General features: G+C 64.6%; 107 protein-coding genes, 1 tRNA gene and 1 pseudogene. 50 read left to right on the forward strand and 59 right to left on the reverse strand.

The window, feature by feature from the left end; translation table 11 throughout:
- Positions 1-51 precede the first annotated feature (51 nt).
- Entirely contained in the window at positions 52-1,716 is a 1,665-nt protein-coding gene (locus TS85_RS07550; protein WP_044331427.1) for a DUF885 family protein, read from the reverse strand.
- Positions 1,717-1,791: 75 nt separating this feature from the next.
- Positions 1,792-2,961: a pyridoxal phosphate-dependent aminotransferase gene (locus TS85_RS07555; protein WP_044331428.1), complete on the reverse strand. Its 1,170-nt coding sequence runs from the start codon at positions 2,959-2,961 to the stop codon at positions 1,792-1,794.
- 124 nt (positions 2,962-3,085) lie between these two features.
- Here TS85_RS07555 and TS85_RS07560 point away from each other — a divergent pair, with 124 nt between their 5' ends.
- The 8 genes from TS85_RS07560 to TS85_RS07595 are packed head-to-tail and all read left to right on the forward strand — an operon-like array spanning position 3,086 to position 10,624.
- Positions 3,086-5,389, forward strand: a complete 2,304-nt coding sequence (locus TS85_RS07560) for a bifunctional salicylyl-CoA 5-hydroxylase/oxidoreductase (RefSeq protein WP_044331429.1) — start codon at positions 3,086-3,088, stop codon at positions 5,387-5,389.
- Position 5,390: 1 nt separating this feature from the next.
- On the forward strand, positions 5,391-6,152 hold the full coding sequence (locus TS85_RS07565; protein ID WP_044331430.1) for an SDR family NAD(P)-dependent oxidoreductase: 762 nt from the start codon (positions 5,391-5,393) through the stop codon (positions 6,150-6,152).
- On the forward strand, positions 6,149-6,646 hold the full coding sequence (locus TS85_RS07570; protein WP_227698708.1) for a MarR family winged helix-turn-helix transcriptional regulator: 498 nt from the start codon (positions 6,149-6,151) through the stop codon (positions 6,644-6,646). Before TS85_RS07565 ends, TS85_RS07570 begins: the two co-directional genes overlap by 4 nt.
- Entirely contained in the window at positions 6,643-7,452 is an 810-nt protein-coding gene (locus TS85_RS07575; RefSeq protein ID WP_044331433.1) for an enoyl-CoA hydratase family protein, read from the forward strand. Before TS85_RS07570 ends, TS85_RS07575 begins: the two co-directional genes overlap by 4 nt.
- Positions 7,452-8,618, forward strand: coding sequence for an acyl-CoA dehydrogenase family protein (locus tag TS85_RS07580; RefSeq protein WP_044331434.1), 1,167 nt, complete (start codon positions 7,452-7,454; stop codon positions 8,616-8,618). The genes TS85_RS07575 and TS85_RS07580 overlap by 1 nt, the downstream gene beginning before the upstream one ends.
- Positions 8,618-9,022 (forward strand): acyl-CoA thioesterase, encoded by a 405-nt coding sequence (locus tag TS85_RS07585; protein WP_044331435.1) that lies wholly within the window; start codon positions 8,618-8,620, stop codon positions 9,020-9,022. The genes TS85_RS07580 and TS85_RS07585 overlap by 1 nt, the downstream gene beginning before the upstream one ends.
- A complete protein-coding gene (locus TS85_RS07590) occupies positions 9,019-9,417 on the forward strand; it encodes a RidA family protein (RefSeq protein WP_227698709.1) in 399 nt (132 codons plus the stop codon). Before TS85_RS07585 ends, TS85_RS07590 begins: the two co-directional genes overlap by 4 nt.
- A gap of 31 nt (positions 9,418-9,448) precedes the next feature.
- Positions 9,449-10,624 (forward strand): acyl-CoA dehydrogenase, encoded by a 1,176-nt coding sequence (locus TS85_RS07595; protein WP_044331436.1) that lies wholly within the window; start codon positions 9,449-9,451, stop codon positions 10,622-10,624.
- A 42-nt stretch (positions 10,625-10,666) separates the two neighbouring features.
- Here the strand turns inward: TS85_RS07595 and TS85_RS07600 are convergent, their stop codons facing one another.
- From TS85_RS07600 to coxB, 3 genes are read right to left on the reverse strand one after another with little or no spacing between them, the layout of a single operon-like run.
- A complete protein-coding gene (locus TS85_RS07600; RefSeq protein WP_052507802.1) occupies positions 10,667-10,978 on the reverse strand; it encodes a hypothetical protein in 312 nt (103 codons plus the stop codon).
- Positions 10,975-13,467, reverse strand: a complete 2,493-nt coding sequence (gene ctaD / locus TS85_RS07605) for a cytochrome c oxidase subunit I (RefSeq protein ID WP_044331437.1) — start codon at positions 13,465-13,467, stop codon at positions 10,975-10,977. The genes TS85_RS07600 and ctaD overlap by 4 nt, the downstream gene beginning before the upstream one ends.
- Positions 13,464-14,114, reverse strand: a complete 651-nt coding sequence (gene coxB / locus TS85_RS07610; protein ID WP_044336041.1) for a cytochrome c oxidase subunit II — start codon at positions 14,112-14,114, stop codon at positions 13,464-13,466. Before coxB ends, ctaD begins: the two co-directional genes overlap by 4 nt.
- 30 nt (positions 14,115-14,144) lie before the next feature.
- On the opposite strand from coxB, the gene TS85_RS07615 reads away from it, so the two are divergent.
- Positions 14,145-14,663, forward strand: a complete 519-nt coding sequence (locus TS85_RS07615) for a DUF2231 domain-containing protein (RefSeq protein ID WP_044331438.1) — start codon at positions 14,145-14,147, stop codon at positions 14,661-14,663.
- Here the strand turns inward: TS85_RS07615 and TS85_RS07620 are convergent.
- Genes TS85_RS07620 through TS85_RS07635 form a run of 4 tightly spaced genes read right to left on the reverse strand, consistent with a single transcriptional unit; the run spans position 14,630 to position 18,888 of the window.
- Positions 14,630-15,145, reverse strand: coding sequence for a CopD family protein (locus tag TS85_RS07620; RefSeq protein ID WP_077228514.1), 516 nt, complete (start codon positions 15,143-15,145; stop codon positions 14,630-14,632). The two genes, TS85_RS07615 and TS85_RS07620, sit on opposite strands and share 34 nt — an antisense overlap.
- Positions 15,118-15,813, reverse strand: coding sequence for a cytochrome c oxidase assembly protein (locus TS85_RS07625; protein ID WP_044336044.1), 696 nt, complete (start codon positions 15,811-15,813; stop codon positions 15,118-15,120). Before TS85_RS07625 ends, TS85_RS07620 begins: the two co-directional genes overlap by 28 nt.
- A 16-nt stretch (positions 15,814-15,829) precedes the next feature.
- The gene (locus TS85_RS07630) at positions 15,830-16,618 is read right to left on the reverse strand and encodes a formate/nitrite transporter family protein (RefSeq protein ID WP_044331439.1); all 789 of its coding nucleotides are present in this window, start codon (positions 16,616-16,618) and stop codon (positions 15,830-15,832) included.
- Entirely contained in the window at positions 16,618-18,888 is a 2,271-nt protein-coding gene (locus TS85_RS07635; protein WP_044331440.1) for an FdhF/YdeP family oxidoreductase, read from the reverse strand. Before TS85_RS07635 ends, TS85_RS07630 begins: the two co-directional genes overlap by 1 nt.
- Positions 18,889-19,078: 190 nt before the next feature.
- Between TS85_RS07635 and fdhD the strand changes: the two genes are divergently transcribed.
- The 6 genes from fdhD to purQ all read left to right on the forward strand — a co-directional run bounded on the left by fdhD (position 19,079) and on the right by purQ (position 23,550).
- Entirely contained in the window at positions 19,079-19,915 is an 837-nt protein-coding gene (fdhD, locus tag TS85_RS07640; RefSeq protein WP_077228515.1) for a formate dehydrogenase accessory sulfurtransferase FdhD, read from the forward strand.
- Entirely contained in the window at positions 19,912-21,108 is a 1,197-nt protein-coding gene (locus TS85_RS07645; protein ID WP_044331442.1) for a molybdopterin molybdotransferase MoeA, read from the forward strand. The genes fdhD and TS85_RS07645 overlap by 4 nt, the downstream gene beginning before the upstream one ends.
- Before the next feature lie 9 nt (positions 21,109-21,117).
- Positions 21,118-21,651 (forward strand): molybdenum cofactor guanylyltransferase, encoded by a 534-nt coding sequence (gene mobA, locus TS85_RS07650; RefSeq protein ID WP_044336045.1) that lies wholly within the window; start codon positions 21,118-21,120, stop codon positions 21,649-21,651.
- Positions 21,652-21,801: 150 nt separating this feature from the next.
- Entirely contained in the window at positions 21,802-22,581 is a 780-nt protein-coding gene (gene purC / locus TS85_RS07655) for a phosphoribosylaminoimidazolesuccinocarboxamide synthase (protein WP_044331443.1), read from the forward strand.
- 76 nt (positions 22,582-22,657) lie between these two features.
- Positions 22,658-22,888 (forward strand): phosphoribosylformylglycinamidine synthase subunit PurS, encoded by a 231-nt coding sequence (gene purS, locus TS85_RS07660; protein WP_044331444.1) that lies wholly within the window; start codon positions 22,658-22,660, stop codon positions 22,886-22,888.
- The gene (purQ, locus tag TS85_RS07665; RefSeq protein ID WP_044331445.1) at positions 22,885-23,550 is read left to right on the forward strand and encodes a phosphoribosylformylglycinamidine synthase subunit PurQ; all 666 of its coding nucleotides are present in this window, start codon (positions 22,885-22,887) and stop codon (positions 23,548-23,550) included. Before purS ends, purQ begins: the two co-directional genes overlap by 4 nt.
- Here purQ and TS85_RS07670 read toward each other — a convergent pair.
- Genes TS85_RS07670 through TS85_RS07680 form a run of 3 tightly spaced genes read right to left on the reverse strand, consistent with a single transcriptional unit; the run spans position 23,518 to position 24,919 of the window.
- Positions 23,518-23,856, reverse strand: coding sequence for a hypothetical protein (locus TS85_RS07670; protein ID WP_044331446.1), 339 nt, complete (start codon positions 23,854-23,856; stop codon positions 23,518-23,520). The two genes, purQ and TS85_RS07670, sit on opposite strands and share 33 nt — an antisense overlap.
- Entirely contained in the window at positions 23,853-24,173 is a 321-nt protein-coding gene (locus TS85_RS07675; RefSeq protein ID WP_044331447.1) for a hypothetical protein, read from the reverse strand. The genes TS85_RS07670 and TS85_RS07675 overlap by 4 nt, the downstream gene beginning before the upstream one ends.
- Positions 24,173-24,919, reverse strand: a complete 747-nt coding sequence (locus tag TS85_RS07680) for a queuosine precursor transporter (RefSeq protein WP_044331448.1) — start codon at positions 24,917-24,919, stop codon at positions 24,173-24,175. The genes TS85_RS07675 and TS85_RS07680 overlap by 1 nt, the downstream gene beginning before the upstream one ends.
- Positions 24,920-24,980: 61 nt before the next feature.
- Here TS85_RS07680 and TS85_RS07685 point away from each other — a divergent pair.
- Positions 24,981-25,057: transfer RNA gene (locus TS85_RS07685), tRNA-Arg, on the forward strand.
- Between the two features lie 541 nt (positions 25,058-25,598).
- Here the strand turns inward: TS85_RS07685 and TS85_RS26400 are convergent.
- A pseudogene (locus TS85_RS26400) lies at positions 25,599-25,667 on the reverse strand (hypothetical protein); the annotation flags it as partial.
- 179 nt (positions 25,668-25,846) lie between these two features.
- On the opposite strand from TS85_RS26400, the gene TS85_RS07695 reads away from it, so the two are divergent.
- On the forward strand, positions 25,847-26,869 hold the full coding sequence (locus tag TS85_RS07695) for an IS110 family RNA-guided transposase (protein WP_044329667.1): 1,023 nt from the start codon (positions 25,847-25,849) through the stop codon (positions 26,867-26,869).
- Positions 26,870-27,004: 135 nt separating this feature from the next.
- On the opposite strand, the gene TS85_RS07700 is transcribed toward TS85_RS07695, so the two are convergent.
- The 5 genes from TS85_RS07700 to TS85_RS07720 form a co-directional block, all read right to left on the reverse strand.
- A complete protein-coding gene (locus tag TS85_RS07700; protein WP_077228517.1) occupies positions 27,005-27,913 on the reverse strand; it encodes a recombinase family protein in 909 nt (302 codons plus the stop codon).
- Positions 27,910-28,212: a hypothetical protein gene (locus TS85_RS24045; protein ID WP_155006336.1), complete on the reverse strand. Its 303-nt coding sequence runs from the start codon at positions 28,210-28,212 to the stop codon at positions 27,910-27,912. Before TS85_RS24045 ends, TS85_RS07700 begins: the two co-directional genes overlap by 4 nt.
- Positions 28,213-28,400: 188 nt before the next feature.
- Positions 28,401-29,942, reverse strand: a complete 1,542-nt coding sequence (locus tag TS85_RS07710) for a type IV secretory system conjugative DNA transfer family protein (RefSeq protein WP_077228518.1) — start codon at positions 29,940-29,942, stop codon at positions 28,401-28,403.
- Positions 29,942-30,703 (reverse strand): hypothetical protein, encoded by a 762-nt coding sequence (locus tag TS85_RS07715; RefSeq protein WP_044331452.1) that lies wholly within the window; start codon positions 30,701-30,703, stop codon positions 29,942-29,944. The genes TS85_RS07710 and TS85_RS07715 overlap by 1 nt, the downstream gene beginning before the upstream one ends.
- Before the next feature lie 123 nt (positions 30,704-30,826).
- The gene (locus tag TS85_RS07720; RefSeq protein WP_155006337.1) at positions 30,827-31,309 is read right to left on the reverse strand and encodes a hypothetical protein; all 483 of its coding nucleotides are present in this window, start codon (positions 31,307-31,309) and stop codon (positions 30,827-30,829) included.
- Positions 31,310-31,472: 163 nt separating this feature from the next.
- On the opposite strand from TS85_RS07720, the gene TS85_RS07725 reads away from it, so the two are divergent.
- From TS85_RS07725 to arsH, 4 genes are read left to right on the forward strand one after another with little or no spacing between them, the layout of a single operon-like run.
- Entirely contained in the window at positions 31,473-31,850 is a 378-nt protein-coding gene (locus tag TS85_RS07725; RefSeq protein WP_044331454.1) for an ArsR/SmtB family transcription factor, read from the forward strand.
- Positions 31,847-32,947, forward strand: coding sequence for an ACR3 family arsenite efflux transporter (arsB, locus tag TS85_RS07730; protein WP_227698710.1), 1,101 nt, complete (start codon positions 31,847-31,849; stop codon positions 32,945-32,947). Before TS85_RS07725 ends, arsB begins: the two co-directional genes overlap by 4 nt.
- Entirely contained in the window at positions 32,944-33,375 is a 432-nt protein-coding gene (gene arsC, locus TS85_RS07735) for an arsenate reductase (glutaredoxin) (protein ID WP_044331455.1), read from the forward strand. Before arsB ends, arsC begins: the two co-directional genes overlap by 4 nt.
- A gap of 8 nt (positions 33,376-33,383) precedes the next feature.
- A complete protein-coding gene (arsH, locus tag TS85_RS07740; protein WP_044336048.1) occupies positions 33,384-34,112 on the forward strand; it encodes an arsenical resistance protein ArsH in 729 nt (242 codons plus the stop codon).
- A 68-nt stretch (positions 34,113-34,180) separates the two neighbouring features.
- Here arsH and TS85_RS07745 read toward each other — a convergent pair whose 3' ends face one another.
- Positions 34,181-34,735 carry a recombinase family protein gene (locus tag TS85_RS07745; protein WP_044331456.1) on the reverse strand — a complete coding sequence of 185 codons (555 nt, stop codon included), beginning with the start codon at positions 34,733-34,735 and terminating at the stop codon, positions 34,181-34,183.
- A gap of 350 nt (positions 34,736-35,085) precedes the next feature.
- On the opposite strand from TS85_RS07745, the gene TS85_RS07750 reads away from it, so the two are divergent.
- Both TS85_RS07750 and TS85_RS07755 read left to right on the forward strand, forming a co-directional pair.
- A complete protein-coding gene (locus TS85_RS07750; protein WP_044331458.1) occupies positions 35,086-35,742 on the forward strand; it encodes a hypothetical protein in 657 nt (218 codons plus the stop codon).
- A gap of 63 nt (positions 35,743-35,805) precedes the next feature.
- Positions 35,806-36,228 (forward strand): hypothetical protein, encoded by a 423-nt coding sequence (locus TS85_RS07755; RefSeq protein ID WP_044331459.1) that lies wholly within the window; start codon positions 35,806-35,808, stop codon positions 36,226-36,228.
- Positions 36,229-36,244: 16 nt separating this feature from the next.
- Here TS85_RS07755 and TS85_RS07760 read toward each other — a convergent pair whose 3' ends face one another.
- A complete protein-coding gene (locus TS85_RS07760) occupies positions 36,245-37,120 on the reverse strand; it encodes a hypothetical protein (protein WP_155006338.1) in 876 nt (291 codons plus the stop codon).
- Between the two features lie 143 nt (positions 37,121-37,263).
- On the opposite strand from TS85_RS07760, the gene TS85_RS07765 reads away from it, so the two are divergent.
- The 5 genes from TS85_RS07765 to TS85_RS07785 all read left to right on the forward strand — a co-directional run bounded on the left by TS85_RS07765 (position 37,264) and on the right by TS85_RS07785 (position 39,952).
- The gene (locus TS85_RS07765) at positions 37,264-37,725 is read left to right on the forward strand and encodes a hypothetical protein (RefSeq protein ID WP_044331461.1); all 462 of its coding nucleotides are present in this window, start codon (positions 37,264-37,266) and stop codon (positions 37,723-37,725) included.
- A gap of 104 nt (positions 37,726-37,829) precedes the next feature.
- Positions 37,830-38,255, forward strand: a complete 426-nt coding sequence (locus tag TS85_RS07770) for a hypothetical protein (RefSeq protein ID WP_044331462.1) — start codon at positions 37,830-37,832, stop codon at positions 38,253-38,255.
- Between the two features lie 337 nt (positions 38,256-38,592).
- Entirely contained in the window at positions 38,593-39,090 is a 498-nt protein-coding gene (locus tag TS85_RS07775; protein WP_044331463.1) for an antirestriction protein ArdA, read from the forward strand.
- An 84-nt stretch (positions 39,091-39,174) separates the two neighbouring features.
- Positions 39,175-39,483 carry a hypothetical protein gene (locus tag TS85_RS07780; protein ID WP_044331464.1) on the forward strand — a complete coding sequence of 103 codons (309 nt, stop codon included), beginning with the start codon at positions 39,175-39,177 and terminating at the stop codon, positions 39,481-39,483.
- 268 nt (positions 39,484-39,751) lie between these two features.
- Complete coding sequence (locus tag TS85_RS07785; RefSeq protein ID WP_044331465.1) at positions 39,752-39,952, forward strand: hypothetical protein; 201 nt, start codon at positions 39,752-39,754, stop codon at positions 39,950-39,952.
- A gap of 11 nt (positions 39,953-39,963) precedes the next feature.
- On the opposite strand, the gene TS85_RS07790 is transcribed toward TS85_RS07785, so the two are convergent.
- Positions 39,964-40,176, reverse strand: a complete 213-nt coding sequence (locus tag TS85_RS07790) for a hypothetical protein (RefSeq protein ID WP_155006339.1) — start codon at positions 40,174-40,176, stop codon at positions 39,964-39,966.
- A 626-nt stretch (positions 40,177-40,802) separates the two neighbouring features.
- On the opposite strand from TS85_RS07790, the gene TS85_RS07795 reads away from it, so the two are divergent.
- From TS85_RS07795 to TS85_RS07810, 4 genes are all read left to right on the forward strand, one after another.
- Positions 40,803-41,138, forward strand: coding sequence for a hypothetical protein (locus tag TS85_RS07795; protein WP_155006340.1), 336 nt, complete (start codon positions 40,803-40,805; stop codon positions 41,136-41,138).
- A 688-nt stretch (positions 41,139-41,826) separates the two neighbouring features.
- Positions 41,827-46,731 carry a DEAD/DEAH box helicase gene (locus tag TS85_RS07800; RefSeq protein ID WP_044331468.1) on the forward strand — a complete coding sequence of 1,635 codons (4,905 nt, stop codon included), beginning with the start codon at positions 41,827-41,829 and terminating at the stop codon, positions 46,729-46,731.
- On the forward strand, positions 46,728-48,734 hold the full coding sequence (locus TS85_RS07805) for an ATP-binding protein (protein WP_044331469.1): 2,007 nt from the start codon (positions 46,728-46,730) through the stop codon (positions 48,732-48,734). Before TS85_RS07800 ends, TS85_RS07805 begins: the two co-directional genes overlap by 4 nt.
- A 35-nt stretch (positions 48,735-48,769) precedes the next feature.
- Positions 48,770-49,936, forward strand: a complete 1,167-nt coding sequence (locus tag TS85_RS07810; RefSeq protein WP_227698711.1) for a DUF3644 domain-containing protein — start codon at positions 48,770-48,772, stop codon at positions 49,934-49,936.
- Positions 49,937-49,946: 10 nt separating this feature from the next.
- On the opposite strand, the gene TS85_RS07815 is transcribed toward TS85_RS07810, so the two are convergent.
- The 4 genes from TS85_RS07815 to mobC form a co-directional block, all read right to left on the reverse strand.
- Positions 49,947-51,059 (reverse strand): nucleotidyl transferase AbiEii/AbiGii toxin family protein, encoded by a 1,113-nt coding sequence (locus tag TS85_RS07815; protein ID WP_044331471.1) that lies wholly within the window; start codon positions 51,057-51,059, stop codon positions 49,947-49,949.
- Positions 51,052-51,660, reverse strand: a complete 609-nt coding sequence (locus tag TS85_RS07820; RefSeq protein ID WP_044331472.1) for a DUF6088 family protein — start codon at positions 51,658-51,660, stop codon at positions 51,052-51,054. The genes TS85_RS07815 and TS85_RS07820 overlap by 8 nt, the downstream gene beginning before the upstream one ends.
- 208 nt (positions 51,661-51,868) lie before the next feature.
- A complete protein-coding gene (locus TS85_RS07825; protein WP_044331473.1) occupies positions 51,869-53,215 on the reverse strand; it encodes a relaxase/mobilization nuclease domain-containing protein in 1,347 nt (448 codons plus the stop codon).
- Positions 53,212-53,580, reverse strand: a complete 369-nt coding sequence (gene mobC, locus TS85_RS07830; RefSeq protein WP_044331474.1) for a plasmid mobilization relaxosome protein MobC — start codon at positions 53,578-53,580, stop codon at positions 53,212-53,214. Before mobC ends, TS85_RS07825 begins: the two co-directional genes overlap by 4 nt.
- A gap of 523 nt (positions 53,581-54,103) precedes the next feature.
- Here mobC and TS85_RS07835 point away from each other — a divergent pair.
- The 7 genes from TS85_RS07835 (at position 54,104) to TS85_RS07865 (ending at position 64,869) form a co-directional block, all read left to right on the forward strand.
- Complete coding sequence (locus TS85_RS07835; protein WP_077228519.1) at positions 54,104-55,540, forward strand: MFS transporter; 1,437 nt, start codon at positions 54,104-54,106, stop codon at positions 55,538-55,540.
- A gap of 622 nt (positions 55,541-56,162) precedes the next feature.
- The gene (locus TS85_RS07840) at positions 56,163-58,667 is read left to right on the forward strand and encodes a TonB-dependent receptor (protein WP_227698712.1); all 2,505 of its coding nucleotides are present in this window, start codon (positions 56,163-56,165) and stop codon (positions 58,665-58,667) included.
- 54 nt (positions 58,668-58,721) lie between these two features.
- Positions 58,722-59,501: a glutathione S-transferase family protein gene (locus tag TS85_RS07845; RefSeq protein WP_227698713.1), complete on the forward strand. Its 780-nt coding sequence runs from the start codon at positions 58,722-58,724 to the stop codon at positions 59,499-59,501.
- Complete coding sequence (locus tag TS85_RS07850) at positions 59,498-60,247, forward strand: glutathione S-transferase family protein (RefSeq protein ID WP_044331478.1); 750 nt, start codon at positions 59,498-59,500, stop codon at positions 60,245-60,247. Before TS85_RS07845 ends, TS85_RS07850 begins: the two co-directional genes overlap by 4 nt.
- A gap of 1 nt (position 60,248) precedes the next feature.
- Complete coding sequence (locus TS85_RS07855) at positions 60,249-61,811, forward strand: AMP-binding protein (protein ID WP_044331480.1); 1,563 nt, start codon at positions 60,249-60,251, stop codon at positions 61,809-61,811.
- An 83-nt stretch (positions 61,812-61,894) separates the two neighbouring features.
- Positions 61,895-63,991 (forward strand): PQQ-dependent dehydrogenase, methanol/ethanol family, encoded by a 2,097-nt coding sequence (locus TS85_RS07860; RefSeq protein WP_407082121.1) that lies wholly within the window; start codon positions 61,895-61,897, stop codon positions 63,989-63,991.
- A 5-nt stretch (positions 63,992-63,996) separates the two neighbouring features.
- Positions 63,997-64,869, forward strand: coding sequence for an amidohydrolase family protein (locus TS85_RS07865; RefSeq protein ID WP_044331481.1), 873 nt, complete (start codon positions 63,997-63,999; stop codon positions 64,867-64,869).
- 65 nt (positions 64,870-64,934) lie between these two features.
- Here TS85_RS07865 and TS85_RS07870 read toward each other — a convergent pair whose 3' ends face one another.
- The 3 genes from TS85_RS07870 to TS85_RS07880 are packed head-to-tail and all read right to left on the reverse strand — an operon-like array spanning position 64,935 to position 67,661.
- On the reverse strand, positions 64,935-65,825 hold the full coding sequence (locus TS85_RS07870; RefSeq protein ID WP_044331482.1) for an SDR family NAD(P)-dependent oxidoreductase: 891 nt from the start codon (positions 65,823-65,825) through the stop codon (positions 64,935-64,937).
- A complete protein-coding gene (locus TS85_RS07875; RefSeq protein ID WP_052507805.1) occupies positions 65,822-66,760 on the reverse strand; it encodes an SDR family oxidoreductase in 939 nt (312 codons plus the stop codon). Before TS85_RS07875 ends, TS85_RS07870 begins: the two co-directional genes overlap by 4 nt.
- Positions 66,761-66,785: 25 nt before the next feature.
- On the reverse strand, positions 66,786-67,661 hold the full coding sequence (locus tag TS85_RS07880; protein ID WP_227698714.1) for a BKACE family enzyme: 876 nt from the start codon (positions 67,659-67,661) through the stop codon (positions 66,786-66,788).
- Between the two features lie 115 nt (positions 67,662-67,776).
- Here TS85_RS07880 and TS85_RS07885 point away from each other — a divergent pair, with 115 nt between their 5' ends.
- Positions 67,777-68,685 carry a helix-turn-helix transcriptional regulator gene (locus tag TS85_RS07885; RefSeq protein WP_077228520.1) on the forward strand — a complete coding sequence of 303 codons (909 nt, stop codon included), beginning with the start codon at positions 67,777-67,779 and terminating at the stop codon, positions 68,683-68,685.
- On the opposite strand, the gene TS85_RS07890 is transcribed toward TS85_RS07885, so the two are convergent.
- The 4 genes from TS85_RS07890 to TS85_RS07905 are packed head-to-tail and all read right to left on the reverse strand — an operon-like array spanning position 68,655 to position 72,311.
- Positions 68,655-70,325 carry a GMC family oxidoreductase gene (locus TS85_RS07890; RefSeq protein WP_044331486.1) on the reverse strand — a complete coding sequence of 557 codons (1,671 nt, stop codon included), beginning with the start codon at positions 70,323-70,325 and terminating at the stop codon, positions 68,655-68,657. The two genes, TS85_RS07885 and TS85_RS07890, sit on opposite strands and share 31 nt — an antisense overlap.
- On the reverse strand, positions 70,322-71,200 hold the full coding sequence (locus TS85_RS07895) for a CmcJ/NvfI family oxidoreductase (protein WP_044331487.1): 879 nt from the start codon (positions 71,198-71,200) through the stop codon (positions 70,322-70,324). Before TS85_RS07895 ends, TS85_RS07890 begins: the two co-directional genes overlap by 4 nt.
- An 8-nt stretch (positions 71,201-71,208) precedes the next feature.
- Positions 71,209-71,628, reverse strand: a complete 420-nt coding sequence (locus TS85_RS07900) for an acyl-CoA thioesterase (protein WP_044331488.1) — start codon at positions 71,626-71,628, stop codon at positions 71,209-71,211.
- A complete protein-coding gene (locus TS85_RS07905) occupies positions 71,625-72,311 on the reverse strand; it encodes a glutathione S-transferase family protein (RefSeq protein WP_044331489.1) in 687 nt (228 codons plus the stop codon). The genes TS85_RS07900 and TS85_RS07905 overlap by 4 nt, the downstream gene beginning before the upstream one ends.
- A 268-nt stretch (positions 72,312-72,579) precedes the next feature.
- Between TS85_RS07905 and TS85_RS07910 the strand changes: the two genes are divergently transcribed.
- From TS85_RS07910 to TS85_RS07925, 4 genes are read left to right on the forward strand one after another with little or no spacing between them, the layout of a single operon-like run.
- The gene (locus TS85_RS07910; RefSeq protein WP_044331490.1) at positions 72,580-73,335 is read left to right on the forward strand and encodes a glutathione S-transferase family protein; all 756 of its coding nucleotides are present in this window, start codon (positions 72,580-72,582) and stop codon (positions 73,333-73,335) included.
- A 10-nt stretch (positions 73,336-73,345) separates the two neighbouring features.
- Positions 73,346-74,176, forward strand: coding sequence for a beta-etherase (locus tag TS85_RS07915; protein ID WP_044331491.1), 831 nt, complete (start codon positions 73,346-73,348; stop codon positions 74,174-74,176).
- Between the two features lie 18 nt (positions 74,177-74,194).
- Positions 74,195-75,016: a glutathione S-transferase family protein gene (locus TS85_RS07920; protein ID WP_227698715.1), complete on the forward strand. Its 822-nt coding sequence runs from the start codon at positions 74,195-74,197 to the stop codon at positions 75,014-75,016.
- 22 nt (positions 75,017-75,038) lie between these two features.
- On the forward strand, positions 75,039-76,484 hold the full coding sequence (locus tag TS85_RS07925; RefSeq protein WP_044331493.1) for an aldehyde dehydrogenase family protein: 1,446 nt from the start codon (positions 75,039-75,041) through the stop codon (positions 76,482-76,484).
- Between the two features lie 45 nt (positions 76,485-76,529).
- Here the strand turns inward: TS85_RS07925 and TS85_RS07930 are convergent, their stop codons facing one another.
- From TS85_RS07930 to TS85_RS07945, 4 genes are all read right to left on the reverse strand, one after another.
- Positions 76,530-76,769 (reverse strand): hypothetical protein, encoded by a 240-nt coding sequence (locus tag TS85_RS07930; RefSeq protein ID WP_044331495.1) that lies wholly within the window; start codon positions 76,767-76,769, stop codon positions 76,530-76,532.
- A 144-nt stretch (positions 76,770-76,913) separates the two neighbouring features.
- A complete protein-coding gene (locus TS85_RS07935; protein WP_044331497.1) occupies positions 76,914-77,636 on the reverse strand; it encodes a SapC family protein in 723 nt (240 codons plus the stop codon).
- 128 nt (positions 77,637-77,764) lie between these two features.
- Positions 77,765-80,899 carry a TonB-dependent receptor gene (locus tag TS85_RS07940; protein WP_044331499.1) on the reverse strand — a complete coding sequence of 1,045 codons (3,135 nt, stop codon included), beginning with the start codon at positions 80,897-80,899 and terminating at the stop codon, positions 77,765-77,767.
- Between the two features lie 541 nt (positions 80,900-81,440).
- Positions 81,441-81,680 (reverse strand): hypothetical protein, encoded by a 240-nt coding sequence (locus TS85_RS07945; RefSeq protein ID WP_044331500.1) that lies wholly within the window; start codon positions 81,678-81,680, stop codon positions 81,441-81,443.
- A 125-nt stretch (positions 81,681-81,805) separates the two neighbouring features.
- Here TS85_RS07945 and TS85_RS07950 point away from each other — a divergent pair, with 125 nt between their 5' ends.
- Complete coding sequence (locus TS85_RS07950) at positions 81,806-82,960, forward strand: aminotransferase (RefSeq protein ID WP_044331501.1); 1,155 nt, start codon at positions 81,806-81,808, stop codon at positions 82,958-82,960.
- A gap of 64 nt (positions 82,961-83,024) precedes the next feature.
- Here TS85_RS07950 and TS85_RS07955 read toward each other — a convergent pair whose 3' ends face one another.
- Complete coding sequence (locus tag TS85_RS07955; RefSeq protein WP_044331502.1) at positions 83,025-85,496, reverse strand: TonB-dependent receptor domain-containing protein; 2,472 nt, start codon at positions 85,494-85,496, stop codon at positions 83,025-83,027.
- Positions 85,497-85,813: 317 nt separating this feature from the next.
- Here TS85_RS07955 and TS85_RS07960 point away from each other — a divergent pair, with 317 nt between their 5' ends.
- A complete protein-coding gene (locus TS85_RS07960) occupies positions 85,814-86,197 on the forward strand; it encodes a VOC family protein (protein WP_044331503.1) in 384 nt (127 codons plus the stop codon).
- A 7-nt stretch (positions 86,198-86,204) separates the two neighbouring features.
- On the opposite strand, the gene mtnA is transcribed toward TS85_RS07960, so the two are convergent.
- From mtnA to TS85_RS07985, 5 genes are read right to left on the reverse strand one after another with little or no spacing between them, the layout of a single operon-like run.
- Entirely contained in the window at positions 86,205-87,251 is a 1,047-nt protein-coding gene (gene mtnA / locus TS85_RS07965) for an S-methyl-5-thioribose-1-phosphate isomerase (protein ID WP_044331504.1), read from the reverse strand.
- Entirely contained in the window at positions 87,248-87,877 is a 630-nt protein-coding gene (mtnC, locus tag TS85_RS07970) for an acireductone synthase (RefSeq protein ID WP_044331505.1), read from the reverse strand. The genes mtnA and mtnC overlap by 4 nt, the downstream gene beginning before the upstream one ends.
- Positions 87,874-88,431, reverse strand: coding sequence for a 1,2-dihydroxy-3-keto-5-methylthiopentene dioxygenase (locus tag TS85_RS07975; RefSeq protein ID WP_044336055.1), 558 nt, complete (start codon positions 88,429-88,431; stop codon positions 87,874-87,876). The genes mtnC and TS85_RS07975 overlap by 4 nt, the downstream gene beginning before the upstream one ends.
- Entirely contained in the window at positions 88,428-89,060 is a 633-nt protein-coding gene (mtnB, locus tag TS85_RS07980) for a methylthioribulose 1-phosphate dehydratase (protein WP_077228521.1), read from the reverse strand. The genes TS85_RS07975 and mtnB overlap by 4 nt, the downstream gene beginning before the upstream one ends.
- Positions 89,061-89,105: 45 nt before the next feature.
- Positions 89,106-89,858 carry a L,D-transpeptidase family protein gene (locus TS85_RS07985; RefSeq protein ID WP_052507806.1) on the reverse strand — a complete coding sequence of 251 codons (753 nt, stop codon included), beginning with the start codon at positions 89,856-89,858 and terminating at the stop codon, positions 89,106-89,108.
- 230 nt (positions 89,859-90,088) lie between these two features.
- Here TS85_RS07985 and TS85_RS07990 point away from each other — a divergent pair, with 230 nt between their 5' ends.
- Positions 90,089-90,814 (forward strand): murein L,D-transpeptidase catalytic domain family protein, encoded by a 726-nt coding sequence (locus TS85_RS07990; protein ID WP_044331507.1) that lies wholly within the window; start codon positions 90,089-90,091, stop codon positions 90,812-90,814.
- A gap of 50 nt (positions 90,815-90,864) precedes the next feature.
- The gene (locus tag TS85_RS07995) at positions 90,865-92,916 is read left to right on the forward strand and encodes an NAD(+) synthase (RefSeq protein WP_044331509.1); all 2,052 of its coding nucleotides are present in this window, start codon (positions 90,865-90,867) and stop codon (positions 92,914-92,916) included.
- A 21-nt stretch (positions 92,917-92,937) separates the two neighbouring features.
- On the opposite strand, the gene TS85_RS08000 is transcribed toward TS85_RS07995, so the two are convergent.
- The 6 genes from TS85_RS08000 to TS85_RS08025 form a co-directional block, all read right to left on the reverse strand.
- Positions 92,938-94,539, reverse strand: coding sequence for a response regulator (locus TS85_RS08000; RefSeq protein WP_044331511.1), 1,602 nt, complete (start codon positions 94,537-94,539; stop codon positions 92,938-92,940).
- Positions 94,540-94,660: 121 nt separating this feature from the next.
- The gene (locus TS85_RS08005; protein ID WP_044331512.1) at positions 94,661-95,683 is read right to left on the reverse strand and encodes an oxidoreductase; all 1,023 of its coding nucleotides are present in this window, start codon (positions 95,681-95,683) and stop codon (positions 94,661-94,663) included.
- A gap of 75 nt (positions 95,684-95,758) precedes the next feature.
- Complete coding sequence (locus tag TS85_RS08010; protein WP_044331513.1) at positions 95,759-97,111, reverse strand: Gfo/Idh/MocA family protein; 1,353 nt, start codon at positions 97,109-97,111, stop codon at positions 95,759-95,761.
- Positions 97,112-97,126: 15 nt separating this feature from the next.
- A complete protein-coding gene (locus TS85_RS08015; protein WP_044331514.1) occupies positions 97,127-98,281 on the reverse strand; it encodes a Gfo/Idh/MocA family protein in 1,155 nt (384 codons plus the stop codon).
- 22 nt (positions 98,282-98,303) lie between these two features.
- A complete protein-coding gene (locus TS85_RS08020) occupies positions 98,304-98,753 on the reverse strand; it encodes a cupin domain-containing protein (protein ID WP_044331515.1) in 450 nt (149 codons plus the stop codon).
- 98 nt (positions 98,754-98,851) lie between these two features.
- The gene (locus tag TS85_RS08025; RefSeq protein WP_044331516.1) at positions 98,852-99,583 is read right to left on the reverse strand and encodes a GDSL-type esterase/lipase family protein; all 732 of its coding nucleotides are present in this window, start codon (positions 99,581-99,583) and stop codon (positions 98,852-98,854) included.
- A 240-nt stretch (positions 99,584-99,823) separates the two neighbouring features.
- Between TS85_RS08025 and TS85_RS08030 the strand changes: the two genes are divergently transcribed.
- Positions 99,824-101,239, forward strand: a complete 1,416-nt coding sequence (locus tag TS85_RS08030) for a L,D-transpeptidase family protein (RefSeq protein ID WP_044331518.1) — start codon at positions 99,824-99,826, stop codon at positions 101,237-101,239.
- A gap of 11 nt (positions 101,240-101,250) precedes the next feature.
- Positions 101,251-101,571, forward strand: a complete 321-nt coding sequence (locus tag TS85_RS08035; RefSeq protein WP_044331519.1) for a hypothetical protein — start codon at positions 101,251-101,253, stop codon at positions 101,569-101,571.
- Between the two features lie 22 nt (positions 101,572-101,593).
- Here the strand turns inward: TS85_RS08035 and TS85_RS08040 are convergent, their stop codons facing one another.
- From TS85_RS08040 to TS85_RS08090, 11 genes are all read right to left on the reverse strand, one after another.
- Complete coding sequence (locus TS85_RS08040; RefSeq protein ID WP_044331520.1) at positions 101,594-103,087, reverse strand: tryptophan halogenase family protein; 1,494 nt, start codon at positions 103,085-103,087, stop codon at positions 101,594-101,596.
- A complete protein-coding gene (locus TS85_RS08045) occupies positions 103,084-104,118 on the reverse strand; it encodes a cupin-like domain-containing protein (RefSeq protein WP_044331521.1) in 1,035 nt (344 codons plus the stop codon). Before TS85_RS08045 ends, TS85_RS08040 begins: the two co-directional genes overlap by 4 nt.
- Positions 104,115-104,831, reverse strand: coding sequence for a SapC family protein (locus TS85_RS08050; protein ID WP_044336058.1), 717 nt, complete (start codon positions 104,829-104,831; stop codon positions 104,115-104,117). Before TS85_RS08050 ends, TS85_RS08045 begins: the two co-directional genes overlap by 4 nt.
- Positions 104,832-104,963: 132 nt before the next feature.
- Positions 104,964-105,620: a peptidylprolyl isomerase gene (locus TS85_RS08055; RefSeq protein ID WP_044331522.1), complete on the reverse strand. Its 657-nt coding sequence runs from the start codon at positions 105,618-105,620 to the stop codon at positions 104,964-104,966.
- Between the two features lie 42 nt (positions 105,621-105,662).
- Positions 105,663-107,060: an efflux transporter outer membrane subunit gene (locus TS85_RS08060; RefSeq protein WP_044331523.1), complete on the reverse strand. Its 1,398-nt coding sequence runs from the start codon at positions 107,058-107,060 to the stop codon at positions 105,663-105,665.
- Between the two features lie 4 nt (positions 107,061-107,064).
- Positions 107,065-108,165: an ABC transporter permease gene (locus TS85_RS08065; protein ID WP_227698716.1), complete on the reverse strand. Its 1,101-nt coding sequence runs from the start codon at positions 108,163-108,165 to the stop codon at positions 107,065-107,067.
- Between the two features lie 27 nt (positions 108,166-108,192).
- Positions 108,193-109,335 (reverse strand): ABC transporter permease, encoded by a 1,143-nt coding sequence (locus TS85_RS08070; RefSeq protein WP_173426219.1) that lies wholly within the window; start codon positions 109,333-109,335, stop codon positions 108,193-108,195.
- A gap of 148 nt (positions 109,336-109,483) precedes the next feature.
- Positions 109,484-111,214: an ATP-binding cassette domain-containing protein gene (locus TS85_RS08075; protein ID WP_227698717.1), complete on the reverse strand. Its 1,731-nt coding sequence runs from the start codon at positions 111,212-111,214 to the stop codon at positions 109,484-109,486.
- Between the two features lie 2 nt (positions 111,215-111,216).
- A complete protein-coding gene (locus TS85_RS08080) occupies positions 111,217-112,224 on the reverse strand; it encodes an HlyD family efflux transporter periplasmic adaptor subunit (protein ID WP_044331528.1) in 1,008 nt (335 codons plus the stop codon).
- Positions 112,224-112,841 carry a CerR family C-terminal domain-containing protein gene (locus tag TS85_RS08085; protein WP_044331530.1) on the reverse strand — a complete coding sequence of 206 codons (618 nt, stop codon included), beginning with the start codon at positions 112,839-112,841 and terminating at the stop codon, positions 112,224-112,226. Before TS85_RS08085 ends, TS85_RS08080 begins: the two co-directional genes overlap by 1 nt.
- Before the next feature lie 69 nt (positions 112,842-112,910).
- The gene (locus tag TS85_RS08090) at positions 112,911-113,507 is read right to left on the reverse strand and encodes a TetR/AcrR family transcriptional regulator (RefSeq protein WP_044331532.1); all 597 of its coding nucleotides are present in this window, start codon (positions 113,505-113,507) and stop codon (positions 112,911-112,913) included.
- Positions 113,508-113,510: the final 3 nt, after the last annotated feature.

Genomic DNA, 113,510 nt, shown 5'->3' on the forward strand with positions numbered 1-113,510 from the left:
GCAACCGGGAGGCCCCGCGGTCCCATCCAAGGGGCCGCGGGGTTTTTGGGTTTAGGGCCTGCCGTCCATCCGGCGGATCTCGTCGTCCCTGCCCGTCATCTCCCACCGGATCAGCGAGATCGGGATCGACCCGGCGGCGCGGAAGCGATCGTGGAAGCGCTTGATGTCGAAGGTGTCGCCTTCCTGCATCGCGACCTCGGCCAGCAGCTTCTCCAGCTCGACCTTGCCCATATAATAGCCGATGCCATAGCCGGGCTGGCGCAGGTAGAGCTCGATATCGAACTGCGCGACCGCGTCGCCGGGCTGCATCCATTTCGGCGTGCGCGCGACCAGCGAGGCATTGGCCTGTTTCCAGGTCCATTCGTTCGCCTGCATCTTCAGCTCGGGCAGGATGCGCGCGGCGCGCTTGGCGCCGAGGATATAGTCGATCTCGCGCGTCTTGGGCCGATCCTCGAGCAGCCCCGCCTGGAGGATGAACTCCTCGAGATAGAAGGACCAGCCTTCGTTGCGCAGCCCGTTGACGAAGAACAGGCGCTTTCCGCCGCGGATTGGCCGCGTGTCGCGCGCGGCCTGGAGCCCGTCAAAGGCATGCCCGGGCAAATTGTGCGCGCGCAACGGGCGCCCGTCGCGGAACTCGGCCTGGAAGAAGAAATGGAGATGCTGCGGCGGATCGAACAGGCCGGGCTTGGACGGGTCCTTCTCGAACGGGAAGACATAGGGCCCCTCTTCGGGGTCGTGCTGCACATAATCGGGGATCGTCATCCAGTCGCCGTCGCGCAGGAAGCGGAGCAGGTCCTCGTCCTCCGCCTTGCGCTTGGCGTCGAACTGGGCGCGGGTCTGGACCGGATCGATCATCGGGATCGCGCGGTTGCGATGCTCCTCGATCTTGAGGAACGCGACCTGGCGCTCATATTCGCGCTCGCCGATCGTCTCGATCTCCTCGGGCGTGTAAGCGAGGAGCAGGACGTTGCGGAGATACCAGGCGTAATTCTCCCTGCCGACGCCGCCATGCGCCGGGAGCGTCGCCTCGATCCCCTCCAGCCATGTCCTGAAATCCGCCGCCGCCGCCTGCGCGCGCCGGGCGGGTGCGGCGAGTGCGGGCTGGAGCGTGTCCGCCTGCGCTGCCAGCTCGCCATAGACATTCACTTCGACCTGCTTCTGCTGGATCGCGAGCCGGGCAAGGTCGCCGCGCGCGTCGGTCAGGTTCGCCCGCGCCTGACGCAGCACTTCGGGCACCGCATTCAGCTGCGCCGCCAGCGTCTTCGCCTTGGCAGGCGCGATCGGCAGTTTCGGGAGCGCAATCGCGCCTTCCATCTTGGGCCCGAACCCCAGATTGGTGGTGCTGTAGAATGCGGGATCGCGCTTCCATGGCTCGACGACGCGGTGCTGGAATTCGAGCCCGTGCATCTCGGCCCGCACCACCCGGTAATCGACGCGCTGTGCGATCGGCCACGCGCTGTCGTCGATCGCGGCGAGCCGCGCCTGTAGCCGCTTCAGCCCCGCATAATGCCGCGCCATCGCTGCCGGCGAATAATCGGTCACGCCCTTGACGACCGGCGGCGCGACGAAGGCGCGGAACTCGTCATAGAGCGCGACGAGCGCGTCATAGCCCGACGGGGCGGCCTGCGCATGGACGGGCAGCGGCGCCGCGCCAAGGGAAAGCAACGGCGCGACGACGAGCGCCGCGGCGAATTGGAGCCTGGTCTTCGTCTTCATTGCCGTTCTCCCGGATGGTTCATGCCTGGGGATAAGCGGCGCGGGCGGCTCGCCCGGCGCCGCCCCTGCCCTGTGTTACAATGCGTTGAAGAACCGCGTCAGCCGCTCCATCGCCTCGGTCACCCGCGCTTCGGATTCCGAGCCGAAGCACACGCGCAAATGCCCCTCGCCCGCCGGTCCGTAGAAGCTGCCGGACTCGACGACGACATGCGCCTTTTGCAGGATCTCCATCGCCAGCTCCTGCGACCCGCGCCCGGTGCCGCTGATGTCGGGAAAGGCATAGATCGTCCCCTCCGGCTCGGCACAGGTGACCCCCGGCATCTGGTTCAGCGCCTGGACGACGATGTCGCGCTTGCGGCGATCGGCCTCGACCATCGCCAGCATCGCATCCTGCGGCCCGGTGACCGCGGCGCGCGCGCCCTCCTGGATGAAGACGTTGACATGCGTCACGTCGGTCATCGCGATGCGCAGGATCGCGGGCATCAGCGCCGCGTCGGCAGTGAGATAGCCGATCCGCCAGCCGTCCATCGAATAGGCCTTGGTAAAGGCGAAGCAGGTGATCGTCCGCGCGCGCATCCCCGGCAGCGCCGCGATGCTCAGATGCTCCGCCTGGCCATAGGTGATATACTCGTACACCTCGTCCGACAGCACGAGCAGGTCGTGCTCGACCGCGAGATCGGCGACGATCTGGAGTTCCGCGCGGCTATACACGCGGCCGGTGGGATTGGCGGGATTGACCAGCACGATCATCCGCGTGCGATCGGTGATCTTCGCGGCGATCGCATCGCGCGAGATCGCGAAGCCTTTGGCCTTGTCGAGCTGCGCGATCACCACCTTGCCGCCGGCCAGCTCGGTCTTGCCGATATGCTGGGGGTAATAGGGGTCGAGCAGCAGGACTTCGTCGCCCGGATCGATCGCCGCCATGAACGCGGCGAACGACGCATGGGTAAGCCCGTTGGTCACCAGCACTTCGTCGACGCCGTAATCGAGCTTGTTGAAGGTGCGCAGCTTGTCGACCAGCGCCTGGCGGAACGACAAGGTGCCGCGGAAATCGCCATAATGGACGATGCCGGCGTCGAGCGCGGCCTTGGTCGCTTCCTTGATATGCACGGGCGTGTCGGCGTGCGGGCGCCCGAATTCGAGGTGGATCAGGTCCACGCCCTGCGCATCGAGCTTCGATGCCTCGTCATACATGCCGAAGCTCTTTTTCGACCCCGCCGCGAGGCGCTGTGCCGGCCATTTCATCTGATGCCACTCCCGTCCGACTTTGCGTGAATCTGGATACTTTAAGCTTGATATTTTAGGCTTGAAACATTTTCAAGGCCGCATAGGATAATAAGCGCAATCGCACTGCAGGAGTCGCAAGCCCATGAAGATCGCATGCCTCGGCGGCGGCCCGGCGGGCCTCTATTTCGCCATCTCGATGAAGCTGCGCGATCCCGCGCACGAGGTCCATGTGTTCGAACGCAACCGTGAGGGCGACACGTTCGGATGGGGCGTGGTCTTCTCCGATCAGACCGTGGACAATCTGCGCGCCAACGACCCGGTCAGCGGCGAGACGATCGCGCAGGAATTCACGCATTGGAACGATATCGACGTCCGCATCCACGGCGAAAGCGTCCGCTCGTCGGGCCACGGCTTTATCGGCATCGGTCGCAAGCGCCTGCTCGCGATCCTGCAGGACCGCGCCCGCGCGCTGGGTGTGGTCCTGCATTTCGAGCAGGAGGCGAGCGCCGAACTGGCGGACTGGGCCGACTATGACCTCGTCATCGCGGCGGACGGCGCGAACAGCCGCATCCGCGATCGCTATGCCGAGCATTTCGACATCGACATCCAGCCGCGCCGCAACAAGTATATCTGGCTGGGCACGCACAAGGTGTTCGACGCCTTCACCTTCGCGTTCGAGCAGCTGGAGGAGGGCTGGGTCTGGGCGCATGCCTATCGCTTCGATGACAGCCTCTCGACCTTCATCGTCGAGATGGCGCCCGAGACCTGGGCTGCGCTGGGGCTCGACACGATGGGCCAGGACGAGGCGATCGCGTGGAGCGAGCGCGTTTTTGCAAAGCATCTGGACGGCAATGCGCTGATGTCCAACGCCGCGCATCTGCGCGGATCGGCGGCGTGGCTCAACTTCCGCCGGATCATCACCGGGCGCTGGTCCTATGACAAGATCGTGCTGCTGGGCGATGCCGCGCATACCGCGCATTTCTCGATCGGCTCGGGCACCAAGCTTGCGCTGGAGGATGCGATCAAGCTTGCCGAAGTGCTCAACCGCCCCGGCCTCGCCCGCGACGAGGCGCTCGCCGAGTACCAGGCCGAGCGCAGCGTCGAGGTGCTCAAGCTCCAGAACAGCGCCCGCAACTCGACTGAGTGGTTCGAGACGCTCGACCGCTATCTGCCCTTCGCGCCGATCCAGTTTGCCTATTCGCTGCTGACCCGCTCGCAGCGCGTCAGCCACGAGAACCTCCGCCTGCGCGACAAGGGCTGGCTGGAGAGCGTCGAGCGCTGGTTCCAGGCGCAGGCGCCCGGCGGGCCGGGCAACGAGGCCGCCCCGCCGATGTTCGCGCCCTATCGGCTTCGCGAGCTGACGCTGGCGAACCGCATCGTCGTATCGCCGATGGCGATGTACAGCGCGGTGGACGGCACGCCGGGCGACTTCCACCTCGTCCATTATGGCGCGCGGGCACAGGGCGGCGCCGGGCTGGTCTATACCGAGATGACCTGTGTTTCGCCCGACGCGCGGATCACCCCGGGATGCCCGGGCATGTACGCGCCCGAGCATGTCGCGGCATGGCGCCGCATCACCGATTTCGTCCACGCGAACAGCAGCGCGAAGATCTGCCTCCAGCTCGGCCATTCGGGGGCCAAGGGATCGACCCGGATCGGGTGGGAGGGGATGGACACGCCGCTGGAGAGCGGCAACTGGCCGCTGATCGCCGCGTCCGACGTGCCGTGGAGCGCCGCGAACCAGACGCCGCGCCCGATGACGCGCGCGGACATGGATGCGGTGCGCGACGCCTTCGTCGCTTCGACCCGGATGGCGGTCGATGCCGGGTTCGACATGGTCGAGCTGCACGCCGCGCATGGTTACCTGTTGTCGAGCTTCATCACCCCGCTCCAGAACAAGCGCACCGACGACTATGGCGGCAGCCGCGAGAACCGGCTGCGCTTCCCGCTGGAGGTGTTCGCGGCGATGCGCGCCGCCTGGCCCGCCGAGCGCCCGATGTCAGTCCGCATCTCCGCCACCGACTGGATGGGGGACCAGGGCGTCACGCCGGACGAGGCAGTGCTGATCGCGCAGGCGTTCCACGATGCGGGCGCCGACCTGATCGACGTGTCCGCCGGGCAGACCTGGGCGGAGTGCAGCCCGGTCTATGGCCGGATGTTCCAGACGCCTTTCGCCGACCAGATCCGCAACGAAGCGCGCGTATCGACGATGGCGGTGGGCAACATCTTCGAGACCGATCACGCCAACTCGATCCTCGCCGCCGGGCGTGCCGATCTGGTCGCGGTGGGCCGCCCGCACATGATCGACCCGATGTGGACGCTGCGCGCCGCCGCCCAGCACGGCTATCGCGGGGTCGCGGTGCCCCCGAACTACGCCGCCGGGATGGGCCAGCTTGCCCGCAACCTCAAGCGCGCCGCCGAGCAGGACGCATTGCTGCGTGGCTGAGATGCGGCTTCAGGGCGTGCATGCGCTGGTCACCGGCGGCGGCTCGGGGATCGGGGCGGCGATCGCGCGCGCGCTGGCGGCGGAGGGCGCGGCGCTGACGCTGGTCGGGCGGCGTCGCGACGCGTTGGAAGCGGTGGCGGCGACCTTGCCCGGCGCGTGTGTCGCGCCTGCCGACATTACCGATTGCGCGGCGGTCGACGCCGCTTTCGCCGAGGCGCGGGCCGCGCATGGCCCGATCGGTATCCTCGTTAACAACGCCGGTGCCGCGACCAGTGCCCCCTTTGCCAAAGTCACCGCAGAGGCATGGCGCGCGACGATGGCAGTGAATGTCGATGCGCTGTTCCATTGCTGCCAGTCCGCTTTGCCCGACTTGCTCGACGCACCGGCAGGCCGGATCGTCACCATCGCCTCGACCGCCGGCGTCCGCGGCTATGCCTATACCGCGCCCTATGTCGCGTCGAAGCACGCCGCAATCGGGCTTACCCGCGCGCTCGCGCTCGAACTGGCGGGGAGCCGGGTGACCGTCAACGCCGTGTGCCCGGGCTTCACCGACACCGACATCGTCTCGGCAACGATCGCCACGATCCGCAGCAAGACCGGACGCAGCGAAGCCGAGGCGCTGGCCGAGCTGACGCGATTCAATCCGCAGAAGCGGCTGATCGAACCCGCCGAAGTCGCCGAGGCGGCATTGTGGCTCAGCCTGCCCTCGGCCAAGTCGATCACCGGCCAGGCGATCCTCGTCGCCGGCGGAGAAGTGATGTGAGCAGTGAGACGATGATCCGCGAAAAGCATGACGGCGCACTCGACGACCGGACCAGCGTCCGGCTGTGGCTGCGGCTGCTGACCTGCACCACCGTCATCGAGAAGCGGCTCAAGCGGCGCTTTGCCGATCAATATGGCATCACCCTGCCCCGGTTCGACGTGATGGCGGCGCTGGATCGCCACCCCGAGGGGATGACGATGGGCCAGCTGTCACAGGCGCTGCTGGTGTCGAGCGGCAATGTCACCGGGGTCGTGCAGGCGCTGCTGCGCGAGGGCTATGTCAGCATGGCGGCGTCCCCCACCGATGGCCGCGCGTCGATCGCGCGGCTGACCGAGGCGGGGCGTGACTGCTTCACCGGGCTCGCCGAATCGCACCATGAATGGATCGAGGCGATGCTGGCGGGCGTCCCGCGCGAGGAGCGCGTGGCGATGTACGACCTGCTCGGCGTGCTCAAGACCTCGCTCGCCGCCGATACCGGAGAGGAACAGCCATGAACCCCGAGCATTTCGCGCCCGTCCATTTCGGCTGGCATTTCGCTGACGGCGTCGCCACCGTCACGCTCAACCGGCCCGAGCGCAAGAACCCGCTCACCTTCGAAAGCTATGCCGAACTGCGCGATGCGTTCCGCGCGCTGGTCTACACGCCCGCGGTCAAGGCGGTGGTCGTCACTGGCGCGGGGGGCAATTTCTCGTCGGGCGGCGACGTGCATGAGATCATCGGCCCGCTGACGCGGATGGCGATGCCCGAACTGCTCGCCTTCACGCGGATGACCGGCGACCTGGTCAAGGCGATGCGCGCCTGTCCGCAGCCGATCGTCGCGGCGATCGACGGCATCTGCGTCGGCGCCGGGGCGATATTGGCAATGGCGTCCGACCTGCGCCTCGCGACCCCCTCGGCAAAGACTGCCTTCCTGTTCACCCGCGTCGGGCTGGCCGGGTGCGACATGGGCGCGTGCGCGATCCTGCCGCGGATCATCGGCCAGGGGCGCGCGGCGGAGTTGCTTTACACGGGCCGGATGATGACCGCCGACGAAGGCGAGCGCTGGGGTTTCCACAACCGGCTGGTCGCCGCCGACGCGTTGGTCGAGGACGCGCTGGCGCTCGCCCGATCGCTCGCCGCAGGCCCGACCTTCGCGCACGGCATCACCAAGACCCAGCTCAACACCGAATGGGCGGTCGGTATCGAAACCGCGATCGAAATGGAGGCGCAGGCGCAGGCGATCTGCATGGCGACCAACGATTTCCGCCGCGCGTTCGAGGCGTTTGCCGACAAGCGCACGCCTGTGTTCGAGGGCGACTGATGGCCGACCGCAGCTTCCTCGACTGGCCGTTCCTAGATGATGGCCACCGCCGGCTGGCGGACGAACTCGACGCGTGGTGCGCCGCGACCCTCGCCCCTGCGCATGGCGGCGATGTCGATGCCGAGTGCCGCGCGCTGGTCCGCAGCCTGGGCGATGCCGGATGGCTGCGTTACTGCGTGCCGGCAGCCTATGGCGGCATCCATGAGACGCTCGACATCCGCTCGCTGGCGCTGATCCGCGAGACGCTGGCGCGGCATTCGGGGCTCGCCGACTTCGCCTTTGCGATGCAGGGACTGGGCTCGGGGACGATCACGCTGCTCGGCACCGAGGCGCAGAAGCGGGCCTATCTCCCCGCCGTCGCGCGCGGCGAAAAGATTGCCGCGTTTGCGCTGACCGAGCCCGCCTCGGGATCGGACGTGGCATCGATGGAGACCATCGCCGAGCGGACCGCCAATGGCTACCGCGTCAACGGCGCCAAGACCTATATCTCCAATGGCGGGATCGCCGATTATTATGTGCTGTTCGCCCGCACCGGCGAGGCGCCCGGCTCGCGCGGGATTTCGGCGTTCGTCGTGGACGCCGACACCCCCGGGCTGGCGGTAACCGAACGGCTGGAGGTGATCGCGCCGCACCCGCTGGCGACGCTGGCGTTCACCGACATGGCGCTGCCCGAGACCGCGCTGCTGGGCGAGGCCGGGCGGGGATTTGCCGCGGCGATGGCGACGCTCGACATCTTCCGCACGACCGTGGGCGCCGCTGCGCTCGGCTTTGCCCGCCGCGCGCTGGACGAGGCGACCGCGCGGGTGCGGGTACGCCGGCTCGGCAACGGCACGCTGGCCGACAATCCGATCACCCAGTCGAAGCTGGCCGAGATGGTGCTCGACATCGATACCTCGGCGCTGCTGATTTACCGCGCCGGGTGGCTGCGCGACGTGCGGGGCGTGCGCAACACGCGCGAGGCCGCGCTCGCCAAGCTCCACGCCACCGACAGCGCGCAAAGCGTGATCGACAAGGCGGTGCAGATGTTCGGCGGGCTCGGCGTCACGGTGGGCGTGCCGGTCGAGGCGCTGTACCGCGAGGTCCGCGCGCTACGCATCTATGAAGGCGCGTCCGAGGTGCAGAAGGTCGTGATCGCGCGCCAGCATCTGGCCGACAGCGCCGCCTGATGTTCAGCGTCACCTACCCCTTGCGCTTCGCCCACTGCGATCCGGCAGGCATCGCCTATTATCCCCGCTATTTCGAGCTGTGCGACGCCGCGATCGAGGATTGGTCCGCCGAGATACTCGGGTGCAGCCGCCGGACGATGCACCTCGAACTGGGCATGGGGCTGCCCACGGTCGACCTGCACGCCAGCTTCGCGGCGCCCAGCCGCCTGGGCGACCTGCTCGACATCCGCGTCGCCGTGACGCGCGTGGGGCGCAGTTCGGTCGACCTCGCGCTCGACATCAGCTCGGGCGGCGAGCCGCGGTTCCACGTCCGCTACACCCAGGTCCTGACCGATCTCGCGCGGCAGAAATCGGTGCCCTGGCCCCCCGCCCTGCTATTATGCCTGAACAGAGAGTGCCCATGACGATGCGAAGCCTGCTGCCCCCCGGCTGGAAACGGCCCCGCGGCTATTCCAACGGCGTTTCCGCCAGCGGTCGCATGGTCTTCACCGCCGGCGTCGTCGGCTGGGACGAGACCGAGACGTTTGTCGCGACCGACCTGGTCGGCCAGTTCCGCCAGGTGCTGGTCAACACGCTCGCGATCCTTGCCGAGGACGGCGCCGGGCCTGAGCATATCGTGCGCATGACCTGGTACATTACCAGCCGTTCGGAGTATCTCGACGGGCTCGCCGGCATCGGCGAGGCATATCGCGCATTGATCGGGAAGCATTTTCCGGCGATGGCGGTGGTCGAGGTGGTCGCGCTGATGGAGGCTGCGGCGAAGGTCGAGATCGAGACCATTGCCGTCGTCCCTGCCTGACGAACAACCCTAGCAAACTGAGGATAGTCCCTTGCAGAAATTCGACTGGGCCGACCCGTTCCTGATCGAGGACCAGCTCGACGACGATGAGCGGATGATCCGCGACAGCGCCCGCGCCTATGCCGAGGACAAGCTGGCGCCGCGCATCATCGACGCCTTCGCCAACGAGACGACCGATCCCGAGATCTTCCGCGAAATGGGTGCGCTGGGGCTGCTCGGCCCCACGATCCCGGAGGAATATGGCGGCGTCGGCACCTCCTATGTCGCCTATGGCCTGATCGCGCGCGAAGTCGAGCGCATCGACTCGGGCTATCGCTCGATGATGAGCGTCCAGTCGAGCCTGGTCATGTACCCGATCCATGCATTCGGGTCCGAAGCGCAGAAGCGCCGTTATCTGCCCAAGCTGGCGAGCGGCGAGTGGATCGGCTGTTTCGGGCTGACCGAGCCCGATGCCGGTTCCGATCCCGGCGGGATGCGCACCCGCGCGACCAAGATCGACGGCGGCTATCGGCTCCACGGCGCCAAGACCTGGATTTCCAATTCGCCGATCGCCGACGTGTTCGTGATCTGGGCGAAGTCGGACGCGCATGGCGGCGCGATCCGCGGCTTCGTGCTCGAAAAGGGTGCGAAGGGGCTGGAGGCGCCCAAGATCGAGGGCAAGCTGTCGCTGCGTGCGTCGATCACCGGCATGATCCTGCTCGACGAAGTCGAAGTCGGCGAGGATGCGCTGCTGCCCGATGTCGAGGGGCTGAAGGGCCCATTCTCGTGCCTCAACCGTGCGCGCTACGGGATCAGCTGGGGGGCGCTGGGCGCCGCCGAATTCTGTTTCCATGCCGCGCGCCAATATGGGCTCGATCGCCACCAATTCGGTCGTCCGCTTGCCGCGACCCAGCTTTTCCAGAAGAAGCTGGCCGACATGGAGACCGACATCGCGCTGGGGCTACAGGCGTCGCTGCGCGTCGGGCGGCTGATGGATGCGGGCAAGTTCGCGCCCGAGATGATCTCGATCGTCAAGCGCAACAATGTCGGCAAGGCACTCGATATCGCGCGGATGGCGCGCGACATGCACGGCGGCAACGGCATTTCGGGCGAATATCAGGTCATGCGCCACGCGATGAACCTCGAGACCGTCAACACCTATGAGGGCGCGCACGACGTCCATGCGCTGATCCTGGGGCGTGCGATCACGGGCATCGCCGCCTTCTGACGGCATGCGGGGACGCTTCCCAAGGGCGGCGTCCCCCTTGCTTCACACGCAGACGGAGGTCGCCGCCACGGGCATGCCGGTGACGATCGTCGCGACCAGCCCCGTCACTGCGGAGGCCAGTGCAAGCCGCCGCTCGAGCCCCGGGGGCGAGCGTCGCGCCCACCAGATGACCGCAGCCCCCGCCGCGGCGAGGAGCAGCCAGGTCCCGATCAGGCTCGCCCGGAACAGCGTGAAGCCGATCAGCGCAGCGCCCTCGCCTTCGCGCGCGCAGCCCAGCCCGTGCATCGCGTAGAGCAGCGCAAAACCGAAGCCCCAGAGCAGCAGCCCGGCGCTGGCGCGCAGCAACAGCCTCATGCCACCAGCTCCGGAACGAACAGGCATAGCAGCACGAGGATCGTCGCCACCGCGGCATAGTCGCCGAACAGCCGGGCGATCGCCGCCTCCTGCGCGCGCGCCGCCGAAACATAGCCCGCCCGGATGCGCGCCGCGAGGAAGCCGTTGCACAGCAAGGCGATGGCGGCATGCAGCGTCGCATAAGCGATCAGCGCCCAACTCGCGGCGGCATAGGCATGGCCGGTCGGCGCCGGCAATGCCGTGACCCCGGTCGCGACCAACGCGCCGGCGACGATCGCCTGCGCCGCCGCGCCTGCCAGCGCAGCCCGCCGGGCCGGGCCGAGCGATCCGGTTCCGACCGATGCCTGCGCCCGGCGCGCCAGCACTGCGGCCGACACCGCCGCCGCGGCGGCGATCACCCCGATCGCGACACCGCCGTCGATCCGTTCGGGGGGCGGCCAGTTCGGCGCGACCACCCAGAGAAACGCATAGCCAAACACCAGCGACGCCAGCAGCGTGGCATCGGCGACGAGCAGCAAGCTGGTCCCCCACCAGCTCGGCGCCCCCGCGACTTCGCGATGGATCGGCGCAGTCTGGCCCAGCCCGATCGCGACGGCACCCACATCCTCGCGCGCACCGAGCAGCCACGCCCAACGCCACCCCAGCGCTACCACCCCGGCCAGCGGGAGAAGCGCGAGCCAATATTGGCCGAGCAGCAGCGACAGAAAGAAACCGCCGGTCACCACGGCAGTCAGGATCGGCAGCCGGGTATTGCCCGGCAGGATGACGACATGGTCGACTGCGCCAGTGGCACTGTCCACTGCCATCGTCTCGCGCCAGCCATACCGCGCTTCGGGCAGATACCCCTCGCCGCGCACGAGCTTGAGCGCCAGCTCGGGATCGGCCGCAAGCGGCTCGCGGTCGTCGACATGCGGCTGGCTGGCGATGTTATACGCGGCGGGGGGAAGCGGCATCGCCCATTCCAGCGTGCCCGCGCGCCACGGATTGCGGCGGCTGCGGCGCGAGGCGAAAATCTGGAGCCCGACATCGATCGCGAACAACGCGAACCCGAACGCCATGATGAAGCTGCCCACCGACGACAACAGGTTGAGCCATGTCCACCCCATGTCGCCGGAATAGGAATAGATGCGCCGCGGCATCCCCAGCAGCCCGGTCAGGTGCATCAGGAAGAAGGTGAGGTTGAACCCGATTATTATCAGCCAGAACGCCGCCTCGCCCAGTCGCGGGACCCGCGCCCGCCCGGTGAAATGAGGCAGCCAGTAATGCGCGCCCGCGAGCATCGGGAAAATGAACCCGCCGACCAGCACGTAGTGAAGATGGGCGACGACGAAATAGCTGTCATGCGCCTGCCCGTCGAACGGCACCATCGCCAGCATCACGCCCGTCAGCCCGCCCAGCACGAATACCTGGAAGAAACCGAGCAGGTACAGCATCGGCAGCTTAAGCTCCGGCCTGCCGTTCCACAATGTCCCGATCCACGCGAACACCTGGATCGCGGTCGGCACCGCGACCAGCGCCGACGCTGCGGAGAAGAACCCCAGCGCCATGTGTGGTATGCCGGTGGTGAACATGTGGTGGACCCACAGCCCGAAGCTGAGGAACGCCAGCGCAAGCAACGCCGCCACGATCCAGCCATAGCCGAGGATCGTGGTGCGGGCCATCACCGGCAGCACCGTCGATACCACTCCGGCGGCGGGCAGGAAGATGATGTAGACCTCAGGGTGGCCGAACAGCCAGAACAAATGCTGCCACAGCATCGCACTTCCGCCCCGCACGGGATCGAAGAACGGCCAATCGAACGCGCGCTCGACCTCCAGCAGGATCGAACCCAGGATCAGCGGCGGAAACGCCACGATCATCATGAAGGCGGTGATCAGCAGATACCAGGCGAACAGCGGCATCCGGTCCAGCCGCATCCCCGGCGCGCGCAGCTTGAGCACCGAGACGATGATCTCGATCGCGGCGGAAATCGCTGAAATCTCGACAAAGGTGATGCCGAGCAACCAGACATCGGCGTTGATCCCCGGCGTATAGGCCTTGGACGATAGCGGGGTGTACATGAACCATCCGCCATCGGGCGCCACGCCGAGCGCGAGCGCCCCGATCAGGATGCTCCCGCCGAACAGATAGCACCACCAGCCATAGGCCGACAGCCGGGGGAAGGCCATGTCGCGGCTCCCCAGCATCTTGGGGAGCATGTACAGCGCCAGCCCCTCGAACATCGGGATCGCGAACAGGAACATCATGATGCTGCCATGCATCGTGAAGAGCTGGTTATAGACGGCGGGGCCGACGAAGGCGCTGTCCGGCGTCGCAAGCTGCGCACGGATCAGCATCGCCAATATCCCGCCGATCGCGAAAAAAGCGAACGCGGCAAGGATGAAGCGCCGGCCGATGTCCGAATGGTTGACCGACGCGATCGTCCCGCGCCATCCCCTGGGGGTGCCCCAGATCGCAGTCAGCGCGCGGTGTCGCCGCAAGGGGGTCATCGCCCGGCTCCATTCTGAAAAGCAGCCCAGCCCGCAGGATCGTGCGCGATGACTCGGAAGCGGTTGCGGGCATGGTGCAGCCCGCAGAATTCGGCGCATTGCCCCTCGAAAATTCCCGGCGCGCTCGCCTCCAGCCGCAGCACATTCACCTGGCCGGGGACGGCGTCCATCTTGCCGCCCAGCCGGGGGACCCAGAAGCTGTGAATGACGTCGGTCGAGCCGATCTGGACGTCGATCGGGCGCCCGGCGGGGATGTTCAGCACGTCGCGGGTCTCGATCACCCCCGCCGCGCCCGGCTGGCGAAAGCTCCAATACCATTGGTGCCCGGTCGCATCGACCTTGAGCACCCCCGGCGCGGGCCTGGCGATCGTCCGTTCGCCCAGCATCAGCGCATAGCCGAGCAGGACCGTCAGAATGACCGCAGGCATCGCGACGCCCAGCCAGCCGATCCACAAGCCTGCGCCCCCCGCCCCGCCCCGCTGCCGCCGGCGGAACGCAAGCGCGAGCAATCCGAACACCAGCAGCGACAGTATCGCCGCGCCTGCGAGCATCCCCCACCACAAAGTCGCAATGTCGTCCGCCGCCGGGCCCTGTGCGTCGAGCGTGGACAACGGCCCGGCGCAGCCGCCGGCAATCAAGGCTGGCATCGCGGCGGCGATTCGGTGCAAGGCACGGGGATGGCAGACGAAACGCAAATCGACGGCGCGCTGATCGACCCCGTATCGGCGCAACCGAATTTCCATCGCACCGAGTCGAAGATCGCGATTGCCGGCCATCCGATCCACGCGATGCTGGTCGCTTTCCCGATCGCCCTGACCATGTGCACTCTCGGCGCCGACGGGTTCTACTGGTGGACCGGCGATGCGTTCTGGGCGCGCGCGGGGCTGTGGGCCAGCGGCACGGCATTCCTGTTCGGGCTGCTCGCGGGGGTTTCGGGCACCGTGGAACTGCTGCTCGTGCCCGGAATCCGCGCGCGGGCCGCCAGTTGGACTCACTTCGTCATCGCCGTGATGCTGCTTTCGATCCTTGGGGCGAATTGGGGCTATCGCCTGACCATGGGATATGAGCAGGCGGTACTGCCGATCGGCGTGTTGCTGTCCGCGTTCGCCGCGGGCTTTGCCGCGGTTACCGGCTGGCATGGCGGCAAGCTGGTGTTCGACTATCACATCGGCACCTCGTCCACCGGCAAGGGCTGATCCTGCGGCTCGAGCAGCCAGTCGGGCGCGATGCGCTCGCTCAACAGCGGCTTGCCGAGCACCAGGACCAGGATCAGCACCATCGCTGCCGTCGCCACGGTCACGAACGGCCATGCCCGCTTCGGGGCATAGCCGCCGCCGCTTTCGCCGATCGTCACGGTCATGTGCCCGACAAAGCCGTGGAGCAGCACCAGCAACCCGACCAGCACGAGCTTGGCGAACATCCAGGGCACGAACACCCCGCGCAGGAAGATCAGCGCGGTGCCCATCGCGATCGACACCACCGCGGCGGGCGTGACGACGCTGATATAAAAGCGATGCGTGAGCATCCGCAGCCGCGCATAGTCGGTCTGCTCGTCCGCAGTATCGTGCTTGGCCAGCAACAGCGGCAGCCCGACCAGTCCGGCACACCAGATCGACAAGGCAGCGATGTGCAGCAGCTTGACCGCGACGATCATGCCACCCCCGCCGCGCGCAGCCATGCCCGCCGCCCGAGCATCGCCGTCACGACGGCATAGGGAAGGTTGCCGGGCACCCACATGATGAGTCCCGCAAGCTGCTGGTCGGCCACCTGGCCGATCCCCCAGGCCAAAGTCGTGCCGGCATGCGCCGCGTACAGCGCGCCGGGGGCAAAGGTCAGCAGCGCGCCCAGCATCCCCATCTGCGCCATCGCGAGGACCGCGGCGAGCGTCGCGGGCATGGGCGGGGCGGCGAACAACGCCCGCCACAGCCAGAACGCGCTCCCGATCAGCGTCAGCTGCATCAGCCAGTACGTCAGGGTGTCCGCTAGTGCCCGGTCATACAGCGTGGGCACGTGCCACAGCCACAGCGTCGCGGTGGCGACCAGAAGCGCAACGCCCAGGTCGCTGTTCCGCCGCGCGGGAAACGCCAGTGCGAGCAACGGCGCCGCAACGGCCACGATCAGCAGGTGATGGACCGCGCGCGCGGAGAACAGCGCGACGCTGAGCGCACAGAGCGGCGACACGAATGCCACTGCCAGCACTGCGACCCCGCCCAGACCAGGCGCGGGCCTGTTCGAGCGCAGTGCGAGAAGCGCGCAGACCGCAAGCGCGCCCAGCAGCACCGGGTCGAAATTCCAGCGGAGCAGCCAGTCCTTGGGAAAGGGCGGGCTGCCGCAATAGCTCGTCATTGCCATCTCGTTCCCGTCAGTCCCCGCGGCGCAGCGCGTCGTGGCCAAAGGCCATGGTCAGCGCCAACACCGCACCGCCGACGATATTGCCCAGCGTGCTGCACGCCAGATTGACGGCGCCCGCCGCGATATCCGGGGTCGCCGTCGGCGCTGCGAGCCAGCCGAGCGGCAACAGCGACATGTTCGCGACCGAATGTTCGAGCCCCGCCGCGACGAAGACCGTGATCGGCCCCACGATCGCGAGAATCTTCGCGGGGAGCGTCCGCGCGGTCATCGCCATCCACACGGCCAGACACACCAGCATGTTGGCGAGGATACCGGACGCAAAGATCGCCGCCGGCGGCTTGGCCAGCTTCCCCTCCACGACCGACATCGCCGCCGCGCCGACTCCGTCCCCCAGCCCGCCCGCGCCCGCGAACAACAGCACGATCGCGACCGAGCCGATCAGATTCCCAATCCACACCACTGCCCAGGCCGCGACCATCCGCGGCAGAGCGAGCGCGCCGGTCGCGGCAGGAAGCACCATCATCGTGTTCCCGGTGAACAGCTCGGCCCCGACGATCATCACCAGGATAAGCCCGGTCGAAAATGCGGCGCCGGACAGGAGGCGCACGGCGCCCTCCTCGCCCATATTAGCCTGCGCGACGAGCGAGCCGAGCGACCCAAAGGCAATGAACGCCCCGGCGAGCATCGCCAGGACAAGCATGCGGGCGAAGGGCTGACCCGCCTTGGCCGCCAGTGCCTCCGGTGCGATCGAAGCAATGGCGCCCCCGACCGGGTCCTTCAGAGCCTCCGCCTCCGCCATCAAGCCGCCGCTTCGATGCGGACCGGAACCGCCTTCGCCGCCGGAGTCTTCGATTGGCGATCATGGTGCGTGACCGCGATCAGCGGATTCAACTCGGGATAATAGCCCACGATCGTCCCGTCGGGCAGATTGAAGGGCACGATCTCCAGCCCGTCGATGCGGCGGGCATGGCCGTCGCCGGCATCGCCGACCAGCGCGATACGCTGTCCGGCGCGCAGCCCCGCGCGATCGATATCGGCGGGGTTCATCAGGACGACGTCGCGCTTGCCCTCGATCCCGCGCAGCCGGTCGCTATAGCCATAGATGGTGGTGTTGAACTGGTCGTTCGAGCGCACCGTGACCAGCCGGTAGCGGCCATCGGCATCGGCGACGTCGGTCGCCGCCAACATCTCGGGCGAGGTGAACACCGCCTTCCCGCTCTCGGTCTTCCACTCTCGCTCGCGCGCGCTGTTGCCGCGATAAAAGCCGCCCGGCTCGAACATCCGCGCGTTCATGTCGTGGAACTGCTCGTGATAGGTCTCGGCGATCTGGTCGCGCACCAGCGCGTAATCGCCGGTCCACGCCTCCCAGGGCACGTTTGGGTTGGGCGCGACCGTCGCCATCGCCATGCCGGCGACGATCGCCATTTCGGATTTCAGATGCTCGCTCGCCGGAGTGCGGTGGCCGAGCGACCCGTGGATGTGGCTGAAGCTGTCCTCGATCGTCACGGTCTGCGGACCGCCCGCCCGAATGTCCTCCTCGCTGCGGCCGAGGCAGGGCAGCAGATAGGCGGTGCGCCCATTGAACAAATGCCCTCGGTTCAGCTTGGTCGCGATCTGGACCGTGAGCTGCATCTTCTCCCACACGGGCTCGATCCGCGACTGGTCCGGAATCGCGCGCAGGAAATTGCCGCCAAGCCCGATGAACGCATGGACCGTACCGTCCAGCAGCCCCTCGCACACATCGACCGTGGTCATGCCCTGGTCGCGCGGCGGTTCGAAGCCGAACTGCGCCGCGATCTTGTCGAGCGGGACGAGCTCGGGCTTTTCCGACATTCCGACAGTGCGCTGTCCCTGCACGTTCGAATGGCCGCGCACCGGACAGATGCCCGCGCCGGGCCGCCCGATATTGCCGCGCATCAGCAGCAGGTTGACCAGCATCGCGATGTTCTCGAACCCGTGGACATGCTGGGTCAGCCCCATGCCGTACACCCCGATCACGCGCTTCGCGTCGACATAGACGCGCCCCGCCGCCTCGATATCCGCACGGCTCAGGCCCGATTCCTGTTCGATCCGCTCCCAGGACGTGGCGTCGGCCAGCGCATGGAACGCATCGAACCCGGTGCAATGCTCGGCGATGAACGCACGGTCGATCACGGTGCCGCCTTGCCGCTCGTGCTCCGCGAACACGAACTTGCACAGCCCCATGATCGCGGCGATGTCGCCGCCCGCGCGCACCTGGAGATAGTTGCAGCTGATCTGCGTGCCCTTGCCGGTCAGCATCTGGGCCGGGTTCTGCGGGCTGATGAATTCGATCAGCCCCTTTTCGCGGATCGGGTTGAAGGTAACGACCTTGCACCCGCGCTGGACCGCCTTTTGCAGCGGGTGGAGAAAGCGCGGACTATTGGTGCCGGCATTCTGACCGAAGAAGAAGATCGCGTCGCATTCTTCGAAATCATCGAGAACGCAGGTGCCCACGGGCGACCCGATCAGGCTGTTGAGGGTGACCGACGTGGTCTCGTGGCACATGTTCGAACTGTCGGGCAAGTTATTGTGCCCATAGAGCCGCGCGAACAGCGCATAGGCATAGGTCGTCTCTAGGCTGGCGCGGCCCGATGCATAGAAGATCGCCGACTTGGGATTGATCGTCTTCAGCTCGGCACCGATCGAAGCGAATGCTTCGTCCCAGCTGCACGGCACATAATGGTCGGTCGCGGCGTCATAGCGCATCGGGTGCGTCAACCGCCCCTGATGCTCCAGATCGTGATCGCTCCAGCTGCGCAACTCGGTCACGCTATGTTCGGCGAAGAACTCGGGGGTGCAGCGGTGGGACGTCAGTTCCCACATCGTTGCCTTCGCCCCATTCTCGCAGAACTCGAAAGCATGGGGATGCTTCGGCTTGCCCCAGGCGCAGCTGGTGCACATGAAGCCGCCGGTCTTGTTTTGCCGCCGCAGCGTGTCGAGCGCGCCGAGACTTGGCCTTTCGCGCAGCGCGGTGTCGCGCATGCCCCGCACCGATCCCCAGCCGCCGGTTGCGCTGTGATACTCGACGGTTTTGGGGTCTTTGGTCATGTCTTGCTCCTCCGCACGCTTGGGATACGCGTCCCGGCGCGTTTCGGTTCCGCCCGAGACCGCGCAAAGTGCGTCTGGACAGCGGCGGAACAGGCGATAGAGCGTTGCTATTACGCGACATGTATCAGGGCCATTTCCGCGTCATTTCGTTGTATCGAATAACAATGGAGCGCGAGGAGATGCCGACAAGATGACAGCGCCCCCTGCCTCCGTCGCACCGATTTCCGGCGATTCGGCGACGCGGATGCGATTGCTGAGGGTCGAAGCCACCGGCGGGACCGCTGCGATCGATCGCGCGATCGCTCGCGAGGTGCCGATAGCGATCGAGTTCAATGGCATTGGCTATGCGGTGCTGATGGCGACCCCGACCGATCTGCACGACCTCGCCTTCGGCTTTGCGCTTGCGGAGCGGCTGATCGAGGGCGCCGAGGATATCCTGGATGTCGAGAGCCACGCGGTAATGGCGGAGGCAACGACGGGGGTCGTCCTGCGCGCCACGCTCGCAGCGCACTGCGCCGATCGGGTGGTCGAGCGCGTTCGGCACCGCGTTTCCGAATCATCGTGCGGGCTGTGCGGCATCGAGAATCTCGAACAGGCGTTGCGCCCGATCCCTTCGGTCACCGCGCTTTGGGAGGGCGAGGATACAGCCGTGTTCCGCGCGCTCGCCGCGCTGGACCAGCGCCAGCCGCTCAACCGCGAGACCCGCGCCGTCCACGGCGCAGCCGCCTGCACGCGCGACGGCGATCCCTGGCTGGTGCGCGAGGATGTCGGTCGCCATAATGCCTTTGATAAACTGATCGGGGCGATGCTTCGCGCCGGGCGCGGCTGGGGCGGCGGCTTCGCGTTGCTGACGTCGCGTTGCTCCTACGAACTGGTCGAAAAGGCAGTGCTGTCGCAATGCCCGATGCTGGCGACGCTGTCGGCGCCCACTACGCTGGCGCTCCAGCGCGCCGAAGCGGCCGGACTTCCGCTGCGCGTGCTGGTGCGCAGCGACGCGCTGCTGGCGACCCGGGCGGCGGGCACATGAGCGCGACCGGGTTCGACGCCGCGCTCGCCACACTTGCCGCGCATGCCCTGCCGCTCGGGCAGGAAAGCATACCGCTCTCCAAGGCCGGACGGCGTATCCTGGCGGCGCCGGTGCTCGCGCGGGTCGACGCGCCGCGACAGGACAGCGCCGCGATGGACGGCTTCGCGCTGCGCGCCGCGGACCTGGCGGGAGGCTGCACCCGTTTTCGCATCCTTGGCGAGAGCTTCCCCGCGACTCCGTTCGATGGCTCTGTCGGCGCCGGCGAAGCAGTGCGGGTCGCGACCGGTGCGCCGATGCCGACCGGCACCGACTATGTGCGCATCGTCGAGGAGGCGATCGTCGACGGTGCGCTGGTGTCCTTCGCCACTCCATCGGAGCGCAGCGCCGTGCGGCGTCTCGGCTCCGACTTCGCCTCCGGCGCGACGGTCCTCGAGGCAGGGCGCGTGCTCGAGCCCCGCGCGCTGGTCGCCGCAGCCGCCGCCGACGCGGCCAGCGTCACGGTATGGCGGCGCCCGCGCGTCGCGGTGCTCGCGATCGGAGAGGCGCTCGTCGCCCCGGGAAGCGCGGCGGACAGTGCTTCTCCGCACGCCCTTCCCGACAGCCTGTCGGAGGCGATCCTGCTCCTGGCGCATCAATGGGGCGCCAAGCCGATCGGGCAGTCGAGGGTCGGGGACGCGGGCACTTCCATCCGCGCCGCCGCGGCGGAATTGCTCGCGGGGTGCGACGTCCTCGTGCTCGTCGGCGGCGCGTCGCGCGGTCGGCGGGAAGACGGGATGGCCGCGCTGGCGCCGCTCGGGCTGGAGATGCAGTTCGCGGATCTCGCGATCAAGCCGGGGCGGCCGACCTGCTATGGTCGGATCGGCGCGGCGCATGTGATCGCGCTGCCCGGCAATCCCACCGCGGCGATGACGATCGCGCGAGTGCTGCTGGTGCCGTTGCTGACCGGGCTGGCCGGGCGCGGGATCGACGCGGGGCTGCGCTGGGTGGAACTGCCGCTGGCGGGCGGCGCCCCGCAGGGCGGCGGGCGCGATCGCTTCCTGTGCGCCGAGAGCGTCGGCGCGGGGGTCCGCATTCTGGACCGCGAGTCGCTCAACGGACAGGCGCTGTTGACGCGTGCCGACCTGCTGGTCCGGCTTCCTGCCACCGGACCGGCATTGCCGCACGGGGCTACCGTGCCGACGCTGCGCTTTTAGGACATGGCGATGCGCATCCTCGGTGCCGTGCTCGCGGGCGGGCAATCGCGCCGCTTCGGCAGCGACAAGGCAATGGCGCGGATCGGCGACATGCTGCTGATCGACCATGTCCTCCAGGCGCTCGCGCCCCAGGTCGATGCGCTGGTGCTGTGCGGGCGATCCTGGGGCGGGGTGGATGCGCTCGTCGACCGGCCCGCCCCCGGACTGGGCCCGCTGGGCGGGCTCAACGCGGCGCTGCATCATGCGGCGGAGCGCGGATTTGCGGGGGTATTGAGCGTCCCGGTCGACGTCTTCCCGCTCCCGCCCGACCTGCGCGAGCGGCTCGTCGGCGAGACGCCGCGCACGCTGCTCCGGCAGCACGCGCTCGGCTATTGGCCGGTCGCACTGGCGCCGCTGCTCGACGCCCAGCTCGCCGCGGGCGCGCGGTCGATCCGGGCGTGGATCGACGCGAGCGGGGCGTCGGCGCATGACGATGCCGCACTGGGCCTGCGCAATATCAACACGCCGGGGGACCTGCCGCACGACGGTTCGCTCGGGGGCTAAGGGCCGCGCCGCGATCGCCGCGTTTTCGCGAAAGGAACCCTGATTGCGCCGCCCCACCCCTTCCGGTATAGCGCCAGCCTTCTCACGCCCCGGCTGTCGCGCGGACTTCCGCGCCGCCGGGGCAGCGCATTTTCAGGGGTACCCGCCGACATGGCACGCCGCCGGCAAATCTACGAAGGCAAGGCCAAGATCCTCTATGAGGGTCCTGAGCCCGGCACGCTGATCCAGTATTTCAAGGACGACGCAACGGCGTTCAATGCCCAGAAAAAGGGTACGATCAACGGCAAGGGCGTTCTGAACAACCGGATTTCGGAGCATGTCTTCACGCTGCTCGGCGGGATCGGCATCCCTACGCACTTCATTCGCCGTCTGAACATGCGCGAACAGCTGATTCGCCAGGTCGAGATCGTGCCGATCGAAGTCGTCGTCCGCAATGTCGTCGCCGGGTCGCTGGCCAAGCGGCTGGGGATCGAGGAAGGCACGCCGCTGCCGCGCACGATCGTCGAATATTATTTCAAGGACGATGCGCTCGGCGACCCGATGGTCACCGACGAGCACATCCTGTGCTTCGGCTGGGCGTCGCAGGAAGAACTGCACGACATGGCCGACATGGCCATCCGCGTGAACGATTTCCTGTCCGGTCTGTTCGCCGGGATCGGCATCCGCCTCGTCGACTTCAAGCTCGAATTCGGTCGGATCTGGGACAATGACTATGCCCGCATCATCCTGGCCGACGAAATCAGCCCCGATGGCTGCCGGCTGTGGGACATGGTGACCAACGAGAAGCTCGACAAGGACCGGTTCCGCCGCGATCTTGGCGGTGAAGTCGAGGCTTATCAGGAGGTTGCGCGCCGTCTTGGGCTTTTCCCGGAAGGTGCCGACTCCGCCGTCCTCGACCTGGAAAGCCACCGCAAGCGCCGGGGCAAATAGCCCCCGGCGCAGCGATCGCTCCGATTCCCGCTATTTCCGATTGCGGGAATCGCCCTTCGGGGTCATAGGCGCGGCCATGAAACTCCGCATCATCGTGACTCTGAAAAACGGCGTCCTCGATCCGCAGGGAAAGGCGATCCAGCACGCGCTTTCCGGTCTTGGTTTCGACGGCGTCGATGACGTCCGCGCCGGCAAGATCTTCGAACTCGACGTCGCTGATTGGACCAGCGACTCCGCGATCGACGAGATGTGCCGAAAGCTCCTCGCCAACACGGTGATCGAGAATTATCGGGTCGAGCGGGCATGAAGACCGCCGTCATCGTCTTTCCCGGCTCCAATTGCGATCGCGACATCGCGGTTGCGCTGGAAGCGGTGACCGGCCGCAAGCCCGACATGGTGTGGCACGGCGAGTCCGACCTGCCTGAGGGGCTCGGCCTGATCGCGCTCCCCGGCGGGTTTTCCTATGGCGACTATCTGCGCTGCGGCGCGATCGCCGCGCGCTCGCCGGTGGTGAAGGCGGTGGTCGAGGCCGCCAATCGCGGAACTCCGGTGATCGGCATCTGCAACGGCTTCCAGGTCCTGACCGAAACCGGGCTGCTCCCCGGCGCGCTGATGCGCAATTCCGGGCTCGACTTTGTCTGCCGCGACGTTCCGCTGTCGGTGGAGAACAGCCAGTCGATCTTCACGAGCGGCTATCGCGCGGGCGAGACGATCACGGTGCCGGTGGCGCATCACGACGGCAATTACTTCGCGGACGCAGAGACGCTGGATCGCCTCGAAGGCGAGGGCCGCGTCGCGTTCCGCTATGCCGAGGACATCAATGGCTCGGCGCGCGGGATCGCGGGTGTGCTCAACCAGGCGGGCAATGTGCTCGGCATGATGCCGCATCCCGAACGCCGGATCGAGGCGGCGCATGGCGGCATCGACGGCCGCCGGCTATTCGAGGGGCTGCTCCACGCGATCGCGTGACGCGGCCCGCCGGATCAGCATCGGCACCAGCAGCACGAGCAACGTCGGACAGAGCATCGTCAGCCACAAATCGTGGAGCGATGCGCCCAGCCGATCCTCGCCGCTGGCAGGATTAAGCATATCATAGGTCTCGTTCGCGAGTTCGAGCGCGAGCAGCACGCCCCAGGCGCGCCAGTCCCACGGCACCCGGCGCAGCACCACTGCTGCCGCAAGCAGCACCAGCATGCCCGCAAGCGCGTGGAGCGTCGAATCGGGAAGCGCCGTCGCCGTTGCCAGCCACGCCTTGCAATGCTGCCAGAAATTCATGGGCGCTGCGAAAACAGCCGGGTGGTGCGCGCGAGGACCATTAGCGATGTAGGCCAGAACATCGTGTTCCAGAGATCCTTCCAATTGCCCCATAAATGGATGGGGGTATGATACACGATGCTGTCGCGCAGGTCCCAGCCCTCACCGGTCAGCGCAACGGCCAGGACAACCGCCAACGGCTTCCACGAGCGCAGGTTCCAGCGGAACAGCAGCGCCGAGCCGAGAAACAGGCCCAGCCCGACATAGACGTGCAGCGCGTCCTTGGCGAGGTCGACATGCTGGACCGGCCACAGCTTCACGGCCTGGAGCAGGCTCATCAGACGCGCGTGGCGAACGGCGTGAAGTCGGTGCCCTCGTCATACACGTCGACGCCCTCGCGCCGCTTGAGAAACCCGATGACGACATAGGTCACCGGCGTCAGCACGACCTCCCACGCGACCTTGAGCGCCCATTGGGTGAACAGCACCTGGATCACCAGATCGGTGGTCCATCCCACCGCGTATAGAAAGGCGAGCGGATAGAAGATCAGGCTGTCGACCCCCTGCCCCGCGATCGTCGAGCCGATCGTGCGCGCCCACAGCATCCTGCCGCGAGTCAGCAACTTCATCCGGGCGAGCACATAGGAATTGACGAACTCGCCCGCCCAGAAGGCGCAGACCGATGCGAACACGATCCGCGGCACCTGGCCGAAAATCGTCTCATAGGCGCCCTGGTTGCCCCAGCTCGGCGCCGGCGGCAGCGCGACGACGACCCACGCCATCACCGCCATGAACAGCACGGCGCCCGTCCCCGCCCAGATCACCCGGCGCGCACGGGCATAGCCATAGACTTCGGTAAGGACGTCGCCGATCACATAAGAGACGGGAAAGAACAAAATCCCCGCGCCGAACGGCCAATAGCCGATTCCCGGCAGCCAGACCTGCGCGACCTTGCCCGCGCCAAGCACGTTCGACAGCAGGATGATCGCAACGAACGCGGCCATGACGAAATCGTAATAGCGAAAATGCCCGCCGGTCAGCGCGCTGGCGGCGATTGCCGCGGGTGGTCGTGCCCCTTCATTCATGTGCAAACTATGATCGCGGTTCCGTCGCCGCGCAATCCATGGCAGAGGGCGTCCGCAGCGCGCGCCCGTAGCTCAGCTGGATAGAGCACATGCCTTCTAAGCCTGTGGTCGCTGGTTCGAATCCAGCCGGGCGCGCCATTTCCCTTTTAGGGCCGGAAATCTCCTCTAACGCCTTGAACGGCAAGGATATTTCAGGGGTTTGAAAGCCGGTTTCCCGCGAGTAGGCGAGACGTTCGGCAAAGACCAGTTTCATCATCGCCCGGCGATCTTCCAGCGCACCGCTTTCCCAGAGATTCCAAGGGTTTGCGAGGAACTTCATCGAGGTTTGAAAAACCTCGTCATAGTCCCGCACGGGCGTGCCGCATTTGGCGATGTTTTCCGCCAGAATCAGCTTGTCATGTTCCAGCTCACCGATCTTGCGTTCATACGCGCCGATGATCGTTGCGTTGTCCGCTTCCACGATACGGTCGAGCAACTGGCTGATTTTCTTTTCCACCGCAGCCGTTTCCAGCTTGAGGGCCGCGCGGCGTTCCTTCACGCCCTTTGTGCGGCCTTCCCAAAGGTTGCGGAACATCGTGGTCGCGAGGGCCACCAGCTCATGCGAAGGCGTCAGCGAGCGCACCAGCGCTTCCAGCGCGGTTTCCACCTTGGCGCGGGCAATCGACTTGCCATTGCTCACGCAGCCCTGCTGGCGGCACATGTAATAGGGATATTTGCCGCCTTTGCCCTTGGACCACGTTGCTGTCATCGGATGGTTGCAATCGCCGCAGGCGACAAAGCCGCGCAGCGGAAAATCGGCATTGATGTCCTTGCGCGACGGCGCGCGGGCCTTGCCCGCCAGCCGGTCCTGATGATGTGGACGCCCCCGCACCGACCGACAGTTGCTATGCTGCCGGTCGGTCAACCGAGAGGAAGAGGAGCGTTTGCATGACGATCACGACGATTGGGCTCGATCTGGCGAAGAGCGTATTCCAGGCACACGGCATCGACGAGAGCGGTGCCACGGTGCTGGTGAAGAAACTGCACCGCAAGCAGATGCTGCCTTTCTTCTCGAAGCTGCCGCCTTGCCTGATCGCGGTGGAGGCCTGCGGAACCGCGCATCACTGGGCTCGCACGCTTGCAGCGATGGGCCACGAAGTCCGCCTGATACCGCCATCGTACGTCAAGGCTTACGTGAAGCGGGGCAAGAGCGATGCGCTAGACGCCGAAGCGATCTGCGAAGCCGTGCAGCGGCCGACAATGCGGTTCGTACCCGTCAAGACGATCGAGCAGCAGGGCATTCTTATGACCCATCGCGCCCGATCCCTTCTCGTACGGCAACGGACGATGCTCGCCAACGCTCTGCGTGCGCATCTTGCCGAGCTGGGCCACGTTGCCAACCCCGGCATTGGCAACCTCGCCAAGCTGGCCGAGCAGGTGATGGCTGACAGGAATGCCTTGCCATCCTACGCCCGTACGGCATTGGAGATATTGATCCGACAGATCATGGCCGTCAGCGCCGAGATTGCGGAACTGGATCAGCAGCTTGCCGCTTGGCATACCGAGAGCGAGGCCAGTCGCCGACTTGCCGCGATCCCCGGCCTCGGCATCATCACGGCAACAGCAATAGCTGCAACCGTTACGGATGCCGAGCAGTTCTCTTCAGGCAGGCAGTTCGCCGCCTGGCTCGGTCTGACACCGCAACAACACTCAACCGGGGGAAAAACCAGACTTGGCGGCATCTCCAAACAGGGCGACCGATACCTGCGCCGATTGCTCGTCGTCGGAGCCACCGCAGTCATGCGCCACGTCAAGGATAAGCCAACGCCGATGGCGGACTGGATCAGGAAGCTCTCCGAGAAAAAGCCCTTCCGGCTCGTCTCGGTGGCCCTGGCTAACAAACTCGCTCGGATCGCTTGGGTCGTGCTGACCCGCAAGGAGGCCTATCACCCTTACGCCAATTTGACCTGATCAGCCCAGGTCACCCGAAATGGTAATGGCAGTCGATGATGAGTAACGATCGAGCCAATGGTGAGACCAACCCGTCTGATTCAATGCGCTTCAACGCGCGGCAGCCTGTTTAGGGACCTCACCGGCGGATTTCCATCAGGGCCAGCGGCAACACGTATGCCGCACAAACAGGCCGGACATATGAAAGCAACCGATCAAACCCATCCCGACAAAATGCCCTTGCCAAGGGGGCGTCCACATATGAATCAGGTCAAAGGTTTCCAGCGAAATCAGGCCCTCATGCTGGGCCTTCTGCAAGGGCAGCTTCCAGCTTGGAACCTCAAGATAGCCCGCATAAAGCGGCTGGGTCAGTATCTGATGCACGCGCTCATTCAGAACCAAGCCGTCCCGGCCAGTCGGGAAGGGAGGCGTTGCTTCAAAAAACCGCTTCACCTCCGCCTGTGAATCGAAGCGGCCAGACGCATAGCCTTCCAGCGCCTCTTTGATGATCGAGGCCAGCGGCTCATTGCGCACCAGCACTTTGCCGCCGCCGGACTGGCGCTCGAAGCGATAACCCCATGGTGCCTGAAACACCCAATAGCCGTTCATGACGCGGGCGCGCATCCGGTTCTTGGTCTGCTCGGCATTCTTCTGGCGCTGATGCTGGGCCGCGCTGGCCAGCACGTTCTCCATGAACAGGCTGTCCGAATCCTCGCGGAACACGATGGACGGCGATTCCAGCAGGCCACCGGCTGCGGAAATGTCATCACGCAGCTTGCGGAATGAGACGACATCGCGGGCAAGGCGGGAGAGATCATCGATGATGATGACCAGCGGATCGCGGCGATTTTTGCGGAGCATGGCGAGCGCGGCGCGCATCGCTGGCCGGTCAGCGGTTGCGCCGGTGTAATCCTCACGGAATACTTCCAGCACGTCCAACTGGCGATAAGCCGCATATTCCCGGCAGCGCGTTTCCTGGCTGCCGAGGCCGTCGCCGCGCACCTTCTGTTTCGCGTCGGACACGCGGCAATAGATAATAGCTTTCTGGTTTGTGTTTCTGCTCATGGCGCAATCTGCCCCTTCGGGCCTGAATCGATATGGTTCGCGCCCCCGGCATCGGGGTCAACAGTTTCATGTTCTGGATTGGCTTGGATGTTAGCACGTTCAAAGGCCGCCTGAAAACGGCTCTTTTGACCGGCTGCCAGGGAAATCTGATCGGTCTGAACGCCGAAGGCGCTATCGACAAAATGCGACATGATGGAATGGACGATGCAGATCAGCTCGTCCTTGCGTTCTACGGACAAATTGATCCCGGCAACAAGTTGCCGGTACTGCTCCATATCTTGTGTCGAAATCACCGACACTGCCAAACCCCTTCGCTGCAATAAGCAGCGCCTCTATTTGATGAGGCGCAGGAGTTTTGTAATTCACCGTTTATCCTGATTTGGGAGAAACGTCTTAAACTCTACTGCGCCGTCTGCATTGTTCGTCAATTTGAACAATGGCTGTAAAATAATCATACAATGAATGGTTGAGAGCTTGCAACTTTAGGTTAGGTTTTGTGAGTTGCAATTTGCCCCTTGTGCAGCTCACGCACATCGCCAATCTGATCCTTCCACGGATCGACCGTGTAGAACGGCAGGCGCTCACAGACGAACAGCGGCGGCACGCCAGCAACTTTGATGATCTGCCTGCCCGCGCCGACCGCGCGGATATCCTCTGATTGCAGCACCGGGCGGCGCGCCTCGCTGCGGTTGGTGCCTGCGCTTTCCACAGCGCCCCCGCCCACGTTCAGGCCGTGGGTGACGATGGTGCGGTTGCCCGACCATTTCTCGACATCGCGCAGCAGGTCCGGGTCTTCCACGCCGGTCATCGTGAACACGGCGGCCTGATCCTCAAATTCCTTCACCGCTTCCCGCGACCAGCGGCTTTCCATCGAAAACCGCCCCTGTGAGAATATCCATAGCTGGATGCCCCGGCCACGATACAACCGCAGGGCTTTCAGAATCGCGGGCGCAGGCGGAAGCTGGGGAAACTCATCGAGGATGAAGCAGGTGCGAAGCTGGCCCGGCTCGCGGGCAATCGCTTCAATCGCATAGTTCACGATGAGGCTGATCCACGGCGCGATGACGCCCAGCTTCTCCGAAGGGGTAATGAGGTAAACCGTGTGCGGCTCATGCTTGAGCCGGGCGAAGTCAAAGCCGTGTGACCGCGTGGCGCGTTCCAGCGTCTTGCCCGGCTCGAACGGGTTCAGGGCTTCTATGGCTTCCGACTTGTAGGCTTCAAACTGTTTTGGCGCATCGACGAAGGTTGCCCGGAGCGCCCCGGCGCGGCGGGCGATGCCTTCTATGCCGCAGGTTTCCATCATCATGAACGCTCTATCCAGGTCATCAGTGGAGGCGTTCACGAAGCGCCACAGGCCGCCCAGATTGCACTGGTCAGGCTCGCAATGCGCCAGATATTCCATCCGGGTTGCCAGCAGGCGGAGTGCGCCTTTGCGCACCCAGCCATTGCCGCCGTCTTTCGGGCCGGGCGGCAGCAGGATTTGCGCGATCTCATCGGCCTGCGTGTCAATCTCGCCGCCGCCCTGCACAATGTCGGTCAGGGTTTGCAGCGGGTTGATGGCCGTGTTCGGCAGGCCGAGCAGCCCGAACGGGTTGAGATAGATGCAGGGCTGGCCCAGCGTCTGGGAACGATGCTTGAAGGAAGCGAAACAGTTTTCGCCATCCTTCACGTCCACGACCAGCAGCGAGCGGTCACGCACATGGGCGAGATTGGGCAGTATCCAGTCCCGCCCCTTGCCGGAACCGGCGCGGGCGTAGCTCAGCATCTGCCCGTCACCGGCAAAGAACAATGCGCGGCCATCGAGCACGCCGAGAAACAGGCCGTTGGCATCAAGCAGCCCGGCATCATGAGCATCATGGATGCTGGCCAGCCGCCCGTCGCCATATTTGCCGGACGGGGCAGCCGTGGCCATGAGGTAGTGCTGATACGCAGCATGAGCGCGGGATTCCTCCTCGCGCTCACGCCGGTCGGCATCCTGTGCCATGCTCATCAGGCGCATGGACCAGCTTGCCAGTGTTTCAAGCCGCATCAGTTGCGCGCCTGCTTTGCATCACGGCTGATGCGCGGAGGAGCCGGGATCACGATGGGCTTCACCTTTTCCAGATCGGCGCGCACCTGTTCGGGCGACGGCAGGCCGGTATCCCAGCCTTCGATATTGATGGTGATGCCCTGCTGAACAGCATCGTCCAGCTTGCTCCGCATCCGGGAATAGAGGTCATCGGCATATTCGTCGATTTTCTCCGCCGTCTTCGGATCGAACGGGCGCAGCACGTTGGCGAGCGTCTCAGCCCAGTTCAGGACCGTGCCGCTGCCTTCCTGCTGCTGGCGCTTCTGGATCATAATCTGGTGGGTGTAATCCTGCTGGATGCGGGTGGTGGCTTCCGCAAACAGCCGGGCGCGCTCATAGGCCGCCTGATAGTTGGCGACGATGGCCTGCACCTGCCCCTGATATCCGACCTGCTGCTGGTTGACGCTGATCTGGGCCTGCTGGACCCATGCGTCATACATCGCCTGCGTCTCAAGGTCGCGGGCGCGGATTTCGACCTGAAGGCGGCCCTGATATCCGCCCATGACGGCGGAGGGCCGCATGTTTTCAGGCGCAAAGGTTTCAGCAGAAAACAGGGCGAGCATCAGCAGCACCATGCCGACGAACATATGGAAGCCCGCCGAGACGATCTTGTGACCGCGTGGCGGCGCAACAGGCGGCTGGGGCTGGTAGATGGCAGGCGCGGCAGGCAGCGGCAGGACTTCCTGCGTGGCTTCGCCGTTATCGCCGTAATTGATCTTCATGGGCTGTCTCCGGTTGAATGAGTGACCGGAGAATGAAAGCAGGCCGGAAGCCGATATGTGGGAGAAAGCCAACAAAAAAGCCGTGGCGGATCAGGCCACGGCTATCAGATGTGCAGGATCGGCTTATTTCGACTGGCGACTGCGATAGGCGTCATAGGCCATGGCGATCAGACGCAGGCGGGGAATGACCTTTTTCTGGACCGCCTGTTTCGGCTCCCGGTCGGCCAACTCGTAGAAGCCGTCCACCCAGCGCTCCTCTTCAATGAAGGCAGCTTCGGTTTCCGGCAGGTCTTCAGGATCGATCATTTTGCCGTCAAACGTCATGTACAGCCCCTGAAATCCGTAGATTTCATCCGCGACCCAATCATAGAAATGGCGGCGGTTGATGCCGAGATCGCGGACATCCCGCGCCAGCCGCCGAAGGTAGGCACGCCGCATCAACTCCTCGTCGGTCGGAATGCGCAGGAAACGGCTGGGTCTGGCATCTCGCTCCAGAGGCGACCACAGTGCTTCATTATCGCGTGTCTCGCGAGGCCGCCGTCGCTTGGCTCCCCGTAATGGCCAGATGCGGATGAACTGCCATACAACCCATGCCGAGACGCGCATTTTTCTGCTCCTTCATGTTCACGCGCGAATCATCATGACGGGAGGTTATCGTCGGTGCGGGAAAAAGACGGCGAAAAGCATCACATCCTTTTCGTTTAATCTTCGGCGCCCGCCAGAGCGGGACCGGTTGACATAGAAGCTAATTAAGTCGATATTTCTTGAAATGTCGAATCCAACATCCCCGACCGATGCAGTCGGTGCTCTCAGCGCCCTCGCTCACGAGCAGAGGCTGGCCGTGTTTCGTCTGCTGGTCAAAGCCGGGCCGGAAGGCTTGTCGGCAGGCGCGATTGCCGAGGCGCTGCAAAGCGCGCCGTCTTCCCTGTCGTTTCATCTCGCCCACCTTCACCGCGCAGGGCTGGTATCCCAGCGACGCGAAAGCCGGTCGCTGATTTACACCGCCAGCTATGACAGTCTGGTCGGCCTGATCGGCTTCCTGCTGGAAGATTGCTGCGGTGGTCGCCCCGAATTGTGCGAGCCTTTAACGGATTTGATCCGGCAGGCGACCTGCTGCCCGGCTCCTGTTCAGAGTGCGCGGGCATGAGCGGCAAGACGTCCAGCGCCATGTCGCTGTTTGAGCGCTACCTCACGCTTTGGGTGGCGCTTTGCATCATCGTCGGCGTGGCCCTGGGACATTTCTTCGCGCCCGCCTTTCAAGCGATTGGCGCGGCGGAAGTCGCCCGCGTCAACCTGCCTATGGCCGTTCTCATATGGCTGATGATTATTCCCATGCTGGTGAAGGTCGATTTCGGTGCGCTTGCTGGCGTTCGCGCCCATTGGCGCGGCATCGGCGTCACCCTGTTCATTAACTGGGCCGTAAAGCCCTTTTCAATGGCGCTGCTGGGCTGGCTGTTCATCGGCTATCTGTTTCGCCCGTACCTCCCGGCGGATCAGATCGACAGCTATATCGCCGGTCTGATTCTGCTTGCTGCCGCGCCCTGCACAGCGATGGTGTTCGTCTGGAGCAACCTGACGGACGGCGAACCGAATTTCACGCTTTCGCAGGTGGCGCTGAACGACACGATCATGGTCGTGGCATTCGCGCCTATCGTCGCCCTGCTGCTTGGTATTTCCGCCATTACCGTGCCGTGGGAAACACTGACGCTATCAGTGGGCCTCTACATCATCGTTCCGGTTATCGCAGCGCAGGTGATCCGCCGCGCCCTCATGGCGCACGGCGGTATCGAGGGACTGAACACCGCCATGTGGAAGATGCAGCCGGTTTCGCTCGTATCGCTGCTGGCGACGCTGATCCTGCTGTTCGGCTTTCAGGGCGAGCAGATTATCGACCAGCCGGTCGTGATCGCGCTGCTGGCTGTTCCCATCCTGATTCAGGTCTATTTCAATTCCGGGCTGGCCTACCTGCTGAACCGCGCGACGGGCGAAGCGCATTGCGTTGCCGGGCCGTCTGCCCTGATCGGCGCGAGCAATTTCTTTGAACTGGCGGTCGCCGCCGCAATCAGCATCTTCGGATTTCAGTCCGGCGCGGCGCTGGCGACGGTCGTAGGCGTCCTGATCGAAGTGCCGGTGATGCTCTCCATTGTTGCCATCGTGAACAGATCAAAAGGCTGGTATGAGGCAGGAGGCGCAGTTTCGCGCCGCCGTGTCACGCCTGCCGCAACCCCAGAGGCAGAAGCATGAGCGATTTCCCTATCACCATCTATCACAACCCGGCCTGCGGTACGTCGCGCAATGCCCTCGAAATGATCCGGGCGGCTGGCTACGCGCCGAATGTCGTGGAGTACCTGAAAAGCGGCTGGGAACGCGCTCAGATCGAAGGTCTGCTGGCCGATATGAAGGCCGCGCCGCGCGCCATCATGCGCGAGAAAGGCACACCGGCTGCCGCACTTGGACTGCTGGCAGAAACCGCGACAGACGATGATATACTGGACGCAATGGTCGCACATCCCATCCTTGTGAACCGTCCCATCGTCGTGACCCCGAAAGGGACCAAGCTTTGTCGTCCGTCAGAGGCCGTGCTTGACCTGCTCGACCGCCAGCCTGCGGCGTTCACAAAGGAGGACGGAGAGGTTGTGAAAATTGGCGACGCGTGCGCGCTTCGTCCGTGAGCGCCGACATGACCGCGTTTCCCGCCCTCTCACCTGAATACCTGACGACCCCAACGCTCGACCTGCTGGAACCGACGCACCCAGCGTCCCACAGGCCGCGCTTTCTGCTGCTGTATGGTTCACTGCGCGAACGATCCTACAGCCGGTTCGTCATCGAGGAATGCGCGCGTCTGCTGGAGCATTTTGGCGGAGAGGTGCGCATATTCGACCCGTCCGGCCTGCCTCTGCCCGACAGCGTCGATCCGAGCCATCCGAAGGTCGCCGAATTGCGCGAGCTGTTCATCTGGTCGGAAGGTCAGGTTTGGTGCAGCCCGGAGCGTCACGGCACGATCACCGGCATCATGAAAGCGCAGATCGACTGGATACCATTGGCCATGGGTGGCGTAAGGCCATCACAGGGGAGAACGCTGGCCGTTATGCAGGTCAGCGGCGGTTCGCAGTCGTTCAACGCCGTGAATGCGTTACGCGTTCTTGGTCGGTGGATGCGAATGGTGACGATCCCTAACCAGTCTTCCGTCGCCAAAGCCTATGAGGAGTTTGATGACGAAGGCCGCATGAAACCGTCATCCTATTACGACCGGATCGTGGACGTGATGGAGGAGCTGTTCAAATTCACGCTGCTGATCCGCGACCGTTCGGATTACCTCGTTGACCGCTACAGCGAGCGCAAAGAGTCAGGGCTGGAGACAGCAAAGAATTTAACGGCTGCTGCCATGAGTCACGAAATTGCGAGTTAGCGGCTTCTCAAGAGCAATGCCGTTCCATGACCGGCGCGCATCTGACTGAACCTGGCCACAAGAAACCTTCACTTCAATTTCAGCGCCCGCCAGAGCGTGACGCGGTTGACGCCGAGCCGGGATGCGATCCCGGCGACTTTCCCGCCCGCTGCCAGATCGGCCTTTGCTGCGGCCAGATCTGATGGCGCGAGTTTGGGCCTGCGGCCAAGGCGCTGCCCGCGCCGCCGCCTTGCCTGCAATCCTGCGCGTGTCCGCTCGGAAATCAGCGCCCGCTCAAACTCCGCCAGCGCCCCCATGATGTGAAACACCAGCCGACCACCCGCCGAGCTGGTGTCTATCGCTTCCGTCAGGGATACGAGGCCGCAGCCGCGCGCCGCAAGATCACCGGCCACACTGAGCAGATGCGGCAGCGACCGGCCCAGCCGATCCAGCCGCCACACCACGAGCATGTCGCCCGCCTGTAACGACGCCAGTGCCGCCTCAAGCCCGCGACGCGACGTTGCCCCGCCCGATATGCCCTGATCCTCATGGATGATGGCGCAGCCTGATATTCGCAGCGCGTCGCGTTGCAGGTCGAGATTCTGGTCGTCGGTCGAGACGCGGGCGTAGCCGATTCTGGTCATGCTGGATGCTCCGTTTGCAGGAGCCTTACCCACGCGGCAAAGCCGGGCGGGTTGCAGAAACGGGCGTTGGCGCAACCGCAGGAAGGGCATGCCAGCGCGCGGCCCATAGACAATATCCCGCCTGAACCGACGATGAACTCGTTGCCGTATAGAAATAACCTGCAAATAAAACGCGATATATAAATCAAAGCTGCGTACATGGTTTAATATATCCCCGTTTATTAAACGCTCAAACGATCTTTTGACTCGATTTGATCGTGCCGGTTTGTACGGTGCGTCGGTTCGTTAAGTCCATTCATGCGGGGGTTTTCATGGGTTGCGGGGTTTCAAGCGCTTGCAGGAGCGCCGCGATGATTGTGGCGGCTGCGTCGGCATTCAGCGTCAGTGCAGCGCACGCCATCGAGGAGCGCACCTGCCTGCCGTTCAACGATATGGTGGCCGCCCTTCGCGCCGAAGGGCAGCACACCATCGTGCAGGGCGACAAGGTCGGGCTGGACAAAGGCCCGCGCGCCCTTGTGATCTACACCGGCAACGATGATGGCTCACGCGGCTATGAGGTTGGCGGCCACCGGAAGGTCGAAGGCCGGATGCCGCCCGAACTGTGCGTGCGGGCAACGCTGACCAATGTGCGGTTTCACAATGCGCTTGAGCGCACCGTGCCTGCATCGTGGCGGCTGCCCCGCTCGCTGACGCCGGAACAGGTGCGCGCCGAGGCCGAACGGCGTGGCCTCGCGATGACTGCCGATTATAACCGCTCGCTGGATCAGGGAGCCAGATATGGCGGCTATCCCGTGCTGAAGGCCAATCTTGTCATTGGCGGAAAAGCAACGGGCGCCTTTCTCGATGTCCGTATGGCCCCTGCCGATAAAACGGGAGCGTCTGCTTCCGTCAGTCCGACCGGCTTCTCATGGCAGACCGACGTGCTGGTAAACATGGGCTACGGCCAGTTCGCTCTGGAGCGGTTCAAAAGCCTTGCCGGGCAAGGTGCGCCAGCCCCTCACCAGTAAACCGGGCAAACTCGGCCGGCATCATTTTCCGGCCTTCTCACAAAGCACTTATCGGAGGTAGTGATGGACATCCTGCGATCTGGGGAAAAATCGCAATCGCGACTGATCGAAAAGTTATTCGTTGTCTGGATGATCGCAGGCCTATTGGTTGCTGCGTTCGGTTTTTGGAGTTCGGGATATGTGCTTTGCATGCCCGATCCGTATATACCCGCCCACGTGCAAAGGCAGGGAATGTGCCCATCGGACGTTCCGTTTCTGTCGCGGTTTTTCAGCATTGCGCTTGGTTTTGGCGGGTACGCCATTGCAGCGTTGTTCGCCGCAGTGGCCATGCTGATGGCGGAGCGCCGCTTCAGCTCGCTCTCTGAGCGCCCGGATTTCTTTTCAAAGGCTTTTGGCTTTGGCCTGACCCTGTGCAGCTTGCCGGTCGGCTTTCTTCTCATCCGATTCATCTCCAACCTGAGCATGCTCTGGCTGCTGAGCTTTTGACGGTATTGATTAATGGTCAGATAGAGAAACTGGCCGCGTTTTGCTGACGCGCGCTATCAGCCGCAAGGGCAAGGTCTTCGGGTCTGGAAACCACTGGCGGGTTGTTCACGGCGGCTGAGAATTCAGATTGCAAGTCGGATTGCGTGGCCGGAGCCGGTTCGGCAGCCGATGTCGTTGACGCATTTGTCTGGCTGGCTTCAAAGGCCACATCGCTGATCAGTGACGCTCTGGTATTCCCGACTTGCGCAAGACCAGCACTGTCAAAGCTTGTCGATGCGGAGCTGATCTGGGCCATCGTGGCACGTGGCGCGTTCAGATTCTCAGTGTATCTTGTCGCCCCTTGTACGACCGCGCCAAAGCTGGGGTCTGAACTTAGCTCTCGAATCCGCTCGTTTTGCTCATCCGTGCGCTTGCCCGGCGGGATATTTTTCAGCCGCGCCCATTCGGAATAGCGATCCATGGCCGTGTCAATCTGGGCATCGGTCAGGTTCGGGTTGTCGGCCTTCATTCTTGCCGACACCGCTGACCGGAATGCGGCATCTTCGGTCAGGCGCTTGCCCAGCCTGCCATGTTCGGCCACGGTCATGGTTATGCCGCCAATGGTAATCTGTTCCTGAAGGTAAGCCAGTTCGGCCATGCCGTCGCGCAACGCTTCCCACTCATCCTCTTCGCGCTGGCGCTGTTCATCGGCTTCCGCCGCGTTCAGTTGCACGCCGGATTTGTTGCCAGCCGTGGATGCGTCGAAGGCGTTGGCGAAGAAATCATCGGTGCCGTAGGTGAATGCTGCGCGCGCAGTGGCGGGATCGTCCGTCTCTGTTCCCAATATCAGGTCGAGCCGTGGCAGACCCGTTGGCGATCTGTAGACCATCCTCACCGCGATGCTTGTTTTCAATTATGAAAATACAGAATTTTACTTAAATCAAAGTTAACGGCCCGTATTTATCCTATCTGCTGGTATGTTTTGATTTTAATTGACGGGAGGTAAAAGTGGTAAGCGCAACAAGTCTCACTGGCGCGGCTGGCGAGCATTATGCCATGAGCGAACTTCTTCGCCGGGGTATGATCGCAGCGCTTGCTCCGGCTGGCGTTCCCAACTGTGATATCGTCGTAACCGATGAGATCGGAGATCGGCTCTGCGCGGTTCAGGTCAAGACCCGGAACAGCACCGGCACGGATGGCGGCTGGCATATGAGCAAAAAGCACGAGACGCTTACCAGCAAGACGCTCTTCTATTGTTTTGTGGATTTCGCGATGGGCAAGGAATGCGGCCCGTTCACCTATGTCGTTCCGGCTGCCATCGTCGCGCAGACGCTCGCCGAGTGTCATCAGGCATGGCTGGATCAACCGGGCAAAAGGGGGCAGCAGCGCAAGGACAACGACCTGCGGCGGTTCCTGCCCGATTACAGCCATCTTGAGATGGGCAAGTATCAACAGGGCTGGTTGGAGCCGTTTCGTGAAGCATGGCATCTGCTTGCGCGGGAAGCCAACCAGAGCTGAGCATCTCTGCCCGATGCCTTTTTCCAGCTTTCTCCCAAGCTGCTGAACCCCAGCGCGTAGCCTTCTCCCATCGCGGCAGTTCCGCCGCATGAGGAGAAAGCGCCATGCTCACCGTTATCGCTTCTGTCGCCGCCCTGACGCTGGCGAGCGCCGCTCCGATAAAGCCAGACCAAGGCTTCGCGATGGAATGCACGGCTTTGTCGCCTTCCAGTCAGGCCAAACTGGATTATGGTCCGCATGAGGGCAGCGAGAAAGTCACGCTCACCGGCACCATCGACACAAAGCGCGGCGGTTTCAACCTGTCCAGAATCAGCGGTACGGGTATCGCCCGGACCGGCTGGCTCCCGATCAACAAATTCGACAATTCCGGCCCGTATGCCAGCGCCAACTGGCAGGGAGCCGATGGCCTCTACCGCTTCTTCGGCATCCATTTCGTGCCGAAAGGCGGGGCCTTCGTGATGATCGGCTTCACCCTGCGCGGTGGCCGCAAGGTGATGGAATACTACAGCGGCTATTGCACGATTTCCTGACCGCACACTTATGCCGGAACCTGAACCGGGCGGGGCGAAAGTCCCGCCTTTTTTGTGCCTGGCCCATCGTCGCCGGACTGCGGAATTCAGACGTGAGCGGCGCTTCCCTTACAGCAGGGCGGTGGCAGGTCATTGCCGATTCTTCCCGCCGACCCCTGAGAATTGAGCCGCGAATTTGCCGAACGAGAGCCGCCGGTCAACAGGCTGCCCGCTCCATTCGCGCCCGTTGCACAGGCGCTCCCGTGTTGCCTGTTCCGCCCGTGCCGGGCTGACCGCCAGCTTATCCCGTCCGGCCCTTTCCTTCGCGTCCTCAGAGATCAGCGAAAGGAAAACGGACATGACGACATTCTACGCACAGCCCTACGACATCAGCGCCGCAGGCTTCTATTTCGAGAGTTTCGACGACTATCAGGCAAAGGCTTCCCTCGCGCGAAACGATTACGGCCAGCCGGTTGAAGAGTTCGAGCTTCAGTTCATCGACGGTGCCGATATCGACGCTGCCTTTGCGGAGGCTTTCGGCATCAATCAGGCCAACATCGCCCGGTTCATCGCGCTTGCCGACGAATGGGACGCCGATCAGAAAACCCGCTTCATCATCGCGGTCGGCGAATGCGGCTATAACAGCGACTGCGATCCCGACGATCTTGATATCGGCATCTACGACATCGAATGCCTGACCGAGCTGGCCCGGCAGTTCGTCGATGAAGGCCTGTTCGGCGACATCCCGGAACGCATCGCCAGCTATCTCGACTACGACGCCATCGCGCGTGACCTGTCGTTTGATTACGCCATCACCACCGTGGCGGGCCGCAGGCTTACCTACCGGTGCGCCTGAACCGGCGGCGCTTCTACGCGGCTTTCTCCCATGGGAGATCAGCCGCGCAGATATCCTCGCTGCAAAGATTTGCAGGAGACAATCGTGGCCGCTGTCACCCCCGGACGCATCCAGTACCTCAAGGGCGAATTGCTGGATGAATGCTATCGCATCGCCGACGATCTCGGCCTTGACCTTGAAGGCGAAGCCATCCGGCACGGCCTGCTCACGCCCCGACAGGTACGGAACGCATTCGATGGTATGCCGCCGCGCCTGTCGCTGACCCGGCTGGTCGATTTCCTGTTCACGCTGCGTTCGCGGTATAACTTCCCGCTGCCCGAAGAAGAGTTCATCTCCGATGAGCCATGCCTGCCCTTCCACGAGGGCGACGATGATGACGGCATTCCCTGGTGACTGATAGCGCAGCGTCGTAATGCTCAATCGATAGTCGGACTGGCAGCGTCCCCACATCACCACCGGGCCACACCTGACGGCCTCTTTCATGGGGTTATGACCTGCTGCGCAGGCGATCAATGCGGCTCGCTTCCTTTCGTGCAGCTCCGCCCCGTTGCCGGTCGCGCGTGTTCCCCGCGCGAGCATTTGATCCCCTGCTTTTCCAGCAGGTCGCGTGACTCCCATGAGGCCGACGGAATGACCCGGCGGCAAAAACAGGAGAACGCAGATGACCGAACAATCCAACCGCCCGACCTTCCGGCTCTACACCGTCACCGGCGACGGCGATCACACCCGCTGGACCGATATCGGGGTGGCATGGCGCACCCGCGACGGCAAAGGCTTCACGCTCAGCCTCAACGCGCTGCCGCTGAATGGCCGGATCGTCATGCGCGAGGCAAAACCGAAAGAGGAAGAGGCCGCCGCATAGGCGGCCTCAACTCAGCCGAGGCGCAGGCCGCGACGGGCAAGCTCGTCGCGGATCAGCGTATATGCGGCGGATGCAGTGACGAAGGCGCTGCTCAGGCGCGGGGCTTTCGCCATCTCGCGTGATGCGGCGCTGAACAGGCCGGTCAGCTGGGCATCGGATTTGCTGCGCAGATCGTTCGCGGTCAGTTTGAACATCGTTTCCTCCATGTGGCTGGCAGCCGCCATTGGCTGCGGCTGGAGGAGCCGGAGACTGACCTGCCCTCGGGCGCATTCCCCGGAATTGAAAGGAACTGGAAAAGGCTGACGCGAAGCCTAAGCCTTGCGCCCTGTGGGGCAGATCAGTCAGGTTCGGACAGACATCGGCCATGGCGAATGCCAGCCGGAGGAAGACGATTGAAGAAAAGACAGAGAGAACGTTTGCTGCAATGCCCGGCACCGGCCTTGCGACGCCGGAGAGATGATGAATGGCGGGAACTGATGCTCCTGCAATAGTCTCGCAATAGCGATTGATCGGGGGTGGCTTGAACCGGCAGGGATGAAGGTGAAGGCAGTCGAGAAAAAGTGCGGTCCCGCTATTGAGAATCAATTCCGATACTGATGGTGCTGTCGATTATGGGGCAGCCGCTGCACGGGCGACCATGCGCCACGTTGCCCCTCAACTTGCGGCTATAGGTCAAGGGCTGCGAAACAGAGGCTTTGTGATCCGCGCCGCTGGCGATTGGCAAACGGGACCGGGAGGGCATGGCGCGGACAAAGCCAACCGTTTCGTTCCCTGTGACCCGCCGCGCGTGAGTGGCCGCCCTGTCGCATGGTCGGGAATAACCCCGCCCATGAACCGACAGGAGAACTATATGGCCAATTCATCCATCTTCAAAGCAATACTCGGCAGGCGCGGCGGGCGGCGTGCCGTCGTGATGACCCGCGATATCCCGGCCTCAGCCGACAGCCACCACTACAACGGCATGAAAACGACCTATGACGCGACCGGGGCCGTACAGATCGGCAGCTACGAAACCATCGCATCGGCATGGGCGCTTCATTCCTTCCTGCCCGACGATTGCGGCTACGGCGACATGAGCGGCGTGTGGATCGTGCTGAGCCATGACACCTGCTTTCGCGCCGGTGAAGGGATATGGCTGACGCCATCCAGCTTCATGCCAAGACCCCGCATCAAACTTCAGGGCTGAGGGCGTGGCGGGCTGCGGTAAGCGGCCCGTCCCATTGCGAAGACCCGCAGGGTTTGAGCCATTTTCAGCGTTAGCACGTACCGCAAGATGTGCGTGGTAGTACCACGCTCATCTTGGCAAGGGGGACCCGCTGCGCGTCCCCCGTTGCATCCCCTCCGGCTTATCCGGTGCTCATCTCTCCCCCATTCCCACCCAGCCGACATCACCAGGCTCGCGCTTGGTGACATGGCTTTGGGTCAGGGGGAGGCTTCGCACCGGAGGCAACGAATGGCCGTTGCATCGCCAGTCAGGTGGAGCGTTCCTGCTCCTCCCGACACCCGCCATGACCGGGGAGATTTCCGCTATCCCCTGGACCCCATCGACCCTGCATGCTGCTGCATGCAGCGGCTTAGCCGAAGGGGCGTGCCTGCCCCTTGGAACCCAGCCTCTCCCGATGGGCCAACCCAGCGTGGATTGGATACCCGCCACGGTATTCGCCCATGGAGACGACCAAGGGGCTTGCAGCGCCCCTCTGGACACCCGACGCCAGCACACGCCGGTTGGGCTGCGTGCCTCAACCACGCAGTCAACCGCTTCCCGTTACGCTCATTTCGGTGCAATAGGATACCAAGACGGCTTGGCAAGTTGCGGCGCGGCATGCAACAATTCCGGCCAATATAAAAGACTGCGCTCAAAGGACTTTTTCTGAATGACGACCCCATTGCGTGAATTATTGGCCGAGTTCAGGTCATCGGCTCAGACCGAGCGCGAGAAGGGTAACTATTTTGAGCGACTAGCTGTTGCATTCGCCAAGAACGATCACGGCATGATGCAGGAATATGAGGACGCTTGGCTGTATTCCGAATGGGCAGCCGCTCACAATGTTGATGGGCGCGACACGGGTATTGATGCCGTTGCCAAGATTCGTGGTGAGGAGGGCTTTTGCGCCATCCAGTGCAAATTCTACCGCGAAGGCCACCGTATCCAGAAGGCTGACATTGACAGCTTTTTCACTGCATCCGGCAAACGCCATTTCAGCCGCCGCCTGATTATCGACACCACGGATGCCCCGTGGAGCGCGAACGCAGAAGACGCGCTCGACAATCAGGATAAGCCGATTTCCCGCATCGGCCTCGACCGCCTTGAGGACAGCCCGATTGATTGGGCGGCCTATCTGTTGCGCGATGAGGTCAAACTTGCGCCGCCGAAAGAGATTCGCCCGCATCAGCGCGATGCCCTTGAAGCCGTGCGCGACGGTTTGGCCAAGGCTGACCGTGGCAAGCTCATCATGGCTTGCGGCACGGGCAAGACCTTCACCGGCCTCAAGATTGCCGAAGACCTCGCGGGGGCTGGCAAGACGGTCCTTTTCCTTGTGCCGTCGCTTGCGCTGATGAGCCAGACCATCCGCGAATGGACAATTGATACCGCAACGCCGCTGCGGGCATTCGCGGTTTGCTCAGACGTGCAGGTTGGCAAGCGCCGGAAATCCAATTCCGACGTTGCCGAGATTGAAACCCACGACCTCGACTATCCGGCCACGACCAATGCTGCCAAGCTGGCGCAAAAGGCATCGCACCCAGCCGATGACCGGATGACGGTCGTGTTTTCAACCTACCAGTCCATTCAGGTGATTTCCGACGCGCAGCGCCTGCATGGCCTGCCGGAATTTGACCTCATTATCTGTGACGAGGCGCATCGCACCACCGGCGCAACGTTGGACGGCGAGGACGAAAGCAACTTCGTCAAAATCCATAATCAGGATTTTATCGCCGGTAAGAAGCGCCTCTATATGACCGCAACGCCCCGCGTGTTTGGCGATGCGGTAAAGACCAAGGCGAACGAGGCTTCCGCCGTCCTTTGCTCAATGGACGACGAAAGCCTGTATGGTGAAACACTGTTCGCCAGAGGCTTTGGCTGGGCAGTCGAGAACGGCCTTTTGACCGATTACAAGGTGCTGGTGCTTGCCGTTGACGAAGGCATGGTCAGCGGCGGCGTGCAAAACCGCCTTGCAGACGGCACGTCAGAATTGAAGCTGGACGATGCTACCAAGATTATCGGCTGCTATAAGGCGCTTACCAAGCATGGCTTGAAGGATGAGCTGCTTACCGACCCGCAGCCGATGAAACGGGCGCTGGCATTCTGCAAAGACATTGCCACGTCCAAACTGGTGCAGAGCGAATTTGCCGCCGTCATTGACGAATATCTGGCATCGGACGAGGGCAAAGAGGCCGAGGGCGATACCCAGCCGCTCGAATGCCAGCTTGAGCATGTGGACGGCACTTTCAATGCCAAGGCGCGAAACCGCTTGCTGGATTGGTTGAAGGAAGAACACGGCGACCATGCTTGCCGCATTCTCACCAATGCCCGCTGCCTGTCCGAAGGCGTGGACGTTCCCGCCCTTGATGCCATCCTGTTCATGCACCCGCGTAAAAGCCAGATTGACGTAGTGCAGTCGGTTGGCCGCGTCATGCGCCGCGCCACCGGCAAGAACATGGGTTACGTCATTTTGCCGATCGGCGTTCCCGCAGGGGTCACGCCGGAAGAAGCATTGAACGACAACGAACGCTACCGCGTCGTTTGGCAGATTCTCAACGCCTTGCGTTCGCACGACGAACGCTTTGACGCGATGCTAAACAAGGCCGACCTTGGCGTGGACATTTCCGACCACATCGAGGTCATTGCCGTCAGCAACAAGCTGCCGACGAAGACCGACAAAAAGGGCGGCAAGGCCAACATCGGCCACGGCAGCGCCGCCGATGATGACGACCGCGAACAGGGCGACATCAATCAGAAAGAGCCAGTGCAGGGCGCGTTCTTTTTTGACGAGTTTTCCAAGGCCATCATGGCGAAAATCGTCAAGAAATGCGGACGGCGGGATTATTGGGAGGATTGGGCAAGCGACATCGCCAAGATTGCCCAGACCCATATCACCCGCATCACCGCGCTTGTTGCCAAGCCCGATACTCCCGAACGCACCGCGTTCGAGGCGTTCCTTGCCGAAATCCGCGACGACCTGAATGACAGCATCGTTGAGGGTGAAGCCATCGAGATGCTGGCGCAGCACATCATCACGCGGCCAGTCTTTGAAGCCTTGTTCGACGGCTACAGCTTCGCCCAGAACAACCCCGTATCAATGGCCATGCAGGCCGTGCTTGATGCACTGGACGAGCATAGCCTTGAGAAAGAGGCGGAAAGCCTCAAAAAATTCTACGATAGCGTGAAGCGCCGCGCCGCTGGCATCGACAAGGCCGATGCCAAGCAGAAAATCATTGTCGAGCTTTACGACAAGTTTTTCCGTAACGCCTTCCCGAAAATGACCGAGCGGCTGGGCATCGTCTATACGCCGGTTGAGGTGGTGGACTTCATCATCCATTCCGTGAACGAGGTGCTGCAATCCGAGTTCGACCAGACGCTGGGCAGCAAGGGCGTGCATATCCTTGACCCGTTCACCGGCACGGGGACGTTCATCACCCGCCTGCTGCAATCCGGCCTTATCAGGCCAGAGGAGCTGGAACACAAATACCGGCACGAGATCCACGCCAACGAAATCGTGCTGCTGGCCTACTACATCGCGGCCATCAACATCGAAGCCGCCTATCACGGCGTTGCGGGCGGGGATTACGTGCCTTTCGAGGGCATTTGCTTGACCGACACGTTCCAGCTCTACGAGCAGGAACGCGACCTAATCAGCGACCTCATGGCTGATAATAGCAACCGCCGCACACGTCAGAAAGAGCTGGATATTCGGGTAATTGTCGGCAACCCGCCTTATTCAGTTGGTCAGAAGAGCGAAAATGATAACGCCGACAACATGGCTTATCCAAAGCTGGATAGTCGTATCCGCGAAACCTACGCAAAGCGCTCCAAGGCGACCCTCGCGAAGGGACTTTATGATAGCTATATCCGCGCAATCCGGTGGGCGAGTGACCGCATCGGAGATGCAGGCGTAATCGCCTACGTCTCAAATGCTGGCTGGCTGGATGCAAACACTGCGGACGGACTTCGCCAGTGTCTGGCGGAGGAGTTTTCAAATATCCATGTTTTCCACTTGCGCGGCAACCAGCGAACGTCTGGCGAGCGTTCGCGGCGTGAAGGTGGCAAAATCTTTGGCTCAGGCAGCCGCACCCCCGTTGCCATCGCCCTGCTAGCGAAAAATCCCGCTGCCACCGCTCATGGCCAAATTCACTTCCATGACATTGGTGACTACCTGTCCCGCGAAGACAAGCTGGCCATCATTTCTCGCTTTGGCAGCCTTGGTGGCATTACCGAGGCGAACGGCTGGCAAACCATCACGCCTGACGAGCATGGCGACTGGCTAAATCAGCGCGATAATAGCTTCGAAGCATTTATAGTCATGGGCGACAAAAAGGGTAATGCCGACAAACTGTTCGATAATTTTTCGCAAGGCATTCTCACGGCAAGAGATAGTTGGGCATACAACCCTAGTCAACAAGCTGTCGCAAAGAATATGGATGCTCTAATCTCATTCTATAACAGCGAATTAGATAGATTTGATGCTGCTTATGCGAATTTCAGTCGCAAAGAGCGAGATTCCAAAGTGGATGGGTTTATTGACACGGAAACGCGTAGCATCAGTTGGAGTGGCAATCTTAAAGCAGATTTGGTGCGGTCAAAGCGGATAGCATTCGACAGAAAGCGGCTTGTCCCAAGTTCATATAGGCCATTCATTTCTCAGTGGCTATACTTTGACCGCAATCTCAATGAGAGGGTTTATCAGATGCCCCGTATCTTCTCGGACGTTCAAGCCGAGAATCGGGTCATTTGTGTTTCTGGGGTTGCTGCCCGTGATTTTTCCGCTCTGATGAGTTCGACGATTCCGAGCTATGATTTTGTTGAAAAAGGTCAATGTTTTCCACGTTTTCTCTATGGCGATGTAGTTGAAGCGGAAGCTGATGCACAAGGGGATATGCTTGAAGCCCCAAGCGATACGGGGCTACAAAGCCGCCGAGACGGCATCACTGACGGGGGGCTGGCACACTTCCAAGCCGCCTATCCGTCCGAGGCCATCACGAAGGATGACCTGTTCTATTACGTCTATGGCCTGCTGCATTCCGAGGAATACCGCGACCGCTATGCCGACAATCTGTCAAAGCAGTTGCCGCGCATTCCAGCAGTCAAGAAGGCAGCAGATTTCTGGGCGTTCGTGGAGGCAGGGCGCAAGCTGGGCGACCTGCATTGCGACTATGAAGCTGTTGAGCCTTACCCCGTCACCATCGTGCAGGGCGATTTGCGGTTGGCCAACATTCCCGACCCCGAACGCTTCTACCGCGTGGAGCAGATGAAATTCGCGGGCAAGCGCCCGAACCTCGACAAAACCACGGTCATTTACAACGCCAACATCACCATGACCGGCATTCCGCTGGAAGCCTATGATTATGTCGTGAACGGCAAGCCCGCGCTCGAATGGGTTATCGAGCGCCAGTGCGTGAAGACCGACAAAGCAAGCGGCATCGTCAATGACGCAAACCGCTACGCCATCGAAACCGTGGGCGATCCTGCCTATCCGCTTAAGCTATTCCAGCGTGTCATCACCGTCAGCTTGGAAACCATGAAAATCGTGCGGTCACTGCCGCCTTTGGGGGATTTGACATGAGCAATGTCAACATCCGGCGGGTGATTGAGAACATCCGCTCAGGCACGAATATCTACACCCCGCTTGTTGAGCTTGTGGTCAACGCCATTCAGGCCATTGACGACAAGAAGTCTGACAAAGGTTTGGTGGACATACAGATTATCCGCGATGGGCAGGAGGACATGGTTGACCGCCTACAGGCGGTGGACGGCTTCATCGTTTCCGACAATGGTATCGGCTTCAACCAGCGCAACCGCGTCTCCTTCGATACCTTGTTCACCGACCAGAAGCTGGCAGACGGCGGCAAAGGGTTTGGGCGCTTCACCTGCCTGAAATACTTCGAGCGGATGCACGTTCGTAGCGTTTTCGTGGAAGGGGGCGCTTTCCACGAACGCAAGTTCAAGATGGGAACGGACAAGGAAATCATTATTGATGAGGAGGTGAAACCATCCACCGAGAGCCACACCGGTGCGGAGATTGAGATTTCCGGCATTCGGTCGGTCAAGGTTTCCGAAAAGGGTATCGACGTTATCAGTCGCATCCTTGTGGAGCGCCTGCTTCCCTACTTCGTAGATGCGGAAAAGCCATGCCCGCGCGTTGTTATCAGGGATGCAAACAGCACGGCATTACCGGTTTCCCTCAACGATTATCTGGGCAAAGAAAACAGTCAGATAATCGAAATGCCAATCAAAGAAGGCAATTTTACGCTGAACGCCAACGGTGATCAGAAGGCGTTTTCCGTCAGAGTGTTCAAATTTTATTCCCCTCGCACTACGCAGAGCAAGGTCAGTCTGGTAGCCCACCGCCGCGAGGTCACGGACGTGGCATTGAAGAATTACGTCCCAGAGTTTGCAGAGGAGTTCTGCGAACCCGATTCCGCGCCGGAAGCCGTGAAAGGCCGTAATTTTGTCATCAAAGCCTATGTCTTCGGTGACTATCTTAACGACAACGTATCCCTTGAGCGCGGCGAGTTTCGTTTCCAAACAGATACCGACCTTCTGAACGGCATCTCACAGACCCAGATTGAAGAAAAGGCCGCCGAGATCGCGCAGGCCGCGATTGGCGCTGAGATTGCAGAACGCAAACAGCGTAAACAGGCGCGGATTGAGGACTATGTCACAAACCAAGCGCCTTGGCATCGACGACTGAGCGCGGAGGTGGATTTCAGCAGCTTGCCCATGCGTCCGAGCGCCAATGACATCGAGTTGCACCTCCAACGCAAAAAATTCGAGAAGGAAACGGACACGCGCATCAGGGTCGCCGCCATTCTGAGCGACGACCAACAAGCCGATTTGGAACAAAGGATTGCCGAGGTGATGAGCAGCATTTCCGACACCAGCCGGAACGACCTCATCCATTACGTTTCAATGCGAAAGTGCGTCCTCGACCTATTTTCCAAAGCCCTCGACGCAGACGATGACGGCAAACACAAGTCCGAAGGCGAAGTTCACGACATCATCATGCAGCGGAAGAAGGACTCGGACGAGCTGGATTTCGAGGCACATAACCTGTGGATGCTTGATGAGAGGCTGAATTTCTCCGAGTTCATTTCGTCGGAGAAGCCAATCAACAAGGGGAACGGCGACCGTACAGACATAACCATCTACAACAAGCGCGTGGCGTTCAGAGGCGAGAACGTAGCCAGCAATCCCATCACGATTTTCGAGTTCAAGAAGCCCCAGCGCACGGATTTTGCCAACCCATCGTCCAAGGACGACCCCGTTGCTCAGGTCATACGCTATGTGAACCAGATACGGGACGGCAAATTCAAGACCCCGAAAAACCGCGATATTTTGGTCAACGAAAACACACCATTTTACGGCTATATCGTTTGCGACACCCCAAAGAAGGTTGCCGACTGGCTGGAGCTGGAAAAGGATTTCAAGCCCATGCCGGACGGTCTGGGCTGGTTCTACTGGCACAGTAAAATCAACCTTTACCTTGAGGTCATTAGCTGGACGAAGTTGTTGCGCGACGCTGAGATGAGAAACAGGATATTCTTCAAGACTTTGGGAATTGAGTAGGAGTCTTGATGGTTGCGCGGAACAAGCAGGGAGCATTGACCGACGATGAAAAGCCCATCGTCAAAGCACTGCTGGCCAAGGGCTGGCGCAATCAGGACATTCAAGCCCTTGTGAATATCGGACGCACGGCGACCATTAACAGTGCCCGCATCACCGAGGTCAAAAAGAACGCGGCCATTGCCGCCGCGAGCGACGATGAGATTGAATTTTTCAGAATTCGGAAGCGTTCCTTTGACCCCAAAACCGGCCTGAACCTCTTCGACCATGAACGCCTGATACGCGCCCGCGAAGCCATGATTTTGGCCGTTCAGGTGTTCAATAGCCCCGCGATGTGCTTCAAAACCGAGGTGTTCACCATGCTGGCAAATGTCGCATGGACATACCTATTGCATGAGTTTTTTGAACGCAAGAAGGTCAAGATTGTAAATAAAAATGGAATGTCTTTGTTTTTGAGTGAAATGATTGAAAGGCATGATTGCCCATTATCGAAGGGAATGAAGGATAATCTTCGCGCCTTGAAGGTTCTTAGGGATGATGTCGAGCATAAATTGCTAGGACGTGCTGATAAGAAATGGCTGGGATTGTTTCAGGCGTGCTGTCTGAATTTTGACAAGGCTATGTGCGACCTTTTCGGAAAGTCGCTTTCACTGTCGCATGAGCTATCTTTCGCCCTTCAATTCACAAAATTGAACCTTGAACAGCTTACGACGCTGAACCGTTACGAGATTCCTGCTCATATAGATGCAGTGGATGCCCGATTGGCGGAGGGCATGACCGAAGATCAAATGGCTGATTTGGAATACCAATTCCGCGTCGTTTACACGCTTGATGCTGTAACGAAATCGCGGGCGCACTTTCAGTTCGTCCAGCCCGACTCAGCCGAAGGCAAGGACATCCGTAACGTGCTTGTCCAGCATAAGTTGGCCGACCATCTATATCCGCACAAAGCCGGTGCTGTGGTAGCTCTGATTCAGCAACGAACCGGCCAAGCCTTTTCTCTGCGTAATCATACACAGGCTTGGCGCAAATTCGATGTGCGTCCGCGCAAAGGAGCGGCGCAGCCGGAGAACACCAATCGAGAGTATTGTGTTTATCACACGGCACATGGGGACTACACCTTTTCCGACCAATGGGTGCAGCTCTTGCAGAGCGAAGTGAACGACCCGCAAAAATTTGAAGCACTCAAGGCTTTCAAGATTTAGGAATCGCCATTCACGGCCATGGTCCCCGGAGTTTTGTTTCCAACTCCGCAATGCCCGCCAGCAAATCATCGAAGGACGGTGGCGCGGCCATGAACATTTCCGACATGGCCGCATAATCCTGTTTCAGCTTTGCGCTGATTTCTGCTGATGGAGCGACGCGCAGCGATCCAGGCACGGCGGTTTCATAGGAAGCCGAGTTGTCGGCAAACATCAGGCTCTTGTTCCGCACGACCTGTTCGAGAAGATCGGGATAGGCCAGCGCCTCATCGGCAACGCCACTCCGGGCCAGCATCAGCGTGTCGTAATAATGGCGGGACATGCCATCACGCAGCTTTCCATTGTAGTGCAGCGCGTGAAGAATCGTCACCTTTTCCCAGAAGGTGCGAATTACCGATAGCGTTGGAAGTTCGCAAACAACATCGGGCAGTTCATCTGGAAATTCCTCGGCCAGATATGGCGTGATACGCCGCATCTCGAACGGTTCTGTATCGCCACGCGCGCCAAACTCAAGTTTGATCCGCGGTTTGATATAAGGACTGCTCCAAATAACGTCATGTCCGCTGCCATCGCCGCTGCCAAAACCATAACCAGAGCCGTCTCCAAAACCCGCGCCGCTGGCATGTGCCCCAAGACTGGCATGTTCAACGCTGGGATAGTTGAACAATAGGGTTTGAGCGTCTGCGTCTTCGGGATCGAGCGCCACGCTCCACCCCTCCGCCGTGCCGAGCGCGGTTTCAACCTCTTGGATCAGTGCGGGCATGGCGATGGTGGCGACATATTGCTGGGCGGCGACCTTCAACGCCTTGGTTCGCCGCTGTCGTTCTTTGCCGCTTATACCGTTTTCCATTGGAGAACCCACGTCACGGATCAGCGGTGCCGTGCGGCTGATGGTCAGGTCAATGTCTTCGGAAAAGCGGTGAATGAGGCCGTAGGCTTTGGAGAGGGAGGTTCCGCCCTTGAACGTGAAACTCCCTTCCAGCGCCGCGCTGCCGACCAGCCGCCGGAGCGTCCAGCAAACCCAGAAATCCTTTTCAATGATAACGGGGGTAAGGTCACGCCGATTGGCCGCTTCCTCGATATAAGCCCGGCGATCTTCCGCCGGTCTGCGTGCGAATTCATCCATGCCGGGCCGCTCCAATCTTTAACACCATGTCCCCCATCCATCCCGGCATTTGCGGGCGGGAACCGATAAGCACCTTCATATCATTATCATCGAGTCGGTCGGCAAAGCGCCGGATTGTGTCAGCGTCGATATTGTCCCTGCCAAGATGAGCCATTGCCTGCACAACCGCATTGGCCCGGTCGGAAGCCTTATCAATCAGCGGTGTGCGCGCATGTTTGAGCGCCAATGTGCGACCCGCGACCTTTTTTACGCGCGAAGGCCCGCTGGTCGCATAGGTCGCTTTGGCGGGGACTTGGGTTGAAAGTCCCAAGCGGTTCGCCGCCGCCGCTCCCGACGGAAACACCTTGTCCCCGCTTTGTGTGGAAACGGCTTGCGCGAGGCTGTCAGCATCCGGGCTTAATACGCCGAGTTTCGCATGGAGCTTGGGATAATCATACAGGCCGCGTCCGACGCGCCGGATCGCGCCGGATTGCGTCAGGCGTGAAAGCGCCATATCGACCGCGCCGCGCGTTCCAAAGTCGATAAAATCCTTGGGCGTGAAGACCCAACCGCGACCCTTGCCGCGTATGCGCTTCATGATTTTGTCGGCCATAGCGGACATGATTCAGCCTTCCTTCTTGTTAGATAATACCACTCATATTTCTAACAATCAATGAAGACCGATCAGCGAGGAAACGGTTGTATATCCTTATGTTAAGGAGAATCCGCAAGCGCCATGCCCCTGCCAATTTTAAGACGCGGACGGCTCGCCCCCAACCCGGCATCGACCGGCTTTCTCCCAAGCCAAGCTACTATGCCGGATCAATCCGTCAGCGTTCCAGCCCCGGCCCGCGCGAGCCACGGTCACGCCCTTGCGGGCGTTCGGCTGTCTGGCTGCGCCCTTCCGCCTGCCGGGTGAACTCACCGCGCGTTGTGCCGCGCTCGCTGCCACGTTGCTGGCGCACATCGGACATAAGCCGGTAATTGGCCGCCTGCTTATGCAGCGCCAATATCTGTTCGGCGTGGCGGGCGCGGGTTTGCCGGATGCGCTCTTGCAGCACCCGGCGTTCCGCCAGTTGCGCCGCGACCAAAGCTTGCCGCTGTTCCCGGTCGCGCTGAAGAGCAAAGAAGGCTTCGCGCTCGTTCTGCCCCTTGGCCTTCTGATAATCGCCGGTCACACGATCCCATAGGCCCATGACACCGCCGCGCAGGCGTCCGGCCCGTAGCTTGGTTTCTGCTTCCCACCGCTGTTTCTGACCTTCATCCAGCTTGCGGCGTTCGTCGGCATGGTGCTGTTGCATCGCCTGCCGCTGATCGTTCAGCGGTTGCATGGCGGCGCGGGCAATGCGGCGGGCTTCTGTGATATAGCCGCCAAGGCGCGGTGCGATTGCGGCGGCGATATGCGCTTTCGTATCTTCGACCGAGCGCAGATCATCGGGCTTGCCCAGCTTCGCCGTCACTTCCTTCGCCCGCTTGTCGATCAGGCGTGAGAGGGCAAACACTTCGCCCTCATAGGAAACGACGACATGGCCGCGACGGTCGCCCTTGGCGAGATGCAGGCCACGTTCTTCCAGCGCCTTGCCGAAGGCATCCCGGCTATCGGACACGGCCCAACATTCCTGCACCATGCCGCGCAGATCGGCGGTGTTCAGCCCGACGCGTTTGGCCTGTTGCCATTCATCGAGCGTGAAATTGCGCGGGTCGCGCTCCTTGCTGTCCATCAGGCCGCGCGGCATCTTCCAGCCGTTTTCCAGATAGAGCGCCTTCGACACGTCGCGGAGCTTGGACTTGAAGAACGACAGTTGCTTGGCGGTCATGGTTTCCGCATCAATGCGTGACCAGACCGCGTGAGCATGGCGACGGCCTTCCTTTTCGTGGAACACCACGACGCGAGGTTGGCCTTCCAGTCCCAGCTTGGTTTCAATGGCGGCTATCGCGCCCTCAAAAACTTCTGGGCGCACATTCTCCGTTTCGGGCGGGCTGAGGCTGACCGAGAATAAATACTGCTGGCAGCGCGTCCCACTGGCGAGCGCCTGCGCTTCCTTGAACGCACCGGATACCGACTCGGCCATAAAGCCGCGCACTTCCGCAATCTCGACATGTTCGTTCTGTTCCGCGTTGAGCAGATGGAGCGCCAACGCCTTGCCACCACCGCGCTGGGAGCCTTTCAGGATCATGGTGCGGCATCCAGACCGAGCGCCTTCACCAGCATTGCCCGCATGGCGGCAATGTCGGCAGCGGCTTCTGCAAGGGCGGCTTCCGTGTCTGGTGTCACGGGCAGCGTGCCGAGATTGGCTTGCCGGGCAAGCTGGTTCAGATTGTTGGCAATGCGGGACTGGCCGAGAAGACCGATGATGCGCGCTATCGCTTCCTGATCCTTGACCGGAGCCTTGCCGCGCTGGCGGGGTGGCGGCTGGTCAGGATCGAACAGCCGCCAGTGGATATAGGCGGCAAGCGACATGCCAGCGGCATCGGCTTCCAGCCGGGCGCGTTGCTCGAAGGTGAGCCGCAAGGAGAAGGGGGCTTGCCGCTTGCGCGCCATATGCCCCCCGATCAGCCGGTTTTGCGCCTCCGCCCGACACCACGGATGGCGTCGCGCGGGGCGCTTCCATCCTTGCCATCATTCGCAGCGTTGAGGTCGTCCCGGCCAAGGCTGGTATGCCGGAGAATGGCGTTCCATTCCTCCAGAATACCGAATAGGGAGTTTGCGGGCGCACCTACAGGGTGCGCCAGCAACCCGCCGAAATTGGTGCTGCCTGATCTGAAGTGGCCGCACGCAAGGTAACGTGCAGGTAACATCGTACGATTCAGCGTCGCTAGCCGCCCCTCCGCAGCACGACGTGCTCGTGATAGGTGGATGGGGCGATCGGCAGCCCGATGGCTGCTGGCGCCACCCGTCAGCCCGGCGAATCCTTCATCCACGCTCTCCACCGTTCTTCGTGCGCCCAGCCTGTAGTCGCTCGGACCCCGATTTCTATTGCATCGCATTGTATCCCACGCATACAATCTACCAACGATAAACGACGCGGCGCCTGAGCGCTGCGCGGTTAGGGCGGGATGAGGAAATGGCGATTGCCCCCGTGGCTACGGCCTCTGAGCTGACCAGCGAGCGCAGCATCGGCGACTCGATGGCCGAGGCCCAGCAGGCGCCGCGTCCAGCGCGGGTCTGGCCCTCCACCGGCTCGGCCTATTGGGCGCTCAGCGTCATTATCCTGGCGACGTTCCTGACTTTTTTCGATCAGGTCGTGTTCGGTATGCTGGCGCAGCGGATCAAGGCCGATTTCGGCCTGACCGATTCGCAGCTCGGCTTTCTGGCGGGCCCGGCGAGCATCATCTGCTATCTGTTCGTCGGCATTCCGCTGGCCCGGCTCGCCGATATCTATCCCCGCAAATATGTCCTGGGCGGCGGTGTCGCCGTCATCGGACTCATCACCGCGCTGGGTGGGATCGCGCAGACCTTCACCCAATTCGTCGGCACGCGCATCTTCCTGGCAGCGGGGGGATCGGCGCACGCGCCCTCGGCCTATTCGCTGCTCGCCGATGCCTTCCCGCCGCGCACGCTGACGCGCGCTTTCGCGCTGCTGCAATTCGGCTTTATCGGCGGCACCACGCTTGGCCCGATCATCGGCGGCCAGCTGATCGGCATGACCGCGCAATGGGCGCCGACCGAATGGCTGGGCCTGCGCATCTTCGGCTGGCAATGGATCATGATCTGGGTCGGGCTGCCGGGCGTGCTCGTCGCCTTGCTGTTTCTCACCGTCAAGGAGCCACCGCGGGTCGCGCCGCTGGCAGGCGCGGCCCCGCCGCCACGCGATGTGCCGGTCGGGAGGCGCATCCTGACCTTTACCGGGTTCGATGCGGTCAAGGCGATCCACGCCAAGCGCCGCGTCTATTATCCCTTGTTCGCCGGCCTGGCGCTGAGCGCGGTCGAGACCTTCGGGCTGCAATTCTGGCGCGTGCCGTTCATGATCCGCAGTTTCGGCTGGAGCGAGGCGCAGATCGGCGCGGTGATGGGCACCATGTTTCTCGTCGCCTCGCTGCTCGGCCTGATGCTCGGCGGCATCTTCGTCGAATGGATGGCCAAACGCTACAAGGACGCCAATGTGCGCGCGGCCGCGATCATTTTCTGCTGCACCACATTGTGCGCGATTACCGCGCCGCTGATGCCCAACGGCTATCTGGCGCTTGGCGTCATGGCGCTCGGCGCGATGTTCGGGATTGCCGGCGCGGTGCCGCAGAATGCCGCCATCCAGCGTGTCGCACCCAATTCGATGCGCGGGCAAGTCACCGCCGTCTATCTGTTCATGTTCACCTTTTTCGGCGCGATGGGCAGCTTCGTCGTCGGGCTGGTGCAGGATCTGGTGATCGGCGTGGAAGCCGATCTGTGGAAAGCGCTAGTGCTGACCGCGACTATCCTGTTGCCGCTCGCCACCCTGTGCATGGTGCGCGCGATCCGGCCGTACCGCGAAGAGGTCGAAAGACTGGAAGCCCTCGGCCGCTGACCAGCCGCCATCCCAACAGGGCAGCCGCACTGCGGACACCAACGCAGGACACAGGCGCTTGATAGGGTCGATGCCGACCGTATCGCGACGCCTGAAAAATTCCTGGGGATTTTCTCCGCCGATGATCGTGCGGGGATCACGGTTCGGGGGCAGTTTCCCCCGGCAGGGGCGTTGCAACCATGGCAGCGCCTGCCCACCGCAGTCGAAGCGAACGCGGCAACGGTAGCGCACATGCGCGCCGGGAACGGCACGCCATGGCCGCGTACCGATACGCAGCGCTGGCCATTATAGTCAGCGTCGCCGCGCCTATCCTTGATCAAAGAAGCCTTTGCCCGATCGCGCGTGCCCCGGGCGAAGATCGTATCGATCCTGTCGCTTTCGCCCGTCGCCGGGCTGATGCGCGCAAGACGTGCGCAGCATTGCCGCGACGCGCAAAGCCCGTCGTTACGGTGTCGCCACGAACCTAGCAGTGCTCATGGGGGTAGTTTTGCTACTTCTTGTCCGCTCCGAAACTGTATGCCTAAGTCACAATCGACACGCCAAAGCGCGGTCAAAATCGGAGGCCACGATCCGTCAAAAGGATCGGGCCTGCTGGCCATTCGGCCATTAGGGAGAGGATTCGATGACTGCTTTCGAACGCACGCGCCGCATGGCGCGGCTGCTGGCTTCCGCCTCAGCACCGGCGCTGCTCATTGCCACGCCGGCTTTGGCGCAAAATGCGCCGCCCGCCCCCACCCCGCCCGCCGCGACGACGCCGACGGATCCCGCGCCGGAGAACGAACCCGAAGTTGGGTATGGCACGCAGGACATCGTCGTCACGGCGCAGTTCCGCCAGGAACGGCTGCAGGACACGCCGATCTCGATCACCGCAGTGAACGCCGCCGAACTGGAGGCGAAGAACCAGACCAATCTGGCGCAGGTCGCCGATGCGGCGCCCAACGTGTTGCTGAAGCCGCAGGGCGCCTCGTTCGGCCCGTCAATCTCCGCCTCGATCCGCGGCGTCGGCCAGAATGATTTCAATCCCGCCTACGAGCCGGGTGTCGGTATCTATATCGACGACGTCTATTATCCACAGCTGACAGGTGCGGTGTTCGACCTGCTCGATCTCGACCGCGTCGAGATTCTGCGCGGGCCGCAGGGCACGCTGGCCGGGCGCAACTCCGAAGGCGGCTCGATCAAACTCTACTCGAAGAAGCCGAGCGGCGAGAATGGCGGGTTCGTCGAGGCTTCCTACGGCTCGCGCAATCTTATCGCAGTGCGCGCCGCAGCCGATTTCAAGCTGACCGACACGCTGTTCGGGCGCATATCCGGCGTGTTCAAGCAGCAGGAAGGTTTTGTCGACCGGGTCGATTATGGCTGCGCCAATCCGGGCAGCGGGGTGGCGACCGATCGCTCGCCGGGCGATTGCGTCGTCAGCAAGCTCGGCGGCGTCGGCTATCAGGCGATCCGCGGCATGCTGCGCTGGCAACCCAATGATGCGATCGAAGTCAATCTGATCGGCGATTACACGCATGACGAGCATACCATCGCGGGCGAAGTGTTGCTCGCCACCAGCACGATCGATTCGCCCAATGTGAATGCCGCGCCGGGCGTGCCCTATGACAATCGCTTCATCTGCGGAAAATTCTGCAACTATCTCACGACGAGCCAGCCGGGCATCACGTTCAGCGCGCCACCGGTCGTCCCCGGCGCCAACGGCACCGTCCTGGCCTCCACCCGCGGCACCGATATCAGCCTGTACGACGGGTACGGCTTTTCCGGCCAGATCAGCTACAAGGTCAGCGATGCAATCACCCTGACCTCGATCACCGGCTACCGCGCGTTCGACACCAAGTTCGATTCCGATGACGATCTGTCGCCGGCCAACACCAATCTCGGGCGCAACCATCTCACCAACTGGAGCTTCAGCCAGGAACTGCGCGCCAACATCTCCCTCATGGACACGCTGAACTTCACGGTCGGCGGTTATTACTTCAAGCAGAAATCGGTCTACGATTCGTACCAGGATCTGCGCTACGTACCGGTGTATCCGCTGCAATTCCGCCAGCCCGATCCGACCAATGCCGAAGCCAAGGCGGCCTTTGCGCATCTGGCGTGGAATCCAATGGAGAACATGACGGTCAGCGGCGGGCTTCGCTATACCGACGAAAACAAGCAGCAGACCTATTACCGTCTGAATTACGACGGGACGGTCAACGGGTTCCTCGACCCGGTCGGCGCTGCCAATGGCATCGGATATGTCTCGCCGGACGGCACCGTCCGCGCCCTGTCGGGCACCACCGCCAGATATAGCGCCAACCGCGTCGATTATCGCGCTGCAGTGGATTACCGCTTCTCGCCCGCCTTGCTGGTGTACGGATCATTTTCGACCGGCTTCAAGGGCGGCGGCAGCAACCCGCGACCGTTCAATGCCGCGCAGGTCATCGCCTTCCAGCCGGAATCGCTCAATGCCTATGAAATCGGCTTCAAGAGCGATCTGTTCGACCGCAAACTGCGCGTGAATGTTTCGGGCTTCATCAACGATTACAAGGATATCCAGATCCCGGTGCTGCAATGCCCGGGCGCGCCCTGCGCCGCGCGACTGAATGCCGGCAACGGGCGGATCAAGGGCTTCGAAGCGGAAGTGACCGCCTTCCCGTTGCCCGGCCTGTCGCTCGATGCCTCGCTCAGCCATCTGGCGTTCAAATATGATATCGATTCGCTCAACCCGTTGGCCACGTCGCCGACCGCAGGCGGGATCAACCCGGGTGGCGTCGATCCCAGCGATCCCCCCACCTCCCCGCCCTGGAAAGTCAGCGCGGGTGCGCAATATCGCGTCGAGATGGCCGATTTCGGCAGCCTGACGCCGCGCATCGATTATACCTATCAGGATCAGCAGTTCACCGGTGCCTCGGTGATCAACGGCGCACGCGTGCGCAATTTCATCCCGTCCTACGCGCTGGTAAATGCCCGGCTGACCTGGACCAATGCGGGTGGCGACCTCGACATCTCGCTGCAGGCGCTGAACCTGCTCGACAAATATTACTTCCTCACCACGCTCGATCTGCGCGGCGCGGGCGGCGGCGTGCGCAAGGGCCGCCCGGGCGAGCCGCAGACGTTCGCCATCGCGCTCAAGAAGAAGTTCTGACCGATCTCACCGCACGGGCCGGCCACACCGCTGGCCCGTGCCGCTCAAGGAACGATGATGGCGGAAACAGGTCGCGTGAAGCTGTATCATTGGGAGCCCAACGCCAATTCGGGCAAGCCGATGCTGACCTTGTTCGAAAAGGGCGTGGCGTTCGACAGCCACTATCTCGATCTGCTGGCGTTCGATCAGCACCAGCCGGCCTATCTGGCGGTCAATCCGCTCGGCACGATCCCGGCGATGACGCATGGCGATCGGGTGCTGACCGAATCCACTGCGATGATGGAATATGTCGATGATGCATTTGCCGGTCCACGGCTGATGCCGGCCGATCCGGTGGATGCGTGGCGCGTCCGCTGGTGGATGAAATTCATGGATCAGTGGCTCGCGCCGAGCTTCTCGATGATCGGGTGGAGCGTGTTCGTCGGCCCGTCGGTGCGGCAGCGCGATCCGGCCGAACTCGACGCGGCGATCGAGCGTATCCCGATGCCCGAGCGGCGCGTGGCCTGGCGCAAGGCGATCAGCGGCGCGTTCTCCGAGGAGGAGATGACCGAATCGCGCCGCCGCGTGGCATCGGGCATCGGCTTGCTGGAGCAAGCGCTGGCGCAGCGCGAATGGCTTGGCTCGGACGCCTATAGTCTTGCCGATATCAACGGCTTCAATCTCGCTTATGCGCTGCCGCTGTCGCAGCCCCAGCTCTCGAACGACACGCTGACGCCCAACATCATGCGCTGGCTCCGCGCGATCTACGCCCGCCCGGCGACCAGGGCGTGCTGGGCCTTGGGCCGCACCGACATGGCCAGGCGCGTCACCATATTGGAGGGGGCCGCGGCATGACGACGATCCTGTATCACGGCGAACCCAATGGCCCGTCGCTGACCGTGCTGGCGGCCGCATTCGAGAAGCAGGTCGAGCTCACGCTCGAGCGGATCGATCTCGTCGCCGGCGCGCGCCACGCGGCGCCGGTGCCGCGCGCGATGGAAGTCGACCAGTCGATCGAGGGTGAGGGCCCCGTGCTCGTGGTAGACGGCGTGGCGATGGCGGACAGCGTGTTCATCGCCTGCTATCTCGACGCGGTCGGTAGCGGTCCGGCGCTGCGCCCGGCGGATCCCTATGCTCGCTGGCAGATGATGGCGTGGTGCCGCTATGTGATCGAACGGCTGGCGCCCGCCGCCGCCTATCTCGGGCTGGAACACAGCCCGCCCGCCGCGGTGCCCGCCGGCATCGCCAGCGTCGACCTGGCGGAACGATGGCGCGATGCGGTGGAGGGCCGGTTCGATCCAGGCAAACTGGCCGACAGCCGGGCCAAGGTGACGCAGGCGATCGACAGGATCGCGGCGCAGCTGGCCGACGGGCGCGACTGGCTGATGGGGGATTTCAGCATCGCCGATCTCGAAACCTATGCCTGGCTGGCCGGCATGCCCGCGCTGCTGCCGGCAGCGTTCGAGGCAAGCCCGTCGACCACCGCGTGGCTGGCCCGCACCAAGGCGCGCCCCGCCGTCGCGCGCGCGCTGGCGCTGGCGTCGAGCCCGGCACCGGAATCGGTCTGGGCCCCTGGCCCTGAAATCAATCGGTGGGGGTGAGATGCGATCGATCGACTATTTCGACCGCGGGCACGATCTCGATCCGCATCGCCCCGCGCTGATCGACGTCGCGAGCGACGAGCGGCTGACCTTCGCCGAAGTCAAGCTCCGTACCGAACGGATCGCGGCGGCACTATATGCCGCCGGCTTCGCCAACCAGCAGCCGATCGCGCTCTATGGCACCAACAGCGCGGCGATCATGATCGCGTTGCTCGCGATCTGGCGCGCCAACGGCATCTGGGTGCCGGTCAACACGCGCAACGCGGTCGATGCCAACGCCGCCTATCTCAATTATGTGCGCTGCAAGTGGATGTTCTATCATTCCAGCATGGCCACCGATGTCGCCGCGCTGCGCCAGGCAGTGCCGACGCTGACCAGGTTCGTCTGCCTCGATCGCGCGCTGGGCGAGGATCCGTCGCTGGAGGAATTCGTCGCCACGACGGGCGGCACGACGCTGCCTGATTTCTCCGATCCGTTCGGCGCGCCGGACGACGTCGTCGGCCTGTTTCCCACCGGGGGCACGACCGGCCCGTCCAAGGGCGTGGTGGTGACCAACAGCGGCTGGGGCACGATGTTGGAGACGCTGGGCACTGCGGTGGCTGGCAAGACCGACGATCCGGTGTCGCTGGTAGTTGCGCCGATCACGCACGCCGCCGGTCCGGTCGCGCTGGGGACGCTGGCGCTGGGCGCGACTCAGGTGATCCTGCCGGGCTTCGACGCGGCGCAGGTGCTGGAGACGATCGCCGCGCACCGCGTGACGCACATGTATCTGCCGCCCACCGCGTTGTACGTCCTGCTCGGCGCGCCCGAGCTAGGCCGCCACGATGTCTCCTCGCTGCGCTTCTTCATCCTGGTCGGATCGCCCGTATCGCCGGAGAAGCTGCGCCAGGCGGTCGAGGCGTTCGGGCCGTGCATGTGCCAGGCCTATGGCCAGGTCGAATCGCCGATGATCACCACCTGGCTGCCGCCCGAAACGGTGGCCGCCGCCGCCGCGGGGGTGCATCCCGAGCGACTGGCCAGTTGTGGGCGCCCGACGCGATCGGTGCAGGTGGCGATCATGGACGATGCCGGCGCGCTGCTGCCCGATGGCGAACGCGGCGAGATCGTGGTGCGCGGCCTGCTGGTATCGAAGGAATATTTCGACCTGCCCGATGCGACGGCGGAGGCCCGGACCTTCGGATGGCACCATACCGGCGACGTCGCCTATCGCGACGCGCACGGCTTTTTCTACATCGTCGATCGCAAGAAGGACATGGTGGTGACCGGCGGCTTCAACGTCTTCACCGCCGAAGTCGAAGCGGCGGTGACCGAATTGGCGGAGGTCCGCGAATGCGCGGTGATCGGCGTGCCGCACGAAAAATGGGGCGAAGCCGTGCACGCCATCGTCGTCGCCGACGGGATCGATGCGGCGACGATCATCGCCCATGCCAAGGCGCGGCTCGGCGGGGTCAAGGCGCCCAAGAGCGTGACCTTCGTTACCGAAATCGCACGCACTCCGGCGGGCAAGATGGATAAGAAAGCGCTGCGTGCCGATCATTGGCGCGGCGATCGGCTGGTCAATTAAACCGACGAAATGAGGGGATGACGATGACGAGGCGGGGACGCACGGTTGCCGTAGCCATGGCGGGTATTGCCGCTGTCACAACGATGGCGGCGGTGGCGACCCGCCCCGCCGCCCGCGCGCAGGGCGTGGTGGATGCGGCGCGCATCACCGCCGGCGCGCCGGGGGAATGGCTGTCCACCGGGCGCACCTATGACGAGCAGAGGTTCAGCCCGCTGTCGCAGCTGACTCCCGCCACCATCGCCACGCTCGGCCTGGCCTGGTCGGCCGATCTCGATACCGCGCGCGGCCAGGAGGCGACGCCGCTGATGATCGATGGTGCGCTCTACGTGTCGACCGCGTGGAGCATGGTAAAGGCCTATGATGCCCGCACCGGCCAGCCCCTCTGGTCCTATGATCCGGAGGTCCCGCGCGAGACGCTGATCAAGGCGTGCTGCGACGCGGTGAATCGTGGCGTCGCCGCGTGGGGCGATCGGCTGTTCGTCGGCACGCTGGACGGACGGCTCGTCGCGCTCGATCGCCACAGCGGCAAGCCGGTGTGGAGTGTCGTCACGCTGGATCAGACGGGCAATGCCACGATCACCGGCGCGCCGCGCATCGTCAACGGGCTGGTCATCATCGGCAATGGCGGCGCCGAATTCGGCGCGCGCGGCTATGTCACCGCCTATGATGCGGCGACCGGCAAACAGGCCTGGCGCTTCTATACCGTCCCGGCCAGGCCCGGCAGCGAGCGCGAGCCAGAGTATCTGAAGGCAGCGGCGGCGACCTGGTTCGGCGACTATTGGAAACAGGGCGGCGGCGGCACGGTGTGGGACGCGATGGCCTATGATCCCGCACTCGATCTGCTGTATATCGGCGTCGGCAACGGATCGCCGTGGAACCAGGCCTATCGATCCGAAGGCCGGGGCGACAATCTGTATCTGTCGTCGATCGTCGCGATCCACGCCAAGACCGGCGCCTATGCCTGGCATTACCAGACCACGCCGGGCGACAGCTGGGATTTCACCGCGACGCAGCACATCATGCTCGCCGATGTCACGATCGATGGCCGCCCGCGCAAAGTGCTGATGCAGGCGCCGAAGAACGGCTTTTTCTACGTGCTGGATCGCACCAATGGAAAGCTGATCTCGGCCAGGAATTACGTGCCGGTCAATTGGGCGACCGGCATCGACATGCAAACCGGGCGGCCGATCGAGACGCCCGAGGCGCGCTATTACAAGACGGGCAAGCCGTTCATCGGCTCGCCCGGCGCGACCGGCGCGCATAGCTGGCAGCCGATGGCGTTCGATCCCAACACCGGGCTGGTGTTCATCCCTGCCAATCTCGCGGCCTTTCCCTATATTCCCGATCCGGCCTGGAAACCGGCCAAGCTCGGCTTCAACGTCGGTATCGACCTGGGCAAGGCGGCGATGCCCGCAATCCCTGCGGTGCGCGATGCCGCCGCCGCCGCGACCACCGGCGCGCTGATCGCCTGGGATCCGATCGCGCAGCAGGAGCGCTGGCGGGTGTCCTATCAGGGCCCGTGGAATGGTGGCTTGCTGGCGACCGGCGGCGGATTGGTGTTCCAGGGCAGCGCGGCGGGGGAATTCGCTGCCTTCGCCGCCGCCGATGGCCGCAAATTATGGTCGTTCGCCGCGCAGACCGGGATCGTCGCCGCGCCGATCAGCTACGAGCTCGATGGACAGCAATATATCGCCGTGCTCGCCGGCTGGGGCGGCGTCTGGGCGCTGGCGCCCGGCACGCTGATCGACAAGAGCGGCCCGGCGCGCAACATCAGCCGGCTGCTGGTGTTCAAGGCGGGCGGCACGGCGACGCTGCCCCCGCCCCCGCCGCTCGACAAGGCGCCGCTCGATCCGCCGCCTTCGACCGCCACGCCGCAGGTGATTGCCGCGGGCGGCGATCGTTTTGCCCGGTTCTGCGGCGTCTGCCACGGCGATGCTGCGGTGGGCGGCACGCTGGTGCCCGATCTGCGCCGCAGCGGCGTGATCAACGATGCCGCGGCGTGGCAGGCGATCGTGCATGGCGGCGCGCTGAAGGACAATGGCATGGTCGGCTTCGCGTCGGTGATGACCGCGTCGGAGATCGAAACCGTGCGGCATTATGTGATCAAGCGGGCAAACGAGGATAAGGCGTTGGAGCAGCGCAACACCACGGCCGCCCGGCCCGCCAGCAGGAAGTCCTGAAACCTATGACCATCGATCCCGCAAAGGTCGTCGCGATCGACGTCCACGTCCATGCCGAGGTATCGTGCCATGATCCCGAAGACCCGGTGATGGCCAAGTTCTTCGACGCCGCCTCGACCTATTTCAAGGCCGATCGCAAGCGCCCGACGATCCCCGAGACGATCGCCTATTATCGCGAGCGCAACATCGCCTTCTGTCTGTTCACGGTGGATGCCGAATGCGGCATGGGCACCAAGCGGATCAGCAATTACGAAGTGGCCGATATCGCCGCCGAACATGCCGATATCGTCATCCCGTTCGCGTCGATCGATCCGCACAAGGGCAAATTGGGCGCGCGCGAGGCACGCGACCTGGTCGAGAATCACGGCGTCAAAGGCTTCAAGTTTCACGGCATCGCGCAGAACGCGCACCCGGCCGATCGCATGGCCTATCCGATTTACGAAGTGATCGCGGAATATAAGCTGCCGGCGATTTTCCACACCGGCCATTCGGGCATGGGCACGGGAATGCCGGGTGGCGGCGGGCTGCGGCTGAAATATGGCCAGCCGATGCTGATCGACGATGTTGCGGTGGATTTCCCCGACATGAAGTTCATCCTCGCGCATCCCAGCTGGCCCTGGACCGACGAAAGCCTGTCGATGGCGCTGCACAAGGACAATGTGTTCATCGATCTGAGCGGCTGGAGCCCGAAATATTTCCCCAAGCAGGTCATCCAATATGCCAACACGCAGCTGAAGCATAAGATGCTGTTCGGCTCCGATTGGCCGCTGATCCGCCCCGAAAAGTGGATCGATGCGGCCAGGGAAGCGGGTTTCCGCGATGAGGTGCTGCCGCTGATCATGAAGGACAATGCCGTGCGCGTGCTGGGGCTGGGATAGCTCCGGCACGGCGCGGGATTGGCGGGGCGGCGGAAATTGCCGGGCGGTCGACGCCGCCCAGCCTCTTACTGAGCAGGTCGCGGTTTCTGCCCACCGGGTACGCCGTGCGCGGCGCGCGCTTCATACTCCGGATCATCCTCGGGATTGGCCAGCGCCGTCATCACGCGCGCGTGAATATCCTCCAGCGTGCCCCGGAATTCGGGATAGGGCAGGATGTACAGCTCATCCGCCTCCACGCCCGCCAGCACATAGCGGGCCAGCGTCTCGGGCTCCATGCCCACCGCGATCACCCGCTTCAGCTGGGCCATGCGCTCGGGGTCGGCGCCGTAATAGCCGGTCTGCTGGAGATGCGCCGGGCGCGTCAGCACCGCTTCGTGGATATTGGTGTTGACCGCGCCCGGGCACAGCATCGACACGCCGATCCCGGTCTCGGCCAGATCCATGGCAAGGCATTCCGAGAGGCCCCGGATCGCCATCTTGGACGTGCAATAAATGCCCGAATTGGGGAGCGCGACGAACGCCGACATCGATGCGGTGTTGATGATATGCCCGCCATTGTTGCGCGCGATCATGCGCGGCAGGAAGGTCTGGATACCGTTGATCACGCCCTTCAGATTGACGTCGAGCTGCCAATCCCAATCGTCGAAGGTCGCGTTCTGCAGCGGGCCGAAGATCGACACGCCGGCGGTGTTGAACAGCAATTCCACCGGCCCCAGCCGCGCCTCCACGGCATCGGCGGCGGCGGCAAAAGCCGCGCGATCGGTGATGTCGAGCTTGATCGGCATCACCTCGGCATCGGTGCCGGCGAAATAGGCCATCGCTTCGTCAAGATGGTCCTGCCGAATATCGGCGATGGCGATCTTGCACCCGGCGGCGGCGAAGACCTTCGCCTGGCCCAATGCGACGCCCGATCCGCCGCCGGTGATGAACGCGGTGCGCCCGGCAACCTTGGTCATGCGAGTTCCTCCTGCTTGGTGCGACGGGCCAGTTGCGCGTCGAACACGGGATTGCCGAGCAGGAAGCCGATTGCCTCGGCGCGCGGCTGGTTGATCGGCTCGTCGGGCATCGAGGCGAGGATCGCGTCGAACCGCGTGCGCATCCCCGGGGCGAATTCGGGATGCGTCAGGATGTACAAATCGTTGGCGCGAATGCCGGCAAGTACCCGCTCGCCGACCTCCTCGGGCGTCATCCACAAAGGCGAGACCGGCCGCTTCTCCAGTTGCGCCTCGCGATCGATATAGCCGCTATCCTGCTTGAACGCCTCGGGGCGCAATTCGCCCGACATGGCGATGTTGGATTGCACGGGACCGGGGAGGAAGGCCGACACGCCGATATTGTCGGGCGCCAGTTCGCCCCGGATCGTTTCCATCAGCCCCAGCACGGCGGCCTTGGCGGCGGTATAGGTGGCGGTCATCGGCACCGGGATCAGCGCCGATTGCGACGAGGTGGTAACCACCTGCCCGCCTTCGCCATGCGCCTTGATGCGCGGCAGGATCGTGACCAGACCATTGATCACGCCGCCGAAATTGACTCCCATCGCCCAATCCCAATCATCATATTTGGTATCGAGGATCGGCCCCATCACGCCGATCCCGGCATTGCCGATCAGCAGATGGATCTTGCCGAAGCGCGCTTCCGCAGCATCGGCGGCGCGGGCGAAGCCGGCGCGATCGGTGACGTCGAGCTGCACCGTCTCGACCTGCGAATCCGCCGCCAGCGCGGCCCTGGCCTCGGCCAGCGACGAGTCGCGGATATCGGCGATCACGACATTGGCGCCGGCCTTGACCAGCGCGCGCGCGATCCCGAGGCCGATGCCGTTGGCGCCACCGGTGATGAACGCCGTCTTGCCGCGCACGTCGGCCATAGGGGTTTTGTTGGGCTCTTCGGCCATGATTATCCTCTCCTGTTATCGTTGATCAGTGCGCGAGACCGAGCAGCTCGCGGGTTTCCTCGACGCTGGCGATCTCGCCGCCCAGCCGCTCGACCAGATCGACGCCCCAATGGACCAGCGAGGCGTTGTCATTGGCGATCTGCCCGCGCCGCAGATAGATCGTATCCTCGAATCCGACGCGCACATTGCCGCCGAGCAACACCGCTTGCGCCGCCATCGGGAAGGAATGCCGGCTGACCCCGAACCCGGTCCAGCGCGCGCCGCGCGGGATCTGGTTCTTGCAATAGGTCATCGCCTCGGTGGTCGCTGGCAGGCCGTATTTGGTGCCCAGCACGAACGAGAAAGGCGCATTCTTCGGGAGCGCGCCCTTGGCCATCAGATCGTCGGCAAACACGAAATCGCCCGCTTCGAAACATTCGATCTCGGGCATCACCCCGGCGTCCTGGATCATGTGCCCCATCTTCGTGATCATCGGATCGAGATTGATCGCCACCCCGCCCCACAATTGCATCGTGCAGATATCCAGCGTGCACATATCGGGTTTCAGGTCCAGGATATGCTCCAGCCGACGCTCGGCGGTGAACATCAATGTGCCTGGCCCGGCCACCGCCGGATCCTCCTCGCTCTGCATCCAGGTGCAGCCCGGGCCGGTCGTCACGTTCAGGATCACCGCATCGTTCTTCGCCCGGATCAGCCCCACCACTTCGCGATAATCGTCGAGCGCCTGGCTCGGCACGCCGGTATCGCGATCGCGCACATGCAGATGGATGATCGCCGCGCCGGCCTCCGCCGCGGCCAGCGCCTCGGCGGCGACATGATCGGGTCGGAACGGGAAATTGGGGTGGTGCGGCATCGGTGCACTGCCGGTAACCGCGCAGGTAATGAAGACCTTGTCGGCCACGTCCTTCTCCTTCTCGGCGAACATTTTGCTCGCGCTTCGGCGGTTGGCGTCGCAGAATGATCGGGGGCAGACTAGACAGGTCGATGTGACATCATTGGAAGTAACTGGATAACCCATGGCGCATAGCGAAGAGCTGTCCCGGTTCCTCAAATCGGCGCGCGCACGCCTGTCGCCGGCGGATGTCGGCCTGCCCGCGGGGGAGCGGCGGCGCACCAAGGGGCTGCGCCGCGAGGAAGTCGCCGCGCTCGCCGGGATGAGCGTCACCTGGTACACCTGGTTCGAGCAGGGCCGCGAAGTGCAATTGTCGGTGCCGATGATCGAGCGGCTTGGCCGAACGCTCAGGCTGGATGCCAACGAGCGCGAATTTCTGTTCGCGCTGGCGCAGCATCGGCCGCCGCCGCTGGAAAGCCAGATCGACGAAACGATCCGCCCGGCCACGCAACATCTGATGGACAGCCTGGCCATCCCCGCGCTGGTGATCGTCGAGGATTGGACCGTGATCGGCTGGAACCGGCTCGTCGCGCGCGCCTTCCGCGATTATGCGCCGCTGCCGCGCACCGAGCGCAACCTGTTCAAGATATTGATGCTCAGCGAACGCTATCGCAACGATGCGGCGCATTATCGCGAGATGGGGCAGCGGCTCGTCGCCCGCTTCAAATGGGATTACAGCCGCACCTCACAGCCCGAGATTTTCGACGCGATCATCGCCGAGATGCTGGAGCATTCCGATCTGTTCCGCGAATGCTGGCAGGAATCGACCATCCTGCCCTATTCGGAACACGTCAATATCGCGCAGATGCCGGGGATCGGCGATATCAGCTTCTGGCATAGCTCCTACGGCGTGGAGGAAGTGCCCGGCCAGCGGCTGATCCTGTTCGCGCCGCGCGATCCGGAAAGCGCCCGGCGCCTGGCGCAACTTGCCGCAGCGACAAACGAGGCCGCGACCGACACCGGGCCGCCGGCGGGCGAGGCCCAGCCGGCGGCGGATCGGGATCAGGAGGCCAGCGCCACCGGCGTCTCCTGACCGAGGATCAGGTCGCTGGCGCGTTCGGCGATCATGATCGTCGCGGCATTGGTATTGCCCGAAACGATCCGCGGCATGATCGATGCGTCCACCACGCGCAGCCGCTCCACGCCGTTGACGCGCAGCTCGGGATCGACCACCGCCGCCGGGTCCGCGCCCATCCGGCACGTACCGACGACATGATACAGCGTCGATCCGGCAACCTTGGCATAGCCCAGCATCGATTCGTCGGTGTCGCCGAACGGATCGTCGGGCGAGGCGAGATAGGGCGTGATCGCCGGCTGCTGCATCACCCGGCGGATCAGCTTCACCTGCGCCACCGCGACTCGTTGGTCGATCGGATCGGACAGATAATTGGGCACGATCACCGGATACACGCTGGCATCGCCGGATTTGATATGGATATGGCCGCGCGATTCGGGCCGTACCTGGCACGGCGTGCAGGTCACCCCCGGCGTCCGCTCCAGATCGAACGCCTGCTCGTCATTCTGCTTCTGCAGATCGACCGAGGCGGCCATCAGATGCAATTGCACATCGGGACTGGCGAGGTCGGGCCGCGTCCTGGTGAAGGCGACGACATGCGCCACGGCATAGCTGAGCAGCCCCTTGCGGGTCAGCGCATATTTGGCGACTTCGCGCGCCAGCCCCCAGCCATGCGCCATCTGGTTGACGGTACGGTGCCCGGGCTTCACCGGCCATTGCGCGCCGATCATATAGTGATCCTGCATGTTCTCGCCGACACCGGCGGACTCGTGCACCAGCGGGATGCCGTGCTCGCGCAGCAGCGCGCCCTGCCCGATGCCGGACAATTCGAGCAGCTTGGGGGATTCGACCGCGCCCGCCGCCAGGATCACCTCGGCATGCGCGCGCGCCCGGACGATCCGCCCGCGCTGTTCGAATTCCACGCCGATCGCGGTCTTGCCGTCGAACAGCACGCGCCGGGCATAAGCGCGCGTCTCGATGCGCAGATTGGCGCGCCCCTCGACCGGATGGAGATAGCCCACCGCAGTCGAGCAGCGCCGGCCGTTCCTGGTGGTGAGCTGGAACCAGGTCACACCTTCCTGATCGCGCGCGTTGATATCGGGGGCATAGGGAATGCCCGCTTCGACACAGGCATCAAGCAGCGCCTGGCTGACCGCGTTGCGCTCGGGAAAGTCGCAGGTGTTGAGCGGCCCGCCGCTGCCATGCGTGTCGCAGGCGCCGCGCTCCTGATTCTGCGCGCGGCGGAAATAGGGCAGCACATCGTCATACGACCAGCCCCGGCAGCCCATCTGGCCCCAGCCGTCATAATCCTCCACCTGCGCGCGAATATAGAGCAGCCCGTTGATCGACGACGACCCGCCGAGGACCTTGCCCTTGGGCCATTTGTGCACGCGGCCCTCGGTCCCGGCATCAGGCTCCGTTTCATACATCCAGTTGACCTTGGGATCGTTCAGCGTCTTGCCGAAGCCGATCGGGGTCTGGATCATCAGGTTGGACAGGAACTGGCCGGGATCCTTGAACGGCCGATCGTCGCCCCCCGCCTCCAGCAGCAGCACGCGGTTGGAGGGATTGGCGGACAGCCGATTGGCGAGCACGCAGCCCGCGCTGCCGGCACCGACGATGATGTAATCGGCCTCGATATCGAATCCTTGGGTCATGCTGGCCTCGCGGTTTTGCTGAAATAGGCGATGGCGCGGAACTCGTAGCTCTCGCGCGTCACCGCATCGGGGCGGCTGGAGTCGTGAAAGGCGGTGTGCGGCGCGCGCCAGGCGCGCGCATGATCGCTGTCGTGAAACTTGATGAAGATGACCTCGTCGGCGGTCATGTCCGGGAAATACCACCACCGATGCGCCGGATTGTGATGGAAGATGGTCGCCGCCATCATCTCGTCCTCGCCCGGAATCGGCGCGAACAGCGCGTCCCCGGTCGGGATCTCGTCGACATCGACCTTGACGTTGGCGACGGCATCCTCGTCCCCCACGCTGCGGAAATCGCACAGCGCCAGCGGCCAGTCCTGCGGCGGCGCGGAGAAGGTGCGCCACAGGCTGAAGGCGATGAAGCGATCATAGCCCAGCCCGTCCGGCGCCGCCGTATCGTACAGCCGGCGCGCGAGCTTCTGCGCGCTCCGCGTATTGAAATCGACATGCGCCTCGGCGGCAGGGGGCTGGATGCCCGTGCCGGAAATCACCGGCGAGCGCAGTTGCCCGCCCATCGGCACGACCAGATCGGCGCCGGTCAGGCGCTGCGTGATGGCGATCACCTCGGCGGGATAGCCGCCCAGCGCATCGGCATCGCGGAAATCGCGGATCGCGCTTGGCTGCGACGACAGGCAGAAGCCGTGCGTGTCGAGCGTGATCGGCTCCTCGGCCCGCCGCGCGTTGCGGATCGTCACCGGATACGGCCGGTATTGGCCGGTATTATATTCCTTGCCGGGCGCCCAAAAGCGCCGGTTGATCGTCGATGTCGGGATCAGATAGTCGATCACTGCGTCGATTGCGTCTGCAGCGCGGCTTGGTGCCAGCTTCGCCATCATCGCTCTCCTCAGGCGAACAGGTTCCGCACCGCATCCGGCACGCGTTCGGCCTTGAGCCCGCCCGGCCGGTCCGCCGCCGGCACGGTCCACACGCGCGTCTCGGTACATTCCACGCAGATCCGGCCATCGAGCGAGATGCGGTGCTGTATCGTGAAGCTGCTATTGCCGAATACCGGCGCGGCGGTGTCGACCGTCACCTCGTCGCCATAGCTGCACGTCGACAGGAAACGCGCGGCGACATCCACCATGGGATAGCCCGCGACCTCCATTTCGCGCAGCATATCGCGCTTCTTGGGCAGGCCCGCCGCTTCGAACAGCCGGATCGTGTTTTCGCCGCAGATATCCAGGAAGCGCGGCGCATAGACGATGCCGGCGGGATCGCACTGGCCCCATTCGATGCGCACGATGCGGGTGAAGAACGGCGTCACGCGAGGATATTCTTGCCTTGCGCCACGGTCTTTTCCGCCATCTCCTCGGGCTTGGGCGGTTCGGGCACGAGCAGGCCGCGCTGCACCGCGGGGCGCGCGGCGATCGCGTCGAACCAGCGCTGGAGATGCGCGAACCCCTCCATCGGCACCTGCGCCCAATCATGCCCGCGCACCCACGGGAAGCAGGCGATGTCGGCGATCGAATAGTCGCCGGCGAGATACTCGTGCGCTGCCAGATGCGTGTCCATCACGCCGAACAGCCGCTGGCTCTCGCGCACATAGCGATCGATCACCTTGGGCAATTTGTCCTCGAAATAGCGATTGAACACGGTCGCCTGGCCCATCATCGGCCCCAGCCCGGACATCTGCCACATCACCCACTGGATCACGCGGCTGCGCCCGGCGACGTCGCTCGGCATGAAGCGGCCGAATTTCTCCGCCAGATAGATCAGGATCGCGCCCGATTCGAAGATCGCGAAGTCGCCGGCGTCATGATCGACCCCCGCGTCATGATCGATCAATGTCGGGATGCGGCCGTTGGGATTGAGCGCGACATACCAATCCTCCTTCTGCACGCGATTGGTGAGCGAGATCGGCGTGACCTTGTAGGGCACCTCCAGCTCCTCGAGCAGGATCGCCACCTTCCAGCCATTGGGGGTTTCGGATGTCAACAATTCCAGCATGTTCAGGCCTCTCCCGGGCATCGGCGCACCTTCGCGGTGGTCCGTCCCCGCCGCCGATCAAGCAAAGTCGCGGCGCTTCGGCAAGACGAGTGGCGGCGCTATCATTGCCACTGACAGGTTGGCGACGCGGTCGGCGGCACCGGTTAGTCCGGCTGATAGTATAGCCAGACGACTTGCAGGCAGCGCGCCCGCCCGTCACCAACCGCAGCAACGCACAATCGTGCGACCCGATCGGGATCACCCCCGATCAGCACGCCATGGAGAGACTATGCTGACCCTGTACAGCTTTGGCCCCGCCGCCAATTCCCTGAAGCCGCTGCTCGCGCTGTACGAAAAGGGCCTCGATTTCACGCCGCGCTTTGTCGATCCGACGCGGTTCGAGCATCATGAGGATTGGTTCAAGCAGCTCAATCCGCGCGGCCAGGTGCCGGCGCTGGATCATGACGGGCATATCATCACCGAATCCACCGTGATCTGCGAATATCTGGAAGACGCGTTTCCAGACTGCGCGATCAAGCTGCGCCCGGCCGATCCGATCCGCATCGCCGAAATGCGCGTGTGGACCAAATGGGTCGACGAATATTTCTGCTGGTGCGTCTCGACGATCGGCTGGGAACGCATGATCGGGCCGATGGCGCGCGCCTATTCGGATGCGGAGTTTGAGGAGAAGATGGCGCGCATCCCGATTCCCGAGCAGCAGGCCAAATGGCGCGCTGCGCGTGCCGGCTTCCCCAAAGCCACGCTCGATGAGGAGATGCGCAAGATCGGCGTCTCGGTGGCCAAGCTGGAGGCGCGGCTGGCCGAAAGCGAATGGCTCGCCGGGCCCGACTACACGCTGGCCGACATCTGCAATTTCGCCATCGCCAATCGCATGCAGCACGGCTTTGCCGAACTGGTCAACACCGCGGCGACGCCGCATCTGGTGGCCTGGATCGACCGCATCAACGCGCGGCCGGCGGCGCAGGCCATGTTCGCCCAGTCGAAGAGCGAGATGCCCGCCCCCCGTCCCGCAGCCGCAGCTTGAGGCGCCCGACATGACCGACCGACACAGCGTCACGCTCTACGATCTCAATCTCGCCTCGGGCTGCACGATCAGCCCGTTCGTGTGGCGCACCAAATATGCCCTCGCCCACAAGGGGCTGGCGATCGACATCGTGCCCGGCGGCTTCACCGGCATCCTGGAGCGCACCGGCGGCCGATCGGAGCGACTGCCGGCGATCATCGATAACGGCGAATGGGTGCTCGATAGCTGGCTGATCGCCGAATATCTCGACGGCAAATATCCGGAGAGGCCGCTGTTCGAGGGGCCGAGCATGAAAGTACTGACCAAATTCATCGATCAATGGCTGTGGCGCACCGCGATCGGCCCGTGGTTCCGCTGCTACATCCTCGATTATCACAATCTCTCCTACCCGCACGATCACGATTATATCCGCACCACGCGCGAGACGATGTTCCTCGGCGGGCAGAAGCTGGAAGACGTGCAGGCCGGGCGCGAGGAGCGGCTGCCGCTGGTGCCGCCGTTGCTCGAGCCGCTGCGGCAATTGCTGCGCGATACGCCGTGGCTGGGCGGCGATACGCCCAATTATGCCGATTATTGTGCGCTGGCGGTGTTCCTGTGGACCGCATCGGTCGCGACCACGCCACCACTTACCGACGACGATCCGTTACGCGACTGGCTGGATCGCGGCTTCGATCTATATGATGGTCTGGGGCGCCATCCGGGCATGCATTCGCTGTTCGGACTGCAGCTGCGCGAGGGCGATCCCGCGCCGTTTCTGAAAGCCGGGATCGGCACCGCGCCGGCGCCGGTCAATCGCGGCGCGGGGACCACGCCGTTCCCCGAACCGGCCAGGGCGGCCTGATCGCATGAGGAGCAAGGCATGAGCTGGAGCGAAGAACCCGCCGGCGGCACGCTCCGGATGTACCATATTCCGGGCTGTCCGTTCAGCGAGCGGGTCGAGCTGCTGCTCGATCTGAAGGGGCTGCACGGCGCGATGGCCGATCACGTCATCGATATTTCCAAGCCGCGCCCCGATTGGCTGCTGCGCAAGACGCGCGGCACCACCGCGCTCCCCGCGCTGGAGCTGGAAAACGGCGAGACGCTGAAGGAGAGCATGGTCATCCTGCGCTATTTCGAGGATCGCTTTCCCACGCAGCCGGTGGCGCGCGCCGATCCGTACGAACATGCCGTGGAGGCGATGCTGTGCGCCACCGATGGGGCCTTTACCGGCGCTGGCTATCGCATGATCCTCAATCGCGATCCGGCGCAGCGCGACGCGTTGAAGGCCGAGGTGGATGCGCAATATGCCCGGCTGGACGATTTTCTGCGCCATTATGCGCCCGATGGCGATTTCCTGTTCGATCGCTTCGGCTGGGCCGAAGTGGCGTTCACGCCGATGTTCAAGCGGCTGTGGTTCCTCGACTATTATGAGGCCTATACGGTGCCACAGCAGCTCACCCGGGTGCTGCGCTGGCGCGAGGCGTGCGTGTCGCATCCGGTCGCGCAGGCGCATCACAGCCATCGCGAGCTGATGACGCTCTATTATGATTACAGCCAGGGCGGCGGCAACGGCAAGATTCCGGAAGGCCGCAGCGTCTCCAGCTTCACGCTCGATCCCGCCTGGGACACGCGCCCGATGCCGCCGCGCGACAAATGGGGCGCGCCCGCCACCGATGCCCAATTGGGCCTGATTCCCGCCTGACCCCTTCCCAAAGGACAAACCGATGAACAATTATCCGCAGCATTATATCGATGGCGCCTGGGTCGACAGCAAGGGCGGCCGCACCCACACCGTGATCAACCCTGCCACCGAAGGCCCGGCCAGCGAGATCACGCTGGGCACCGCCGCGGATGTCGACGCCGCGGTGATCGCCGCGCGCCGCGCGTTCGAGAGTTTCTCGCAGACGAGCAAGGCCGAGCGCATCGCGCTGCTGCAGCGCATCACCGAGGAATATGCCAAGCGCATCCCCGACATCGCCGAGGCAATCGCGATCGAAATGGGCTGCCCCATCTCGATCGCCAAGACCGCGCAGGCCGGCTCCGGCATGGGCCATCTCGGCAACGCGCTGAAGGCGCTGGAGGCCTATAACTTCCGCGAGAAGATCGGCGACAACACGGTGGTGCGCGAGGCGATCGGCGTGGTCGCGCTGATCACGCCGTGGAACTGGCCGATGAACCAGATCGTCGCCAAGGTCGGCCCGGCGCTCGCCGCCGGCTGCACGATGATCCTGAAGCCATCGGAAGAAGCGCCGAGCTCGGCGGCGATCTTCGCCGAGGTGATGCATGCGGCGGGCGTGCCGGCCGGCGTGTTCAATCTCGTCCAGGGGGATGGCGCCGGAGTCGGCACCGCGCTGGCGCAGCATCCCGATATCGACATGATCAGCTTCACCGGATCGACCCGCGCCGGCATCATGGTCGCCAAGAATGCCGCCGACACGGTCAAGCGCGTGGCGCAGGAACTGGGCGGCAAATCGCCCAACATCATCCTCGAAGGCACGCCGCTCGACAAGGCATTGCCCGGCGGCGCGGGCGGCGTGCTGCTCAATTCGGGGCAGAGCTGCATCGCGCCGACGCGCATGCTGGTGCATCGCTCGCAGCATGACGAAGCCGCGCAGAAGGTTGGCGCGATGTTCGACGCCAAGAAGGTCGATGCGCCGCTCACCGAGGGCGATCATATCGGCCCGGTGGTGAATGAGAGCCAGTGGAACCGCATCCAGGGCCTGATCCAGCAGGGCATCGACGAAGGCGCCACGCTGGTCGCGGGCGGCACCGGCCGGCCCGAGGGCAAGGAGCATGGCTTTTATGTCCGGCCGACGGTGTTCGCTGATGTCACACCTGACATGACGATCGCCAGGGAGGAGATTTTCGGACCGGTACTGGTGATCATGCCCTATGCCGACGATGCCGAGGCGGTGAAGATCGCCAACGACACGCCCTACGGGCTGGGCGCCTATATCGCCGGCGATCCGGCGCGCGCCAAGACGATCGTGCCGAAGATCCGCGCCGGCGCGGTGTTCGTCAATGCCGGCGGGCTGGCGTTCGACATGCCGTTCGGCGGCTACAAGCAATCGGGCAATGGCCGCGAGTTCGGCAAGTTCGGGCTCGAGGAGTTCCTCGAGGTCAAATCGGTGATCGGCGCGCTGCCCGAAGACGATCTGGTCGCCGCCTGATCGGCTCGGGGGCGCCAATCACCCTGACCCTCGGGCCAGCCAACTCTATTTGCGGTCCTTGCGCCCACCACGCCAGTAGAGCAGCCCCGCCACGATCGCCGCGGAGCCTATCCCGACCGCGGCGCCCAGCCCGATCTGCTGCTTGGACGGCGCCCGGCGCTTCTTCGCCGCGGCCAGTTCCTTGGCGGCGGCGATCGCCTCGCCTTCGCCCGACTCCGCATGGGGAGCGTCGGTGCGCGGATAGGGCGACTGGTTGTCGGCGGGAACGGGCGGGATCTTGGTCATGGTCGTCCTTCGGTCACTGCATACTCCAACGAACCGCTACGTCGTGGGTTGCGGTGCGTTTCGCAACGGGCGCGTTTGCATATTTGGCGCGTCGCAGCGGTCGCGAGCACGCGATGATCCGGACAGCGATCGCAGGCGTTGCCCTCAGCCGGCCTCGCCCAGCCGCATCTGCTTGCGCTCGATCAACTGCTGGACATTGCCCAGCGACGCCGCCGCCAGGATGGCAAGCCGGACCACGCCCGAGCGATGCAGCGCCTCCAGCGGCGGGCCGGACAGCGCCGCAAGCTGCTCGACATCGACCACCAGCACGTCGGGCAGCGTGTAGCGGCGTTCCTCGCTGACATCGATACTGAGCGTTACCGGTGCGAGCAGCCCGGCCTCGTCGAGCGCGGCATAGGCTGCCGGTGCGGTTTCAATCCCCTCGTACAGCAGCCGAAGTACGCCCGATATGTGGTTGAGATACGGTGCGTTACCGCCGTGCTTGAGGAACAGCGGCAAACCCTCTTCGCCCCCAACGCGGGGATCGTCCATATCGACCTGGATCATCGCCTCCCCAAGCTCCGTGCCGTCGGGAGCCCGTGTCATGGCGATGGAAAACGGCCCGCGCCGGTGGCTGGCGGGCACATAGCGGCTCGTCCAGCGATCGTCCGACAGGAACAGATTCTCGTCGCGGTCCAGTCCCAGCAAGGCATAGGCCTGCAGCCCGGTCTCGCGACGGCGGAACAGGATCGCGAACTCGCGCTGCACCTCTTCGAATTCGGCGGGGTAGATCGGCGCCTGGTTGGCCGCGTCGCCGAAGCGGGCGCCCGCCTGCGGGCTGACGCGCAGCGTTGCGTGATCGATATTGTTGATCTGTACGGGGTTCATGCGCTGCGGTCCTGCTTTCCGCTCGAGTCTAGCACCGCACGGGCGGTGAACAAGAAAAGGCCGCTGCCCAATGGCGGCGGCCTTCCCCCTTTTTCGGGAGCGGACCAACGGCCCGCTCCCAATCGCAATCAGAAGCGGTAGCGCGCACCCAGATAGAAGCGCGGCTTCAGTTCCTGCACATAGACCAGGTTGGTCTCGGTGCGGCCATATTGACGAAATGCCTCGCTCGTCAGGTTGACGCCTTCGATCGAGACCGAGAAGTCCTTCGTCACATCGTAGCTGATGCTCGCATCCAGCGTGCCGAACGGCGCGGTGAACTGCGGATTGCGGTTGCCGCCCTGGTTGGTGCCGGACAGATATTTGTCGCGCCAGTTGTACGAGACGCGAGCCGAAAGACCGTTCTTGTCGTAGATGCCGGTGAAGTTGGCACTGTCGCCCAGGCCGGTCAGCGCGAAGACGTTGACATTGGGATCGGCATAGGGGTCGACGTTCACGTTACCAAAGACCTTGGTATACGAAGCAGCGAAGCCGAAGCCGGTCTGCCCGAAGAAGTTGGTCCAGGCGACTTCGAAGCCGTGGATCTTGCCGTCGCGGTTGTTGACCGGGCTGCTGATCGCGAATTCGAACAGCGGGTCGGTCGAGTTGGGGAGAATGTCAACTGCAAGAGCGAGCTGATTGTAGAACGCCGAGTCGAGGGTTCCGACCTGATCATGGCCGTAATTCGCCTGGAAGGTTGCTGCTGCAGCCGCCTCGTTACCGTTATTCTGCACGAGCAGAGCGGTATAGCCGAACATGTTGATATCGCTCAGCGGGATGCTGTTGTTCCTGAGATAGGCCAGGGCAACAGCCGACCGCGTGCCCGCGGCGCCCGAGCTCGGGTCCCGCAGACCGAACAGATTGCCGTTGGTGACCTGGGTGCCGATGAAATTCCGGACGTTCTTGTAGAAGAAGCCGGCCGATACGAAGCTCGAAGGCTTGTAATACCATTCCACCGATACGTCGAAATTGTCCGAAACCAGCGGCAACAGCGCAGGATCCTGCCGCGTCGCGGACGCTGCAGCAGCGCCCAGAGCGGTCGGACGGTTGGGTGCCCCCACGCCTACCGAAGCGAAGAGGTTGCCATAGTCGGCGCGGGCCAGCGTGCGGCTGAACGACGTACGGGCTACCACATTGTCGACCACTTCGATGTTGAAGTCGAGCGACGGCAGCAAATTGTCATACTTCGCATTCACGACGACCGAGCCACCGGGGGGGCCACCATCGACATAGAGATCATTGTCCGACGCCCAGCGGATCGTGACCGGCACCGACTGTACGCCGATCGACTTGACACTGGTCTGTTCGTACCGAACCCCGAACAGCGCCTTTGCCTTGCGTCCGCCGATTTCACCGTCCCAGTTCATCTGGCCATAGACCGCCCAGGTCTTTTCGCCGACCGTGTCGTCCGACGTTCCCTGGAGCACGGTATTCCGACCGGCCTGGGGCTCGTAGAAAGGCGAGAAGACGTTGAGCAGGTCGACCGCGTCGGCGCGGAAAGCGACCAGCGACGAACCCGACGAGGCGGGATCATATTTGTCGAACTTGCAGGTCATGCAGAAGGTTTTGACCAGGTCGCCCGCCATCGACTTGACCAGTCCGGTGTCGTTGATGCCCCAGTCGCCCAGCATCTGCTGCGTGTTCGAACTCGTCGACCGCATCTTCACATCGACATAATCGCCGCCGAAGTTGAACCGGCTCCCCTCGCCCAGATCCCATGCGAAATCCGCGCCGAACTGGTTGATCCGCGATTCCTGCTCCGAGGTGATCTTGCGCGCGATCTGCGTTCCCACGTCGCCGATGTCGAGCACGCCGTTGCAGTTGCCGCCACGACCACCATTGGTTGCATTACAATCGTTGAGCGTTTCCGATTGCTGCGGGAAGCCGCTGGTGAAATTGAGCTTGTGAGTCGCACGGACGGGGGCGCCGATCGAGATCGTCGTGGCGGACGTGCCGTTCGAATTATCCGGGCTGGTCGTCGACTTCGAGTGATTGGCATCGACCGTCAGCGACAGCGCGTCGGTGAAGTTCCATTTCAGGTTGCCGCCGATCGAATAGAGTTCGGTGTCGGTCGCGTAGCGCTGCTGCTCATAGCCCTTGTCCGCCTGCTTGGCCTCGGCCAGGATGACAGCGCTCTGCATCTCCTTGTTGTCGTCGAAGGTGACTTCGGTGAACGGCCGCTGGAACCAGTTGGTCTGCTCGCTGCGCTCCTCGCTCAGCTTGTTGCGGGCGTAGAGGCCATCGACGGTGATCTCCAGCCGATCCGACGGCTTGAACTGCATGACCGCCTGGCTGTTGATGCGCTCGCGGCGATTTTCGGAGAACTGGTAGCGGCTGTCGTTCGGGATCTGGACGTATTTGGTCGTCGGAGCGTTGGTGATCTTCGTCGTCGGCGTGATGTACGCACCGGCGGTGTCCAGGAAAGCAGCCAGCGGAACGATGTTCCAATAGTTCGGGTTTGCCTGAATCGACGTCGATTCGCGCAGCTGATAGCTACCGAAGACGGTAACGCCGAAGGTGTCCGCTGCGTTCTTCCAGTTGAGCAGGCCCGAAACTTCCGGCGTGATCTTGCTCAGGTCGCCCTCGGCATCCTCGACCGTGGTATCATACAGCGCCTTGGCGCCGATCGAGCCCGAGAAGCCGTCTTCGCGCGAGTCGAGCGGACGGCGGGTGACGACGTTGATCGCCGCGCCGATACCGCCCGAGGGAATGTTGGCGCGCCCGGTCTTGTAGACCTCGAGCCGCGAGACGCCTTCCGACGCCATGTTCTGGAAGTCGAACGAACGGCTGGTGCCGCGCGCAAAGGCGTTGCCCGTGCTGGTGTCGATGTTCGTCGTCGCAAGCTGGCGACCGTTCAGCGTGACAAGGTTGAAACCGCCGCTGAAGCCGCGAACCGCGACCTGCGACCCTTCGCCGTTGGCGCGGGTGATCGAAACGCCGGTGATGCGCTGCAGCGACTCGGCGAGGTTGGTGTCGGGGAACTTGCCGATATCTTCGGCCGAGATCGCATCGACGACGCCGTCGGAATTGCGCTTGATCGAGATCGCCTGGTCCAGCGAGGCGCGGATGCCGGTTACGACGATCTCGTCGCCGCTCGCTTCATCCTGCGCGACGGGCGCGCTGGCCGCATCCTGGGCCAGGGCCATGCCCGGCGCGATCAGACATGCGGTGATTGCGATAGCGGATGCAGTGCGCGCAAGCGTGCGCGTAAGCCGAATGCTCTTCATGATTCCCCTCCTCCTAAGTCGGCGCGCATCTCTCGCGCGCCGCATGGTTATTATTTCTGAGCCAGCACTGCGGCTCGGTGTTAACGCTACCAGCCTGTCCGGCGTTGTCAACACGCATATTTGCGGCATGACAGCGATGACAAATGGACTAACCCGTTTTACCTACGCGCTTTTCTTGGGGCAGCAAATTTCGGGGACTTGTTTTCGCGAAGGTGCGACAAAATTCCCACACGATACCTGCCCGAATGCCGCCCGGGACAGCCCGACACTTTCGCTGCCGGCCGCGCGTCTACGCCCGCCCGCGCGAACATTGCGGCGGGACTTGCAAAAGCCTTTGCGGGAGGTTCCAGCCGGCGCCGGGCTGCGGTGGCGGGGGGCACGCCACGAAGGGCATCCCGGTCGGTCGCTGATGGATCAGCGCGCGATCGGGGACCGAGGCAAATGGGACGATGGGCTGTGGGCGATGATCGCCACGTTCGGCATCTCGGCAAGCGCCCGCGGCGCGGCCCGGCCACCCCGAATCAGCCGCCGGGCGGCAGGGCTATTTGCGGTCCTTGCGCCCGCCACGCCAGTAGAGCAGCCCGGCGACGATCGCGGCGGATCCGATCCCGACAGCGGCGCCCAGGCCGATCTGCTGCTTCGACGGCGCCCAGCGCTTTTTCGCCTCGGCCAGTTCCTTGGCCACGGCAATCGCTTCGCCCTCGCCCGACGCGCCATGCGGCACCTCGTCGCGCGGATAGGGCGACGGGTTCTGGGCGGGCACGGGCGGGGTCTTGGTCATCGTCGTCCTTCGCTCACTAACGCTCCAACGGATGTTGCGTCGTCGCTCCCGGCGCATTTCGCAACTGGTGAATTGCCGTAATTGACGCTTTCCAGCGCCGCAAGGGAGCGGCAAAGCTGGCAGGCATGAACCCGCTTTACGCCCGGATGGGCACTACGATCTTCGAAGCGATGTCGGCACGCGCGCGCGCTACCGGGGCGATCAACCTGGGCCAGGGCTTTGCCGACGGCCCGGGACCGCGGGCGGTGCTCGAGGCATCGGCGGCGGCGTTGCTCGAAAAGTCGAATCAGTACCCGCCGATGATCGGGCTGCCCGAACTGCGCGCGGCGGTGGCGGATCATTATGCCCGGCACCAGGGGATCAACCTGACCCCCGACGAGGTCGTCGTGACATCGGGCGCGACCGAGGCGCTGGCGGCATCGCTGTTCGCGCTGATCGCGCCGGGCGACGAAGTGCTGTGCTTCCAGCCGCTCTACGACGCCTATGTCCCGCTGATCCGCCAGGCGGGGGGCGTGCCGCGCTTCGTCCGGCTGGAGCCGCCGCACTGGCGAATCGACTCGGCGGCGCTGGCGGCGGCGGTAACGCCGCGGACCCGGCTGGTGCTGCTCAACAACCCGCTGAACCCGGCCGCGACGATGGCGAGCGCCGCCGAACTGGCCGCGATCGCCGCGCTGTGTGTCGAGCACGACCTGATCGCGATTTGCGACGAAGTCTGGGAGCATGTGACCTTCGACGGCGCCCGGCACCTGCCACTGATCGGCTTTCCCGGGATGCGCGAGCGGACGGTGAAAATCGGCAGCGCGGGCAAGATCTTCGCGCTCACCGGGTTCAAGGTCGGATGGATGTGCGCCGCCCCGCCCCTCGCGCGCGTGCTGGCCAAGGCGCACCAGTTCCTGACCTTCACCACCCCGCCAAACCTGCAATGGGGCGTGGCTGCGGGGCTTGCGAGCGAGGACGAATGGGTCGCGGCCGCCAGCGCCCGGTTCCAGGCGGGGCGCGATCGGCTCGCGACCGGCCTGCGAGACGCGGGGCTGGCCGTCTTGCCCAGCGCGGCGACCTATTTCCTGTCGGTGGACCTGGCCGAATCGGGGCTGGTGATGGACGATGTGACGTTCAGCGAGCGGCTGGTCGACGAAGCCGGGGTCGCGACGGTCCCGGTCTCCGCCTTCTACGCCGAGGCGCCCGTTACGAACGTAGTGCGCTTCTGCTTCGTCAAGGAGGATGCGACGCTGGATGCGGCGATTGCCCGCGTCGCCGGATGGGTCGCGGGCCAGCGCTGATCCGCGCCACGGAAAAGGGCGGCGCGACCCATGGCCGCGCCGCCCCTTCCCCGGGGCAGGGTCTTCAGAAATCGAACCGGATCGAACCGCTGATCGTGCGACCGTTCAGCACGCGGGCCTGGACGATCCCGCTCGCCGGGATGGTGCCGTCATTGGCGCTGGCGATTGCAAGCTTGTCGAACACGTTGTTGGCGTTGAGCGACACTGCCAGCCGGTCGGTCAGCCGGTATTCGGCGAACAGATCGGTGGTGACATATCCGGGCAGGCGCAGGCGGTTGCTGACGTCGGTATAGCTGCCGGTGGTGCCGACGAACACCGCGCCCGCAGCGACCTTGCCGAACGCCACCTGCGGCATCGCCTGGAAGATCAGGTCCGCCTGGCGACCGGGCTTCTTGCCGACGTTCGCCGGCGTCAGGCTGTCGGTCTTGATCTCCGCCTTGGTATAGGTGGCGCCGGTCGTCAGGCTGAACCAGCCGCGCTGGAACGCCCCTTCGAACTCGACGCCCTTCGCCTGATACAGCCGCGTGAAACGCGCGCCGAGCAGGACGTTGCTGTCATTGGCCTCGGCCCAGAAGCCGGTGATCTGGGCAGACAGCCCGGCCTTGCGGAACTTCACCCCGCCTTCCAGCTGCCGGACCATGTCCACCGCGTTGGACATGTCGAACAGCGATCCCGTGGCCGGGTTGACGAAGCCGCCACGGACCAGCCGATCGGCATTGGCGCGCCCGCCGCGGCTATAGCGCACAAAGGTCGATAGCGGCTCGGCGATGCGATAATTGGCGCTCAGCGAGTAGGAGACATAGCCCTTGCCATAGTCGATCGCGACCGGCGCCGTCAGCGCCAGCGACGACACGCGCTGCTCCGCACCGGTGATCTGGCCGTCGCCGTTGACGTCGAACCCGCTCTGCCCGGCGTCGCGGATCAGCGTGCCGCTGGCATCGATATGGTCGTATCGAACGCTGCCGCCGATCGCCAGCTTGCCGATCTGGTAGTTGAGCGAGCCATAGGGAGCATTGATGTCATAGGCGGTATCGATGCTCATCCGGCAGCAGGTGCGCGGGAAGCCGGGGAATGCCGCGCCATAGCCGTAATAGCCATTCGAGGTCACCGGCACGCCGCCCGCCGTGGTGATGTTCACCAGCGCCGCATCGCCGCCGCCGCGCACTTCCGAAAGCATCGCGGCCCAAAGATTGTCGATCGCGATCTCCTGTCGCGACTTGTAGAAACCAACCGTGGTGGTGAGCTCACCACCGCCCAGCTTCCACACCCGCGTCGCCCGCAGATCGTTGGTCATGTTATCCAGGCTGCGGATATTGTTGTTGAAATAGGTCAGCTGCGCAAGCAGGCCATTGCCGTTCAGCGCGGCGGGATTGGCGATCGACTGGCCCGCACTCGGCCCGTTGGCATAGCTGAGCGTCGCGCCGGCGCCGCCCAGTTGCGGCACCAGATCGACTGCGCGCCCGAAGGGAATGGCATCGAGCGTGACGAGGCTGCCCGACATGCCCGAATAGCGGAAACGATCGGTGATGGTCCAACCGGCCAGCCCGAACTGGGTTTCGATCCCGAACGCCTTGGCAACCGGGTGCTGGCCGTCAGTGATGTCATAGCGGGCGAGCTGGTTCTCGCGGTCGCGCGAGAGCAACTGGGTGACGTTGCGCGAATAGAGCAGATCGTGCTTCGGGTCGAAACCGGCAATCGCCTGATATTCCGGCTTCGCATCGGTCCCCGTCGCGCGAAGCGGCACCACGCCATATGCCGGGCTGCGATCGTCCAGATACTTGCCATAGACGCGGATATAGCCGCCGCTGAATTCCTTCGTCAGGTTGAACTTGATCTGGCCGCCGCGCTGGCCGTCGAAGCCGGTGTCGCGCGGCCCCTTGCCCTGGCGATAGAAGCCGCCGACGTGCATCCGGACCGTGTCCGAGAGATGCGCGCCGTAATCGAAATCGAGGCGATAGCTCTTGTAATCGATCCCGAACGTGGTCTGGATCGTGCCACCTTCCTCCACCCCGGTCTTCGAAATGAAGTTGATGACGCCGCCGGGCGAGTTCGAGGCGAAGGTGGACGAAGAGCCGCCGCGGATCGCCTGGATGCCGGCAAGGTTCATATCCGCGCGCAGGAACGTGTCGACGCTGGTATAGGTGATGTCGCCGAATTCCAGCACCGGCAGGCCGTCTTCCTGGAACTGGACGAACTTGGCCCCGGTCGATGAGAGCGGCAGGCCGCGGATCGTGAAGCTGCCATAGCCGTCGCCCGCATCCGCCTCGGAACGGACGCCGGGCAGCACGCGCAGCAGGTCCGATACCGAGCGCATGCCCAGCCGGCCCAGCTTGGCTTCGTCGACCACGCTCGTCGAGGTCGCGCTGTCGAGCTGGTCGCGCGCCTTGGCGACGCCGGTGGAGAAATTCTCCTGCTTCGCGGGCGCTGCGTCGCCCTTCTTGGCTGCGTCGGGCTTTTCGCTCTGCGCCAGCGCCGGGGTTGCGAGCAATGCCAGGGGAGCCGCCGCGAGCAGCAGTCGATAGTCACGGAAACGCATTCATCATCCTTTCCAAGCGACGACGCGCCTCCGCCCCCGCGCAAGCAGGGCGCAGCCGTGGACGAAGGGCGCACGATCGCTTTATTTATAGGAAGGTCTCAGATGCTGGCGGGAACCGAGACGTCGCTCTTGGTCGAGGTCTGTGGCAGATCTGCTACGATGTACGGAGATATCTACTTCAAACTACTGAAACCAGGATTGAGCCCTGCTATCGGCGCATATCCTAAGGACAATCCTGGGCCCCGCGCGACAAGGGCCGCTTCCGGCGCGGATCGAACCGCGCTATCTCCGCTCGCGCCCGCACAGGAGGAACCGCGATGTCCGATGCCCCAACGGTTGGAGCGTTCGCGATCGTGCCGAGCAACGATCTGCCCGCCGCGATCCCCTTCTGGGAGCAGCTTGGTTTCGAACGTGCGGGCGGCGCCCCCGATTATGTGATCCTGCGCGGCTGGGGGTGCGAGGTGCATCTGACCCAGGCCGGCACCGGGCCGTGGCGCGTGCCGGAGATGCACAATCCGTTCGGCATATTCCTCCGCACGCCCGAGGTCGAGGCGATCGCCGCGCGGGCGCGGGATCGGATCATCCGCCCCGGCGGCATCCTCCGCCACCGCGAATGGGGGCTGTACGAAGTTGGGATCGCCGGCCCTGACGGGCTGCTGGTCCGCGTCGGATGGCCGTCCGCGCTGATCAGGGCCGGGTAGTGCCCGATCAGACGCGCGCGAGCACGCCCCTTTCGGTGATATAGCCGGTCACCAGCCGCGCGGGAGTCACGTCGAACGCCGGGTTGAGCGCGGGCGAGTCGGTTACCCGGATCGTGGCGATCCGCCCCGTCTCGTCGGGCCCGGTCAGCCGGGCCACTTCCTCGGCGCTGCGTTCCTCGATCGGGATATCGGCGCCGGTGGCGGTGGCGGGATCGAAGGTGGTGTAGGGCAGCGCGACGTAGAAGGGCACGTCGTTATCGCGCGCCGCCAGCGCCTTCAGATACGTCCCGATCTTGTTGCAGACATCGCCGTTCGCCGTAACCCGATCGGTGCCGACGATCACCGCATCGACTCGACCCTGCATCATGAGCAGCCCGCCGGCATTGTCGGCGATCACCGTGTGCGGCACGCCATGGTTGCGCAGTTCGAATGCGGTCAGCAGCGCGCCCTGGTTGCGCGGGCGCGTCTCGTCGACCCAGACATGGACGGGGATGCCGGCATCATGCGCGAGATAGATCGGCGCGGTGGCGGTGCCGTAATCGACCGTGGCGAGCCAGCCCGCATTGCAATGGGTGAGGATGTTGAGCGGGCGATCCGGGTGGCGCGCATGGAGATCGCGGAATAGCGCGAGGCCATGCTCGCCGATCGCGCGGCACAGCGCCGCATCCTCGTCGCAGATCGCATCGGCGCGGGCGAACGCCGCCTCGGCGCGGGCGGCGGGCGGCAGCGCGGCGACGGCGTCGCGCACCGTATCGAGCGCCCAGCGCAGGTTGATCGCCGTGGGCCGCGTCTCGACCAGCATCGCGTGTGCCGCCGCCAGCGCTGCGTCGCCGCCATCCTCCGCAAGCGCCATTGCCAGCCCATAGGCAGCGGTGGCGCCGATCATCGGCGCGCCGCGGGTCCACATCTCACGGATCGCGACCGCCGCCGCATCGGCGCTGCGCAGTTCGACCCAGCGCACTTCCCACGGAAGCTGGCGCTGGTCGAGGATGCAGACCCCTGCCCCGTCCGCGGTGCGGCGGATCGAGCGAGTCGGCTGGCCTTCGAGGATCATGGCAATACCTGCGCTAAGCTATGGACGTCGCCGCCGGTGCCGTCGCGATCGATCAGCAGCGCCTGGAGCCCGGCGGCGCGGGCGGCATCGACTTCGGGCTGGATGTCCGAGACGAACAGGATGGCGGAGGGCGGGAGCGACAGCGCGGCGGCGATCCGGGCATAGGAATCCGCCTCGCGTTTCGGGCCGGTGGTGGTGTCGAAATAGCCGCCGAGGAAGCGCGTCAGGTCGCCCGCGACGCTGTGGCCGAAGAGCAGCTTCTGCGCCGCGACTGAGCCCGAGGAATAGATATGGATCGCGATTCCCGCCGCGTGCCAGCGCTGCAGCGCGTCGGGCGTATCGGGATAGACATGCCCGGCCAGTTCGCCGCTGGCATAGCCCGCTTCCCAGATCAGCCCCTGGAGCGTCTTGAGCGGGGTCGCCTTGCGGTCCTCATCGATCCAGCCGAGCAGCGTCGCGACCTTGTCGTCGCCCGGAACCTCGGCGAGAATGGGGGCCGACACTTCAGGATTGGCGCAGACAAACTCTACCAAATGCTTGCGTGCGAACGGGAAAAGCGTTTCCGCCACAAAGGCGATGCTGGTCGTCGTGCCTTCGATGTCGAGCAGGATCGCGCGCGGGGTCATCGCGCTGCCCCCGCCGGCTCATGCCGGGGATAGCGATCCGCGATCGCGTCGCCGGTGAAGTGCGCCACCCATCCGTCGGGATTGAGGAACAGCCGGATCGCAGTGAAACGCGGGCTCGGCCCCATGTCGAACCAGTGGCGCATGCCCGCGGGGACCGAGATCAGGTCGCCGGCGGTGCAGAGCAGCGCGTAGACGCGATCGTCCTCGCGCAGCGTGAACAGCCCCTCGCCCTCGACGAAGAAGCGCACCTCGTCCTCCGAATGGCGGTGCTCGGACAGGAATTTGGTGCGCAGCGCCCCGCGATCGGGATGGTCGGGCGCCATGCGGATGACATCGACGGCGCGATAGCCTTTCTCCGCCTTCAGCCGCGCAACGTCGTCGGCATAAGCGTCGAGCACCGCCGCCGGATCGGCATCGCGCGCAAGCGGTCGCGCGGGCCATTGTTCGAACCGCACCCCGAGCGGGGCGACCGCGGCGGCGATCTGCGCGGGGTCGTGCGACACCAATAGCGGCGCGTCCGCGCTGCCGATGTCGTAGATGCTGAGCTGCGTCATGGCTGCCATGCCCTTCTGAAGCCTGCTTCGGCGCGTTCGGCGGCGATCAGCCATTCGGTGCCCTCCAGCACGCGCTCGGCCTCGGCCAGATCCTGTCCCCAGGCATAGAGCCCGTGGCTGCGGATCAGATAGGCGGGGATCGCGCCGGGAGTGAGCAGCGCGGGGCGCACCGCATCCTCGATCTCGCGCATGTCCTGGCTGTTCTCGACGATCGGCAGGCTGCGCTCGGTATCGTGCGTGGTCGTGCCCGGAAACGCCTTGAGCATCTCATGCCCGCGGAACACCCATTCGGATGCACCCGATGCCGCGCGGCTGAGCCCGACTGCCTCGGGCGAATGGCCGTGGAGCACGGCACCGGCATCGGGGAACATGCGGTAGATCGCCAGATGGAGCGCGGTCTCCGCCGAGGGCTTGCCGGGGGAGAGCGCCCGACCCTGGCCATCGACGCGCATGATGCCGTCGACGGTCAGCCGCCCCTTGTGCCAGCCCGACACGGTGACGGCGATGCTGCCATCGTCGAGCCGCACCGAATAATTACCCGCGGTCGCCGGCGCCCAGCCGCGCGAATCGATCCGCCGCCCGGTTTCCACCAGCGCCTGTGCGGCGTCCTGATATGCCATCGTCCCCATCGCGGCGCTCCTTTAGCGCATCGCGCGCGCGGGGCATCAGAAGATTTAGTTTCGCGTGCGCGCCAGCGGCTGGACGATCTCGCGCGGGGCGCTGGAATAGCTCACCGGGCTCGGGATGAGCTGCGCGGCGGGGGGATCGCCGCGCATCGTCACGACATTATAGGATTCGCCGCCCAGGCCACGCGTCTCGGCAACGAGCAGCGGCGCGGGGCGCGGGGTCGGCATCGGGGCGGGCAGCATTTCGGGAAGCGGCTCGCCGAGGACCTCGTCGACGACCGAGACGGTGCCGCCGAGCGCTGTGATCTCATAGAGCTGGCGCGCGAACTTCGCGGGCAGGCGGATGCAGCCATGCGATGCGGGATAGCCCGGCAGATGCCCGGCGTGCATCGCGATCCCGGTCCAGGTCAGCCGCTGCATATAAGGCATCGGGGCATTGCTGTAGAGATTGGAGCGGTGGAAGGGCTTTTTCTGGAGGATGGTGAACTCGCCCAGCGGCGTTTCATGCCCGCGCGACCCGGTGGAAACGGTGGTAACTGCGATCAGGCGACCGTCGCGATACACATAGGCACGCTGTTCGGGGATGCTGACGACGATCATCACCGGGCCGCTCGCGCCGGTGCTGACGCCGATATACTCCGGCGTGTCGAACCAACGGAACTCGCCGGGGCGCATTTTCGGGATCGCCGGGCGCATCACATCGGAAGCGACCTGCGCGGCAACCGGCGTCGCGGGGGCGAGCCCCGCGCTCAGCAGCGCGATCAGGATCGGGGCAAGGGCGGCGCGGGCGCCAGGATGCATCGTCGTTCGTCTCCAGCAACCCGCGCGGACTAAAGGGATTGGCGAATCGTTAACGCCTGTTAACCCAGTTTCGTGCCGCTGCCGAATCGCAGCGGCGTGTCCCGATTTGGGCGCATCGACGGCGAACCGGGCACGCGACGCGGCGAATCGCCTGCCGGGCGGGCGATGCGGATGCGCGGACTGGGAACCAATCTGCTATAAATGCCGGAGGGGCATATTCTTAGCGGGCAATGGGTAGAGTGACGGATAATCTCAATTCTGTTCAGACGCGGCGCGCGCTGATCCGATCGGCGTTCGTGATGGCCAGCGGCGCGGCGGTTTCCGCCTGCGTCTCCAGGTCGATGGAGATTGCCGCGGCGCCGGCGCCGGCAGCGGCGCCCGCGCCCTATGTGCCGCCGATCCCCAAGGCGCCCGAAATGGTGGTGCGCAACCCCGCATCCCCCCCGGGCATCCGCCCCGAATTGTTCAAGCGCGCGGTGGCATCGCTCAACCGCCATTCGATGCGCATCCCGTCGCACGACCGGATCGCGATCGCCGACTTCACCAGCGCATCGTCGAAGCCGCGCTTCTTCCTCGTCAACATGGGCACCGGCGAAGTCGAAAGCTTCCTGGTCGCGCACGGCATCGGTTCGGATCCCGAGCATACCGGGCTGCTCCACCGCTTCTCCAACGATGTCGGGTCGGAAGCGACGTGCGAGGGTACGTTCCTGACGGCCGATTATTATGTCGGCAAGCATGGCGATTCGCAGCGGCTGCTGGGGCTCGACCCCACCAACAACAACGCCTTCGACCGCGCGATCGTGGTCCATTCGGCCTGGTACGCCAATCCCGACATGATCGGGAAGCACGGCAAGCTGGGCCGCAGCCAGGGCTGTTTCGCCGTGGGCGAGAACGAGCTGGCCAAGGTGTTCGAACGGCTTGGGCCGGGCCGGATGATCTACTCCGCAAAGGTCTGATCGCAGGCGCCGGGCTGGCGCCGCGTCGCCTGGATGGCTAAGGCGCTGGGATGGCCGAGGCGCATTCCTTTTATTCGCTCCATCGCCACGGCATGATCCGTGCAGGGGTCTGTACGCCGGTAGGCACTGCGGGCGATCCCGCCACCAATGCGCAGGCTACGATCGCGCTGGCGCAGCAGGGCGATGCGGAGGGGGCGGACCTGCTGGTGTTCCCCGAACTCAACGTCACCTCCTATGCGATCGACGACCTGCATTTGCAGGACACGATTCTCGACGCGACCGAGGCGGGGATTGCCGCGATCGTTGCGGCGAGCGCCGCGCTCAAGCCGGTGCTGCTGGTCGGCGCGGCGCTGCGCCGGTCGGGCCGCGTCTATAATTGCGCGCTGGCGATTGCGCGCGGGCGCATCCTGGGCGTGGTGCCGAAGACCTACCTCCCCAATTACCGCGAATATTATGAGAAGCGCTGGTTCGCGTCCGGCGTGGGGCTCACGGGTCTGGATATCGACGTGGCGGGGCAGAGCGTGCCGTTCGGCACCGACCTGATCTTCGCCGCCGCGGATCTCGCCGACTTCCTCTTCCATATCGAGATTTGCGAAGATTATTGGGCCCCCGCCCCGCCCTCGACGCTGGGCGCACTCGCGGGCGCGCTGGTGCTGTGCAATCTCTCCGCCTCCAACATCGTGATCGGCAAGGCGCGCGAGCGGGCGATGCTGTGCGCGTCGCAATCGGCGCGGGCGGTGGCGGCCTATCTCTACGCCGCGTCGGGACCGGGCGAAAGCACCACCGACCTGGCGTGGGACGGCCAGGGCATGATCTATGAGCTGGGCGAGTTGCTGGCGACCAGCGAGCGTTTCGAGCTGACGACCGAGATCACCTATGCCGACATCGACCTCGAGCGGCTGCGGCTCGAGCGGGCGCGGATGGGGACGTTCAACGATTGCGCCGCCGCCGCCGGGCATCCAGAGACGCGCTTCCGGCGGATCGACTTTGCGCACCAGCCCGATTTTGCCGATCGCGGGCTGCGCCGCGGGCTGCGGCGCTTTCCGTTCGTGCCCAACACCCCCGCCAAGCTGGAGGAGGATTGCTACGAGGCGTTCAACATCCAGGTCGAGGGGCTGCGCAAGCGGCTCGCGTCGACGGGCAGCAAGCACCTCATCATCGGGATTTCGGGTGGGCTCGACTCGACCCATGCGCTGATCGTCGCGTGCAAGGCGATGGATCGGCTGGGCCGGCCCCGGTCGGACATATTGGGCTTCACCCTGCCCGGCTTCGCGACAGGCGAGGAGACCAAGGCCAATGCCTGGACGCTGATGCGCGCGCTGGGGATCACCGGCGCGGAAATCGATATCCGCCCGGCGGCGCGGCAGATGCTGGCCGATATCGGCCATGCCTTCGCCGATGGCGAGCCGGTGTACGATGTGACCTTCGAGAATGTGCAGGCCGGGCTGCGCACCGACTATCTGTTCCGGCTGGCGAACCAGCATCGCGGCTTCGTGCTCGGCACCGGCGATTTGTCGGAGCTGGCGCTGGGCTGGTGCACCTATGGCGTCGGCGACCAGATGAGCCATTACGGGATCAACGCGGGCGTGCCCAAGACGCTGATCCAGTATCTGATCCGCTGGAGCGTCCAGAGCGGCCAGTTCGATGGTGAAGCGGCGGCGGTGCTGACCGCAATCCTCGACACCGAGATTTCGCCCGAGCTGGTCCCCGCCGATGCCGATGGCAAGATGCAGAGTACGCAGGACCGGATTGGCCCCTATGAGCTGCACGACTTCTTCCTGCATTACATCGTTCGGCACGGGCTGCGGCCCTCGAAGATCGCGTTCCTGGCATGGCATGCCTGGCGCGATTCCGAGGCTGGGCACTGGCCGATCGATTTTCCGAAAGATGCGCGCAACGCCTATGACCTGCCGACGATCGCGCGGTGGCTTGAGGAATTTCTGTTCCGCTTCTTCCAGACCAGCCAGTTCAAGCGTTCGGCGATGCCCAATGGCCCCAAGGTGTCGGCGGGCGGCGCGCTGAGCCCGCGCGGCGACTGGCGGGCGCCGTCGGACGGAGTCGCGGCACCGTGGATCGACGAGTTGCGGTCGGCGCTGCCCTGAGCCTTGGCCTGAGCGCGTGCGTCAGCGACCGAGCAGGTCGCGGACGCGGCGGAGAAATTGCTGCGATTCGAACGGCTTCTTCAGCACGTCGACATGGGGCCCGGCGATCGCATCGAGGCTGGCCGAGGTCGCGAAGCCGGTGACCACGAGGACGGGCACCCGGATCCGTTCGGAACGCAGCAGTTCCGCGACCTCGGCGCCGTTCATTCCGGGCATCGCGAAGTCGATCACCAGCAACTCGGGCCGTTCGCGGCGGACCATGTCGATTCCCTCGGCACCGCTCGCCGCCTCGATCACCACCGCGCCCGCCTGGGCGAGGATCTCGGCCAGGGTCGCGCGGACATGCGTGTCGTCATCGACCAGCACGATCCGCCGCCCGGTCAAGTCGATCCGCTGGTCGGCGGCATCGTCATACGGCACCGCGCGCGGCGGCTCGGCAGTGGCGAGGCGAAGGTACAGCTTGACTGTCGTGCCCCTGCCCGGTGCGCTGTCGATCTCCAGCGCGCCGCCCGACTGGCGCATCACCCCGAACGCCATGGCAAGGCCCATGCCGGTGCCCTTGCCCACGCCCTTGGTCGTGAAGAACGGCTCGACGGCGCGCGCCATGGTCTCTTCGTCCATCCCGATGCCGGTGTCGGCGACGGTCAGCACGACATAGTCCCCCGCCGGAAGATCGGGGGCGACAGGACCGCTATGCCGCTCGGCGGAGACCGTCAGAATGCCGCCATTGGGCATCGCGTCGCGCGCGTTGAACGCGAGATTGAGGATCACCAGTTCGAGCTGGAGCGGATCGACTTCGACGTTCCAGCTCGGATCGATCGGGCGCACCTGGACCTGGCTGAGCGGCGCGACGGCGCGTTCGACCAGATCCCGCATCCCCGACACGAGTTCGCCGATCCGGACCGAGGTCATGTCCAGTCGCTGGTGCCGCGAAAAGGCGAGTAGCTGGCCGGTGAGCGAGCGCCCCCGCTCGACCGCGTCGAGCGCGCTGGCGCTCCAGCGCACGACGCGGTCGGCGTCCCCCGGCTTGCGCGCGATCAGTTCGAGATTGCCCGCAACAGCTTGCAACAGATTATTGAAATCATGGGCGATTCCACCCGTAAGCTGGCCCACCGCCTCCAGCTTCTGCGACTGAAGCAGCGCGGCCTCGGCTTGTTTGCGCTGGTCGATCTGGCCGCGCAATTCGGCAAGCGCGGCGTCACGCTCAGCGATCAGCGCGGCGAGTTCGGCATTCGCGGCCTGAAGCCGCCCGGGTGACGGCAGGGCTATCGCCTTTGGCAGCAACGGCCAGAGCAGCACCGCGGTGACGATCGAGGCAATCGCCGTGACGACCTTTACCATCGCCTCCAGCCCGTAGACCGGTTGCCACAGCGTCCAGATCGCCATGAGATGCGTGCATCCGCAGGCGAGGATGAAGATTGCGAACGACCAGAAAACCCAGCCAAATTCCAAGTCTGGGCGGCGGCGGACCAGCGACACCAAAGCCAGCGGAATCGAGAAATAGGCCATCGCGATGATCGAATCGGCCAGGACATGCGTCCAGACGAGTCCAGGATGCCACAACAGGCAATAGCCGTGCGGCGCGTAATTTCCGTTCCAGAAGGCCCCCAACAGGCTTTGCATTCCCACTCCCTGGAGCCCGCCCGATAAGTGCGACTCCGACGCATTTACAGTATCGCGGCGGAAGCGAAACCTAAGGGAAACAACCGGGGCAACCGATTGTACAAAATAATTATCGGCAGCGTCAGACGGTCAGAACGCGGCCTTCATGCGCGCTTTGCCGGGCCAGCGTGAGCAGGCGAAGGCCGGCGACGGCGTCTTCGGCGGGGACCGGGACCGGGGCATCTTCCGCAATGGCGCGCGCGATCGCGGCGTAGAATTGGCGATAGTCGCCGCGCTCCGATGGGATCGTCTCGCGCGTCCCGTCCGCCATCGTCAGCGTGCCATGGTCCGCCGGCGCCTCGATCCCATGCGCGGGATCGCCGATCGAGCCGCCTGCGCGCAACGCCGCTTCCTGCGGATCGAGGCCGTATTTGACGAAGCTGCCGTTGCGCCCGTGAATTCCGAAGCGCGGTCGCGGCGCCGCCACCATGCGCGACGAGGACAGCACGACGCGGCGTTCGCCATAGTGCAGCGTGATGTCGAAATAATCGTCGACACGCGATCCCACGCGCTGGCTGGCGAGGTCGCCGCGTACCGCCTCGGGCATCCCGAACAAGAGCAGCGCCTGGTCGATCATGTGCGGCCCGAGGTCGAGAAGCTGCCCCGCCCCGGCTTCGGGCGATTCCTTCCAGGGTTGGGCGAGATCGGGGCGCAAGCGATCCCAATGCGCTTCGAACAACAGAATTTCGCCGAGACGACCGCTGTCGAGCAACCGCCGGACGGTGAGGAAATCGCTGTCCCACCGGCGATTGTGGAACGGCGCGAGCACCAGCCCGCGCAAGTCTGCCAGCGCGGTAATCGCCTCCGCCTCGGCCACCGACGTCGCGAAGGGCTTGTCGATCACGACATGCTTGCCCGCCTCCAGCGCGGCGGTGGCGAGCGCGAAATGGGTGTCGTTGGGCGTCGAGATCGCCACGAGCGCAATGTCCGGATCGGCGATCAGCGCAGCGGGAGTCGTGACCGCGGCGCGCGGATAGGCTGCGCGGACCGCGTCCGATCGCGACGTCGCGATCGCTGCAAGCTCAAGCCCGTCGACCGCGTCGATCAGCGGCGCGTGGAACACCGTACCGCCCAGCCCGAACCCGATCACTCCCGCGCGGATCATCCCATTCTCCCTATCGACGCATCCGAGCGCAGGTAAGCGCATGGCCGCCGCTTTCCAACCGCGCGGCGCGTGGCTTCAGATCGCGTATTTGGCGCGCTGCGGACGGCTGAGCATTGCATTGGCGGCATCGTCGCCGAGAAAGCGCTCCGCCTTCGGGTCCCAACGCAGCCGCCGTCCGGTCTTCATCGCGATCCAATGCAGCAGGCATGTCGAGCATGCCCGATGGCCGATCTCGGCGGGGGCGCTGACCGGCGCGCCGGTGCGGATCGCGTCGAGCCAGTTGCGGTGCTGCTCCGGGGTTTCGAGGAGGTGGACTTCGTTCGGCCCGATCACGCTGGTAAGGATCTTCGGATCGCTCGCGACCAGGGGATCGACCTGCGCGCTGCCCGGATCGCTGGGCGTCACCGCGCCGCTCCGCGTGACGAAGATCCAGCCCTTGTCGCCGATGAACTTCACGCCATTGGGCAGCGCGCCCGATATCGTCATCGTCACGCCGTTCGCGTAGCGGGCATAGGTGCGGAACGGGCCGTGGACGTTCCACAACCCCGATTTCGGAAATTCGGCGCTGCCCCATATCTCGACCGGGCCCGAATGCTCCATGTCCATGCCCCAATGCGCGATGTCGACATGGTGCGCGCCCCATCCGGTGATCATCCCGGCGCCGAACTGCTCCAGCCGCAGCCAGCCGGGCCGGTTCTCGAACGAATCCTGCGGATGGACGCGGGTTTCGGTATAATAGACTTCGGGCGTGGTCCCCAGCCAGGCGTCGTAGTCGAGGTTGCGCGGGATCGGCATCGCCGCCGCCTCGGGTCCGGAGGGATCGCCGGGCAGCCCGATCTCGACGCTGCGCAGCGCCCCGATCCGGCCATTGCGGACCAGCGCGCACGCGCGGCGGAATTGTGGCCAGGGATCGGAGCCGCGCTGTTGCGATCCGATCTGGAGCATTTTGCCCGACGCCTTCACAGCATCGGCCATCGTCCGTCCCTCGGCCACGGTCAGCGATGCGGGCTTTTGCAGATAGACATGCTTGCCCGCGCGCACGGCATGCACCGCCATCGGCGCATGCTGATGGTCGGGTGTCGAGATCAGCACGGCGTCGATCGCCGGATCGGCGAGCAGCGCGCGATAGTCGGTATAGCCGCGCGTCCCCGAATAGGGTTTGCCTGCCTTTGCCGCATAGCGATCGTCGACCAGCTGGATGCCCGCCCCCAGACGGCGGGTATCGACGTCGCACACCGCGACGATCTGGGCATCGTCGTGCGCGTGGATTTCCTTCATATCGTGGATGCGGCTGATCCGGCCCGCGCCGATCGCACCGACGGTGACGCGGTTCGAGGGGGCGTTTCGCCCGAACACGCTGGCCGGCACGATCATCGGCGCGACACTGGCGGCGGCAGCGCCAAGCGCTCCACGTCTGGAAATCCGCATCCTCTTCCTCCCGGTTCAGGCCGTGATCGGCCGCGTTGCGTTCTTCTGCGCCGTCAGCACCAGTTCGGCGGCGAGCAGCGCCTGTTCCTGGTCCTGTGCGATGCTGGAGCGTTCGACGATGTCGGTGACGAATTGCGCGCCGAACGGCAGGTGCACGTTCGAACAATCGATATATTCCACCCCCTTGCGATCCGCGACGATCAGGTGGTTGCCGCCGGATCGCCCGGCGACGTCGATATATTTGCGCAGCTCGATATAGCCCTCGGTCCCGAGCAGGAACAGGCGGCCGTCGCCCCAGGTCGGCAGCCCGTCCGGCGTGAACCAGTCGACGCGGACATAGCCGGTGCCGCCGTTGCCGGTGGCGACCATATCGCCGAAATCCTCGAACTTCGGCTTGTCGGGCCAGTGGAAATTGCCGGTCTGTGACGCGACGACCTTTGCGCGAGTCGATTGGGTGTAGAACAGGAACTGGTCGGCCTGGTGGCTGCCGATGTCGGTCAGGATGCCGCCATAGCGCGCCTTGTCCCAGAACCAGTCGGGGCGGCTGGCGGGGCTCACCCGGTGCGGCGCGAGGTTCACGGTCTGGATGACCTTGCCGATCCGGCCCTGCGCGACGAGCTGGCCGGCATGGACCGCGGCGCGAACCTCGAGCCGCTCGCTGTAGAGGATCGCGAACTTGCGCCCCGTCTCGCGGATCGCCCGGCGGACGTCGGCGAGCTGGCGCAGGCTGGTGATCGCGGGCTTGTCCCCCAGATAATCCTTGCCCGCGCGCATCGCACGGATGCCGAGCGGCGCGCGCAGATCGGGGATCGGCGCGCCCAGGATCAGGACGATGCTCCTGTCCTCGAGGATTTCGTCCTCGCCACGCGCGAGCTTCACGTCGCCATAGCGTTTGCGGAAGCTCGCAATCTGTGCCGGGTCGGTGGCGTGGAAGGCGGCGATGCTGCCCCCGCCACGAATCATCGCGTCGGTCATGCTGTAGATATGCGCATGGTCGAGGCCGATCACGCCGAAGCGGATGCGGTGCTTGGCGGCGGGCTCGGGACCCGCCGGCGCCCTGGATTCGGACATGGCGTTGCCCGCCGCGGTCGATTGGGCGAACACCTCGCCCGGCAGTCCCGCGGCGATCCCCGCCAGCCCGGCCCCGGTCAATATCGATCGGCGATCCATGCGATTCTCCTTGAGGGGGCAATCATTCGGCGGGGGTGGCGGCGGTCTTCCAGTTCACGACGTGATAGGTCGCCGGCGCGGCCCCGACGTTGCGCAGCGCATGCTCTGCGTTCGACGCGTTGAAGATCACCGACCCCGGCCCGAGCCGCCGCCATTTGCCGTCGAACAGCGTCTCGACCGTGCCTTCGCGGACGATGATCAGCTCTTCATTGGGATGCCGGTGCGGCGGGTGCGACGCCAGCCCCGGATTGAGCGTCGTGACGTGCATCTCGAGTTCGTCGAGCGTCGCGGTGCGCTGGCGGGTCAGGGTGCGGAGCGCGCCGACATCGGTGGTCGTTGGCGCAAGCGCGGCCCAATCCCACACCATCGGCCCCAGCGGCGCGGGCTGGGCCTGTTGCGCGACGGCGCCGGCTGCGCAAGCAAGACTGATCGCCCCGATCGCCACGGTCATGTCCCGGCGAGTGACTCGCATCGCATCCTCCTTTTCACGCGCGGTTCGCCCGCGTCGTTTCAGGAGCTTAGCCGATTCGATCGGGTTGAAAAGCCCAATTGTCTGAGAAATACGTCGCGCTAGACGCCCAACCTGCGCAGCACGGGTTCGAGCACCGCCTCCATCTTGGCATAGCCGGCCTCGGTCGGGTGCACGCCGTCGTTGGCGAGCCCCGGCAGCATCGCGCCCTCCGCGTCGCCGAGCACGGGCGTATAGTCGACCCAGGTCGCACCCGCCCCCGGCGCATAGCCGCGCAGCCACGCGTTCATGGCGCGGATCGGCGCCACGGTCTCCAGCCCCTTGCGCCACGGAAATCCCTTTGCCGGGGGAACCGACGCGAGCACCACCCGGATATTGTTCGCCTGGGCAAGCTGCGTCATCATCCGGATATTGTCGGCGCTCTGCTTGGGCGTCATCGGGCCGGTATTGCCCGCAATATCGTTGGTGCCCGCCATGATATGGACCACGCGCGGCTTGAGATCGATGACGTCGGCCATCATCCGCAGCACCATTTGCGGGGTCGTCTCGCCGCTGATCCCGCGTCCGACACGCCCGGTGCGGAAAAAGGCGGGGCGCTTGCTGCGCCAGCCTTCGGTGATCGAATCGCCCATGAATACGATCCCGGTCTTCGCGCCCGATGCGAGCAGCGCCGCATTGTCGTCGCGGTAGCGACCGAGGCCGGCAAAGTCCTCGCGCAGCATCCGCGCCCAGCGTTCGTCCCATGTTTCCTGCTGCGGCGCCTGTTGCGCGCGGGCGGCGAGCGGAAGCATCAGGCCCCCGGCCAGGAAGCTGCGGCGAAGAATCGTGGTCATGGCGTGGTAATCCCCTCCAACATTATGCCGGGCATGTTGCGCGCGGCGATCGCGCGAGGCCAGTCCGAAAATGCGCCGCGCCCCACCGGGCGAAGGACAATCGCGCTCGCACTTTCGTTCACACTTCGCCTATTAGGGGGCGATTCAGTCCGCGGAGGCGTGCGGACCAGTGGGAGTGACGGTGTGACGGTGCAACGCAATCTGGGCTCGACGATCCGCCGGGGTGCCGCCTGGGCAGCGATGGCCGGGCTGGTCGCGACGCCGGGTCTCGCGCAACAGGTGCCCGCGCCGACGATCCAGGCGGTTCCGTTGGCGCCGCCGGTGCAGGTCGTCCCCTTCCCCGTGCTGAGCGCCGCGCAGGCGGCGACGCTGGGGCAGATGATCGCCGATGCCGGCTATGCCCATGGCCTGCGCCACGATGCCGATCGTCCGGTGATCCCGCAGAATAACGACGCGCTGGTCCGCGCTGCGCTCGATTTCGCGCGCGCGGTGCATTCGGGGCGGCTCGACATCAGCGACTTCCAGCAGGATTGGGGGCTGCGTCCCGCGCCCTATGACCCGCTCCCCGGCTTTGCCGACGCCGTGAAGCGCGATCGGATCGCGGCATGGATCCGCGCGCTGCCCCCACCCTATGCCGGCTATGACACGCTGCAAAAGGGGCTGGCGCGTTATCGGGCGATCGAGGCGGACGGCGGCTGGAGCAGCGTTCCGGCTGGGCCCGACCTGACGATCGGCGCGACCGGCGCGCGCGTCGCGGCGCTGCGCAAGCGGCTCGCGGTCGAGGATGATGCGGTGTCCGAGGGGACCAAGTTCGACGCCGACCTCCTGGCGGCTGTGAAGCGCGCGCAGGGGCGCTATGGCCTCAACCCGACGGGCGTGGTGTCCACCCAGACGCTGGGCGCGCTCAACGTGCCCGCCGCCGACCGCGTTCGCCAGATCATGGCCAACATGGAGCGCTGGCGCTGGCTGCCGCAGGAACTCCCCGCCAAGCGTATCCAGGTCAACATCGCCGATGCGCGGCTCGCGGTGTTCGAAGGCGACGCGCCGATCGCGTCGATGAAGGCGGTTACCGGGCGTCCCGGCAACGAAACCCCGATGCTCCAGTCGAAAATCCATTCGATCGTGCTCAATCCGCCCTGGAACGTGCCCACCAGCATCGCCACCAAGGAGCTGTGGCCCAAGGGCGCGGCGTATCTCGCGCGCAACAATTACAAGGTGATCGGCACCGGCGCTAACAAACGCTTGCAACAACAGCCGGGGCCGCGCAGCGCGCTGGGGCTGTACAAGTTCGACTTCGACAATCCCTATGCGGTGTATCTGCACGACACCCCGTCGCAATCGACCTTCGCGAGCTTCAGCCGGCTGGCGAGCCATGGCTGCGTCCGGCTGGAAAAGCCCGCCGCGCTTGCCCAGTTGCTGTTGCGCAACGATCCCGCATGGCAACCCGAGCAGATCCAGGCGGCATTGGCGGCGGGAAAGACGCTGCGCGTGCCGTTGCAGGAACAGGATAAGGTCTCGGTGTATTTGCTCTACTGGACGGCGTTCGCAAACCGCGACGGCGTGGTGAGCTTCCGCGCAGACCCCTATGGCTGGGACAAGACGCTCGCCGCCAAGATCGAGAACCGTTCGGCGATCACCGCCGTCGCCGCCCGTTGACAGGAGAACCAATGAATACTCGCCGCATCACCCTGACGCTCGCCTCCGCCGCTGCTGCACTCGCGCTCGCCGCCTGTTCAGGGGGCAATAGCGAGGAGACGCCGCCGACCGAGACCAATGTCGAGGTCACCGAGCCGATGAACATGACCGAGCTTCCCGCCGAGGCCCCGGCCCCCGCCCCCATGGACAACACGGTGAGCGAGAGCCAGCCTGCGACCGGCGTGGAACTGACAGCCGACGAGCAGACCCAGGACGACGCCGACGCAGCGGGCATGACCGCGCGCGTCTCCCGCGACGAGGGTGGCAACGAAGGCGGCCAGCCCGCGCAGTAATCGCGTGCGCGGGCGAGGCGCGTCAGCCCTCGCCCGCCCCGCAATAGCGGTCGACGAACTGCGCATGCGCCGGCATCTTCGCCACACGCCCGGCGATGTCGGCCTTGAGCGAGTCCAGCGCCCCGCGAAGCTGTTCCTTGGGCATCAGCCGTGCGAGTTCGTGATGCCGCTGGGGCGCCATGCCCTGTCCCATCAGCACCTGCACCCAGGAATCGACGCGGAACAGCTCGTCGCCGGCCTGGTAGGCCTGCCCGCTCTCCGCAAACAGCGCCATGCGCTCCGCCAGCGTATCGGGGATCGTCATGTCGCGGCACTGACGCCAGAAGGCCGAATCCTCGCGCTCGGTCAGGTGGTAATGGAGGATGATGAAGTCGCGCACCCGCTCGACCTCCTGCACCGACATCGCGTTGAAGCGATCGACCTGCGCGTCGCTGATCCCGGCAAAGGGGAATGCCTGGATCAGCCGCATCACGGCGATCTTCACGAAATGGATGCTGGTCGATTCGAGCGGCTCGATAAAACCGCTGGCGAGCCCGAGCGACACGACATTCTTGTTCCACGCCTTGCGCCGCCGCCCGGTGCGATAGCGGATCAGCCGGGGCTCGGTGAGCACGTCGCCCTCGACTGCGCCAAGCAATTGCGCGCGGGCGGCGTCGTCCGACAGATGCGCGCTGGCATAGACGATCCCGTTGCCGACGCGGTGCTGGAGCGGGATCTTCCACCGCCAGCCCGCCTGATGCGCAATGGCGCGGGTATAGGGGACCGCCGGCTCGGTCGCCCGGGTCTGGACCGCGATCGCGGTGTCGGTGGCGAGCCAGTGCGTCCAGTCTTCATAGCCCGTCTTAAGTGTCTGTTCGATCAGCAGCCCGCGGAACCCGGTGCAGTCGACGAACAGATCGCCTTCGATCCGCTCTCCCGATTCGAGCACCAGCGCGGTCACGAACCCGCTCTCGCCATCCTGTTCGACCTGCGCGATCTTGCCCTCGACGCGGCGGACGCCGGCGGGCTCGCTCAGCGTGCGGAGGAAGCGGGCATAGCGCGTCGCGTCGAGGTGATAGGCATAGTTGATCGGGGCGTCCTCACCATTGGTGAAGCGTCGCTCCGACGCGGCCTGAAGCTCGAAGCAATAGTCGGCAAGGTCGCCGCCAAAGCCCTGGGCGCGCGCTTCCAGCCAGAAATGGTGGAAATCGGCCATCCAGGTCGAGCGGCGGCCATTCTCGCCAAACGCGTGGAAATAGCGATCGCCCTCCTGGCGCCAGTTCTCGAACGAAATCGCGAGCTTGAAAGTCGCTTGCGTGGCGCGCATCACCGCAGCTTCGTCGATCCCCAGCAGCTGGTGAAAGCTGCGCGACGTCGGGATCGTGGATTCGCCCACCCCCACGGTGCCGATCTCGTCGGATTCGACCAGCGTGATGTCGAGCAACGGCCCGAGTTGCTTGACCAGCGCCGCCGCGGCGACCCAGCCGGCAGTGCCGCCGCCCGCTACCACGACACGTTGCACCCGGGGACGGTTCATCGATTGAGCCTTTGCAAGAGCCGCGCGCGCAGTCGCCGCGCACCCATTTCGTCGAGGGGGCCAAGCGGGCCGCGCGCATGTTCCGGCAGATGCTCGCCCGCGAGCGTCGGCGGGCCGAACACATAATAATCGAACAGCGCGCGCCACGCCTGCTTCTCCGGATCGGGCCGATCGCGCAGGCTGAGCAGCGCGTGGAGCAGCGTGTTCTGGGGCGTGTCCATAAAGGCGGGCGAGGTGTTCCACCAATAGTTGATCATTGCGTTGAACCCCTCCAGCGCGTCGACCTGGTGCCACCACATTGCGGGATAGAACAGGATGTCGCCGGGCTCCAGCACTGCCACCTGCGCGGCGGCCAGCGCGTCGCGGGCGCGGGGGTAACAATCGAAATCGGGGTCGGCGAGGTCGACCATCGTCACGACCTGCCCCCCCGGGGTCGGCTCGAGCGGGCCGGGATAGAGGTTCGCGACCTGATCGGGCGGGAACAGCGTGAAGCGGCGCCGGCCGACCATGCAGCAGGCGATGTTGTTCGACATGTCGTAATGCGCCGCAGCCGTGGTGCGGTTGCCCAGCCAGATGCTGACGAGCGGCGGATTGGCCGCGAACATCGGATCGTTCAGCACCAGATCGTTGGTGGCCCTGAGCCCCGGAAGATAGATGTCGAGATCGGTCGAGCCGACATAGAGGCTGGGCGCGTCGGGATCGTCGAGATGGGCGCGGACACGCTCGAAAAACGGCGCCAATGCAGTGTGCTCGGGGACGAAGTTGAGTCCCCGCACCTCGGCATCATAGCCGAAGCGCCCGCGGATCTCGGGATCGCCGGTGAACCCGGCGACCTGGCGCCCGACATCGAAGGTCGAGAGATAGGCCATCGCCGCCTCCGCCCCCTCCAGCCCGGCGCGGACGAGCGGCCAGTCGCGCGCGACGCCTTTCAGGATCACGGGCTGCTGCGCGGCGAGCAGATCGGCATAGGGGATGGCATCGGGGGCGATCCCGGTGATTTCCAGCGTAGCGCGCGGCATCGGTATCGTCATGCTGCGGCGAGCCGGGCGTTCTTGCGCTCGATCAATCCGTTGACGTTGCCCAGCGACGCGACGACGAGGAAGGCCGGGTACAGAAACCCCTGCGCATGCAGCGCGGCGAGCGCGGCGCCGTCGAGCGCATCGAGCCGCTCCGCACTGATCGTGCTATAGTCCGGCAGCGAATAGCTTTCGGTCTCGCTCAGTTCGATCTCGACCGCGACCGGCTCGATCAGCCCCGCCGCTTCGAACGCAGCGAACATCGGCGCGGCGAGGTCGATCCCCGAATAGATTGTATCCAGCACGTCGGCGACATGGTCCAGATAAGGTGCGTTGCCGCCCTCCGGCAGGAACAGCGGGTGCCCGGCGTCGCGGCTGATGCGGGGATGGTCCAGGTCGACATGGATCATCGGCGCGCTGCCGCTGTCGTCGTGGGAGACGCCGATCGAGAACGGCCCCCGGCGCTGGACCGCGGGAATATAGCGCGCGTCCCAGCCGCTATCGTCGAGATAGAGGTTTTCGTCGCGGTCGAACCCGAGCAGCGCGACCGACTGGTAAACACCATCGTCCCCGGGCGTGAAGAAGATCGCATATTCGCGCTGTATGTCTTCGAATTCGGTCGGGAAAATCAACACCTGGTTGACGTTGTCGCCAAATTCGGGGCCGTGCCGCGTCACCACGCGCAAGTCGCGGTGATCGATATCGTTGAGCAATACCGCGTTGGTCATCAACCTGCTTTCCGGACGCCGGGCCCGAGGGATGGCGCAAAGCCGCGCGCAACTCAACCGCTCCAAGAGAAAAAGGCCGGTTGCGCACCGCCGTCCTTGCCCTGTCCTGCGCTAGCGGGACATTGGCCTGGATCAACGTTTCGGCAGGCCCAGCAGCCAGGGCTTCGGACGTCCGGTGGGGCGCGGGGTGCCGTCGATCCGCTGTGCGCGGAGCAGCTTTACCGGCGGCTGGATCATCTGCCCGCGCATCGGCCCCCGCCCGCCCCCGGTCGGCTTGGCAAGGATACGGCGGACGACGTCCATTCCCGACACGACATGCCCGAACGCGGCATAGCCCCCGGTCGGCCCGCGCGCGTCGAGCGAGGGATTGTCGCCGACCATGATCGAGAAATTGCCATTGCCCGAATCGGGGTTGGCGCCATGCGCCAGCGATATCGTGCCGTCGGTGTGGCGGATGCCGGTGCGCGTCGTCGGCTCCAGCCGTACCGGGTCGAGCATGCGGCGCGCATCGGTGCCGATCCCGCCCTGGACGAAGCCCAGCTTCGGATTGCCGGTGCGGCGCGACGCGCGATAGAATTCGGTGTCGTCGAGCCGTCCGTCATCGACATAGGCGAGGAAATTCGCGGTCGTCGCGGGCGCACGGCGGGCATCGAGCGCAACGACGATCGTCCCCTCCGAGGTCACCAGCCGCACGCGGACCTGGCCGGGCTGCGGTGCGGACTGGGCGGTAACCAGGGCGGAGGGGACGAGCAGCGACAGCGCGGCGGCGCACAACATCAGGAAACGCATGGCGTCCTCCTAGCCGAGCCGCGCGGGATTCGCGAGTGCGGCTTAGCGCCAGCCGCCGCCCAGCGCCTTGTACAGCGCGACCGCCGCCTGGCCCTTTGCCGCACGCGCCTGCTGGTCACGGCGTTCTGCGGCGAGCAGCGACTGGCGCGCGCGCTGAAGCGTGAGGCGGTCGTCCTCGCCCGCGGTTGCGCGGCGATCGGCGAGCGCGAAGGCGGCGCGTTCGCGGGTGAGTGCGGCTTCGGCCTCGGTGGCGGCGGTGCGGGCGTTGACGAAGCGGTTGATCGCCGCCTCGCTGTCCGACAGCGCGCCGATCACTGCCTTTTCATAGCGCGCGGCGGCGCCGTCGACGCGGGCGTCGGCGCTGCGGATCTGGGCGCGGACAGTGCCGCCCGAGAAGATCGGCCACGATATGCTCGGCCCGATCTGGAGCCGGGTGCTGTTCGACGAGGTCATATCGCCAATGTCGCGCGCCTGCTGCCCGACGCTGCCGATCAGGCTGAAGCGTGGGAACAGATCGGCGGTCGCGACGCCGACATCGGCGGTGGCGGCGGCAAGCTCGCGCTCGGCCCGGCGGATATCAGGGCGGCGTTCGAGCAGGTCGGAGCGGACGCCGGCGAGGATCGTGTCCGGGCTGGCGGGCAGCGGGGCGGGCACGAGCAGGCCGGGCGCGACCTGTTCGGGCGGCGCGCCGAGCAGCGCGGCGATCCGATAGGCGGCGGCGGCAGCGCGGGCGCGGGCGTCGGGGATTGCGGCGGCGCTGGTCCGGGCCGCGCCCTCGGCACGCTCCAGTTCGAGCTGCGACGCCTCCCCCGCATCGGCGCGCAGCCGGGTGAGCCGCGCAAGTTCGGCATCGGAGGCGGCCAATGCCTCGGCAATCGCGCCATCGGCCTGGGCTAGGCGGAGGTCGAGATAGCTGCGCACGGTCTCGCCGATCAGCGTCAGCATCACGTCACGCCGCGCGAAGGTCGCCGCCTCGACGCGCGCGGTCGCCGCCTGTGCCTGGCGCGTGCGGCGGCCCCACAGGTCGATTTCCCAGCTCGCGTCGAAGCCGAGGTCGAACAGCGGAAACTCGCGCGCCACGCCTGGGAAGCGCGAGATCGGGAGCTGGCCGTTCTCGCTCAGGACATTCTCGGTCGCCGATCCGGTCGCCTGGAGCGTGGGCCGGCGCCCGCCGAGCACTGCGTCGCGATTGGCGCGTGCCTCGGCGATGCGGGCCTCGGCTTCGGCGAGGTCGGGGGTGCCGGCGATCGCGCGGGCAACGAGCGCGGAGAGCTGGGGGTCGCCGAACCGCTCCCACCAGCTCTGGTCGACTTCGCCGGGCGCGGCGGGTTCAACCCAGTCGGGGCCGGCCTTGGGCGCGGGGCGTGCATAATCGGGGCCGACCGTGGTGCAGCCGGCGAGCGCCGCGGTGGCGAGCAGCAGGGGCAAGGTCCGGATCATCGCTCTACTCCATCCGCGCGCGGAACAGCCAGGCCGCAGCCGCCAGCGTCGCGCACGCGATCAGGCCCATCGGCCAAAGTTGGTGGAACACCGCGCCCGCCGGGATCGCCTTGAGGAACAGCCCCTGGACGATCACCAGGAAATAGCGCGCAGGATCGAGATAAGTGATCGGCTGAAGCCAACTCGGCATGTTGTCGATCGGGCTGGCATAGCCCGACAACAGGATCAGCGGCGTGGTGACGAGGAACACCCCCAGAAACGCCTGTTGCTGGGTCTGCGCCGCCGCCGACACCACCATCCCCATCCCGATCAGCGCGAGCAGGTACATCGCCAGCGACAGGAAGAAGAGCAGCAGCGACCCGGTGAACGGTACCCCGAATACCAGCGGGGCGATGACCAGATAGGCGCTGCCGTTGATCATCCCGATCAGGAAGGGCGGCACCATCTTGCCGATCAATATCTCGTGGACGCGCAGCGGCGACACCATGAGCTGGTCGAACGTCCCCAGCTCGCGTTCGCGTGCGACGCTTTGCGACGTGATCGCCAGCCCCGCGACCGAGGTGATGATCGCCACCAGCGACGGCAGCGTGAACCAGATGAAGTCAAGCGACGGGTTGTACCAGTTGGTGACGACGCTGCCCCCGCCCCCCGCTGCCACGCGCGGGGCGAGATCGGCGCCGAGCGTGCCGACGATCTGGGTAAGATAGCCGGTCACGATCTGCGCCGCGTTCGAGCGCCGCCCGTCGAGGACCACGCCGATCGTCGCGGGCTCGCCGCGCGCGATCTTGCGGTCGAAGTCCTGGTCGATCACCAGCGCGGCGATGACCTTCTGGTCGTCGACGGCCTCGCGGAGCTGTGCGGTGCTGGCCAGCGGCACGATCCTGCGGAAATTCGGACTGCCCGCGATCCGCTGGACCAACTCCGCCGAATGCGCGCCGCTGCTGCGGTCGAGCAGGCCGATGTCGACATTCTTGACGTCGAGCGTGGTCGCGAAGGTGAAGATGAAGAGCTGCATCAGCGGCGGCACGAACAGCACGATCCGCGACTTGGGATCGCGCAGCACCGCCCATAGCTCCTTGACGATCATCGCTGCCAACCGGCGCAAGCCGAGGGATTTGAGGAGCCCGCCCATCTAGTCGAGGCTCCGCCGCGTCACGCGGAACGACAGGAGGAAGAACAGCGCGCCGAACCCCAGCATGATGCCGATATTGGGCAGGATCAGCCTCCATTGGTCGCCGGCGAGGAATACCGATTCGAGGCAGGGGATAAGGTAGCGCGCAGGCACCAGATAGGTCAGCGCCTGGATCGGCCAGGGCATCGACGAAATCTCGTAGATGAACCCCGATAGCAGGAAGGTGGGCAGGAAGGCCGAGAGCAGTGCGATCTGGCTCGCGACGAACTGGTTCTTGGTCGCCGCCGAGATGAAAAGCCCCAGCCCGAGCGCGGGCATCAGGAATGCCGAGGATATCGCGAACAAGGTCAGCACCGATCCCCGGAACGGCACCCCGAACACCCACACCCCGATCACCGCGCACAGCGCCATCGATGCCTGTGCCAGGAAGAAATAGGGGATGACCTTGCTCGCGATGAATTCGGCCATGCTGATCGGCGTCGCCATCATCGCCTCCATCGTCCCCCGCTCCCATTCGCGCGCGACGACCAAAGCGGTCAGCAGCGTGCCGACCATCGTCATGACGTTGGCGATCGATCCGGGGACGAGGAAATAGCGGCTCTTCAGCTCGGGATTATACCAATAGCGTGCAGAGATGCTGACCGGCGGCCCGGCGGCGCGTGGGTTGCGCTCCAGCCCCTCTGCCTGCGCCCAGGTCGCGCGGACGCCCTCGCCATAGGCGGCGGCGAAGCTCGCGGTATTGGGCTGGGATCCGTCGGTGATGATCTGGATCGGCGGCACGCGCCCGCGCTTCACGCCCGCGCCGAAATCCTGCGGGATGACGATGATCGCGCGCAATTCGCCATCCACCATCCGCCCGCGCACCTCCGCCAGCGACCGCACCGTCGTCACCTCGAAATAGCGCGAGGTGCGATAGGCCTCTGCCAACCGCAGCGCGGGGCCGCTGCTGTCCTGCACGACCAGCCCGATCCGCGTCCGGCTGGTGTCGAGCGACACCGCATAGCCGAACAGGAAGAGCAGGATCATCGGCAGCACGAACGCGATGAGGAAGGTCGAGGGATCGCGCAGGATCTGCGCGGTTTCCTTGCGCACCAGCGCGGCGACGCGGCGAAGGTCGAAGCGGAAACTGGCAGAGCGGGTCACTGTCCACACTCCCGGTCATCCTGACGAAAGTCAGGATCCATTCGCTTCAACCGGCCTTCTTGCGCCACCAACGGAGCAACGAATGGATCCCAGCTTGCGCTGGGATGACGATGCTGGCGGGCGCGAGGCGGGCACTTCAGAATCTGCATCATGCCGCCTCGCGCCCGGTGCCGCGCTCGCGGTCGAACGCCTCGATCAGCGCGATAAAGGCGTCCTCCATCGTCGGATCGTCGATCCCGGCGAGTTCCCCCGCCTTGGCCTTCAGCTCGTCGGGGGTGCCCGTCGCGATCTGCTCGGCGCGGTAGATCAGCGTCACCCGGTCGCAATATTCGGCTTCGTCCATGAAGTGCGTGGTGACCAGCACGGTCACGCCCTTCTCGACCAGCCCGTTGATATGTGTCCAGAATTCGCGCCGCGTCACCGGATCGACGCCCGAAGTGGGCTCGTCGAGAAACAGCACCGGCGGCTCGTGCATCACCGCGCAGGCAAGCGCCAGCCGCTGCTTGAAGCCGAGCGGGAGGGTGCCTGCATTGCTATCCATCTTGTCGCGCAGCTCGAAAATCTCGGCCATCGCGTCGATTGCGCGGCGCGCCTGTTCGCGGTCGAGGTCATAGGCGCCGGCGAAGAAATCGAGGTTCTGGCGGACGCTCAGATCGCCATAGAGCGAGAATTTCTGCGCCATATAGCCGAGCGACGCCCGCGCGTCGGCGCGCGCCGAACGCAGCGACTTGCCCGCCACCGCGCCCTTGCCCGCGGTCGGCGTGAGCAGCCCGCACAGCATCTTGAACGTCGTCGATTTGCCCGCGCCGTTCGGCCCCAACAGCCCGAAAATCTGGCCGCGCGGGATCTGGAAATCCATGTCCTTCGCCGCGACGAAATCGCCGAAGCGCTTGGTCAGTCCCTTGGCCTCGATCGCGTTCTCGCTGCTTTCGGGGATGGTACGATAGCGTTCGGCGAGCTTGCTCGTCCCCGAAGGCCCGCCGCCCAACCGTTCGATAAAGCCATCCTCGAAGCGCGGCTCGGCGGGCGTGACGTTCGTCCCCGCGCCCGCGTTCAGCGCCGCAGCTTCGGGAATCGGCTTGCCGTCCGCGATCAGCAGCCGCACCGAGCGGCCCTGGATCGTGCCGTCGATCACGTCGTCGCGATCCAGCGCCTGTGTCAGAAACCGGCGGCGCCGCGCCTCGAAGCCCGAGACCCGGATCACCCGATCGGAGACGCGATCGGTCAGGTCGCGCGGAGGGCCGTCGAACAGCAGCTTGCCTTCGTTGAGCAGATAGACGGTGTCGCACTTCTCCGCTTCGTCGAGATAGGCGGTGGACCATAGCACGCCGATCCCCTGGTCGGTCAGGTCGCCGACCATCGCCCAAAGCTCGCGCCGCGAAATCGGATCGACCCCCACCCCCGGCTCGTCGAGCAGCAGCACCTTGGGCGTCTTGACCAGCGCGCAGGCCAGCCCGAGCTTCTGCTTCATGCCCCCCGACAGCTTGCCCGCGAGCCGATCCTGGAAGCGCGCGAGATCGGTGAAGTCGAGCAGCCGCTTGAAACTGTCCGGCTGTTCGGCGCGCGGCAGCCCGCGGACCTCGGCATAGAGGCGCAGATTCTCGACCACCGACAGGTCTTCGTAGAGGCCGAAGCGCTGGGGCATATAGCCCAGGTCGTCGAGCCGATCGCCCGGCAAACCGCCCAGCATCGCGACGCTGCCCGATGTCGGCGCCATCAGCCCCGCCAGGATACGGATCAGCGTGGTCTTGCCCGCCCCGTCCGGCCCGACCAGTCCGGTGATCTTCCCCGGAGCGATCGCCATCGACACGCCGTCCAGCGCGCAGACGGCGTCGAAGCGCTTCACCAGAGCATCGGTATGGGCGAGCGGTTCGGCCACGCTCAGTTCTTGTGCGGCGGGCGGGCGCCGGGGACCGCGACGGTCACCGGCTGGCCCTGGCGCAGTGCGTCGTCGGGGTCGGAGACGATCACGCGGAGCTGATAGACCAGATCGGTGCGCAGGTTCGCGGTCTCGACCGACTTGGGGGTGAACTCGGCGCGCGGCGAGATATAGCCGATCGTCCCCTGATAGCGTTTCGGATTGCCGTCCGCGGTCACGACCACGCGCATGCCGGGGCTGATCCGCGCCAGATCGCTTTCGGCGACATAGGCACGCACCCGCATCGGTCGGTCGATCGCCAGCGTCAGCACGGTCTCGCCCGGCTGGACGATCGCGCCGGGTTCGCGGGCGCGGGTGACGACCACGCCATCGGTCGCAGCGTGCAATTTGGTGTCCGACAGGTCGGTCGACGAGCCCGTACGCGCCGCCTCCGCCGCGCGCAGATCGGCCTCGGCGGCGGCGATGTCTTCGGGCCGGCTCCCGGCGTTGAGCAGCGACAGGCCCTGCTGCGCCTCGAGCAGTTGCGCGCGGGCACGGTCGCGCTGCGCCAGCGTCTGTTCCCAGATATCGCGGCTGATCGCGCCGGGCTCGACCAGTGGCTGGCGGCGCGCATAATCCGCCTCGGCATCGCGGGCGAGCGCGGCGGCGGCGGTGACGCGCGCGCGCGCCTGGGCGATGTCCTGGCGCCGGTTGCCGTTGCGCAGCTTGGCGAGCTGCGCCCGGGCCTGGGCAACGCGGGCGTCGGCCTGCGCGCTGCGGCTGTCCAGCGTGTCGGTTTCGAGCGTGGCGAGCAATTGCCCTGTTTTGACCCGCGCGCCCTCCTCCACCCCGATCGCGGCGATGCGCCCGTTGACGCGGAAGCCGAGGTCGACTTCGCGGATGTCGACATTGCCGTTGAGCGTGAGGCCGGGCTGCACCCGCGGCTGCAACAGGCCGAAGCCGCCGGTGGCGACGGCGGTCACGACCAGCACGACGGCTATGACTATCAACGCGATACGGCGGCGGTCCATCACGGCGTCTCCGAAAGAATGCAAAGGGCGTTGGCGCGCAAGCGGGCGCGCAACAGCGTCTGGGTGGATTCGTCCAGCGTGTCGGTACCGAGCACCCTGCACACCGTCGCCCGGCACACGCGCAGCACCAGCGCCTGGCCGAACAGCAACAGCCCGGTCGCCAACGCCTCCCGGCGCGGAAGATCGGGGCGGATACGCGTGATCAGCGCGATGAACACGTCGACGACGCGCTGGATCACCCCGGCGTAGAGCCGGTCAAAGGCTTCGGTGGGGTTTTGCTGCTCGCGCACGACGAAAGCCGACCAGGTCGCCGATTCGGGGAGCATCATCACCGCCGCCACATTGTCGAGCAGTTGAAGCAAGGCTTCGGTCGCGTCTTCGTGCGTCCCCTCGCACGCGGTGCGGGCCATAGTCAGCGCGGGCGTAAGCCGGTCCGCCATCGCCGCAGCGATATAGTCGGCGGCCGCCAGGTAAAGCCCCTGCTTCCCACCGAAATGATACGTGATCGACGACATCGCGGTCCCCGACGCGTGCGCGATGTCGCGCGTGCTGGCGCCTTCGAACCCAACCCGGCCAAACCGGTCGATCGCCGTTTCAAGAAGCGCATGCTGGACCAAGCCAAACTCCGGTTCGTTCGAACGAACGTGGCCTTACGCCTTGTCTTGCTGCAGCGCAATAGAACCCCGCTAGACCTTTTCCGGATGATCCGAGAGCGCCGCCGAGAACAACGCGCGCAGCCTGGTCCGCAAAACGCCAGGGTCGGCAGTGTGCAACGCATCGTTGGCCACCGCATTGCGCATGATGCCGGCACCCATGAGCACCGCCATGCACAGTGTCGCGCGGAGCCGGGCGTCCTCGCCATCGAGGAGGCGTTCGATCGGCACCAGAATATCTTCGTCGATCGTGTCACGAATGATCCGGGAGGCCTTTGGCGACGATGCCGAGTGGAGCAGGATCAGGATGCGATCGATTTCCACGTCGGCGGCATCGCGGTCGACATTGTCGTCGAGGAACAACGACGTGAAATGCTCGACGAGCCCGTCGCGGCTCACCTCTTTCATCAGCGCCCGGCCACCGCGCACGGATTCGATGAACAATTGTTCCTTGCTGCCGAAATACCGCCCGACAAGCGCAGGGTCGACGCCGACCGCGCGCGCGATATCGCGGAGGCCGACATTGTCGTAGCTGTCGCGAGCGAAATGCCGGCGGGCCGCCACGAGCATCGCCTCGCGCGTCGCCGCCGCATTGCGCGTACGCGGCGCGCGTTGGCGGGTTTGGACCATGCC

Origin of the sequence: Sphingomonas hengshuiensis, assembly GCF_000935025.1 — a bacterium.
Lineage (GTDB): Bacteria > Pseudomonadota > Alphaproteobacteria > Sphingomonadales > Sphingomonadaceae > Sphingomonas > Sphingomonas hengshuiensis.

Bases quoted from the DNA above. Each gene is read 5' to 3' on its own strand.
- mobC (WP_044331474.1), bottom strand. From the start codon at position 53,580: ATGGCGCGCAAGCGGCAAGCCCCCTTCTCCTTGCGGCTCACCTTCGAG.
- TS85_RS07930 (WP_044331495.1), bottom strand. From the start codon at position 76,769: ATGACCAAGATCCCGCCCGTTCCCGCCGACAACCAGTCGCCCTATCCG.
- TS85_RS07820 (WP_044331472.1), bottom strand. From the start codon at position 51,660: ATGTCCGCTATGGCCGACAAAATCATGAAGCGCATACGCGGCAAGGGT.
- TS85_RS07860 (WP_407082121.1), top strand. From the start codon at position 61,895: ATGGCGGCGGTGGCGACCCGCCCCGCCGCCCGCGCGCAGGGCGTGGTG.
- TS85_RS07910 (WP_044331490.1), top strand. From the start codon at position 72,580: ATGCTGACCCTGTACAGCTTTGGCCCCGCCGCCAATTCCCTGAAGCCG.
- TS85_RS07940 (WP_044331499.1), bottom strand. From the start codon at position 80,899: ATGAAGAGCATTCGGCTTACGCGCACGCTTGCGCGCACTGCATCCGCT.
- TS85_RS07585 (WP_044331435.1), top strand. From the start codon at position 8,618: ATGTTCAGCGTCACCTACCCCTTGCGCTTCGCCCACTGCGATCCGGCA.
- TS85_RS08015 (WP_044331514.1), bottom strand. From the start codon at position 98,281: ATGGATCGCCGATCGATATTGACCGGGGCCGGGCTGGCGGGGATCGCC.
- TS85_RS07935 (WP_044331497.1), bottom strand. From the start codon at position 77,636: ATGAACCCCGTACAGATCAACAATATCGATCACGCAACGCTGCGCGTC.
- TS85_RS07755 (WP_044331459.1), top strand. From the start codon at position 35,806: ATGGACATCCTGCGATCTGGGGAAAAATCGCAATCGCGACTGATCGAA.
- TS85_RS07620 (WP_077228514.1), bottom strand. From the start codon at position 15,145: ATGGCTGCGCGCGGCGGGGGTGGCATGATCGTCGCGGTCAAGCTGCTG.
- arsC (WP_044331455.1), top strand. From the start codon at position 32,944: ATGAGCGATTTCCCTATCACCATCTATCACAACCCGGCCTGCGGTACG.
- TS85_RS07565 (WP_044331430.1), top strand. From the start codon at position 5,391: ATGCGGCTTCAGGGCGTGCATGCGCTGGTCACCGGCGGCGGCTCGGGG.
- TS85_RS07995 (WP_044331509.1), top strand. From the start codon at position 90,865: ATGGCCGAGGCGCATTCCTTTTATTCGCTCCATCGCCACGGCATGATC.
- mtnB (WP_077228521.1), bottom strand. From the start codon at position 89,060: ATGGGGACGATGGCATATCAGGACGCCGCACAGGCGCTGGTGGAAACC.
- TS85_RS07550 (WP_044331427.1), bottom strand. From the start codon at position 1,716: ATGAAGACGAAGACCAGGCTCCAATTCGCCGCGGCGCTCGTCGTCGCG.
- coxB (WP_044336041.1), bottom strand. From the start codon at position 14,114: ATGCCAGCCTTGATTGCCGGCGGCTGCGCCGGGCCGTTGTCCACGCTC.
- TS85_RS08000 (WP_044331511.1), bottom strand. From the start codon at position 94,539: ATGCAAAGCCTGTTGGGGGCCTTCTGGAACGGAAATTACGCGCCGCAC.
- TS85_RS08090 (WP_044331532.1), bottom strand. From the start codon at position 113,507: ATGGTCCAAACCCGCCAACGCGCGCCGCGTACGCGCAATGCGGCGGCG.
- TS85_RS07945 (WP_044331500.1), bottom strand. From the start codon at position 81,680: ATGACCAAGACCCCGCCCGTGCCCGCCCAGAACCCGTCGCCCTATCCG.
- TS85_RS08010 (WP_044331513.1), bottom strand. From the start codon at position 97,111: ATGCGGATTTCCAGACGTGGAGCGCTTGGCGCTGCCGCCGCCAGTGTC.
- TS85_RS07835 (WP_077228519.1), top strand. From the start codon at position 54,104: ATGGCGATTGCCCCCGTGGCTACGGCCTCTGAGCTGACCAGCGAGCGC.
- TS85_RS07635 (WP_044331440.1), bottom strand. From the start codon at position 18,888: ATGACCAAAGACCCCAAAACCGTCGAGTATCACAGCGCAACCGGCGGC.
- TS85_RS07825 (WP_044331473.1), bottom strand. From the start codon at position 53,215: ATGATCCTGAAAGGCTCCCAGCGCGGTGGTGGCAAGGCGTTGGCGCTC.
- TS85_RS07805 (WP_044331469.1), top strand. From the start codon at position 46,728: ATGAGCAATGTCAACATCCGGCGGGTGATTGAGAACATCCGCTCAGGC.
- TS85_RS07885 (WP_077228520.1), top strand. From the start codon at position 67,777: ATGGCGCATAGCGAAGAGCTGTCCCGGTTCCTCAAATCGGCGCGCGCA.
- TS85_RS07865 (WP_044331481.1), top strand. From the start codon at position 63,997: ATGACCATCGATCCCGCAAAGGTCGTCGCGATCGACGTCCACGTCCAT.
- TS85_RS07895 (WP_044331487.1), bottom strand. From the start codon at position 71,200: ATGATGGCGAAGCTGGCACCAAGCCGCGCTGCAGACGCAATCGACGCA.
- TS85_RS07870 (WP_044331482.1), bottom strand. From the start codon at position 65,825: ATGACCAAGGTTGCCGGGCGCACCGCGTTCATCACCGGCGGCGGATCG.
- mobA (WP_044336045.1), top strand. From the start codon at position 21,118: ATGCGCATCCTCGGTGCCGTGCTCGCGGGCGGGCAATCGCGCCGCTTC.
- TS85_RS07710 (WP_077228518.1), bottom strand. From the start codon at position 29,942: ATGCGGCTTGAAACACTGGCAAGCTGGTCCATGCGCCTGATGAGCATG.
- TS85_RS07680 (WP_044331448.1), bottom strand. From the start codon at position 24,919: ATGAATGAAGGGGCACGACCACCCGCGGCAATCGCCGCCAGCGCGCTG.
- TS85_RS07975 (WP_044336055.1), bottom strand. From the start codon at position 88,431: ATGACGCAGCTCAGCATCTACGACATCGGCAGCGCGGACGCGCCGCTA.
- TS85_RS08050 (WP_044336058.1), bottom strand. From the start codon at position 104,831: ATGACCAACGCGGTATTGCTCAACGATATCGATCACCGCGACTTGCGC.
- TS85_RS08055 (WP_044331522.1), bottom strand. From the start codon at position 105,620: ATGCGTTTCCTGATGTTGTGCGCCGCCGCGCTGTCGCTGCTCGTCCCC.
- ctaD (WP_044331437.1), bottom strand. From the start codon at position 13,467: ATGACCCCCTTGCGGCGACACCGCGCGCTGACTGCGATCTGGGGCACC.
- fdhD (WP_077228515.1), top strand. From the start codon at position 19,079: ATGACAGCGCCCCCTGCCTCCGTCGCACCGATTTCCGGCGATTCGGCG.
- TS85_RS07725 (WP_044331454.1), top strand. From the start codon at position 31,473: ATGTCGAATCCAACATCCCCGACCGATGCAGTCGGTGCTCTCAGCGCC.
- TS85_RS07750 (WP_044331458.1), top strand. From the start codon at position 35,086: ATGATTGTGGCGGCTGCGTCGGCATTCAGCGTCAGTGCAGCGCACGCC.
- TS85_RS07955 (WP_044331502.1), bottom strand. From the start codon at position 85,496: ATGCGTTTCCGTGACTATCGACTGCTGCTCGCGGCGGCTCCCCTGGCA.
- TS85_RS07770 (WP_044331462.1), top strand. From the start codon at position 37,830: ATGCTCACCGTTATCGCTTCTGTCGCCGCCCTGACGCTGGCGAGCGCC.
- TS85_RS07575 (WP_044331433.1), top strand. From the start codon at position 6,643: ATGAACCCCGAGCATTTCGCGCCCGTCCATTTCGGCTGGCATTTCGCT.
- TS85_RS07950 (WP_044331501.1), top strand. From the start codon at position 81,806: ATGAACCCGCTTTACGCCCGGATGGGCACTACGATCTTCGAAGCGATG.
- TS85_RS07670 (WP_044331446.1), bottom strand. From the start codon at position 23,856: ATGAATTTCTGGCAGCATTGCAAGGCGTGGCTGGCAACGGCGACGGCG.
- TS85_RS07625 (WP_044336044.1), bottom strand. From the start codon at position 15,813: ATGACGAGCTATTGCGGCAGCCCGCCCTTTCCCAAGGACTGGCTGCTC.
- TS85_RS08030 (WP_044331518.1), top strand. From the start codon at position 99,824: ATGGCCGGGCTGGTCGCGACGCCGGGTCTCGCGCAACAGGTGCCCGCG.
- TS85_RS07800 (WP_044331468.1), top strand. From the start codon at position 41,827: ATGACGACCCCATTGCGTGAATTATTGGCCGAGTTCAGGTCATCGGCT.
- TS85_RS07615 (WP_044331438.1), top strand. From the start codon at position 14,145: ATGGCAGACGAAACGCAAATCGACGGCGCGCTGATCGACCCCGTATCG.
- purS (WP_044331444.1), top strand. From the start codon at position 22,658: ATGAAACTCCGCATCATCGTGACTCTGAAAAACGGCGTCCTCGATCCG.
- TS85_RS07840 (WP_227698712.1), top strand. From the start codon at position 56,163: ATGACTGCTTTCGAACGCACGCGCCGCATGGCGCGGCTGCTGGCTTCC.
- TS85_RS07960 (WP_044331503.1), top strand. From the start codon at position 85,814: ATGTCCGATGCCCCAACGGTTGGAGCGTTCGCGATCGTGCCGAGCAAC.
- mtnC (WP_044331505.1), bottom strand. From the start codon at position 87,877: ATGACCCCGCGCGCGATCCTGCTCGACATCGAAGGCACGACGACCAGC.
- TS85_RS07720 (WP_155006337.1), bottom strand. From the start codon at position 31,309: ATGCGCGTCTCGGCATGGGTTGTATGGCAGTTCATCCGCATCTGGCCA.
- TS85_RS07795 (WP_155006340.1), top strand. From the start codon at position 40,803: ATGGCCAATTCATCCATCTTCAAAGCAATACTCGGCAGGCGCGGCGGG.
- TS85_RS08020 (WP_044331515.1), bottom strand. From the start codon at position 98,753: ATGCGAGTCACTCGCCGGGACATGACCGTGGCGATCGGGGCGATCAGT.
- TS85_RS08080 (WP_044331528.1), bottom strand. From the start codon at position 112,224: ATGGACCGCCGCCGTATCGCGTTGATAGTCATAGCCGTCGTGCTGGTC.
- TS85_RS08005 (WP_044331512.1), bottom strand. From the start codon at position 95,683: ATGATCCGCGCGGGAGTGATCGGGTTCGGGCTGGGCGGTACGGTGTTC.
- TS85_RS07675 (WP_044331447.1), bottom strand. From the start codon at position 24,173: ATGAGCCTGCTCCAGGCCGTGAAGCTGTGGCCGGTCCAGCATGTCGAC.
- purQ (WP_044331445.1), top strand. From the start codon at position 22,885: ATGAAGACCGCCGTCATCGTCTTTCCCGGCTCCAATTGCGATCGCGAC.
- mtnA (WP_044331504.1), bottom strand. From the start codon at position 87,251: ATGATCCTCGAAGGCCAGCCGACTCGCTCGATCCGCCGCACCGCGGAC.
- TS85_RS07905 (WP_044331489.1), bottom strand. From the start codon at position 72,311: ATGCTGGAATTGTTGACATCCGAAACCCCCAATGGCTGGAAGGTGGCG.
- TS85_RS07790 (WP_155006339.1), bottom strand. From the start codon at position 40,176: ATGGCGGCTGCCAGCCACATGGAGGAAACGATGTTCAAACTGACCGCG.
- TS85_RS07580 (WP_044331434.1), top strand. From the start codon at position 7,452: ATGGCCGACCGCAGCTTCCTCGACTGGCCGTTCCTAGATGATGGCCAC.
- TS85_RS08035 (WP_044331519.1), top strand. From the start codon at position 101,251: ATGAATACTCGCCGCATCACCCTGACGCTCGCCTCCGCCGCTGCTGCA.
- TS85_RS07920 (WP_227698715.1), top strand. From the start codon at position 74,195: ATGAGCTGGAGCGAAGAACCCGCCGGCGGCACGCTCCGGATGTACCAT.
- TS85_RS07645 (WP_044331442.1), top strand. From the start codon at position 19,912: ATGAGCGCGACCGGGTTCGACGCCGCGCTCGCCACACTTGCCGCGCAT.
- TS85_RS07700 (WP_077228517.1), bottom strand. From the start codon at position 27,913: ATGAGCAGAAACACAAACCAGAAAGCTATTATCTATTGCCGCGTGTCC.
- TS85_RS07555 (WP_044331428.1), bottom strand. From the start codon at position 2,961: ATGAAATGGCCGGCACAGCGCCTCGCGGCGGGGTCGAAAAAGAGCTTC.
- TS85_RS07600 (WP_052507802.1), bottom strand. From the start codon at position 10,978: ATGAGGCTGTTGCTGCGCGCCAGCGCCGGGCTGCTGCTCTGGGGCTTC.
- purC (WP_044331443.1), top strand. From the start codon at position 21,802: ATGGCACGCCGCCGGCAAATCTACGAAGGCAAGGCCAAGATCCTCTAT.
- TS85_RS07715 (WP_044331452.1), bottom strand. From the start codon at position 30,703: ATGAAGATCAATTACGGCGATAACGGCGAAGCCACGCAGGAAGTCCTG.
- TS85_RS08060 (WP_044331523.1), bottom strand. From the start codon at position 107,060: ATGATCCGGACCTTGCCCCTGCTGCTCGCCACCGCGGCGCTCGCCGGC.
- TS85_RS07925 (WP_044331493.1), top strand. From the start codon at position 75,039: ATGAACAATTATCCGCAGCATTATATCGATGGCGCCTGGGTCGACAGC.
- TS85_RS07560 (WP_044331429.1), top strand. From the start codon at position 3,086: ATGAAGATCGCATGCCTCGGCGGCGGCCCGGCGGGCCTCTATTTCGCC.
- arsH (WP_044336048.1), top strand. From the start codon at position 33,384: ATGACCGCGTTTCCCGCCCTCTCACCTGAATACCTGACGACCCCAACG.
- TS85_RS07915 (WP_044331491.1), top strand. From the start codon at position 73,346: ATGACCGACCGACACAGCGTCACGCTCTACGATCTCAATCTCGCCTCG.
- TS85_RS07745 (WP_044331456.1), bottom strand. From the start codon at position 34,735: ATGACCAGAATCGGCTACGCCCGCGTCTCGACCGACGACCAGAATCTC.
- TS85_RS07845 (WP_227698713.1), top strand. From the start codon at position 58,722: ATGATGGCGGAAACAGGTCGCGTGAAGCTGTATCATTGGGAGCCCAAC.
- TS85_RS07765 (WP_044331461.1), top strand. From the start codon at position 37,264: ATGAGCGAACTTCTTCGCCGGGGTATGATCGCAGCGCTTGCTCCGGCT.
- TS85_RS07855 (WP_044331480.1), top strand. From the start codon at position 60,249: ATGCGATCGATCGACTATTTCGACCGCGGGCACGATCTCGATCCGCAT.
- TS85_RS07875 (WP_052507805.1), bottom strand. From the start codon at position 66,760: ATGGCCGAAGAGCCCAACAAAACCCCTATGGCCGACGTGCGCGGCAAG.
- TS85_RS07985 (WP_052507806.1), bottom strand. From the start codon at position 89,858: ATGCATCCTGGCGCCCGCGCCGCCCTTGCCCCGATCCTGATCGCGCTG.
- TS85_RS07695 (WP_044329667.1), top strand. From the start codon at position 25,847: ATGACGATCACGACGATTGGGCTCGATCTGGCGAAGAGCGTATTCCAG.
- TS85_RS07775 (WP_044331463.1), top strand. From the start codon at position 38,593: ATGACGACATTCTACGCACAGCCCTACGACATCAGCGCCGCAGGCTTC.
- TS85_RS07815 (WP_044331471.1), bottom strand. From the start codon at position 51,059: ATGGATGAATTCGCACGCAGACCGGCGGAAGATCGCCGGGCTTATATC.
- TS85_RS07850 (WP_044331478.1), top strand. From the start codon at position 59,498: ATGACGACGATCCTGTATCACGGCGAACCCAATGGCCCGTCGCTGACC.
- TS85_RS08025 (WP_044331516.1), bottom strand. From the start codon at position 99,583: ATGACCACGATTCTTCGCCGCAGCTTCCTGGCCGGGGGCCTGATGCTT.
- TS85_RS07990 (WP_044331507.1), top strand. From the start codon at position 90,089: ATGGGTAGAGTGACGGATAATCTCAATTCTGTTCAGACGCGGCGCGCG.
- TS85_RS07590 (WP_227698709.1), top strand. From the start codon at position 9,019: ATGACGATGCGAAGCCTGCTGCCCCCCGGCTGGAAACGGCCCCGCGGC.
- TS85_RS08045 (WP_044331521.1), bottom strand. From the start codon at position 104,118: ATGACGATACCGATGCCGCGCGCTACGCTGGAAATCACCGGGATCGCC.
- TS85_RS07630 (WP_044331439.1), bottom strand. From the start codon at position 16,618: ATGGCGGAGGCGGAGGCTCTGAAGGACCCGGTCGGGGGCGCCATTGCT.
- TS85_RS07785 (WP_044331465.1), top strand. From the start codon at position 39,752: ATGACCGAACAATCCAACCGCCCGACCTTCCGGCTCTACACCGTCACC.
- TS85_RS08040 (WP_044331520.1), bottom strand. From the start codon at position 103,087: ATGAACCGTCCCCGGGTGCAACGTGTCGTGGTAGCGGGCGGCGGCACT.
- TS85_RS07890 (WP_044331486.1), bottom strand. From the start codon at position 70,325: ATGACCCAAGGATTCGATATCGAGGCCGATTACATCATCGTCGGTGCC.
- arsB (WP_227698710.1), top strand. From the start codon at position 31,847: ATGAGCGGCAAGACGTCCAGCGCCATGTCGCTGTTTGAGCGCTACCTC.